This is a genomic window from Cryobacterium sp. Sr3 (assembly GCF_004402835.1).
GTDB lineage: Bacteria > Actinomycetota > Actinomycetes > Actinomycetales > Microbacteriaceae > Cryobacterium > Cryobacterium sandaracinum.
In genome coordinates, this window is sequence record NZ_SOFA01000025.1 from 57,672 (window position 1) to 169,862 (window position 112,191).

The window sequence follows — 112,191 nt, forward strand, 5'->3', positions numbered from 1 at the left end:
CCGCACTGTTCGATCTCGTCTACCCGTACTCGCTGCGCCCGCAGGGCCAGGACATCATCCGCACCTGGCTGTTCTCCACCCTGCTGCGCTCCGAGCTGGAACACGGCGTCTCGCCGTGGCAGCACGCAGCCCTGTCCGGCTTCATCGTCGACCCCGACCGTAAGAAGATGTCCAAGTCCAAGGGCAATGTGGTCACCCCGGCAGACATGCTCGAGCAGCACGGTTCGGATGCCGTGCGCTACTGGGCCGCGTCGTCGCGCCTCGGCACCGACGCGGCCTTCGACCCCAAGAACCCGACCCAGATCAAAATCGGCCGTCGCCTGGCGATCAAGATCCTGAACGCGTCAAAGTTCATCCTTGCCTTCGACGGCGCCGCCGACGCCCCCGTGACCGAGCCGCTCGACCAGAGCATGCTCGCTCGGCTCAGCGTCGTCGTCGGCCACGCCACCGCCGCGATCGAGGGCTACGACCACGCACGTGCGCTGGAACTCACCGAGAGCTTCTTCTGGACGTTCTGCGACGACTACCTCGAACTGGTCAAAGAGCGCGCGTACGGCGAAGCGGGAGCCGGCCAGGCTTCGGCCGTCGCCGCCCTGCGCACCGCCCTGGCCACCCAGCTGCGCCTCTTCGCCCCGTTCGTGCCGTTCGCGACCGAGGAAGCCTGGTCCTGGTCCAACGAGGGGTCCATCCACCGTACCCCCTGGCCCGTTCAGACCGAGCTCGGCGGAGGGCAGGGCGGCAACGTGGCCCTGCTGGACCTGTGCAGCCGGGCGCTGACCGGCATCCGCCGCGCGAAAACGGATGCCAAGGCATCCCAGAAATCCGCCGTTGTTTCTGCTGTAATTAGCGGTACGGCTGCAGAGATTGCCCTGCTCAGGCAGGCTGCAGCCGATCTGAGGGCCGTTGGCCGCATCTCGGAGTTGGTTTTTATTGAGGGCAGCGAATTGGCTGTCACTGACATCGTGCTCGCCACGGTGCTGGAGAACTAGGAGAACCGAATGTCAATCAAGGTACGCGCGCTCGGCGACAAGGACTTCTTCTCATGGCTGGGACTCTTCGAGGGCTACAGCGAGTTCTACAAGAGCGAACTGACTGATCAGAAAGCGCTCCAGGTCTGGAGCTGGATCATCGACAAGAACGAGTCTCTCGCCGGTGCCGTGGCTGTCGACGAGGACGGCGAGTTCGTCGGCTTCGCCCATTACCGCGAGGTCCCGAGCACCCTGACCGCCACTCGCGGACTGTTCCTGGACGACCTGTTCGTGTCGCCGGACTCCCGCAGCACGGGCGTCGGCCGGGCCCTGATCGAGTTCGCCAAGGAGTGCGCCGCGGCGGACCGTCTCACGACCGTGCAGTGGCTGACCGCCGCCGACAACGAGACCGCGCAGCGCCTGTACGACGATGTGGCCACCCGCACGGACTGGGTCACCTACGAGATCGAGCTGTAAGTGAAGATGGGAACCCGCTGGCCTCTGGGTCACCCGGCGCCGGCCGGGCTGCCTCATGTGGTGGAAATCGCCATCCGTGCGGTCGAAGAGGACCTCACCGCGCTGGCGGAGGACTCCAGCGCCTGGCGCTGGACACTGACCTGGCTCGAGGGCAACCCCGTGCTCGAGCTCGACGACGGCACGATCATCCGCTATGACCCGGGCGAGGACAGTGCCACGATCACGCAGCCGTCGATCGTGCTCGACGACGAAGACGACTGGATCTAACCTCTGCTGACCGGCATTCCGGTACTCCGCGGGGCCGCTCCGCACCCCGTGGTCGTGCGTCAGCGTGAGAGTCGTTCGACGCCTGCTGCCTCCGATGACAGGGACTGCTCCCAGCGGAACAGGGCGGCTACCCCCAGGCCGCCGGCGATGCTGACCGCCGCGAGGGCGGCGTCCCCCGGCGTTGCCGCGGCGCGACACTGCTGCAGCAGCCTCAGTACCAGCAGGGCTCCGCTGGCGCCGAACGGATGCCCGAGGGCCAGCGCTCCGCCCTCGCGGTTGGCGTGCTCCTCCGCAACGCCGAGCAGATCAAGGATGCGAGCACCTGCGCCGCGAACGCCTCGTTGAACTCGATCCGAGCCAGGTCGGCCCCGGTCAGGCCCTGCCGGAGCAGCACGAGGCGCGCGGCCTCGGCGCCGGCGATGCCGAGGAAGTTCGGGTCCGTGCCGGTGACCGCGGCGTCGACGAAGGATAACCAGCCGGTCAGTCCGAGTTCGCGTGCCCGCCGGCGGCTGGTGACCAGGACCACGACGGCGCCATCGGCATCCGCGCAGGAGTTGCCGGCGGTGACCGTTCCTCCCGGCCGGAAGACCGGCGCGAACCGGGCCAGCAGGGCCTCAGTCAGACCCGGGCGGGGACCCTCGTCGACGAAAACCGGGCCGGTCTCTGTCGGCAGCGGCACGATCTCGGGGGCTGGCACGGCGGCAGCCGTGGCGGCCAGCCGGTGACTGCGGAGGGCGAAGGCATCCTGCCGCTGCCGGGAGATGCCGTAGCGGTCGGCCACGTTCTCGGCGGCGACGCCCATGTCGGGGTCGCCGATCGAATCGGGGGCGAAACGCACGCGATCGAAGAAGTCCGGCTGCCCGGCGCTCGAGGTGAGCCGGTGCGCACGCAGCGGGGCCGTGCTGCAACTCTCGACTCCCCCGGCAAGGTAGAGGTCGCCAGCGCCGGCGGCAACCAACCGGCAGGCCAGCACGATGGCCTCAAGGCCGGAGCCGCACTGCCGGTCGATCGTGAGGCCAGGAACGGAATCCGGCAGACCGGCCGTCAGCGCGGCGAGGCGGGCAACATTGCCGCCGCCGCCCGCCGCGTTGCCGATGATGACGTCGTCGATGGCAGCCGGGGACACCCCGCCGCCGGACACCACGGCGTTCAGCACGGGGGCCAGCAGGTCTTCGGCACGGGTGTGCGCGAACACCCCGTTGCGGCGGCCGAAGGCGGTGCGGCGGGCAAGAACGATCACGGGTTCCCGGGCATCGTCGGTTGGCGGGCCGGCGTGCGAATCGACGGTGTCGGCGCTGGGAGCAGCGGAGCCGTCGGCACCGACCGCGTCCGGCCGGATTGGGTCAGCGGAGCGGGCGCACACGACGGTCACCTTCCTCGATCCAGCGGCGCAGCATCACCCGGCTGAGTTTACCGGCCGAGGTGAGCGGCAGTTCCGCCAGGGCGTAGTAGGCGCGGGGCCGGTGGGGCGCGGCGAGCAGAGCCGCGACGTATGACCGGATGCGCGCGGCATCCGTCTCGGAGCCCGCGATCACGGCGGCCACCACGCGGGTCCCGCGAACGGGGTCCGGCAGACCGGTGACGACGGCCGCCTCCACGCCGGGAAGGCCGCGCAAAGCCGCTTCGACCTGCTGCGGGTAGACGTTGTGCCCGGACGTGACGATGAGGTCGGCGCGGCGGCCGAGGTGGTGCAGCACGGCCGCCGGGTCGAGGAAGCCGATGTCGCCGACCGTGCACCAGTCGACCTCGCGGCGGAACGCCTCGCCGTCGTCGCCCCAGGCGTACCCGCCGCCCACCAGAAGGCTGCGCACGAAGATGGTGCCCGGGGTGCCGGTCGGCAGGGCGCGTCCCGCGTCGTCCTGGATGCGCACCTCCACGCCGGGCAGAGCCCGCCCGACGGCGGTCGCCGAGATCGGCGACACCTCGCCGGGACGCAGCACGGATGCCGTCACGAAGCTCAGTTCGGCCGCCCCGTAGTACTCGAACACGCTGGCGTCCGGCGCCCAGAGGCGCAGCATCGACAGGGTTCCCGGGTCGAGTTTGGCCCCCGCACTCACGATGCCGGTGAGCCCCCTGCCGGTGGGGGGCCTGCCGTCCGTTCCGACGGACAGCGCGTGCGCGGCGATCACACGCAGCACGGTCGGCGCCGCCACGATCCGGGTGATCTGCTCGACAGTGACACAGGCGACAGCGGCGGCGGCGGAGAAGCGGTGCAGAGCGAAGAAGGCGGAGCCGGTGTGCAGCGATTCGGCGAAAGCGTAGAGGCTGAGGCTGGCAGAGAGCGGGCCGGGCGCCAGTGTGCGGTCGTGCCGAGTCAGGCCGAAGAACTCGGTGCCCAGCGCGAACGAGCGCTGCCAGGAGGCTCGGCTGCGCGTGAATGCCTTGGGTACGGAGGTCGTGCCGGAGGTGAACCCGTAGAGGAAGTCCCTGTCGGGTGGACCGTCGCGCAGCTCCGTGCCGAGCAGGGGCGCGCCGGCGGCGACCCGTCCGTCCAACCCTGCGGTCCTCGCCAGGCGGCTCTCGACCACCCTGCGCTGCGCCTCCGGCCAGTCAGGGTTGAGAATCGCAGAGCAGCGGCCTTCGGCGACGCCCGCGGCGAAGGCAACGGCGAACGCGGTGCCGTGGGGCAGGCAGACGCTGGAGATCCGGGGCGTCGCGGGCAGGATCGCCGCCGCCGCATCGCGGAGCTCGGCGAAGCTGATTCGGTCGGCGCCGACCGCGACGGCGGTGGCGTCGGGCTGAACCTGGGCCCAGTGTTGGAGTCGGTCGAGGAACGGCACGGGCTACTTCCTGGCGACGATCTCGCCGTGTGGGATACCGCACCAGCCATCGGGGTCGCCGGCCCACTGCAGCCATGCGGCTTGCATCATCCGAAGGTCGGCGAGGTCGGCCGCGCCCACCTCGATGGCGTGTGCCGCGAAGTCGGACTCGATCACCCGCTCGGCCCAGGATTGCCCCCACCACTCGCGTTCGACATCCGAGGCGAAGCACCAAAGGGATGCCGAACTCGCCACGTCGGTGAACCCGGCCTTGCGCGCCCAGGCTTTGAGAGCGCGCCCGGCGTCGGGGTCGCCGCCGTTCCAGTACTGCACGTCGCGGAAGGCGCTCTCCCACAGCTGCAGGCCCTGAAGCTTCGGGTAGTACATCACTCCCCCGGAATCGACGTCGCGGGCGGCGAGGATTCCGCCCGGTCTCAGCACGCGCCGGAACTCCCGCAGCGCGGCGACGGGGTTGGCGAGGTGCTGGAGCACCTGGTGCGCGTGCACGATGTCGAAGCTCGCGTCGGCGAAGCCGAGCGCGTAGGCGTCACCCACCCGGAACGACACGTTCCGCACCCCCTCATCGAAGGCCAGCCCGGCTGCGCGCAGCACAATCTGCTCCGACGCATCGATGCCGGTAACCTGACCGGGATACAGCCGGCGTGCCAGGTCGACCGTGACCGTGCCCGGACCGCAGCCCACGTCGAGCAGGGTCAGCCCGGCATCCAGGTGTGGGATCAGGTAGGCCGCCGAGTTGGCCACCGTGCGCCAGGTATGCGAGCGCAGCACGCTCTCGTGATGCCCGTGCGTGTACTGCTCCCGGGGCGCGGTCTCGGGGCGTGCCGGCTCGTCGATCATGAACCGATCCTAGGCGTGCGGGGGAATACTCCGACAGACGAAATGTGGATGTGACAGGGTGAAGAAATGAACCCCTTCGCCAGCATCAGCACGCTTCCGTTCGAGCTGCCCCCGTTCGCGCTGATTGCGGAGGAGCACTACCGGCCGGCGTTCCTGGACGGTATGTCTGAGCAGTTGGCCGAGATTGCGGCGATCTGCGCGAGCACGGATGCCCCCACCTTCGACAACACGATGGTTCCGCTCGAGCGCAGCGGACCGTTGCTGACCCGGGTGGCCGAGGTGTTCTTCAACCGGAGTTCGTCGGACTCCAGCGACTTTACCAACGCCCTCGAGGAGGAACTGGCCCCGCTCCTCGCGGCGCACGCGGACGCCATCCGTCTGGACCCTGGCCTGTTCACCCGGATCGCCGCTCTGCAGGAGCAGCGGGACCGGTTGGACCTGGAGCCGGAGGAGCGCTACCTGATCGAGCGGTACTTCACCGAGTTCACGCTCGCGGGCGCGGGCCTCGGCGACGACGACAAGGCCCGGCTGCGTAACTACAATAAGCGGCTCTCCACGGTCACCACCCGGTTCGAGAAGAACCTGCTCGCCGACACCATCGATCTGGCACTCGTGCTCGACGACGTGAGCGAGCTGGATGGCCTCACCCCCGGTCAGATCTCCGCCGCGGCCGAGGCCGCCCACGAGCGCGGCCTGACCGGCCGTTACGTGGTCACTCTGGTGCTGGCTACCTCGCACCCCTACTTGGCACAGCTGACGAACCGGGGTGTGCGGGAACGGCTGCTGGCCGCCTCACGGTCCCGGGGCATCCGTGGCGGGCAGTTCGACAACCGCGCCCTCGTGCTGGAGATCTCGCGGCTGCGTGCCGAGCGAGCCCGGCTGCTCGGATTCGACAGCCACGCGGCCGGCGTGACCGCGGACCAGACGGCGAAGACCCCGGAGGCGGTCGCCGACATGCTCGGGCGCCTCGCGCCGGCGGCAGCCCGGAATGCGCGCGTCGAGCAGGCCGACCTGCAGGAGCAGATCGATGCGGACGGCGGGGACTTCGAGCTCGCCGCCTGGGACTGGGCCTTCTACACGGAGAGGGTGCGGCGAGCCCGCTACGACGTGGACACCGCGGCCATGCGCCCCTACTTCGAGTTCGAACGGGTGCTGCAGGATGGCGTGTTCTACGCGGCCAATCGGCTCTACGGCGTCACCTTCACCGAGCGACCCGACCTCGTCGCCTGGCACCCCGGCGCGCGTGTGTTCGAGGTCGCCGAGGCCGACGGCTCGCCCGTGGGCCTGTACATCATCGACGTCTACACCCGCGACTCCAAGCGGGGCGGCGCCTGGATGAACGCCCTGGGCTCCCAGTCGACGCTTATAGGTACCCCCACGATCGTCTGCAACAACCTGAACGTTCCCCGGCCGGCGACGGGCGAGCCCACCCTGCTCAGTTTCGACGAGGTCGTCACCCTGTTCCACGAGTTCGGGCACGCCCTGCACGGCCTGTTCGCGCGGGTCACCTACCCGAAATTCGCCGGCACCAATGTGTACCGCGACTTTGTGGAGTTCCCCAGCCAGGTCAACGAGATGTGGATGCTGTGGCCCGACGTGCTCGCGAACTATGCTCGTCACCACGAGACCGGGGAGCCCATGCCCCAGGACCTCGTCGACCGCATCCACGCCTCGTCCACCTTCAACGAGGGCTTCTCCACCAGCGAGTACCTTGCGGCGGCCCTGCTCGACCAGGCCTGGCACCGCATCGAAGCCGACGACAGGGTGACGGATGTCGCCGCGTTCGAGGCATCCGCCCTCGCCGCCGTGGGGCTCGACAATCCTGCCGTGCCGACCCGCTATTCCAGCACCTACTTCGCGCACACCTTCGCCGGCGGCTACGACGCCGGCTACTACTCCTACATCTGGAGCGAGGTGCTGGACGCCGACACCGGCGAGTGGTTCGCAGAGAACGGCGGGCTCACCCGGGCCAACGGAGACCGTTTCCGGTCGCGGCTGCTGAGCGTGGGCGGCAGCACAGACCCGCTCGCCGCCTACCGCCATTTCCGCGGTCGTGACGCCGACATTCAGCCGCTGCTCGACCGTCGCGGCCTGAACTAGCACCGTCCGGCCCTGCCCGGCCCTGCCCGGCCCTGCCCGGCGCCCTAACGCCCCGCCCCTGAACCAATTCGACGGAGATTTTACGGAAACCGGCCGCTTTCGGCCCGTGTGGGCCCGATTTCGGCAAAATCTCCGTCGAATTCGTTAGGGGGCAGCGACGGCAGTTGGGTGAGAGCGCCCGGAGGGCATCCAGCCGAGCCAGAGCATGACCACGCCGCCGATGACCAGCCCCCGAACGCGGAGCAGATGCCCAACACCGAAACGCCCGACGCGGTGACCAGGACGAGGCAGGCCGCCCCGGAGGCAGCCGTGGCGATCCACCGCTTCGGGCCGTCAGGATGCGCGTCGGGGCCGGCCATCGGCGCGGTCGTGATTGCCGTCAGGGTGATGCCGTGCGCGCCGACGACCGATCCGACCTCGCCAGACCGGAGCCGACCAGATCGCGCAGGGCGGAGGCTGGTAGCCGAACGTCGATGATCGCGGCCACGACCATGGTCGCCGGCACCATCCACGCGCGCGCCGGCTTGCCCGCGGCGAGCCAGACCAGAACAACCGGCACCGCGAGCAGCGGCTGCTGCACGGCTGCCGTCACCGGGGCCGGGCAGATCGGGAACAGGATGCCGGCAAGCATCGCACTGGCGATCGGCTTCGGGATACAGCACGCCGTCGATGCCGACCAGCAGGCAGGGCGCCAACAGCACGGATGCCGTCTGCGAATCGGTCGCGCCCACGACCTGCAGCCCGGCGATGACGAGCACGAATGAACCCGCGAATCCGGTGACCGCCGCAACGACGCCGACGAAAGCGGGCTGGTACACGGCGGCCCCCGGGCCCAGTTCGGTCGGGTGCCGAAGCGGGGTGAGGCCGGACGCTGAACCTAGGCGGACTTGTCGACGCGGCGGGCCTTGTGCAGCACGATCGTGGGCTCGGCGTTATCGAGCACGGCGGCCCGGGTGACCACGACGCGCGACACCTCGGAGCTCGACGGCACCTCGAACATGATCGGTCCGAGCACTTCTTCCATGATCGCCCGCAGGCCACGCGCACCGGTCTTGCGCAGGACCGCGAGGTCGGCGATGGCCTCCAACGCCGGCTGTTCGAACTCGAGCTCGACGCCGTCGAGCTGGAACATGCGCTGGTACTGCCGCACGAGGGCGTTCTTCGGGACGGTCAAAATCTGCATCAGGGCCACCTGGTCGAGCTGGGTGACGGTGGTGACCACGGGCAGACGGCCGATGAACTCGGGGATCAGGCCGAATTTGTGCAGGTCTTCGGGGAGCACCTCACTGAACAGGTTGACGTCGTCACCCTTGCTGTGAAGCGGAGCGCCGAACCCGATGCCCTTCTTGCCGGCCCGGGTCGAAATGATGTCATCCAGGCCCGCGAACGCGCCGGCCACGATGAACAGCACATTCGTGGTGTCGATCTGAATGAATTCCTGGTGCGGATGCTTGCGCCCACCCTGCGGCGGAACCGAGGCCACAGTGCCCTCGAGAATCTTCAACAGGGCCTGCTGCACACCCTCGCCGGACACGTCGCGGGTGATCGAGGGATTCTCGGCCTTGCGCGCGATCTTGTCGATCTCGTCGATGTAGATGATGCCGGTCTCGGCGCGCTTGACGTCGTAGTCGGCGGCCTGGATCAACTTGAGGAGGATGTTCTCCACGTCTTCACCGACATAGCCGGCCTCGGTGAGGGCCGTCGCATCCGCCACGGCGAAGGGAACGTTGAGGCGTTTTGCCAGTGTCTGGGCGAGGTAGGTCTTGCCGCAGCCGGTAGGGCCGATCAACAGAATATTGGACTTGGCGATTTCCACGTCGTCGTGGATGGCGTCGGCGGCGGTGAGGGTGGCGCGGGAGCGTACGCGCTTGTAATGGTTGTAGACGGCAACGGCGAGGGCGCGCTTTGCGGCTTCCTGCCCGATGACGTATTCCTCGAGGAAGCCGAAGATCTCCTTCGGCTTGGGCAATTCGAATTCGCCGGCACCGTCTTCAGCGGTGGCTTCGGCCAAACGCTCCTCGATGATCTCGTTGCACAACTCGACGCACTCATCGCAGATGTAGACACCGGGGCCCGCAATGAGCTGCTGCACCTGCTTCTGGCTCTTTCCGCAGAAAGAGCATTTCAACAGGTCAGCGCTTTCGCCTATTCGGGCCATCCGTCAGCCTCCTCCATTGACAACTGCATCGAGCCTAGCCTGTGCCTGTGCGGCACGGGTGCAGGCTGACCGCATCTGTCGAATAACGTTCAGGCACCGTTCTGCCCGAACTCTCCGATATGCGAAACGCGACGGATGCCCGGCTCCGTTGAGCCGGACATCCGTCGCGTTCACGGTTTCGCTCTTCTACTTGACGAGCGTGGGCACGTTTTTGCGGCTGGTCAGGATCTGGTCGATCAGGCCGTACTCGAGGGCCTCGGCCGAGCCGAGGATCTTGTCGCGGTCGATATCCTTGTGAACCTGCTCCGCGCTGCGGTTGGAGTGGTGAGCGATGGTGAATTCGAGCCACTCCCGCATCCGCTGAATCTCAGCTGCCTGGATCTCGATGTCGGAGGCCTGACCTCCGCCCTGTCCGCCGGCCGAGGGCTGGTGGATGAGGATGCGGGCGTTGGGAAGGGCGAGGCGCTTCCCGGGTGTGCCGCCGGCAAGCAGCACGGCCGCAGCGGATGCCGCCTGGCCGAGGCAGACCGTCTGGATGTGCGGACGAATGTACTGCATCGTGTCGTAGATCGCCGTCATCGCGGTGAAGGAGCCACCCGGTGAGTTGATGTACATCACGATGTCCCGGTCCGGGTCCTGGCTCTCGAGCACCAGGAGCTGGGCCATGACGTCATCGGCGGACGCGTCGTCCACCTGCACGCCGAGAAAGATGATGCGGTCCTCGAAGAGCTTCGCGTAGGGGTCCTGGCGCTTGTAGCCGTAGGCCGTGCGCTCTTCAAACGTGGGAAGGATGTATCGGGCCTCGGGAGCCTGCGAAGCGCGGCCCCCGGCCTGGTGACCAAAATTCGTGAATTCCATGTCGTCTCGCCCGTCCTACTTCTTGTTCACTGAGTCGTCGGTGCCGCCGCCGCCGACCACTTCCGACGCGGAGCCGCGCAGGTGGTCGACAAAACCATAGGCCACGGCCTCGTGAGCGGTGAACCAGTTGTCGCGGTCGTTGTCAATGAGGATCTGCTCGACCGACTTGCCGGTCTGCTCTGCCGTGAGTTCGGCCATCCGCTTCTTCATATCCAGGATGACCTTCGCCTGCGTCTGGATGTCGGCGGCCGTGCCACCGAATCCGCCGGACGGCTGGTGCAACAGGACCCGGGCGTTGGGTGTGATGTAGCGCTTGCCCTTGGTTCCAGAGGACAACAGGAACTGCCCCATCGACGCAGCGAGTCCGATGCCGACGGTGACGATGTCGTTCGGAACGAACCTCATCGTGTCGTAAATGGCCATGCCCGCCGTGATTGAGCCGCCGGGCGAGTTGATGTACAGGAAGATATCCCGCTCCGAGTCCTCTGCGGCCAGCAGCAGGATTTTGGCACAAATCTCGTTGGCGTTCTCATCCCGGACCTCTGAACCCAGCCAGATGATGCGGTCTTTCAGCAGTCGGTCAAAAACGCCCGGTGTAGGTGTCATATCGGCCATGTCGCGCTCCGTTTCACTTGTCGCTTCAGATTGAATCTATAGGAGCCAACGCTCCGGAACGGCTGTGTTCGCCCTCGGCAGATAACGCGCCGCCCACGCATCAGTCGCTCCGAACCAATTCGACGGAGATTCTGCTCTCCTGGCCCCGAAAATCGTGCATAACGGCCCTTGACCCGAAAATCTCCGTCGAATTGGTCCAGTGCGGGAGAGCTGAGGGCAAGGGACGGGAGCGGGGGCGGCAGGGCAGAAACGCGGAACGGGCCGGATGTCTGTGACATCCGACCCGAACGCCCGCGTGAGCGGTCGTCGTGCTACTTCTTGGCGGCGGCCTTCTTCTTCGCCGCGGTGGCCTTGGCCTTGGCTGCCTTCGCTGCCGTGGCCTTGGCGGCCTTGATGGCCTCGACCTCGGCGTCGACCTCGGCCTCGACCTCGGCGGCGTCGGAGTCGTCCTCCTCGATCTCCTCTTCCTCGTCCTCGCCGGACGCCTCGTCGGCGACCGCGACGAACTCGGACAGGTCGACGGCGTTACCGTTGGAGTCAACGACCTCGGCCTTGCCCAGCGCGATGGCGAGGGCCTTGTTGCGGGCAACCTCGGCCACCATCGACGGGATCTGACCGTTGCCGCTCAGCGCCTGGACGAATTCGCTCGGGTCCATGCCGTACTGGGCTGCGCCCTGGATCAGGTACTGAGTGAGCTCGTCCTGGCTGACCTGGACCTTCTCGGCCTCGGCGATGGTGTCGAGCAGGATCTGCTGACGGAAGGTCTTCTCGCTGGCCTCGGTGACCTCGGCGCGGTGCTCGGCGTCTTCGAGGCGGTTCTCGCCCTCGAGGTGGCGACGCACCTCGTCCTCGATGATCGCGGTCGGAATCGGAACCTCGACCGACTCGAGCAGCTGCTCGACGAGCTTCTCGCGGGCCTGGGTGCCTTGGCCGAAGACCTTGGAGCGCTCGACCTGGCCCTTGAGGCTCTCGGTCAGTTCGGCGATGGTGTCGAACTCGCTGGCGATCTGCGCGAAGTCGTCGTCGGCGGTGGGAAGCTCGCGCTCCTTGACGGCGCCGACGGTGACGGTGATCTCGGCGGTCTCGCCCTCGTGGTCCCCACCCATGAGGTTGGAATTGAAGGTGGTGGTCTCACCGGCGCTGAGAGAGTCGAGCGCCTCGTCGATGCCGTCGATGAGGTCGCCGGATCCGACCTCGTAGGAGATGCCGGTGGCGTTGTCGACCTCGACGCTGTTGATGGCGGCGATCAGGTCGATCTGCACGAAGTCGCCCGTGGTGGCGGGACGATCGACGGTGACGAGAGTGCCGAAGCGGCTGCGCAGGTTGTCGAGTTCCTCGGTGACCTCTTCATCGGACACCTCGACGGCGTCGACGGTGAGCTTCAGCCCGGAGTAGTTCGGCAGGTCGATCTCGGGGCGCACGTCGACCTCGATGGCCAGTTCCAGGTCTCCGGAGAAGTCCTTGTCGCTGGGCCAGGCGACGATGTCTGCCTCGGGGCGGCCCAGGGGGCGCAGCTTGTGCTCGGTCACGGCCGAGCGGTAGAAACCGTCGAGGCTCTCGTTGACCGCATGCTCGAGCACGGCGGACTTGCCGACACGCTGGTCGATGATGGCCGGCGGGACCTTGCCCTTGCGGAAGCCGGGGATGTTGATGTCCTCGGCGATGTGGCCGTAGGCGTGGGTGATGCTGGGCTTCAGCTCCTCGGGAGCCACCGAGATGGTGACCTTCGCGCGAGTGGGGCTCAGTTGTTCTACCGTGGACTTCACGTGGCAATCTCCTGTGTTCGACCGATGTATTTAGGGGGTGTTGGTCGGGGCGACAGGATTCGAACCTGCGACCTCTCGGCCCCAAACCGAGCGCTCTACCAAGCTGAGCTACGCCCCGGACAATTTCTCAACCCGGTGATGGCATCCGCTTGGCGCGCAGAGTTCGCGCAATTCGCGGAATGACCTCGATAAGTCTACTGCACGGTCCGGATGCCGCGGGTCGAGGCGTGCAGCTGGCGACCGTCGACGTGTACTACGCTGAGTGAGTGCGCGGGGGACTGCGCCCGGGGATGTAGCTCAATGGTAGAGCCTCAGTTTTCCAAACTGATGGCGCGGGTTCGATTCCCGTCATCCCCTCCACACAACATCCTGGACGGATCGTCTCACACGGCTCAGTCGAGTCCGAGCCCGTTCAGCGTCGTGCGCAACGTCGCCGCCGAGTGCTCGAACAGCTCCTGCTCCTTCTCGCTGAAGGGAACCTCGATCACGCGCGAGACGCCCTCGGCGTTGATCACGCTCGGCACCGACAGCGCCACGTCGCTGACGCCCCGGTAGTCGGTGAGCACCGAGCTGACCGGAAGCACGGCGCCCTCGTCGCGCAGCACGGCCTCGACGATCCGGGCGCCCGAAAGCCCGATCGCGTAGTTCGTGGCGCCCTTGCCGGCGATGACCGTATACGCCGCGGTCTTCACGCTCTCGGTGATCGCGTCGAATTCCGCCTCCGAGAACGGCACCAGACCCTTAGGCGAGATGTCGTCCTGCACCCACTCGGCCAGGGAGATCGGGCCGATCCGGGCCTGGGACCAGAGCGGGAACTCCGAGTCGCCGTGCTCTCCGACGATCACGGCGTGCACATTGGCGATCGCGACGCCGACCCGGTGCGCGAGCATCCAGCGCAGCCGGGAGGAGTCGAGCACCGTGCCCGACCCGAAGACGCGCGTGGCCGGCAGCCCGCTGAACTGGCGGGCAGCATAGGCAAGCACGTCGCAGGGGTTGGTGACGAGCATATAGACGGCGTCCGGGGCTCGCTCGACCAGCTGGGGCATCAGCTCCCGCAGGATCCCGACATTGACGCCGGCCATCTCGAGCCGGGACTGACCGGGGTGCTGTCTGGCCCCGGCCGTGATCACGACCATGTTCGCCCCCGCGATGGCGTCGAGGTCGCTGCCGCCGGCCACGCAGGAAGCACCCGTGAACTGGGTGCCGTGGGCCAGGTCGAGAACCTCGGCCTCCACCTTGGGCCCGTTGATGTCGTAGAGCACGACTTCCCGCGCGGACTGCCGGATCAGTGCGGCGTAGGCCAGGGACGACCCGACGGCCCCGGCTCCGATGATGGCCAGCTTGGAATTCGCGATCTCGCTCATAAGCTCATTCTGCACCCCTGACCGGGCCGGATCCGAGTATCCGGATATCCGTGGCTGAGTCAGTGCCGCACGGTCAGTGCCGCAGGTAGGTGAGCACGGCCAGCACCCGGCGGTGGTCGGAGCCCGAGTCGTCGAGGCCAAGCTTCTGGAAGATCGAGGTGACGTTCTTCTCGACCGCGCCGACGCCGATCACGAGCTTCGCGGCGATGCCGGCGTTGGTGCGCCCCTCCGCCATCAGCCCGAGCACGTCACGCTCACGCGGGGTGAGGGCCGCGACCGGGTCGGTGCGGCGGGCCAGCAACTCGCGCACGACCTGCGGGTCGAGCACGGTGCCGCCCGCGCTGATCCGGGTCACGGCGTCCCGCAGCTCGTCGAGCGACGCCACCCGGTCCTTGAGCAGGTAGCCCAGTCCCCCGTTGCCGGCGGCGAGAAGTTCATGCGCGTAGGTGCCCTCCACATACTGGCTGAGCAGCAGGATGCCCACCGACGGCAACCTGCGGCGCAGTTCCAGCGCGGCGCGCACGCCCTCGTCCCGGAAGGTGGGCGGCATCCGCACATCCAGCACGGCGATGTCGGGCCGCAGCGCGTCTACCTCGGCCAGGAGGGAATCCGCGTCGCCGTAGGACGCGACGGTCACAAACCCGGCCTCGTCGAACAGGCGGATCAGACCTTCTCTGAGCAGCACCGAGTCCTCGGCCAGCACGAGCCGCAGGGGTGGGGCGGAGGGAGCGGCGAGAATGGCTGAAGCGAGGTCGGTCATCCGTTCAGGATACGGCGACCGCTCGCGCCGGCCGGGCCGCGGGCAGTGGGATGTGTGCCCCGATCGCGGTCGGGCCACCCTCGGGGCTCCGCACCGACAACACCCCGCGAAGGCCGTGCAGGCGTTCGTCGAGTCCTTGCAGGCCGTGGGCATCGGTCAGCCGGGCCCCGCCGATGCCGTCGTCGATCACCCAGAGGTCGAGCCAGATGACGCCGGCGGCCCCCGTGCTGGCAGGGCTGCCGGTGCTCCCATCGTCGGGGACGGCGCGCAGGGCCAGGTGCAGACGGATGTCCGTGGCCCGCGAGTGCTTGGCGGCGTTGGTGAGCAACTCCGCGCCGACGAAATACGCGCTCCGCTCGATTTCGCTGGGCAGCCGCAGCGCCGGGTCGACCTGCAGCTCGAGCCGCACAGGGATGGTGCTACGGGCGGCCAGGGACTCGAGGCCGGCGAGGAGACCGCGGTCCTGCAGGAGGGGCGGCACCAGACCGCGGGACAGCGCCCGCAGCTCCTCGAGGGTGTCGTGAGCCTGCTCCCGGGCCTCCACGATCAGGGTGCGCGCGGCATCCGGGTCGGTATCGAGCTTGCGCTCGGCGCTGGCGAGGTCCATCTGCAGGCGCACCAGGCGCTGCTGCGGACCATCGTGGATGTCCCGTTCCAGGCGTCGCAGGGACTGGTCTTCCGCGGCGACGGCCGCCCCGCGCGACGCGCTGAGGTCGGCGACCTCACGCTGCAGGGCCTCGGACCGCCAGGCGCCCAGCATGCCGCGGGCCGCGAACTGGTGCAGCCGGGTGAACGCGTGGGTGATGTACGGCAGGGTCAGCAGAAAGAGGATGCCCAGGACGAGCTGGAGGAGGCTTTCGGCCAGGAGCGGGTCGATCGGGAGCGTGGTGCCCGGCAGAATCCAGTTCAGGATGATCGCGTGCAGGTCGTCGTTCCGGTCCTCGGGGAGGAAGCGGCCCCAGATCCAGTAGCTGACGCCGCCGAAGCCCACCGACAGCCAGACTACGGTGACGATCCAGCTGACAAGCCCGACCACGAAGTTCACGACCATGCCGTGCAGCAGGTAGAGCCAGTAGTGCCCGTTGACGAGCGGGCCGAGCAGGGCGCGGAGGGTGGTGGCTGGCTCCCCCGGCGTCGCCCACCGCGGCGGGGTGATGGCAGGCTGGCCGGCCCAGCGCAGGCGGGCGAGTTCGACCAGACCGATGCCGCGGGCGAGGTAGAGGGACGCCACGACGGCGACGATCCCAACGACGGCGGCGAGCAGGCCGATGCCGGTGAAGAATACGGTGCTCAGAACGGTGAGGGCGATCACGACCACCGGCAGGGTCAGCAGAAGAAAGAGCAGCTCCTGCGGCACGCGCCGCCAGAGCGCGCGATATCCGGCGCGTGCGGGGGTTTCGGTCGGTGCGGTCATGGTGTCCTCCAGTAAGTCTGTCGGTACTCAGCCTGATCGCCGGGTCGAGTAGACGACATCCCGCTGCCAACCGGATCTCGCCGGGGGTAACCCCCCAGGTCAGAGGGTGGTGTGGGTGAAGCAGCCGGCGAGCAGGGTGGCGGCCACGGGCATCCGTCGCAGGTCGGGCACTGAGGCGACGAACGGGTCGATCTCGCACACCGCGAGGTCGGCGACGTCTCCCGCCAGAACGCGGTGCCGGCCGCGCGCGGACGCGGCGAGCGCGGCCTGCCGGGAGATGGCTTGCTCGGCGTGCCAGGGTTCGCGGCTGCCGCGAGTGCGCCCGACGGCGGCGGCGATGCTCACCCACGGGTCCAGCGGAGCGACCGGGGCGTCGGACCCGAGCGCGAGCGTGACCCCGGCGTTCAGCAGGCTCTTCAGCACGAAGGCCCGGTCGGTGCGTCCCACCCAGTAGCGGTCGGCGACGTCCCGGTCGTCGAGGGCGTGCTCGGGCTGCACGCTCGCTACCACGCCGAGCCGGGCGAAACGGGCGACGTCCTCCCTCGTGAGCAGCTGCGCGTGCTCGATGCTGCCGGCGCAGCCGAGCTGCTCGAAGGCGTCGAGGGCCAGCGCGTTGGCCCGGTCGCCGATGGCGTGCACGGCGGGGCGGATGCCCGCGGCCACGGCCCGGCCCAGGTGCGCGAGCAGCTCCTCCGGCGGCACGGTGAGCATCCCGCGTGACCCGGGCTGGCCCTCCAGGCCGGGGTACTCGTCGACGCAGTACGCGGTGCGGGTGTTCAGCGAGCCGTCGGTGATCACCTTGCAGGATCCCACCGTGAGCAGCCCGCCGGTGCCGTCGATGCCGGCCCCACTCCGCAGACCGAGTGCGATGGCGCGCTCCAAATGCTGGGTGTAGATACCGAACTCCACCCGCAGCGAGTCGGTGCCGCCCTGGATGCGCCGCAGCCAGGTGGCGAGGTTCCAGTCCATCTCCATGTCGACGATGCCCACGACCCCGCGAGCCGCCGCGGCCCGGGCCGCGCTGTCGGCCCAGCCGTCCATCACGACATCGGGCACCTCGGCGAGCGTGCGCACCACGGCGAAGCAGTCCTCCTCACGGAGCAGCCCGGTCGGGTGCTCCGTGTGGCCGTGGCGGGCGAGCGCGGCCGAGTTCAGCCAGCATGAGTGTAGGTCACCGCTGATCAACACGGTCGGAACGGTGCCGGCGGCGGCGTCCAGCAGGGGCCGGCTCGGGGCATCCGGCCACAGAGCGTCGCGAAACCCGAACCCGACCAGGGTCTCCCCCCTCGAAACGCCGGGCACCCGTTCGGCCACCAGGTCGGCCGCGGCGGCGGCACTGTCGGTGCCGGACAGATCCAGCCGCTGATTCGTCTGCGCCCACTGGCTGAAGTGCACGTGGTTGTCCCAGAGGCCCGGAATCAGCCAGCGTTCTTCCAAATCGACCGAACGGATGCCCGCAGCCGACTGACTCAGATACCCGAGCCGGCGCACCCGGCCGTCGACGATCAGCGTGTCGACGATCTCGTCGCTTCCCGGCAGCCGGCCGTTCCGCAAGACGAGCGGAGGGGCCGACGCTGTTGCCGGAGCGGGCGTGGACACGCTCACCGGTCGACCCCGTGCACCCGGCGCATTTCGGCTGCCAGGCCCGGGCTCGCATAGGGACCGTCTCCCTCGAGTTCACCCAGAATGCGCGCCACGGTCTCGGCCGGCTTGTTCTGGCTGAGCTTGCTCTTGGCGGTGAGGCGGTTCACCCTGAGCCGGAAGCCGACCGTACCGGCCGCAATACGGGCGGCGTAGGCGGCGTTGGCCTCGGTGCCGGACAGGCGACGCGGTTCAGGCATCCGCTCCTCGAAGTGGTCGACCAGGCGGTCCAGCACCCGCAGGTTCTCCTCGTCGCTGAGTAGTTCGGGTGTGCCGTTCAGGTGCGCGGCGACGAAGTTCCAGGTGGGAACGGCGGGCGCCGCGTCGTACCAGCCGGGCGAGATGTAGCCGTGGGGTCCCTGGATGATCACCAGCAGCTCGTGCCGGCCGAGTTCGTGCAGGGCCTCGTCGGGGCGTCCGACGTGGCTGACCAGCACGATTTTGTCGGTCTCGTCGGCCTCCTCGTCGAGCAGTACCGGGTAGTGCGAGGCCACCAGACCGGACTCGGTGTGGCTGATCAGCGTGGCCCATGGGTTCTCCCGGATGAGACGGCGGATCTCGGCCGGGTCGCCCTGCTCAAAAATGGGGTTGTGTCTCATCGGTGTCCCGTTCTGGTCGTGGGTTCAGATCAGGTGAAGCAGATCAGGGCGAGCAGGTCAGGCCTGGCATTTCGGGCACCAGTAGAGCTTGCGTGCGGCCATCTCCTCAACGGTGATGTGGGTGCCGCAGACCCGGCAGGGCAGCCCCTCGCGCTTGTACACCCAGTGCCGGTCGGCCCGTCGCCTCAGGGCTCGCCCATAAGCCGCGTCGCCGAGGCCGTCCATGGTCATCATCTGCCCGGTCGACACGCCGATCTTCAGCAGGTGCGCCCAGTCTCGCCAGAGCGCACGGGACTGCTCGTCGCTGAGCGACTTGCCCGGCGCATACGGGTTCAGGCGCGCACGGAAGAGCAACTCGGCCCGGTAGACGTTGCCGATGCCGCTGACCACCAACTGGTCCATCAAAAGGCGCCCGATCGGGGTGGGCTTCTTCCGCACCACCGTGACGAAGCGGTCCTCGGCGGCGCGGCTGTCGTCGAGCATCGGGTCCGGCCCGAGACGGTCCATCGCCACGTGCACCTCCTGAGAGTCGAGCACCACGCAAGCCGTGGGCCCGCGCAGGTCCGCAACGACGTCGTCGGCCAGCAGACGCACCCGCACCTGGCCGATGGGTGCGGGCGGGAAGCCGTCGGGCTCGACGCTGACCTTCTCGTCTTCCGCCATCCGCAGCCGGGTCAGCCGGGGCGCGCCGATGCTCTGCAGCGAGTCCTCCCCCGCCAGGCCCTGCATGACGTCACCCGCGTCGCGCCTGACGGTCCGGCGCCTGCGACCCTTGATGGCGGCGTCCGTACCGTGCGCTTGGATGTCCCCGGCAAAGTCCCAGGCGCCGTAGAGCCCCAGGTGCACGCGCAGCCAGAGCCCGTTGTCGAATTCGAGGAACATCTGCTTGCCGACGGCACGGGCATCCGTCATGATGTGGCCGTCGAGCATCGCCGCGCCGTCCACGAAGCGGCCCTGCGGCGACGACAGTCGGATGCTTTTACCCACGAAGTTGCGGGCGAACTGGCGCGCAATGCGGTGGACGGAATGACCCTCAGGCACGGCTAGTCGGCGAGACGCGTGCCGTTGATGGTGCAGTGCGCCTCGTACTCCGCCAGCTGCAGGATGCGGCGGCAGTGGCGTTCGTCGCCGGGGAACGGCTCCGAGATAAAGGCGTCGATGAAGTCGATGGCGTCCTCGATGCTGTGCTGCCTGGCACCGATGGAGATGACGTTCGCGTCGTTGTGCTCGCGGGCGAGCCTGGCGGTACTGAGGCTCCAGACCAGCGCGGCGCGCACGCCCTTCACTTTGTTAGCGGCCATCTGCTCGCCGTTGCCCGAGCCGCCGAAGACGACGCCGAGCGCGTCGACGCCGACGGACAGGTCGGCGACGACGGCCTCGGCCGCCCGGATGCAGAAACCGGGGTAGTCGTCGAGGGCGTCGTAGACCTCCGGCCCGTGGTCCACGACTTCGTGACCGGCAAGGGCGAGGTGCGTGACCAGCTGGTGGCTGAAGTCGAGGCCGGCGTGGTCAGTGGCGATGTGGATGCGCATGCAACCGATTATATTTACTCGGCTTACTCGGCTGGTACCGTCGCAGCCGCGGCGAAGATCGGCTCGCGGGTGCGGGAGCGCTTCAGCTCGAAGAAACCGTCGTACCCGGCAACGGCCACCACACCGTCCCAAAGCTTGAGCGCCACATCTCCGCTCGGCGCGGGCGAGATGACCGGGCCGAAGAAGGCCACGTCGTTCACGGCGATGACGGGGGTGCCGACATCCTGGCCCACCCGCTCCATGGCGTCGAAGTGGCTGGCGCGCATCTGCACGTCGTAGTGGTCGCTGTCGGCCCACTCCGCGAACGATGCCGGCAGGCCCACCTCGGCGAGCGCGGCAGGAATGACCTCGTCGGGGTTTGTGCTGCCACCGAGGTGGATGCGGGCGCCCAGGGCATCGTAGAGCGCCTTGACCGTTTTCTGGCCGTGCAGTTCCTGTGCGGCAGCAACCAGGCGGGTGTACTTGAGAGCCCGGGGGAAGAACGCGCGGTACTCCTCGGACACGTCCTGGTCCTCGTTCAGGACGGCGAGGCTCATCACCTTCCACTCGACGTCGAAACCGCGCAGGGCGGAGACCTCCTCCACCCAGCGGGAGGTCATCCAGGCCCAGGGGCAGGAGGGGTCGAACCAGAACTTCACAGAGTCAGCCATGGGGCCCAGCCTAGGTGTCTCCCGGCTGGGAAAGCGCCGACGGAGACCGAACGTAAACCCCTGTCCAGAGAGGGTATCCTCGGCAAAATGTCTGGTTGTTGCCCATTTCCGACTAAAATTATTCGTTATGCCCGAAAGCGGGCCCCTTTTTTTCGCAGCAACATGATCTCTACGAGAGAAGTTCCCATGCCCAGAACCAGCTCACTTTCCGGTGCCGACGGCACGGCGGTGAAGACCAAGAATCCGCTCCTGCAGCGCCGCTTGAAGGTGTCGCACGTGAACGTGGTCGATCAGTCAAGGCTGAAGAAAGCCCTCGGCGGAACCATCGTGGGAAACACGATGGAGTGGTACGACGTCGGCGTGTTCGGCTACCTCATCACGACCATGGGTCCGGTGTTCCTGCCCGAGTCCGACCCGACCGTGCAGACCCTGTTCCTGCTCGGCACCTTCGCCGCGACGTTCATCGCCCGTCCGCTGGGTGGTGTGTTCTTCGGCTGGCTCGGGGACAAGATCGGCCGCCAGAAGGTGCTGTCGATGACCCTGATCCTGATGGCGGCATCCACTTTCGCCGTGGGCCTGCTGCCCGGCTACGCCCAGGTGGGCATGCTCGCCGCCGCGCTGCTGGTCTTCACCAAACTCGTGCAGGGCTTCTCCACCGGCGGTGAGTACGCCGGTGCGACCACCTTCGTGAGCGAGCACTCGCCCGACAAGCACCGCGGCTTCTTCGCCAGCCTGCTCGATATGGGCAGCTACCTCGGCTTCGCCATCGGCGCCGCGCTCGTGTCCATCCTGCAGGTCACCCTCGGGCAGCCCGTCATGGAAGACTGGGGTTGGCGCATCCCATTCCTGATCGCCGGACCGCTCGGCCTGATCGCCATCTGGTTCCGTCTGAAGATCGAGGAATCCCCCACCTTCCAGGCCACCCTGGACGCGAAGGAACTGGCCGCGACCGACCCGTCGTTCTCCGACGAGTCCGCCCCGTCCAACAGCCCGGTCAGCATTTTCAAGAACCACTGGCGCGGCATCATCGTCGCCATGATCCTCGTCGCCGCGGCCAACACGCTCGGCTACGCGCTCACCTCATACATGCCGACCTACCTCACCGCCACCAAGGGCTACGACGAGCTGCACGGGACACTGCTCACCATCCCGATCCTCGTTATCATGGCGCTCTGCATCCCTCTGGCCGGCCGCCTGTCCGACAAGATCGGTCGTCGTCCCGTGCTCTGGATGGGTTCGCTCAGCGCCGTAGTGCTCTCCATCCCCGCCTTCATGCTGATCGGCGTCGGCGAGATCTGGACGACGCTGCTCGGCCTGGCTCTGATCGCCCTGCCCGTCACGTTCTACGTCTCCAACCTCGCCTCGGCCCTGCCGGCGCTGTTCCCGACCGAAAGCCGTTACGGTGCCATGGGCATCGCGTACAACTTCTCGGTGGCCATCTTCGGTGGCACGACGCCTTTCATCATCGCGGCGCTGATCGCCACGACCGAGAACGACATGATGCCGGCTTACTACCTGATGGGGACATCCGTCATCGGTGGAATCGCGATCTTCTTCCTGCGCGAGTCTGCCGGGCGTCCGCTGATCGGCTCGATGCCCAGCGTGGACTCGGTCTTCGAGGCCCGCGAACTGGTAGCCACGCAGGATGACAACCCTGCCCTGGACACCGACGAGATGCCGTTCGACGAGACCTATGAGCCGCCGACCTCGTCAATGGATCTCTCATCGCTCGCGACGGAGCCGGAAACCGAGCCGGAGCCGCTGAAGGTCTAGCGACACCCTGCTGCATCGACCGGTGGCCCGGCGTGCGGAGACCCTGGTCTCGGCGCGCCGGGCCACCGGTCTGTGTGCTGTGTGCACCGGGCCGGGCCATCGCGGGGGCCATCGTAGAATTGTTCGATGACCACGACGCCTCCAACCGAGCCCGCTCCCGGGGCCGTGTCAACCCTCAGCATCGACCCTGCCGAGATGGCGATCGCCCTGCGCGTGCTCGCCTCGCTCAGCGAGATCGACCCCGAAGACCCCGATTTCGTCACCGTGCGGCAGGCCACCGCCAAGATGTTCAAGTCCGTCAAGATGGTGCGACGCGGCGAGAAGCGGCAGGCGATTGCGGATGCCGACCGGGAGGTCATCGCCGCGACCGCGACCGGCGCCGCCACCCGCATCGACGACGAGACCATTGGCGCCCAGCTGCGCCTGGGCACCGACCGGGCGTCGGCCGGCGAGTTGCTCGTGCCGCGGGCCTGCTACATCTGCAAACAGAAGTACACCCTCGTCGACGCCTTCTACCACCAGCTCTGCCCTGCCTGCGCGGCGATGAGCCATGAGAAGCGGGATGCCCGCACCGACCTGACCGGCAGGCGCGCCCTACTCACGGGCGGCCGCGCCAAGATCGGCATGTACATCGCCCTGCGCCTGCTGCGCGACGGCGCCCACACCACCATCACCACCCGGTTCCCGCGCGACGCGGTGCGCCGCTTCAGCGCCATGCCGGACTCGGCCGACTGGTTGCACCGTCTCCGCATCGTCGGGATCGACCTGCGCGACCCGGCCCAGGTGATCGGCCTGGCCGACTCCGTCGCCGCGGCCGGGCCGCTGGACATCCTGATCAACAACGCCGCCCAGACCGTGCGCCGCTCCCCCGGCTCCTACTCGATGCTGGTCGAGGCCGAGCAGTCGCCGCTGCCGGAGGGCGTCATCCCGGAGATCGTCACGTTCGGGCACACCAGTGACGCGCACCCGACCGCGCTCGCGGCATCCGTCACCAGCCACCCGATCCTGGCCGCAGCAGCCGGAGCGAGTGGCGCACTCACGGCCGACGACCTGACCGCCCTGGCGCTCGCACCGGGCTCCTCGTCTCTAGCGCGTCTCGCCGCCGGCACCGCGATCGACGCCGGCGGGCTCGTGCCCGACCTGCACTCCCAAAACAGCTGGACCGCGAACGTGGAAGACGTCGACCCGCTGGAGATGCTGGAGGTGCAGCTGTGCAACACCACGGCCCCGTTCCTGCTGGTGAGCCGTCTGCGTGGCTCGCTCGCGGCATCCGACGCCCGCCGCACCTACATTGTGAACGTGTCGGCGATGGAGGGCGTGTTCGGCCGCGGCTACAAGGGGCCCGGCCACCCGCACACGAACATGGCCAAAGCCGCGCTGAACATGCTCACCCGCACGAGCGCGAAGGAAATGCTGTCCGACGGCATCCTGATGACCAGCGTCGACACCGGCTGGATCACCGACGAGCGGCCGCACCCCACCAAGATCCGCCTCGCCGAGGAGGGCTTCCACGCCCCACTCGACCTGGTCGACGGCGCGGCGAGGGTCTACGACCCGATTGTGCGCGGCGAGGGCGGCGAGGACCTCTGCGGCGTCTTCCTCAAGGACTACAAGCCCGGCGCCTGGTAGCCGGGGCAGGTCGTCGGCGGGGTCGGCTTGCGAGTCGGCGGGGCAGGTCGTCGGCGGGGTCGGCCTGCGAGTCGGCGGGTCGAGTCGGCGGGTCGAGTCGGCGAGTCACGTCGGCGCGCTGGACAGGCAGCAGGACAGCCGGCAGGCCCCTCACCAATTCGACGGAGATTTTGAGGTTTGCGCACCCGGGCGGCCGGTTGCGGCCTGGTTTCGGCAGAATCTCCGTCGAATTGGTTCGGGCGGGCGACATGGTGCGGGCCATTTTGGTGCGGCGAGCGGATGCCGCTGGGTGCCGGCACCGGGATCGCGCCCCGCCGAACCGCACCTCAGTCAGGAGCCGGCGGGGTCCAGACCCAGGGGGTCGTCGTCGTGATGGCCTGAAAGCCCAGCCGCAGCAGGATCGGTTTGCTATCGTCGGAGGCATCCACTTGCAGGTAGCGCACACCGCGTTGGTGCGCGAGCCGCGCGCGGTATGCCACCAGCGCCCGGTAGATGCCGCGGCCCCGCCAGGCGGCCAGGGTCGATCCACCCCAGAGTCCCGCGAAATCAGTGCCGCGGGTGAACTCGAGCCGGCACGAGGAGACGAGCTCGCCGCCGGCCTCGGCGACGAACACGAGCACGTCGCCCGGGGCATCACGCACACCGGCCTCCAGCTGGTCGGCCAGCCAGGCGTAGTCCTCGTCCCAGACCTGCGACTGCAGCGCGGCGATGCGCTCGAAGTCGGCCCGGGTGTCGACCTGCCTGATCGTGACGCCGACCGGCAGCACCGGCACGGCGTTCAGGCGTTCGGTCTCGGCGACGACGACCGTCTCCAGCTCCTCGGCCACGAAGCCGGCCGCAAGCAGGCGGTCCGGCAGATCGGCTGGCAGGTCGTGGCCGCGGGTCTTCCACTCGAAGGCCTCGCCGCGGGCAGCGAAGAAATCGCGGTGCTCCGCGATCAGGGCGTCGAGCGCCGCGCCGGTCGCACCCACGTCGCGAGCGGTCTCGACGAGCCCCTGGTGCCGTCCCAAGATCCGCAGAACCGGGCCCGACAGTTCGTAACGGATGCCCGTGGGCCGGTCGGTCGGAACCCAGAGCCGAAGCTGTGCGTCGTAGGCATCACGGAGCGCGTCTCGGGTTGTCATTGTGGATAACCCTAGAGCCGCCCCGAACGAATTCGACGGAGATTTTGCGCGAAACGGCTCCACGGAGGCCTTAATCCGCCCTTTTCCGCAGAATCTCCGTCGAATTGACTCCACGCCCGACACCGGACGCGGGACACCAGACACCGGATGACGGGTGAGCGCACGCGCACGACCGGGCGACGCCTCCGCTCACCTGCCGGGGCGACGGTCCCTGCTCACCGCCAGTGCAGCGCCCGCCTGTGCGGCCGGGGGACTGCGAGGAGTTCGGCATCGGGCGCGAGCACGAAGCCGTTTCAGAGCCGAGAACCGGCGATCGGAGCGGAGGTCGCCGGGTCATCCGACACTTTGTGCGCCCACGCCTCTTAGCAGGCGCTCATGCCGCGCGCTCCCACGTCAGCAAACTCACGGTACCGGTCGTCCGTCGCGGCCCACGGGTCGGTGCTTACCCTCGTGCAGACACCATATTCCTTGGCTAGGCTGATTGTCGGTGCGCGGCGCCACAAGCGTCGGCGCGCGTGCAGACCGCGAAACCGAGATGGAGAAACCGTTGCCCGGAGAGAACCTCACCAGGATCGAAGCCCAGGAGCGCGCCGCGCTCATCACCGTTCAGAGCTACGAGGTCACCCTCGACCTCACGACCGGACCGGAAACGTTCGGCAGCGAGACCACGGTGCACTTCACCGCGACGCCCGGCGCGTCCACCTTCATCGACGCGATCACCCGCACCGTGCACTCGGTGACGCTGAACGGCGCCGCGCTCGACCCCTCACTCGTCAGTGACGGCATCCGGATTCAGCTCGACGGCCTAGCCGCCGAGAATACGCTCACCGTCGTCGCCGACGCCGAGTACACGAACACCGGCGAGGGCCTGCACCGCTTCGTCGACCCGGTCGACAACGAGGTCTACCTGTACAGCCAGTTCGAGGTGCCCGACTCCCGCCGCGTCTTCGCCGTGTTCGAGCAGCCCGACCTCAAGGCCACGTTCGCCTTCACCGTCACCGCCCCCGGCGCCTGGGAAGTCATCTCCAACTCCGTCACGCCCGAGCCGACGGATGCCGGCAGCGGCCACAAGACCTGGGCGTTCGCCCCCACCCACACCATCTCCAGCTACATCACTGCCCTCGTCGCCGGCCCTTACGCAGTCGTGCGCAGCGAGCTGACCTCCAACGACGCCCGCGTCATCCCGCTCGGGCTCTTCTGCCGTAAAAGCCTGTTCGAGTTCCTCGACGCGGATTACCTGTTCGAGAAGACCCGCCAGGGCTTCGCATACTTCGAGGGCAAGTTCAACTACCCGTACCCGTTCGACAAGTACGACCAGATGTTCGTGCCGGAATTCAACGCGGGCGCCATGGAGAACGCCGGCGCGGTCACCTTCACGGAGACGTACGTGTTCCGGTCCAAGGTCACCGACGCCATCAAGGAACGCCGCGTCGTCACCGTGCTGCACGAACTGGCGCACATGTGGTTCGGCGACCTCGTCACCATGAAGTGGTGGAACGACCTGTGGCTGAACGAGTCGTTCGCCGAGTGGGCGTCGACCATGGCAACCGCCGAGGCCACCGAGTGGACCGAAGCGTGGACCACCTTCGCCGTGATGGAGAAGAGCTGGGCCTACAAGCAGGACCAGCTGCCCTCCACCCACCCGATCACCGCCACGATCAACGACCTCGAAGACGTGCAGGTCAACTTCGATGGCATCACCTACGCCAAGGGCGGCTCCGTGCTCAAGCAGCTCGTGGCCTGGGTCGGCCGCGATGAATTCTTCGCCGGCGTCGCCGCGTACTTCCAGAAGCACCAGTGGGGCAACACCGAGCTGACCGACCTGATGGCCCTGCTCGAAGCCTCCAGCGGCCGCGATCTCACCGAGTGGACGAAGCTGTGGCTCGAGACCGCGGGCGTGAACACGCTGCGTCCCGAGATCGTCGTGGACAAGTCCGGCGCCATCACCGGCTTCACGGTGCTGCAGACCGCCGCGGCCGACTACCCCACCATCCGCCCGCACCGCCTCGCCATCGGCTTTTACGACCGGGTGGACGGCGCCCTGGTGCGCACTCACCGGATCGAGATCGACGTCGACGGCGAGCAGACGGATGTCCCGTCACTGCTCGGCCGCCAACAACCCGACCTCGTTCTGCTCAATGACGATGACCTGGCCTACGCCAAGATCCGCCTCGACCCGGAATCGCAGGAGGTGGCCCTCGAGAACCTCTCCGCGATCGAGAGCCCCCTCGCCCGCGCCATCATCTGGGGCGCGGTCTGGGACGCCACCCGCGACGCCGAGACCTCGGCGCGCGACTTCATCACGCTTGTGCTCGGCAACGTCGCGACGGAATCCGAGTCCACCACGCTGCGCACCGTGCTCGGCCAGGTTGTGCTCGCCGCCTCGTACTACGTCGCCGAGGAATTCCGTACGAGTACAGTCAAGGAGGTCGGTGATGCGCTCTGGTCCCTCGCCCGCCACGCCGACGCCGGCAGCGACGAGCAGTTCCAGTTCGTGAAGTTCTTCGCCGCCATCGCGACCACCGACAGCCAGCTGGCATCCGTTGCCGCGCTGCGTGGTGGCACGGCGCCGCTCGACGGCCTCGAGATCGACACCGACCTCTCCTGGGAGCTGCTCATCGCCCTCGTAGCCGGCGGCAAGGCCGACGCGGTCGAGATCGACGCAGCACTGGCCGCGGACAACACCGCGACCGGCGCCCAGTCGGCCGCGCAGGCCCGCGCCGCCATCCCCACCCTGGAGGGCAAGCAGTCCGCCTGGTCGTCTCTGATCGACGTGGACACCGCGCCGAACACCATCGTGCGGGTCACGGCAGCCGGTTTCCTGCGGGCCAACGACACCACGTTGCTGGAGCCGTTCGTCGAGCAGTACTTCGCCATGTTGCAGCCGGTTTGGGCCGCCCGCAGCTTCTCCATCGCGGAAAAGCTGGTGCTCGGCCTATACCCGGCGCCGTTGGCTGACCGGGCGCTCGTCACCGCGACGCGAAAGTGGCTCGACGCCAACCCGGAGCCGCTCGCACTGCGTCGCCTGGTGATCGAGAACCTGGCCGGGGTCGAACGCGCCCTCGCCGCCCAGGCGCGCGACGCGGAGTAGCCGCGCCGAGGCATCCGCCCGCCCGCGCCGTTCGTGCCCCACGCCGCATCCGCCCTCGCCCTCGCCCCCGTCCCCACCCCCGCTCTCGCTCTCGCTCCCACCCTCGCCCTCGCCCTCGCCCTCGCCCCTAATAAATTCGACAAAGATTCTGCTCCCCGAGCCGCACAAAACCGGTTCAGCTCGTCACCTGGGTAGAAATCTCCGTCGAATTCGTTCGGGCGGGTGGCAGGGGTCAACAGGGTGCGGCTGGGTGCGGAGCCGCGGACTCAGGACTTGGACAGGACGCGGCTCTGTAGACTCGGATCGTTATGGACTTTGACGCAATCTGGCTTGAACTGATTCAATTTTTCAAAATCGACCTGTGGCTCAGGGTCATCAATATCGTCGTCATCATTGTGGCCGCGCTGGTCATCCGGTGGGTGTTGCGCTTCGTGATCGACCGCGTCGTGCAACAGATCGTCACGGGGGTCAAGAAGACACAGAACGTGGAGGACACGCAGGCGCTGAGCGTTTCGCCGCTAGCCGCCGTGCGCGTCGTGCAGCGCACCCGCACCCTCGGTTCGGTGCTCTCGAATATCATCAACGTGACCCTGTTGATCGTGACTATCCTGCTGATCGTCAACATCATCAACAATGAAATCCTGGGCTCTTTCGCCCTGCTGACGGCCGCGCTCGGCGCCGGTCTCGGTTTCGGCGCGCAGAACATCGTCAAGGACATCCTGAACGGGCTGTTCATGGTCGTGGAGGACCAGATCGGCGTGGGCGACATCGTCGACGTGGGCTTCGCTTCCGGGGTCGTGGAGACCGTCGGCATCCGTGTCACCCAGGTGCGTGACATCGACGGCACACTGTGGTTCGTGCGCAACGGTGAGATCCTGCGCGTCGGCAACATGTCCCAGGGCTGGGCGCGCGTGATCATCGACCTCGCCATCCCCTACTCGTCCGATGTCGAGGCGGTGCAGAACGAGTTGCTGCGCGTCGCGAAGGCGCTCGCCTCCAGCCGCAAGTGGCGGTCGGTGATATTGGAGAAGCCGGAGATCTGGGGACTCGAGTCGATCTCCGCCGAGGCCCTCGTCGTGCGCCTCGTCGTCAAGACCCGGGTGGCGGCGAAGTGGGACTTCGCCCGCGACCTGCGCCTGCACCTGAAGAAGGCGCTGGACGGGCTCGGCATCGGTCTGACTCCGCTCAACAGCGTGGTCATGGCCGGCACGGATGGCGCGGTCGCCGCCGGCTCCGACCCCGGCTCCGAGGGAACGCCCGACGCGGCCGCGGAAGCAGCCGCGGCCATGCCGGACCTCACCACCGGCCCGTTCACCGCCCCGATCCCGGTGCGGAAGAAAAAGGCTCCCCGCGCACCCCGCCGACCCAAGAACGCCGCGACCGCGCTGCCCCAGGAGGCCCACCCACGCGCAGCGTCAGCGGATGTTTCCGGTACAGACCCGGCTGTGCCCACGGCCCCGACACCCAAAACCGCGGCACCCAAGGCCCCGACACCCAAGACCGAGGCACCCACGCACACGGCACCAGATCCGGAGACTCACGATGACGAATGATGCCGGCGCCCCCACTCCTGCCACGCCCGGTGCGGTCCACCTGCGCGAGGGCGAGAACGGCACCGCGATCGGCGCCACGTTCTACGAGCAGGTCGGCGGTAGGCCGTTCTTCGAGAATCTGGTGAACGAGTTCTATCGCGGCGTCGCTACCGACCCGGTACTGAAGCCGATGTACCCCGAAGACGACCTGGGCCCGGCCGCCGAGCGTCTGACCATGTTCCTCGAGCAGTTCTGGGGTGGCCCGACCACCTACAGCGAGCAGCGCGGCCACCCGCGGCTGCGCCAACGGCACCAGCCCTTCAAGGTGAACCCGGATTCCCGCGACCGCTGGCTGAACCACATGCGCGCCGCCGTCGACAAGGCCGCTCTTGCACCGCTGCAGCGCGACCAGCTCTGGGACTACCTCGAGCGCGCGGCCTTCGCAATGCTCAATACCTTCGACGAGTAGCAGCGCACCCGCTCTCGGCGCACCCTTGGGACGCAGGCGCACGTTCTACCGTGCGCCCGCTTCTGCAATCTGCGCCGCGAGACACAGGCCGACCGAACCAGGCCGGCCGACGGATGCCGCCGCGCCTGCTTTACAAGTCGAGCTCGGCGACGATCTCCGCGGCCGTTGCGCGTCCCATCCGAATTGCGCCGTCGACGTGTTGGTAGCCCTTTCCGGCGAGGTCGCTGCAGGAGAACAGGATCGGGCCAACCGGTGTGCGCAGGTCCGCGCCGAAGCGAGCCAGCCCGCCCAGGTCGAAGCTCGCCGCGTAGGCGCCGCGGGTCCACTCTTCCGTGCCCCAGTCGCTCTCGTAGTAGACGACGGGCGTCAGTGCCTTCTGGCCGAAGTAGTGCGAGAGCGAGGTGAGGATGCGCTGCTTGCGCTCCTCCGCCGAGACGGTGAACACGCCATCGGCGGCCTCGTCGGAGACGAAGCCGACCAGAGTGCCGCGCGGGTCGTTGAAATTGGTGTTGTCGTAGGCCTCGTGGGAGAGCTCGTAGGGGCTGAAGGCCGTGCCGGAGAGGCCGTCCTCCCGCCAGAACGGGGTCTCGTAGACCGCGTGCACCTTGATCACGAAGCCCATCGAGAGGTGCTGGTGCATCATCTGCTGGCGGCGTGGCAGCGGCGGATCGAAGGAGATCCGGGTGTAGAGCACGGGAGGAACGGCAACGATCACGCGACGCGCACGCACCTCGAGGTCGTCGGTGAGCACACTCACGCCGGCGTCGCCCCAGCGCACGGTGCGGGCGGCCTGCCCGAGGAAGACGTCGTCACCGAGGTTCTCGGCCAGCAGGATCGGCACCCGCTGCAGCCCGCCCACGACCCGTTCGTCGAGGATGAAGTCGGCGTCGACGAGGTTGCTGAAACTGCCGGCGCTGGCCGCCATCAGGAGGGCCTGCAGCGTGGAAAAAGCGTGCGCCGGCTTGGTCAGCATGGCCCCGGCGATGAAGAGGCTAATGTTGTCGCGGGCCTCCTGGTCGTCGGTCTCCTGCTCCAGCCAGCGCCGGAAGGAGATCTGGTCGAGCTCCACCGCACGCGGGTGTGCCCAGGGACGGTCGGGGTCCATCTGGTCCACGAGCTCGTCGAGAGTGGCGATCAGGGCCACCATCTCGCGCTCGGTGTCGGCCGAGACCGGGAAGATCTCGCCCTCGAACCGGGTTCGCTCCCCCGCGGCGTTGATGTAGACGCTTTCGCCCTCGCGGTACCGCGCGAAGGTCTCGAGGCCCAGCTCGGCGATGGTCTCCTTGAGTGCGTCCTGATCGGGCGAAACCCACTGGCCGCCGATCTCGAGCATGGCACCGTTGATGTCGTCGGTGTGGAGGCGGCCGCCGACGCGGTCTCGCGCTTCGAGCACGGCCACGGTGAGGCCGGCCTTCCGCAGCTCGGTCGCGGCGGTCAGGCCGGATGCCCCGGCGCCGATAATGACGATGTCACGTTCGATGATGCTCAAGGATTGCTCCATTGCGTTCTGGTGGTGGGGAAGCAGGTGAAAAACAGGTACGTCGCCGGTCAGGAGACCGGGATGAGGGTGTACTTGGTGGACAGGTACTCCTGGATGCCCTCGAGCCCGCCTTCGCGGCCCAGACCGGATTGCTTGACACCGCCGAACGGTGCCGCCGCGTTGGAGACCAGGCCCGTGTTCAGACCCATCATTCCGGTTTCAAGCTTGGCGATCATCCGCTGCCCGCGGGCGAGGTCCTGGGTGTACACGTAGCTGATCAAGCCGTACTCGGTGGAGTTGGCCAGGCGCACGCCCTCGGCCTCGTCGGCGAAGGTGACGATGCCGACGACCGGGCCGAAGATCTCCTCGGTCAGGAGGGCGCTGGCCGGGGCCACGTCCGTCAGCACGGTGGGCTCGTAGAAGGAGCCGGCGCCTTCGGGGCGCTTGCCGCCGGCGAGCAGGGTGGCACCGTGGGCCAGCGCGTCCTGCACGAGGGCGTCGGTGCCGGCGACGGCAGCCTCGCTGACGAGCGGGCCGATGGTGACGCCGGCTTCGGTGCCCCGGCCGATCTTCAGCGCGCCGACACGCTCGGTCAGGCGGCGGGCGAACTCGGCGGCGACGGACTCGTGCACGATGAAACGGTTGGCCGCGGTGCAGGCCTGCCCGATGTTGCGGAACTTGGCGAGCATCGCGCCCTCGACGGCCTTGTCCAGGTCGGCGTCTTCGAAGACGACGAACGGGGCGTTGCCGCCGAGCTCCATCGAGGTGCGCAGCACACCCTGGGCCGCCTGCTGAATGAGCTTGCGGCCCACGGGGGTCGACCCGGTGAAGCTGAGTTTCCGCAACCTGGGGTCGGCGATGATCGGCCCGGCAACGGCGGAAGAGGTCGACGTGGTGATCACGTTGACGACGCCGGCCGGTACCCCGGCGTCTTCGAGCAGCTGCACGAAGAAGAGGGTGGTCAGCGGGGTCAGCTCGGCGGGCTTCACGACGACCGTGCAGCCGGCGGCGAGCGCGGGGGCGATCTTGCGGGTGGCCATGGCCAGCGGGAAGTTCCACGGAGTGATCAGCAGGCACGGTCCGACCGGATACTGAGAGACAACCATCGTGCCGGTTCCCTCCGGGTTCAGCCCGAAGCGACCGCTGATGCGCACGGCCTCCTCGCTGAACCAGCGCAGGAACTCGCCGCCGTAGGTGACCTCTCCATTGGCCTCGGCGAGAGGTTTGCCCATCTCCATGGTCATCAGTAGCGCAAAGTCATCGCGGCGCTCCTGCAGCAGGTCGAAGGCCCGGCGCAGGATCTCGGCCCGCGTACGCGGCGCGGTAGCCGCCCACGACTCGGCCGCCTCGACGGCCGCATCGAGGGCACGGATGCCGTCGGCGGCATCCGCGTTCGCGATCCGTTTGAGCACAGCACCGGTCGCCGGGTCGGTGACCTCGATGGCCTTACCGCCACCCTGCTGCCAGGTGCCGTTGATGTAGAGGCCGTCCGGGACGCGGGCGAGCAGTTCGGTTTCACGAGTGGACACGATGAGACTCTTTCCGATGCGATACGGGAAATGCGAATGAAGTTTTGATCAGGGGTGGAGGCCGTGCAGAAAGGGCGTTTCCGCCACCCTCCCCGCGGCGTTCCCCCAGTATGACTGATCGCCCTGTGCCCCCGTCGGGTTCGGGCAGGAGACCGCGGAGCCAGGGCTCATGCGGCGGCGAGCACGCTCGCCAGCACCTGCAGGCCCTCGACGAGGAGGTCGTCGGAGATGCTCAGAGGCGGCAGGAAGCGGATCACGTTGCCGTAGGTGCCGCAGGTGAGCAGCACGACGCCCATGGCGTGGGCGGCAGCCACGACGCGGCCGGTGAGGGCGGCATCCGGGTCTCCGGTGACCGGGTCGACCAGTTCGATGGCGATCATGGCGCCGCGGCCGCGCACATCGCCCACACGCTTGTCGACGGCACGGATGGCGTTCAGCCGCTCGGTCAGGATGGCGCCGATTTCACGGGCGCGCTGGGCCAGGTTCTCGGTCTCATAGCTGCGCATGGTGGCCAGGGCCGCGGCGCAGGCGAGCGGGTTGCCGCCGTAGGTGCCGCCGATGCCACCGACCTGCGGTGCGTCCATGATCTCGGCGCGGCCGGTGACGGCGGAGAGCGGCAGGCCGCCGGCGATGCCCTTGGCCATCACCATCAGGTCGGGCACGATGCCCTCGTGGTTGCTGGCGAAGAGGTCGCCGGTGCGGGCGAATCCGGTCTGCACCTCGTCGGCAATGAAGACGACCTCGTTCGCGCGGCACCAGTCCACCAGGGTGGGAAGGAAGCCGGGTGCGGGCACGATGAAGCCGCCCTCACCCTGGATCGGCTCGATGATCAGGGCGGCCAGGTTGTCGGCGCCGACCTGCTTCTCGATCTGGGAAATGGCGCGCCGGGCGGCCCCTACCCCGTCGAGTCCGGCGTCGCGGTAGGGGTACGACATGGGTGCCCGGTAGATCTCCGCGGCGAAGGGGCCGAAGCCGTTCTTGTACGGCTGGTTCTTCGCGGTGAGGCCCATGGTCAGGGTGGTGCGGCCGTGGTAAGCGTGGTCGAAGGCGACGACGGCCTGCTTGCCGGTGTAGTGCCGGGCGATCTTGACGGCGTTCTCCACGGCCTCGGCGCCGGAGTTGAACAGGGCGCTGCGCTTGGCGTGGTCGCCCGGGGTGAGCCGGTTGAGCATCTCGGCTACCTCGATGTACGAGTCGTAGGGCGTCACGGTGAAGCACGTGTGCGTGAACTGGGCCAGCTGGGCGGCCACGGCGGCCACGACCTCGGGGGCGCTGTTTCCGATGCCGGTCACGGCGATGCCGCTGCCGAGGTCGATCAGGAAGTTGCCGTCGACGTCGACAAGCACACCGCCGCCGGCCGCGACGATATAGGCAGGCAGGGTCACTCCCACCCCGGCGGAGACGGCCTCGATCTTGCGACGTCCGAGCTCCTGGGACTTCGGGCCGGGGATAGCGGTGATGAGGCGGCGTTCCTGGGGAAGGGACGGTCCGCCGACCGGGATCACAGAAAGGGCGTCTACGAGGGTCATTGCTGCTCCAGTTCGCTGGCTGTTGCATCGGCGCGGGGCCGGCGACGATACCGATTCCAGAAGGCTACGCAGGGCGGCCACCCGCAACATCCGGCACCGTGTACAACGCGCGGGTGAACTTTCGCCACGTTGTACACTCGTCGCATGGCTCCGAACCTGGCCCCGCCGCTCCTGCCCACCGTGCGCCGCCTGCTGGCCCAGCCCGGCCTCCAGCTGCGCCTGCTCACGGCCGAGCCGCAGCTGCCGGCACACGCGCTCGACCAGCCCGTGGAGTGGGTGCACGGCTCCGACCTGGCCGACCCGACGCCGTTTCTCTCCGCCAGCCAGGTGCTCCTCACCACCGGCACCCAGTTCGCCGACCCGATGACGGATGCCTACTACCGCGACTACGTGCGCCGGCTCACGGCCCGCGGCATCGCCTGTCTCGGCTTCGGCACGGAGGTCGTGCGCGCCGGCACGCCGGAGGCCCTCGTTGCGGCCTGCCTTGCCGAGGGGCTGCCCCTGATCGAGGTGCCCTATGACACTCCGTTCATCGCGGTGGCCCGCGCGGCCGGCGACCTGGTCGCCGAGTTGCGCTATGCCCGCAACACTTGGGCGCTGGACGCCCAGCGGGCCATCTCGCACGCGGCCCTCCGACCCGACGGCCTGAGCAACATTCTTAGCGAGCTGTCCCGGCAGCTGGGCCACTGGGTCGCGCTCTTTGACGCGAGCGGCACGCTCGACCGGGTCTTCCCCCGCGACGCGTTCTCCGGTTCCGCCTCCTCCACCGCCCTGCCGCAGGTGCAGGCGGAGGCCGGCCGGCTGCTCCGTCGCGGGCAGCGGGCCGGCACCACCCTCGACGAGGGCGGCGAGACTTTGACCCTGCAGACCCTGGGGAGGCAGGGCCAGCTGCGCGGGGTGCTGGCCCTCGGGGGCGGCACCCTGCTCGACCAGGCCAGCCAGCAGGTGGTGACCAGCGTCATCGCCCTCGCCGGGCTCGCGCTCGAGCAGAACAGCGCCCAGGGTCGCGCCCGCGGCCACCTGCGGTCCGGGCTGCTGCAGGCGCTACTCGGCGGCGACCTCCCGCTGGTGCAGAGCATCTCCCGGGAGCTCTGGGGTGCCCTCCCGGCCGAGCCGGTACGGGTCGCCGTCGTCTCCCCGCCGCCCGAACGCTTGGACGCTCTGGCCGAGCTGCTCGAACTGCGGGTCGAGGAACGCCCCGGGCACCTGTTCTTCGCCCGCGACGGTGGCCAGGTGCTGCTCATCCTCGATGTCGCCGCCGATCCGGTGCTCGCCGAGCTGGTGGGCCTCGGGCTGCACGTGGGCGTCTCCGACCGGAGCGCCTATCGTGCCCTGCCGCACGCGGCGGCCCAGGCCCGACAGGCGCTCGAGCGCGCCCACGAAGGCGCGGCGGGCATCGTCGAATTCGAGGTGATCTCACGGCAGGGCGTGCTCGCGTTCCTGGCCCGAACGGATGCCTCGGAGGTCGGCCGCGCCACCCTCCGGCCGCTCTCCGACCACGATGCCGCCCACGGCACGGCGCTGCTCCCCACCCTGCGGGTGTGGCTCGAGCGCAACGGCCAGTTCGGCCCGGCCGCGACGGAGCTCGGCGTGCACCGACACACCGTGCGCGGCCGGATCAGCCACGCCGAGCAGTTGCTCGGGCGGGACCTCGGCGCCTTCCACGCCCGCGCCGACCTCTGGGCGGCGCTGCTGGCGTCGGCGGGATAGGCCGGAAACACCGCACGCACGAGGCGGCTCGCACACTGTGACGCAAGCACCCACACACCGGAAAGAGACAATGTTCAGTCTGAAGGACCTTCGCATTCCGATCATCGCGGCACCCATGGCCGGTGGCGCGTCCACCCCAGCCCTGGTGCGCAGCCTCAGCGCGGGGGGCGGCCTCGGGTTCCTGGCCGCCGGGTACAAGACCCCGGATGCGCTGGCCCGGCAGATCGCCGACGTGCACCAGAGCTCGCGGCCGCCGTACGGCGTGAACGTATTCGTTCCCGGGCCACCACTGACCGACCAGGCCGGAGTCGATGCCTACCGCCGGAGCCTGACAGCGACCGCGCTGGAACACGGCGTGGAATTGCCCCCGACACTGGCCGCGGACGATGACTGGTTCTCCGCCAAGGTGTCCCTTCTCATCGGGCACCGAGTCCCCGTGGTGTCGTTCACCTTCGGGTTACCGCCGGCCGAGGCCGTGGACGGTTTGCACGCCGTCGACGCGTGCGTGATCGCCACGGTCACCTCGGTTCGGGAGGCGGTTCTCGCGGAGGAACGCGGAGTCGATGTGCTCTGCGTGCAGGGCCCGGAAGCAGGCGGACACCGGGCGACCTTCACGACGGCCGAAGAACCGGAGACCACTCCCCTGATCGAACTGGTCCGCGCCATTTCGGACCTGGCGGTTCTGCCGCTCATCGCGGCCGGGGGCATCCACTCCGGTGCCGGGATCGCGACGCTCCTGGCGGCCGGCGCGGACGCCGTGCAACTGGGCACGGCGTTCCTCCGCACCGCGGAGTCCGGCGCCCAGCAGGCGCACAAGGACGCGCTCGTCGACCCGAACTTTGATCGCACCGTGGTCACGCGCGCGTTCTCCGGGCGTCCGGCACGGGGGCTGCGCAACGCGTTCATCATCGAGCACGACGCCACCGCGCCCCGGGCTTATCCTCAGGTGAACCATCTCACCAGTGGCCTCAGGGCGGATGCGGGTCGACGCGGCGACGCCGACGGACTCGCCCTCTGGGCGGGCACCGGCTTCCGCTCTGCCCGCGCAGAACCGGCGGCCGACGTGCTCACCCGGCTGTGGCAGGACGCCCGCGTGTCGCCGAGTCAGCGACCGGTGTCGAACCAATTCGACGGAGATTTTGATGTTTGAGCCGATTCTCGGCCAGTTTAAGGCCGATCCGGGCAAAATCTCCGTCGAATTCGTTCGGGGCACGGTGCGAACACCCAGCGAATAGTCAGCGGCTCAGCGACCAGGGCTTGCGACGCACGAGGATGTGGCCGCGGCTCGTGCTCAGCCGGGTCCACAGGCCCGTCTCGAACAGGCGCACGGGCTCGTTTTTCGGCAGGAAACCGAGGCTGACGGCCGCGAAGGCGGCGCCGGCCGGCACGATTTCCAGGCCGGGGATCGGGCGGCTCCAGACTTCGGAGCGCACCCGCTGCACGATCTGCCCGCCGGTTCCCGCCGGGATGACGGCGGCGACTTCCTCAATGCCGGCCTGCGCCGCACCGTCGAGCAGGGCGGCATCCGTTTCACCGAGCAGGGTCCAGCCGCCTTGGGGCGGCGAGATACCGGCCCAGGTCACGGTGGTCACTTCCAGCGGCACGGTTACGGTCACTGTCGCCTCGTCCTCCAGCACGGCCGCGGTGAGGCGGGCGAGGCGGTCCAGCAGGGAGCGCACGGGAACGACCGCGTCGAGCTCGACCGGTGCGGTGAGCGCGAAGGTGCGCAGGCCCAGCACGGTCGGGCTGGAGTCGAGGAGACCGCGCGGGTAGAGGATCGCGGTGTAGACAGCGAGCACCCCCGCGGCCTGAATGAGGCGCACGGAACCGTCCTCCACCCGGCTAGCGCGGGAGAGGTAGACCTGGAGGTCGCGAAGGGACAGGGACTCTGGGAGAGAAAATGACTTACTCATCTGCTCCTAAACTACCAAGGTACGGCGCGCGTCACACCGGTGCGCGCGTCTGCTCCGCCACGCGCCTGAGGAGGCCACATGGACTTGCCGATGGAGGGCCTTCTAACCGCCCTGGACCTCACCGACACGGGCGCCCGCACCAGCGAGGACATCTTCACCGGGCCGTCGCAGTGGATGCCGCTCGGCCGCGTTTTCGGCGGGCAGGTGCTCGCCCAGTCACTGGTCGCCGCGATGCGCACGGTTCCCGACGACCGCCATGTGCACTCGATGCACGGCTATTTCCTGCGCCCCGGCGACGTGGGCCAGCCGATCACCTTCTCCGTCGATCGCATCCACGACGGCCGCTCCTTCTCCACCCGCCGCACGCAGGCCTATCAGGACGGGCATCCGATCCTGTCGATGATCGCCTCGTTCCAGGACGGTGATGAAGGCCTCGAGCACCAGATCGAGATGCCAACCGATATGCCCGACCCGGAGTCCTTGCCGACGGCGGCGGATGCTTTGGCCCAGGTCGACCACTCCATCGCCCGCTACTGGGCGAACGAGCGTCCGTTCGACATGCGGCACCTGCCGTCGCCGATCTACCTCAAGGTGGACGGCGAGCACACCTCTCGCCAGGCCGTGTGGATGAAGACCATGGGCCCGTTGCCCGACGACCCTGACCTGCACCGCGCCGCGCTGGCATACGCCAGCGACTACTCGATCATGGAGCCTGTCATGCGTCGCCACGGCGTGGCCTGGGCCACACCCGGGCTCAAGGTTGCGAGCCTGGACCACGCCATGTGGTTCCACCGCTTCGGCCGGGTCGACGAGTGGATGCTCTACGTACAGGATTCCCCGACCGCCCAGGGTGGACGCGGGCTCTCCACCGGCAGCATCTACAGCCGGGCGGGCCTGCTTCTCGCCACGGTCGCGCAGGAGGGCATGCTGCGCGTGCCCACGAACGCAGAGTAGCCTCTCTCACATGCTCTGAGCGTCTCTGAGCATCTCTGAACGCCCGCCCGATCGAGGAGAACCATGACGAACGCCACCGACATCTCCCGCCGCACCGCGCTCCTGCTCGGCACCGCCGGCACCGCCGTCGCGCTGGTCGGCTGCAGCACCGACGGCGCCGCAGACTCCGGCACCGGCACCGGCAACATTGGCCCGGTGGAGTTAGCCAAGCTCGCCGACATCCCCGTGGGCGGTTCGATCGAGGCCTCCCTCGATGGCAAGCCCATCCTGATCAGCCAGCCCACGGCCGGCACCGTGGTGGCGTTCAGCGCGATCTGCACCCACCAGGGCTGCGTGGTCAAAGCGGTAAAGGACGAGTTCGACTGCCCCTGCCACGGCTCGAAGTTCGACCGTGCCACCGGCGAGGCCCTCGCCGGACCGGCGACCGAACCGCTGGCGTCGGTGAAGGTCACCGTCACCGGCGACGCCGTCACCGCCGGCTGAGGCGGACTGCGTCCGGGCCGGCCTACTCAGCCGGCAGGGACGCGCGCCGGGTGAATCGGATGGGTTCGTCTACGTATGGAGCCCAAGCGGCGCGCTCGACCTCGTTGATCTTGCGCGGCCGCTCGGTCGCGGCATCCACCAACACGATTGTGGTGCTCGCCTGCGCGAAGAGAACCGCTGGCTCCAGGCCGATCGGAGTCCAGACCTCGTAGCAGACCTCGAGGCTGGCGCCGCCGAGCTTGCCGAGCCAGAGACGGATGTCCAGAGGCTGCCTCAGATACGGAATCGGAGCCAGATACTCGGCCTCCATCCGCGCGATCAGGGTCAGCGTCGCCGCGCCCGGGCGCCCGTCCAGCACGGCGGTGCCGGCGAACGCCCCGGGGCCGTCGCCGTCTTCATCCGGCCAGAACGCCTGGATGCGCGCATCCTCGAGCACACGCAACAACTCGGCGTTGTTGACGTGGCCGTAGGCGTCCAGATCCGACCAGCGCAACTTCACCGGCACGCGCAGCTTCACCGCGGGTCCTAGTCGCGGGTCAGCTTGCGGTACGCGGACCGGTGCGGTTTCGCGGCATCCGGGCCAAGGCGTTCGATCTTGTTCTGCTCGTACGACTCGAAGTTGCCCTCGAACCAGTACCAGTTCGCCGGGTCTTCGTCGGTGCCCTCATAGGAGAGGATGTGCGTGGCGATTCGGTCAAGGAACCACCGGTCGTGGGTGATGACCACGGCGCAGCCGGGGAATTCAAGGAGCGCGTTCTCGAGCGAGCCGAGGGTTTCGACGTCCAGGTCGTTGGTGGGCTCGTCGAGCAGCAGCAGGTTGCCGCCCTGCTTGAGGGTGAGCGCCAGGTTGAGGCGGTTGCGCTCACCACCGGAGAGCACGCCGGCCTTCTTCTGCTGGTCGGGACCCTTGAAGCCGAATGTGGACACGTAGGCCCGCGACGGGATCTCGGTCTTGCCGACCTGGATATAGTCCTGGCCGTCGGAGACGACCTCCCAAAGCGACTTGTTCGGGTCGATGCCCGCGCGGCTCTGGTCGACGTAGGAGATGTCGACCGTCTCGCCGATCTTCAGTTCACCCAGGTCCAGTGGCTCGAGTCCGACAATCGTCTTGAACAGCGTGGTCTTGCCCACGCCGTTGGGGCCGATGATGCCGACGATGCCGTTGCGCGGGAGGGTGAAGGAGAGATCCTCGATGAGGACCCGGTCGCCGAAGCCCTTCTTGACCTTCTTGGCGTCGATGACCTGGGCACCGAGGCGCGGGCCGACGGGAATCTGGATCTCTTCGAAGTCAAGCTTGCGGGTGCTCTCGGCCGCTGCCGCCATCTCTTCGTAGCGGGCGAGACGCGCCTTCGACTTTGCCTGGCGGCCCTTCGCATTCGAGCGCACCCATTCGAGCTCGTCCGCGAGGCGCTTGGCCATCTTCGCGTCCTTCTTGCCCGCGATGAGCAACCGTTCCTGCTTCTTCTCGAGGTAGGTCGAGTAGTTGCCCTCGTAGGGGTACAGGTGGCCGCGGTCGACTTCGGCGATCCACTCGGCCACGTGGTCGAGGAAGTACCGGTCGTGGGTGACGGCGAGAACGGCGCCGGGGTACTGGGCCAGGTGCTGCTCGAGCCAGAGCACGCTTTCGGCGTCGAGATGGTTGGTGGGCTCGTCAAGGAGGAGCAGGTCGGGCTTCTGCAGCAGCAGCTTGGTCAGCGCCACGCGGCGCTTCTCACCGCCGGAGAGGTCGGCGACGGAGTAATCGCCCGGCGGGGTGCGGAGGGCGTCCATGGCCTGCTCCAGCTGGGAATCGAGGTCCCAGGCGTCGGCGGCGTCGATGGCCTCCTGCAGCGTGCCCATTTCGGCCAGCAGTGCGTCGAAGTCCGCGTCGGGTTCGCCGAGCGCGAGGCTGATCTCGTTGAACCGGTCGACCTTGGCCTTGATCGGGCCGACGCCCTCCTGCACATTCTCGAGGACCGTCTTGGTCTCGTCGAGTTCGGGCTCCTGCATCAGGATGCCGACCGAGTAGCCGGGCGAGAGCTTCGCCTCGCCGTTGCTGGGGGTGTCCAGCCCGGCCATGATCTTCAGGATCGTGGATTTTCCGGCGCCGTTCGGCCCCACGATACCGATTTTGGCGCCGGGGAAGAACGACATGGTGACGTCGTCGAGGATCAGTTTGTCGCCGACCGCCTTGCGAGCGCGGACCATCGTGTAGATAAATTCAGCCATAGTGCTTACCAGTCTATTTGCCGCGTGGCCCCGACCAGACACGTTCCGGATGCGAGGATCGCCGTGACCGCGCTGTGGTACCCGCCCGTGGCCGGTCCGTTCTGCCCGATCAGGCATTCGCCGTTGAACCGAACGGAGAACTGGATAGAGTCCGCTGGGAGGTCGATGTTGGTCTCGTCGAAGGTAACCTCCATTTGGGCCCGGTCGAAGCCGGAGGCCCCCAGCGCGTCCACGAATGCCCGCCCGCCGGCATTCTCGTCAGCGGTGACGACCGCCGTGGCGACGCTGTCGAAGTAGGCCAGGTTCGCCGCGGCATCCTTCTCCGGCTGTAGCTGCGGCGCGGGTATGGGCGCCGCGCTCGCGGTCGGACGAGCCGACGCCGACGCCGACGCCGTGGCCGTGCTCGAGGAAGTCGCGGCCGGTGCCGCCGAGCAGGCCGCGAGGCTGACCGTGACGGCCAGCCCGAGCAGCAACGCGCTACCGGTGCGTGGGGAACGGATGCCGGTTCGACGTCTCCGGGTTTCCCGATCTGATGGTGCCGGCACGTGGTCCTTCCGCGACCGCGGTGCGGTCAGACCTCTGAGTCTGCCAGATGCCCCGTGTCCCCGAGAGTCTATTCCGGTCACTGTCCCGGTGACTGTGCCGGACACTGTGCCGAGTTGCCGCCATCAGGAATCGACCCCGACTAGCGCCGCGGACTCTGCCTCGTCGCGAATCGGGGGTGCGTCGTCAGTATCGGCAGGTAGGAAGCCGTCCGTGGGCTCGGTCGGATGTGGCGCCGACGCTGCGCCGGGCGGCGGCGAGCGCATGTAGACGGTGCTGCACCAGGCCAGGTCGTGCCCGACGGTCTCTGCCTCGACCTCGACCGAGGTACCGTTGCGGTCGGCATTTTCCCACGGCCGGATGCGCAACCGCCCCGCCACGACTACGTGCTCACCCTTCTGCACCGAGCGCTCCACGTTGTGGGCGAGCTGCCGGAAGGAGGACACCGTGTACCAGTTGGTCTCGGCGTCAACCCAGGTCTGTTTCACACGGTCGAAGCGACGCTGGCTTGATGCCAGCCGAAACGACGTGATGGCCAGCCCCGCACTGGTCACAAGGTGACGGGGCGTGGTGGCCACGATTCCGGTCACGGTGATGCTGTCGCTCATTACGGTCTCCCTCATCCTGTGAGCCCCGGACGAATGCCCGGAACACGCGACCTGGAGCGACGGCTCGTGCCCGTCTCCGCCGCCCCAGATCGCGTACTCCGAGTGTGCGGCGGCAGGACGACGCGCGGCCGCGGCATCCCGAACCTGTGCCCAATGACCGCCCCCCGCAGCTGGGGAGGGCTGGGCTCGCTTCTGACGGAGAGGGTACGGGTGCGCGCCGCGGTCGGTGTCGAACCAATTCGACGGAGATTCTCCTGTGAAAGCGCTCTTTCCCAGCTTCTAGTGCCGCTTTGGGCAAAATCTCCGTCGAATTCGTTTGGCTCCGGGTTTCCGCACGGCGGTCTCGGCGGCGCTGGCACGGCAGCTAGAAAACCCGTTCATTTCGCCGCGCTGGGCGATACTCGCCGCCTACGAATACACGAACTCGCGCTGCTAGAGGAGGTATTCGGCGTAGGACTTGCGGATCTTGTTCACCTTGGGCAGCGCGACGGCCATGCAGTAGCCCTGACCTGGGTTTTTGGCGAAGAAGTCTTGGTGGTGGTCCTCGGCCACGAAGTATTCGCCGAGCGGATCGATCGTGGTGACGACGCCGCCGCCCCACCATTCGGCGGCGCGAGTGCGAGCGGTTTCGAAGAGCCGCTTCTGCGCGTCGTCGGCATAGAACATCGCCGACCGGTACTGGGTGCCCACGTCGGCGCCCTGGCGGTTCAGCTGGGTCGGGTCGTGCAGCGAGAAGAACACGTCGAGGATGACGCTGGCCGGGATGACCTCCGGGTCGAACGTCACGGCGATGGCCTCGGCGTGGCCGGTACGGCCCGTGCACACCGACTCATACGTTGGCCGTTGAGCCCCTCCCCCGGTATACCCGGAAACCACCTCGCTCACGCCACGCAACACCCGATACACGGCATCGAGACACCAGAAACATCCACCTGCGACCACAAAAGTTTGCACACCCCTAGAGTAACGGCATGACCTTCGTGCCAGCTCCGAACCGCTATGCCGACATGACCTACCGACGCGTCGGACGGAGCGGCCTCAAACTGCCGGCGCTGTCTCTCGGCCTCTGGCACAACTTCGGCCACGAGCGCCCGATCGAGACCCAACGCGCCATCCTGCGCCGTGCCTTCGACCTGGGGGTCACCCACTTCGACCTGGCCAACAACTACGGTCCTCCTCCCGGAGCCGCCGAGACCAACTTCGGCCGCATCCTCGCCGAAGATTTCCGGGCCTACCGCGACGAGATGATCATTTCCAGCAAGGCCGGCTACGACATGTGGCCGGGCCCCTACGGCGATTTCGGTTCTCGCAAGTACCTGCTCTCCTCCCTCGACGCGAGCCTGGGCCGGCTCGGCGTCGACTACGTCGACATCTTCTACTCCCACCGGCCGGACCCGGAGACTCCCATCGAGGAGACCATGGGCGCGCTGGCGTCGGCGGTGCAGCAGGGAAAGGCCCTCTATGTCGGCATCTCCAGCTACACCCCCGAGCAGACGCGGGCCGCGGCGGCGGCGCTGGCCGAGCACAAGATCCCCCTCCTGATCCACCAGCCGCGTTACTCGATGTTCGACCGCCACATCGAAGACGGGCTCTTCCCCGTGCTCGACGAGCTCGGCATGGGCAGCATCGTCTTCTCGCCGCTCGCACAGGGACTTCTCACCGACCGCTACCTGGACGGCACCGTTCCGGCAGGCTCGCGGGTCGCGACGAGCGATTTCCTGTCGGAGGACGTTCTCACCGACACCTACCAGGGCCGTGCCCGCGCCCTGAACGAGATTGCCGCCGCGCGCGGCCAGACGCTGGCCCAGCTGGCGGTCACCTGGATCCTGCGCCAGCCATCGGTGACCAGTGTGCTGGTCGGCGCGAGCAGCCTGAACCAGCTCGAGCAGACCGTGGCGGCCTTGGATGCCCCGCCTCTCACCCAGATCGAAATCGACGAGATCGAACCGTACGCCGTGCACGGCACCGGTCTGGGCTGAGCGAAGTGGGCTACCTCTACGCTCTCCTCGCGTCGCTGCTCTTCGGCCTCAACGGCAGCACCACCAAGGTGATCGTGGATGCGGGCCTGTCCCCGGCCCAGCTGACCTTCTTCCGGGTCACGGTCGTCGCCCTCCTGGCCGGCGGTCTGTTGCTCGTGACCAACCGGCGGGCGTTCCGCATCAGCCTGCGCCAGCTCGCGGTAATGGCCGTCCTGGGGGTGGCCGGGGTCGCCCTGATCCAGTGGTTCTACGCAGTGGCGATCAGTCTGCTGCCGGTGGGCATCGCGCTCATGCTCGAGTACACCGGGGTGCTGATCGTCGCCCTGGTCGCCCGGTTCGTCTTCAAGGAGCGGGTCAAATCCCGCATCTGGCTGGCCATCGGCTGCGTTCTGATCGGCATGGCCATCGTCGCCCAGATCTGGGCCAGCACCCTCTCTGAACTGGGTGTGCTGGCGGGAATCCTCGCCGCAATCTGCCTGGCAGTGTATTTCCTGGTCGGGGAGCGGCAGGTCGCCGCGACCTCGCCACTGGCCGTGTCGTTCTGGTCCATGCTTTTCGCCAGCGCGTTCTGGCTCGTGTTCAGCGCCTGGTGGCAGGTCGAGCCGCAGACCCTGGTTCAGGATGTCGCGTTGAACGGCAACCTCGGGGCGGTGTCTCTCCCGCTGTGGCTGCTGACGCTGTGGAACGGCGTGTTCGGCTCCTTCGCCCCGTATCTGTTCTCGTACATGGCGCTCGGCCGACTGACTGCCACGGCGGCCGGCATCGTGTCTGCCTCGGAGGTGATCTTCGCCTTCGCGTTCGCGTTCCTCTGGCTCGGCGAGTCCCTCGACGGGCTGCAGATGGCGGGGGTGGTCCTTGTGCTCGCGGGCATCGTCGTCACCCAGACCGCACGTCCGAACCGGGTTGTGGACCTCGACCTGGCCAGCCAGGACATGGTTTTGCTGAACGGACCTCTGCGGTAGCGCCGAAACCACTGTCGGTGGCTCTCCGTAGCCTGAGGGGACCCTCACCCGCGTACGGTCGATCTCGGAGAATTCCATGTCCACACCAGCGTCCCCACTTCCCCGACTGCCGGTCATCCGCGGTCTGCAGTTTGTTCCCGTGAAAGACGGCCTCTGGCGGGTCTCGAACCGGTCCGGCATGGTGCTCGGGCACATCGAGCGGCGCACCGAGGTCGACGGCGACCACTTCGCCGCGCGGCGCCTGCTCGCCGCCACCCGCACAATGAACGTCGGTTCGTTCTGGCGCATTGACGACGCGGCCGACTGCTTCCGCTGACTGCGCGCACCTCCCCGCAGGGCACGCCGCGCCGCTCCCGGAGATCGGGACGAGACGCCGGTAAAGTGCGCTCATGCAGTGGTGGAATAGTTTCGTATCCTGGCTCACGGCAGCCAGCAATCAGTCCATGGTTTTCAGCGCCGTGGTGCTCATCGTCTCGATCGTCGTCGCCAGCCTTCTGGCGGCGGTGATCTCCCGCGGGGCGATCAAACGCCTCTTGGCGCAGAACGACCGGGCTCTCAAGGCGGCCGTGATCGGCACCCTCGTGGATGCCGCGACCGAGGCATCCGTCTGGAACTCGCTCACGCCGCAGGAGCAGGTCATGGCGGACCGCGCGGTGGGCCAGGCCGACGTGCAGCTGCGCCTCCTGCCGATCAAGGGTTCGGGCGTCGCCGCGAACTGGGCCGCGCATCAACTCGCTGAGCTCAAGCGCACCTCGGCCACGTTCGGGTACCAGCTCGAGCCCGCGCTGCTCGAGTTCCGCGACCGCCTGGTCGAATGGCAGGACAAGCCGGGCCGCACCCGCAAGATCTTCCAGAGCGACCTCGACCGGTGGAAGGTCTCCAAGAACAGCACCGAGAAGAACCTCCTCGCCGAGCAGGATGCCTGGACCGCCCAGCAGCACCACGACCAGTTCACCGCCGCGCCGGCCGCGCCCGTGCCTGCCCCGCTACAATATGCGTCTGGAACGGCCTCGGCGTCGACGGAGACCCAGCGCCTCCTCGACGACGTGCAGGCACTGGAAGTGCGCCCCACCCCGCTCCAGAGCTAGACGTCCGTGAGCCGCCGCCGCGCTCCCGAGCGAGGCGGCGGCGGCGGCTCACAGCTCTCACGAGTCAGCGCCACCACTCGTCGAACATCGATGCCGGGACCTGGCGCTTGTGCTCGGTGCCGAGGTAGCGGTTCTCGATCGTCTCGGCGACGAGATCGTCGACGGGCAGCCCTTCCAGGAAGTCGTCGATCTGCTCGTACCGCAACCCCAGGTTGGCCTCGTCGGTCTGGCCGGGGTTGTCGTCGAGAAGGTCGGCAGTCGGCGCCTTGAGGTATAACCGGTCCGGCGCCCCCAGCTCGACCAGAAGCGCTCGCCCCTGACGCTTGGTCAGTCCGGTCAGCGGCAGGATGTCCGTGCCGCCGTCGCCGTACTTGGTGAAGAATCCCGTGACCGCCTCGGCGGCGTGGTCGGTGCCCACGACCAGCAGGCCGGCCGAGCCGGCGAGGGCATACTGGGCGACCATGCGCACCCGGGCCTTGACGTTTCCCTTGTCGAAGTCCGGCAGCGGGCGGCCCGTCGCATCGGCGAATTCCGCTTCGATGCCGTCGACGGCGCGCTTGATGTCGAAGGTGACGGTCGACGCAGGACGAATGAATTCCAGGGCGAGCTGCGCGTCCTCCTCGTCCCGCTGCACCCGGTACGGCAGGCGCACGGCCTGGAAGATGGCCGAATGTCCCGCCTCGGCGAGCTGCTCCACGGCCAGCTGGCACAGACGGCCGGCCAGGCTGGAATCCTGACCCCCGCTGATGCCGAGCACGAGGCCCTGTGCCCCCGTTCGGAGCAGGTAGTCCGCGAGGAACTGCACTCTGCGGCGAACCTCGGAGGATGCATCGATATGGGGGGACACGTTCAGCTCCGCGATGATTCGCGCCTGTAGTTCTCGCATTTCCCGAATCTACCAAACCTAGGGTAGAGCAACAGGATTCACGGGTGTTGTGCGGTGCCCCCGGTAGGAATCGAACCTACGACAAGCGGATTAGAAGGCCGCTGCTCTATCCACTGAGCTACGGGGGCGAAGAACGATCAACAATACCGCAGACCCGGCCCGCCGGCGCTCAAACGGCCTTCGCGGCCGCCACGAGCACCTGGGCGAGTGTCGGCACACCCGTGGCCCGGAAGACCTCGATCCCGGCCGCGTCCCGGATGATCACCGTGGGGGTGATCCGGATGCCGTCGGCCTCGGCTTCCGCGACGTCCCGCACCACGTCGAGCTCACGCACGGTCGCCTGGGGCACGAGGCGTTCGACCTCGGCCAGGACTGCCCGGGTCTGCATGCAGGGCTCACAGAAGGCGGAGGAGAAGTACGTCAATTCCATGCGAGGTAGTCTACGGAGCGAACGTCTCAGTCGCACCGCTGCCGGGATCAGCGCAACAGGGCCGGTCGGCGTCCGCCGTTAGACTCGGCACATGAAAAAAAGTAGTGACCGGTTGGTGTGGATTGACTGCGAGATGACCGGTTTGGACATTGATTCCGACGAGTTGGTGGAGATCGCTGTAGTGATCACCGATTACGACCTGAACATCATCGACCCGGGACTCGACCTCATCATCAAGCCGAATCAGGCGTCGCTGGAGAACATGAACGACTTCGTGCGCAACATGCACGAGACCAGCGGGCTGATCAACGAGATCCCGAACGGAATCAGCGCCGCCGAGGCCGAGACCCTGGTGCTGGAATACGTACTGCAGTTCATCCCGGCCGAGCAGAGGGCTCCGCTGGCGGGAAATTCCATCGGCACCGACCGGGCCTTCCTGATGAAATTCATGCCTCGCCTCGACGCCCAGCTGCACTACCGCAACGTCGACGTGTCCTCGATCAAGGAACTCGCACGCCGCTGGTACCCGCGGGTTTACTTTAACGCCCCCGCGAAAGACGGCGGACACCGCGCCCTGGCTGACATCCTCGAATCCATCCGCGAACTGGCGTACTACCGCCAAACCGTGTTCGTGGCCGACCCCGGGCCGTCCAGCCAACAGGCGAAGAACAGCGCGGCCGAAGCCGTGAACATTTTCGCTGCGAACATGTAATACACTTGTCAAGTTGCCTTCTCTGTGAGAAAGCAGCGCATGGTGGGTATAGCTCAGCTGGTAGAGCATCCGGTTGTGGTCCGGAAGGCCGCGGGTTCAAGCCCCGTTACTCACCCCAATTGAAACACGCAGAAACAGTCCATCGAACGCGCGACCGGGCCCTCGGATTCGGCCGCGCGTTCGCATTTCCGGCATCGAAACGCCGCACCGAAATGGTGTCCTCGCCTCGGCCTCCCCGCGGTCCAACGGCGTCCGGGACAGCTGAAAGGGATCTCTCCATGCGTGCTCGTTTCGCCCTCCCCGCCGTCGCTGCGGTGGCCGCCCTCCTGCTCACCGGCTGCGTCGACAACACTGTGCCGGTTCCCGGAGCCGACGCCACCGCGCCCGCCAAGACCGTGACCGAAGATGCCGCCGCCTCGGCGCTGCTCCCGGAGAAGGTCCGCGCCTCCGACACGCTCGTGATCGGAACGAGCCCGAATTACTCCCCCAACGAGTTCAAGGACGATTCCGGCAACCCGATCGGCTGGGGAGTCGAACTCGGCGCCGCGGTTGCCGCGAAGTTGGGTCTGACCGCCGACTACAAGGTCGCGAATTTCGACACCATCATCCCGAGCATCATCGGCGGCGAGATGGACCTGGGAAACTCGTCCTTCACCGTCAACCTGAAGCGCCAGGAGCAGGTCGACTTCGTCAACTACTACACGGCCGGCATCCAGTGGGCCTCCGCCACCGGCACCACCGTCGACCCCGACGACGCCTGCGGCCTGAAGATCGCCGTGCAGTCCACCACCTACGAGGACACCGACGAAATCCCGGCCAAGAGCGCCGCCTGCGTCGCCGCCGGAAAGCCCCCGATCGACAAGCTCAAGTTCGACACCCAGGACCTGGCCACGAACGCCACTGTGCTCGGCCAGGCCGACGCCTTCAGCGCAGACTCCCCGGTCACCCTCTACGCGATCCAGCAGACCGCGGGCAAGCTGCAGAAGGCCGGCACCTCCTTCGACGAGGCACCGTACGGCATGGCCGTGGCGAAGGACTCCGGGATGGCAGCGGCCGTGCAGGCTGCCCTGCAGTCCATGGTCGACGACGGCTCCTACGGCGAGATCCTCAAGACCTGGGGCGTCACCGACGGCGGCCTGAGCACCATCACGATCAACGGCTGACCGGCTCCCTGAGAGGCTGAACGAATGTGAGATGCTGAACGGATGCCGCAGCTGACTCACGAGGAGTTCGAGCGTCTCGTCGTCGACGAGCTCGACCTCCTGCCCGACGACATGGTCGACGGCCTGGACAACGTGATCTTCGTGGTCGAGGACCGACCCGAAGACGGCACGATGGACACCCTCGGGCTCTATGACGGGGTTGCCCTGACGGAGCGCGGGCAGTACGGCTTCGGTGAGATGCCGGACCGGATCGTGCTCTACCGGGAGCCGCTGCTGGACCTCTGCGCGGATCTCGAGGAGTTGCGCGACCAGGTGCACATCACTCTGGTGCATGAGATCGCCCATTTCTACGGCATCGACGACGACAGGCTGCACGACCTCGGCTGGGGATGACCAACCACCGTTAGCCTTGCGTCATGAGTAGATCCCGGCCTGCCCGCGTCATCGGCGCCACGGTCGGCGCCCTCGTCATCCTGTCCGTCGGCGTCTACGGGCCGGCCACCCTACTGGGGCCGTTGCCTGAGGCCACCGCCACGCTGGTCACGCCGGCGGCCGGCGAGTCGGTTCCGTTCCCGCCCGCGCTGCCGGCCACCGGCGGCAGCGCCGTCATCGGCCTGGCCACGGTCACACCCGATCCGGCCTTCCCGGAGACGACGGCGCTGGACGCCGACGCTCTCGCCACCACCCTGCCTCTCGCCGTGGCCGGCACGGCCGAACCGCTGCCGATGGCCGCGGCGACGAAGATCGTGACCGCCCTGGTCGTGCTCGACGCGAAACCGCTGACCCTTGGTGAGACGGGGCCTCAGATCCCGATCACGGCCGCGGATTACCAGGACTACATCGACTACGGCAATTCCGGTGCCCGCACCGTCGTGGTCTTCCCGGGCGAACTGTGGACCGAGACCGAGCTGCTCCAGGCGATGATCCTCGGCTCCAGCAACAATCACGCCGACACGCTGGCGCGTTGGGCCTTCGGCTCCCTCGACGCCTACAGCGCCGCCGCCAACGCCTGGCTGGGCAAGCAGGGCCTCGACGGCACTCGTGTCGCCGACGCCACCGGGCTCAACGACGAAAGCGTCGGAACGGCCACCGACCTTGCCCGGCTGGCCGGCCTGGCCGCCGCCGACCCGGTGATCGGTGCCATCCTCTCCCAGCCGGCCTCCGCCCTGGTGGGCCAGCGCGGCGTGGACAACACCACGGCGTTCCTGGCCGAGGAGGGCGTCACCGGCATCACCCGCAGCTACACGGACGGGGCGGGCGTCTGTTTTCTCTTCACCGGTCAGGTGCAGGGCCCGGACTCGACCTACACCTTTGCCGGTGCCCTGCTCGGCGAACCCGATTACGACACCCTGACCAGTGACGTCACCGTCCTGATGGAGAGCGCCCGCGCCGGGGTACGCGAGCTGCCAACCCTCGCCCAGGGTGACGCCTACGTGGAGTTCAGCACACCGTGGGGGGCCGAGGCCTCCGGAACCGTGCGCACGGCCACGACGACGTACGGCTGGCTGGCCCAGGCGCCGGGCGACGCGGAGGTGATCCTGGAGACGGTGTCGACCGGCCGGGCGGGCAAGACCGTCGGCCGGGTCACGGTGGAGACCGGGGGCACCGAGGTGACGTCGACGCTGGTGCTCGACCGCACGATCAGCGCGCCGGGCCTCGGTTGGCGGCTCCTGCACCCCGTGCCGATGATCTCGGCGCTGATCGCCGCGGACCGCTAGCGGCGAAAGGCTGCCGCGACCGCCCGCCGGCTACTGGTCTGCGGCTACTCGCGCTCGCCGGTCGGCAGGAACGGGTCGCTCTCGCCCGCGTCGAACCGGTAGCGCACGTGCACGCGGCCCTGCACATCGCGCACGTCCTCCTCGTCGTACCAGAACAGCGTTTCGACCCCCTCGACGGCGGCCATCATGCTGACCCGGGCGTCATGTTTGCCCTGGATCAGCACCCGGGTGTCGACCTGGCCCGCGAGGGGACCGTCAATGAATTCCGCGGTGTAAACGACATTTTCAGCACCTTGATCAGCCATACCTCCAACCTAGTCCCGGGCACCGACTTACGGGCGACGGATGTCCGGGGTCCCGGCCAGCCGGATCGTCGCCTGCCGCTCGGGCGCCTCCCGCTCTCGGTAAGCGTCCCAGCCCGCTTCCCACTGGTCCCAGTGCGACCGGAACAGTTCGCCGTCCCGGGCGAGGGCCCGCTGCTTGCGGATGCGGTCGTCGGCGGCCAGCCAGACCCGGATGTCGCTGAGTGGCGCGTGGGCGGCCGCCAGGGTTCCGCACCCCTCCACGATCAGCGGGCGGGCCGGGTCGACCGGGTGCCATTCTGCCAACTCGCGCCGCTCCCAGTCATAGCGCCGCCAGGCGGCGGGCCGGCCCAGTCTTCTCGGGGCGAGCACCTGTTCGCGCAGGTGCGTGACGGCGGCGTCCAGCCCCTGCCAGCCGGGGTAGATGTCGTCCAGCCGCACCAGGGTGGGCCGGAGCGGTCCCGGCCAGGCGACGACGAGCGCGTCGGCGAGGGTGCTCTTGCCGGCGCCGCTCGGCCCGTCGATGAGAACGACGGGCGCCACCCCGGCGGCGGCAAGGTCGCGGAGCACGGGGGCCAGCAGCATCCGTCGGTCACCGACCGGATCGGGGGCGGCCGGTTCGAGGGCGGCCGTGGGCAGATCAGGTGAGGACAAAGTTCCAGCTTCCCGTCGCCACGGAGACGCTCACCGAGAGCAGGGCCACGGCCAGACCGATGCCGACCAGGGCCACCTCGCGCCCCCGGAAGCTGGAGGGGCGGGCCCAGGTGCGCCGCACCGGGGCGCCGAACCCGCGGGCCTCCATCGCCGTCGCGAGTTTGCTGCCGCGCCGGATCGACAGCACCAGCAGGGCGAAGGCCTGGCTGAGCAGCCGGCGCAGGACGCCGCGGTCCGCGATGCCGCGGGCCCGCCGGGCCAGTTCGAGGGCGCGCCAGTCCTCGAGGAACAGGCCGACCAGGCGCAGCCCGGCCAGACCGCCAAGCACGAAGCGGGCCGGCAGTTTCACGACTTGGCCGAGGCCGTCGGCCAGGTCGGTGGGGTCGACGGTCACGAAGAGCACGACCGACGGCAGTCCGATGGCGAGGATGCGCAGGGTCGTGGCGATGGCCAGCTCGAGTGATCCCTCGGTCACGTTCACCAGCCCGAAAGACCAATAGACCGCCCCGGCCGCCTGCCCGTAGAGCAGGGTGGTGACGCCGGCGGTGGGTGCGGCGATCCAGACCGGCAGGGTGCGCACCGCGAAGGCCTTCAGGGACAGCCCGGCCCAGAAGAAGAGCACGAACTCGCAGGCGAGGGCGACGACTGCGGAGACCCAGTCGATGGTGAGGATGAGCACGCCCGCCAGCAGCAGCGCGGCGGCCAGCTTCGCGACCGGGTTGATCCGGAAGATGGCCTGGGTTCCCCGGGCAGGCGTCAGCACGCTCACCGGGACACCGCCGCCCGCGGCGTGACGCTGCGGCCGGCCCGCCCGGTCAGATGGTACTCCCGGTCAGCCAGGGCGACCACGAAGTCGGTGTCGTGCGAGACGGCGACCACCGCGGTGCCCTCCCGCAGGAGTTCGTCGAGCAGGGCCACGATCTCCCGCCAGGTGCGCAGGTCCTGGCCGAAGGTGGGCTCGTCGAGCATGAGCAGTCGTGGCTGGGTGGCCAGCACGGTGCCCACCGACAGCCGACGTTTCTCTCCGCCGGAGAGGGTGAACGGGTTCGCCTCGGCCAGGTGGTCCAGGCGCAGGCGCTGCAGCACCTCGTCGACCCGGGCATTGATGTTCGCCTCCGGCCGTTTGAGGGCGCGCGGCCCTACGGCGAGTTCGGCCCGCACGGTGGCGGCCACGAACTGGTGCTCCGGGCTCTGGAACACGGTGCCGATGCGGGTGAGCAGCTGGCGGGACTTCCAGCGGATCGGTTCCTCGTCGGCCCCGCCGGCGAACTCCGGGCTCGCGAGAACCGCTCCCCCGGCCGGTTTCAGCAGGCCGGCGAGGGTGAGCATCAGGGTCGATTTGCCGGCGCCGTTCGGTCCGGTGACTGCCAGAGCGGTGCCGGCGTGCACCGTGAGGTCGATGTCCCGGGCGAGCACGTCGGCGCGCGTGCGCGCGACCGCGAGGCCGGGCGTGCGGAGCAGAGGGACCGAGCCGGGCGCCGACGCCGAGCTGGTCTCGCGCCGCGATGCAGTCAGGCCGTTGCCCCGCCCGGGCACCCAGACACCCTCGGCCGCGAGCCGTTCCCCCTGACTGGTCAGCACGTCGTCGGGATGGCCGTCGGCCAGCACTCCCCCGGCCGCGTCGAGCACGATCACCCGGTTCACAAGGTTCTGCCAGACGGCGACCCGATGTTCGATCACGATGAACGTCGCCGCGGAGTTCTCGAGCACGCGGGCAACGGAATCGCGCACATCCAGCACGCCTCCAGGGTCGAGATTCGCTGTGGGTTCGTCGAGCAGCAGCAGCCCCGGCCGCATCGCCAGCACCCCAGCGAGGGCGAGGCGCTGCTTCTGTCCACCCGACAGCGACGACGTCGGATGGCTGAGCGGCAGGTTCAGGCCGACCATGTCCAGGGCGTCGCTCACCCGGCGCCAGATCTCTTCGCGGGGCACCCCCAGGTTCTCGCAGCCGAAGGCGACGTCGTCGCCCACCCGCGCCAGGATCACTTGGGAGTCAGGGTCCTGCAGCAGCAGCCCGGCCTGGCCGCGCGCTGCGGTCGGCTCGGCGCCGTTTACAAGCAGCTGACCGCGCTGCTCGCCCTCCTCGTCGCCGCCGAGAACCCCGGCGAGGGCGTGCAGCAGAGTGGATTTGCCGGCCCCGGAGGCGCCGAGCAGCAGCACGCGCTCGCCCGGCTCGATTCTCAGGTCGAGGCCGTTGACGGCCCAGCCCCGCCGCCCGGCATGCCGCCATCCCCAGCCGCGGGCCACGACGGACGCTCCCGAGACGGATGCCGCTGCTGCCGGTGTCATCGCCGTCCCCCTAGACCTGGGTGCGGTTCGATCGCCCGGCGGCGAACCGCGACAGTGCCCCGGTGCGGGCGAGGCCACGCATGGCCAGCCAGGACAGCAGTCCGGCCACGACAATGCCGGAGACGATCGAGGAGGCGGTGTAGATGGTGATGAAGGGAACGGCCGATCCGGGGTACCAGAGCAACAGGTCGTTGACGGCGAGGGCAAGGCCGGCACCCGCGCCGGCGAGCAGGGCCACGACGAGGCGGTAGTTGGCGTAGAAGAACAGCGCGAAGACCAGCTCCGCGCCGAGACCCTGCACCAGGCCGGAGACCAGGATGGTGGCTCCCCAGGCGGTGCCGCCGACCAGAGTCGACACGACCGCCGCCAGCAGCTCGGTGTAGAGCGCGGCGCCGGGTTTGCGGATGATGAGGCCGCCGAGCACGCCGGCGAACAGCCATCCGCCGCCCAGGAGAGCCTGCAGGCCCGGCAGCAGCGGGGTGAGCAGGCCGCTGAGCGGGTTGTACGCCTGGTTCCAGACGACGAAGATGAGCCCGCTGGCCACGCCGATGACACTGGCGATGACGATGTCGACGACCCGCCACCGGAAGTTACGCGGCTGGCGGGACGTGGTGGAGGTGAGAAGAGTTGTTGTAGCGTGCACTGGTCGTGCCCTTTCCGTAGATGGTTCCAGGGCACGGGAACGAGAAAATTTGCCTCCCTGCGCTGGCATGATCCAGATCAGGTTCGACGGTCGAAGCTTCAGAAGCTTCCTCTCAGCCCGGTTGACCGGACTCCCGTGTTCGATTCAAGTATAGACCTCGGCCTAGACTCGCGGGATGGAGTCCTCGCCTCGCCCCCGCATCACTGTCGGGCGCGAATGACGTTCACCGTTCCCCTGATCCTCGCCGGGCTGTTGCTTCTGTTGCTGCGCCACTTCATTTTGCGGCGACGACGGATGCGACGCGGGCTACCCGTGCGCGGACCCTGGCACATCCCCCGCAGCTGGCGGGAAGGGCCGGGCTCCCGCCAGCGGCTGGGACGCTGGCGGTGTAACTGGCGCGGGCGGCGTTGACCGCCCGAACGCGGTACGCTCGACGTGGTGTGTCGGGAAGTCTGGTCGACAGCAATGTCCGTGTGCCACAAAATCCTGATTGACTGAGGCTCGTCCATGCCGAAACCACCACCTCTTCCTCCCACCCCGAAACTTAACGTCTTTCGCCGCAGCAGCTATCCCGAGTACCTGCACGTCTCGACGATCCTGCGCAAAGAGACCGTGGGCGGCGCTCTCCTGCTGGTGGCGACGGTTCTCGCGCTGACCCTGGCCAACACCGGGGCCTCCGATTTCTACTATGCGGTGCGGGACTTTCAGATCGGCTACGAGCCGTGGCACCTCAATCTGAGCCTCGGCGCGTGGGCCGCCGACGGACTCCTGGCGATCTTCTTCTTCATTGCCGGGCTCGAACTCAAGCGTGAGTTCGTCGCCGGCGATCTGCGCACCTTCAGCCGCGCGGTCGTCCCGGTCGCCGCGGCCGTCGGCGGCGTCATCGTTCCGGCTGTGATCTTCACCGCGATCGTGTTCAGCTCGGGGCCGGAAATGTTACGAGGCTGGGCCATCCCCACCGCCACCGACATCGCCTTCGCCGTGGCCGTGCTCGCCGTGATCGGCTCCAAACTGCCCAGCGCTCTGCGCATCTTCCTGCTGACCCTGGCCGTGGTCGACGACCTGCTCGCCATCGCCATCATCGCCTTCTTCTATTCCGGCGACCTCCAGCCTGTTCTGCTGCTGCTCGCCATCGTGCCGCTGAGCCTCTTCGCCTTTCTGGCGCATACGCACTCCTATCTGTTCGGCACCACCAGGTGGGCCGCGGGCGCCGTTCTGCTGCCGCTCGGCCTCGCCACCTGGGTTCTCGTGCACGGCTCCGGCATCCACGCCACGGTGGCCGGAGTGCTGCTCGGCTTCGCCGTGCCCGTGCTGCGCAGCCGACGTGGCGGCGGACCCGACGCCGGCCCGGGCCTGGCGCAGAACCTCGAGCACCGCATCCGCCCGCTCTCGGCCGGTTTCGCCGTGCCGGTGTTCGCGTTCTTCTCCGCCGGGGTCACGATCGGCGGCGTGTCAGGCCTGACAACGGCCCTCACCGACCCGGTCGCGATCGGAATCGTCGTAGCCCTGGTGGTGGGCAAGCCGGTTGGCATCATGCTCGCCACCTGGCTGGTCACCAAGACCACCCGGGGCGCCCTTGACCCGGACCTGGCCTGGGTGGATGTGATCGGCGTCGCCATGCTCGCCGGTGTCGGCTTCACGGTGTCGCTGCTGATCAGCGAGCTGGCTTTCGGGCAGGGTAGTCCGCACGACGAACACGCCAAGGTGGCTATCCTGACCGGTTCGCTGCTGGCGGCACTACTCGCGACCGTGGTGCTGCGGAGCCGCAACCGGCACTACGGGCGCATCGCCGCCAAAGAGGCACTCGACGCCGACAACGACGGCGTCCCAGACGTGTTCGGGGCCGATCCGGCTCGCGACGAGCGGTTCGGCGGGCACTGACAGGGCCGGAGCGCACCCAGCCGCCCAACTCCCTCAGCCGGAGTGTCTGCTGGTCGTCACGGGCGGAACGCCGTGCCCGGCACCGAACCAATTCGACGGAGATTCATCGATCAACACCCGTTTTTGAGCCCAAACGCGCTGTTCAGGGCACAATCTCCGTCGAATTCGTTCGGGACGGATGTGCCGCAGGTCCGCGGACTCGAAAGACGCGGCGGTTAGAGCCTACGTTCATCCACCGCGTCGCTGTCCGCGGGAAAACGCGCGTCGGAATCGGGAACAAGCGCAACGGAGCCCGCGATCCGCGAACCCCCCTCAACCTCGGTTATGGAGACTCACTCATCGAGCTGGCCGGCGGGCACTGATAGCGCCGGAGCGCAGTCAGCAGCCCGACATCCTCAGTCGGAGTGGCTGGGCGACCGGGCGGCTGGGAGCCTTCGCTGCTAGCGTTTGAGCGCGCGGACTACGCGGGAGATCGCCTTGCCGGCCACCCAGAGGAACGGGATGCCGACCGCGAGCAACGAGATGACGTTGGGCTCGAAGCGCACCGTCGTGCCCGATTTGACGTAGGCGCCGATCGGTAGGGATGCCCCGCCGCCCCCGCCGCCGGACCCGCTGCCGGTGGCGGCGGAGTCACCCTCGCCACCGCCGAAGCCGTAGTAGACGAGAGCAACGGGAATCAGGGTGACGCCGTCCACCTGGACCGGATCACCGTAGGCCGACCTGACGCCGGCGGTACGAGAGATATCTGCGAGCTTCTCTGGAAGGCTAGTCATGGATTCAGGCTACCCCCTGTCTGGTTTGCGGTTGCCTGATCAGAGGGGGCCTGATCAGGGTGTGTCCGGATCCAGCAGCGACGCCGGGCGCACCGTGCCGCGCCCGAACCTTGCGGTGACCGAGTCCACGGCCCGTTCGGCTCCCCGCCAGTCGTCGTCGGGGTCCCAGAGACCGGTGCCAGTGCCGTCGCCACCGCTGAGCTGCTCAACGCGCACGCCGATGAGGCGCACCCGGATGCCGGAGGCCGCCAGAGCCTCGAAGCTGGCAGCCACCTCCTCGTAGATCCGGCGTCCGACGCTGGTCGGTTCCGACAGGGTGCGGGAGCGGGTGACGGTGCTGAAGTCGGTGTAGCGCACCTTGAGCACCACGCAGCGGCCGACGAGGCCTGCGCGGCGCAGCCGGGCAGCCACCGCAACGGACTGCCGCAGCAGTTCGCTACGGAGCCGGGCGACATCCGTCACGTCGTATTCGAAGGTGACCTCGTGGCCGACACTTTTCTCCTCGTGCTCCACCGTGACCACCCGAGGGTCCCTCCCCCAGGCAAGCTCGTGCAGCTTGCGGCCCGACGCGTCGCCCACGCACTTCTGCAGCACCGCGAGCGGGGTGCGGGCGAGGTCACCGATCTGACGCAGGCCCTGCCCGAGAAGCGCCTGCTCGGTCGTGGCGCCGACCCCCCACAGGGTGCCGACGGGCAACGGATGCAGGAATGCGAGGGTCTCGTCGGCGGGGATCACGAGCAGGCCGTCGGGTTTCGCCCGGCCCGACGCCATCTTGGCGACGAACTTCGTGCTCGCCGCGCCGACCGAGCAGGTGAGCCCGGTTTCGGCCTTGACCCGGGCCCGGATCTTCGCGCCGATCTCGGCCGGGGTGCCATGCAGGCGCCGGGCACCCGCCACGTCGAGGAAGGCCTCGTCGATGCCCAGCTGCTCGACCAGCGGCGTGAACTCTTCGAAGATGCGCATCACCCGGTCGGAGTATTCCTTGTACCGCCCCATGTGCGGTTCGAGCACCACCGCCTCCGGGCAGCGCCGCAGGGCGAGCGCCATGGGCATGGCCGAATTGACGCCGTAGCGCCGGGCCACGTAGTTCGCCGCCGTGACCACCGAGCGCCCGGACCGGTGCCCCACGATCACCGGGCGGTGCACCAGTTCGGGGTGATCGAGAAGTTCGACTGACGCGAAGAACGCGTCCAGGTCGATGTGGAGCAGGGTCGCGGTGCTGTCGTCGACCGCGCCTGTCGAGACCGTGCGATCGCTGCCGTCCTGCCTGCTCATGCGTCCTGCCTGCTCATGCGTCCTGCCTGCTCATGGAGAGACCCTAACCCGGACCGGCGACAGGCCGCGACCGATTCCGCGACGGGAGAACGTAAACAGCGCCGGGGCGGAATGCACGGTGACGGAATGCACGGTGACTGATGCCGGTTGTAGCGTTGCAGGGGCATCCGTTCCACCCGTTCTACCGAGGGAGTCCCATGACGCATGACTGGCTTGCGCTGCAGAAACAGGCCGCCGAAGAGTTCGGGGCCCGCGTCGACATGATCACCGACTGGGCCGCCGCCACACCGGACACCGAGTGGACCGTGACCGAGTTGGTGCGCCACGTGGTGCTGGAACAGCAGTGGGTCCCCGCGCTGCTGCGCGGCCTCTCGGTGCTCGACGCCCGGCGCTCACTCACCCCGCTGGGCCCGGACCTCGCGAAGGAATGGGCCATCTATTCGGCGCTGGCGGCCGCAGCCTGGGCAACGACCCCGGCCGACGCACCGGTGACCCTGTCGTATGACACGGTAGCGGCATCCGACTACCTGCGCGAGCAGGTCTCCGACGTCACGATCCATTCCTGGGACTTGGCGCGGGCAACGGCCGCCGACGAGTCCCTCGACCCGGCCCTGATCGAGGCGGTCTGGACGGTGTTCGAGCCCCAGCGGGACACCCTCGAGGCCAGCGGCCTCTTCGCCTCCCCGATACCATCCGACGAGAACGCGCCGCTGCAGACGCGGCTGCTCGCCCTGACCGGCCGGGATCCGCGCCGGCCGTAGCCCGCGGGCTGCACCTGCCAGGCGTGGGGCTAACGGCTCTCCTTTTCCGAGCCGGTAATGCGTTGGGCGATGTAGATCGAAACGATCGACACCAGCACCAGCACCAGCACCACGGCGATGACGTTGACGATCGGTGCCTGGCTGGGGCGAAACAGGTTGTCCAGAATCCAGATCGGCAGGGTCTTGATGCCCGCCCCCGCGGTGAAGGTCGTCACCGTCTGGTAGAGCGAACCGGAGCACGGTGATGATGTTATCGAGCGTCCAGGACCGTGTGGTGGTGCCCGTGAAGCTGTCGACCGTCCACAGAGAGGTGATCAGCGGGGCGGCGAGGGCAACGAGGGCAACGATTTAGATCAGGCCGAGCCAGAGCAGAGGGGTGGACAGCATCAGCGTCAGGCGAAGCCGCGGATGCCGGCTCAGCGTGATCGAACCCCGCCGGGCGAGCGTGTCCCGGTGCGGCGGCACCGGCATCCGTTGCCCCGGCGACGCCGTGTCACCCGTCATGATTCCTCCGATTCGGCTCGGCCGGATGGGGATGCCGCGCTAACCCTTGATCTCCTGCCAGGCGGTCGTCCAGTCGGAGTAGTCGGTGCACTTCACATCGGTGCGGCCGTCGAGGCAGTCCTCAATGGGAGTGGACCAGTACCAGATCTGCGCCGCGTACTCCTCGTCGCCGGCGTGGGAGATCTCGCACTGGTCGGGGTTCACCGTGAAGTCGCAGGCGCTCTCGTTGCCGCCCAGCCCGGAGCACCCGTCGCGGCCGTAGTCACTTACTTCGGAGATTGTCGCAACACGCCGCCCAGACCGGCTCCCAAACCGGCGTTTCCCCAAAAATCTCCGTAATACCGTGAGGACGGATGCGGGTGGCGCGCCCCATCACGGATGCCCGAAGCAGGCCCCGCAGCGAGCACCACTCCTCCTCCGCAATATGAGTTTGATCGGGTTATCCACTGGGCGCTGACGGTCGCCGACCTGGGGCATCGAATGTCAGTGGGTACCCGTAACGTCTCCCTCATGAAGCCTATTTATAGCGAGCAGTCCGAGACCCGGTGGAGCTCCGTGCCCCTGCCCGGCAGAACCCTGTAGTGGACCTCACCGACCGGGCGCACCCTCCTCAGCGAACCGGCCACGAACATCCGTGCACCGGAAAAAGGGCCGAATCGGAGCCGGCCGTGCGGCAGGCGCACACGAAGCAACCGGCGCCGTTCTGAGCGGAATTGCGGCCACCTCAAGCACGGCGGCTCGGGAGCAGCGTTAGGCGATCGAGGTTCCGAAGAGAAGACCCAGCAGATAGGTGACGCCGGCAGCACCGAAACCGATGATGAGCTGACGGATGGCGCGCCGCCAGGGCGGCCCGCCCGAGAGCAGCCCGACGATGGCGCCAGTGGCCAGCAGGGCGAGCCCCACGAGCACGGCTGCCGCGATGACCGCGGTGATCCCGTCGAGGCCGAACAGATACGGCAGCACCGGCAGGATCGCCCCGGAGGCGAAGAAGCAGAAGCTCGACGTGGCCGCTCCGATTCCCGTGCCGATGGCTTCGTGCTCGTCGACCGCCGGAGCCAGGCCGCCGGTCTTCTTGACGTCGACCGGGCCGGTCGCGATGGCCACCGTGCGCAGAACCTCGCGTGCATGGATCTCCGCTTTCTCCGGGGGCATCCCCTGCGCGCGATAGACCAGGGTCAGTTCGTTCGCAGCCAAATCGAGATGGGCCAGCACGTTCCGGGAGGCCGGATTCGGCGTTGAGGCTTCGAGCAGCTCACGCTGGGACCGTACCGAGACATATTCGCCGGCACCCATCGAGAGTGCCCCGGCGAGAAGACCGGCGATACCGGTGAAGAGGATCGTGGCGGCGGGCACTCCGGTGGCGCCGATGCCCAGCACCAGGGCCAGGTTGCTGACGAGGCCGTCGTTGATCCCGAAGACCGCGGCTCTGAACGTGCCAGCCAGCCGCTGCCGGCCGCGAGCGGCCAGCCCACGCACGACCTCCTCGTGGATGCGCTCGTCGGCGGCCATGGTGTCTGTGGCGTCGGCATCGGCGTCATACGGGGAGCGGGCCTCGGCACGCTGGGCGAGGGCAAGCACGAAAACCGATCCGAACCTGCGGGCCAGGAACCCCAGGAAACGGGTGCGGATCGCGCCCCGGTGTGGGGCTCCGACCTGGTCACCGAGAAGGTGCCGCCAGTGCTGTTCGTGGCGCCCCTCGGCGTCGGCCAGAGCCAGCAGGATCTCGCGCTCCTCGCCGCTACGGCGTCCGGCGAGGTCGCGGTACACCGTCGCTTCGGCCCGTTCGTCTGCCAGGTAGCGGCGCCAGCGACGGATGTCCCGCGCGGTGGCCGGGCGCTTCTGCTCCACGACGGTTACGCCTCGGGGGCGGCTTCGAGCGAGCTCTGCGCCACCCGAGCCGACGCGTGCGGGCCAGAACCGTCGAGACCGTAGAAGGGTTCGTCGAATTCCACGATCCATACGGTTTCCCGTCCGGAAACGGGGGCGTACAGGGCCGCGCCCTGGAGTTCTCCGGCCGCCACAATCACGCCGCTCGGGTCTTCGGCGTCGGCGTCCGGATACCGACCACGGTCCAAGCGCACCACGACCTGCGCTCCCACACCGAGGGCACCCGGCTGGGAACCGGGGTACCCGTCGGCGGCAGGTTGGCGCGTGTTCCCGAGGCCCATTACTCGGCCGCTCCGGCACGCTCGAGCACGAGCTCGCGCACGCGCGCGGCATCCGCTTGTCCGCGCATGGCCTTCATAACGGCGCCGATCACGGCTCCGGCCGCCTGAACCTTGCCGTCGCGGATCTTGGCCAGAACATCGGGCTGGGCGGCCAGAGCCTCATCGATCGCCGCGATCAGCGCGCCATCGTCCGAGACGACCGCGAGACCGCGGGACTCGACGACCTCGAGCGGAGTGCCCTCGCCGCCGATGACGCCCTCGAGCACCTGCCGGGCCAGGCGGTCGGTGAGCGTTCCGGCCACGACGAGTTCGATCAGTGCGGCGACCTGCGCCGGCTGCACAAGCGAGTCGGCGGACACACCGGAGGCGTTCGCAAGGCGGGCAACCTCGCCGGTCCACCACTTGCGGGCGGCCTGGGCTGCGGCGCCGGCTGCGATGGTTGCCTCGACGACGTCGAGGAGGTCGGAGTTGACGACATCCTGAAATTCGAGGTTGGCGAAGCCCCATTCGGCCTGAAGCCGCTTGCGGCGGGCGGCCGGAGGCTCCGGCAGGGTGGCGCGGAGTTCTTCCACCCATTCCCGCGACGGGGCCACGGGAACGAGGTCGGGCTCCGGGAAGTACCGGTAGTCGTCGGCGTCGGACTTGGGCCGGCCGGCCGAAGTGATGCCGGTGTCCTCATGCCAGTGCCGGGTCTCCTGAGTGATGGTTCCACCGGCGTGCAGCAGGGCCGCCTGACGCTGGATCTCGTACCGCACGGCCCGCTCGACCGAACGCAGCGAGTTCACGTTCTTGGTCTCGGTGCGCGTACCGAGCACATTCGAGCCGCGCGGGCGCAGGGACACGTTCGCGTCGCAACGCACGTTGCCCTCTTCCATCCGGGCGTTGGAGACGCCGAGCGCTTTCACGATCTCGCGGATGGCGGCAACGTAGGTGCGGCCGATCTCGGGTGAGTCCGCCTCACCGCCCTCGATCATCTGGGTGACGATCTCGACCAGCGGCACTCCGCCGCGGTTGTAGTCGACCAGCGAGTAGTCGGCACCCTGGATGCGACCGGTCGCCCCACCCACGTGGGTGAGCTTGCCGGCGTCGTCCTCCATGTGGGCGCGCTCGATGTCGACCGTGACCAGGCGTCCGCTTTCGAGTTCGATCGTGAGCTGACCGTTGAACGCGATCGGCTCGTCGTACTGCGAAGTCTGGAAGTTCTTCGCGGTGTCCGGATAGAAGTAGTTCTTGCGGGCGAACCGCGAGTATTCCGCGATCTCACAGCCGAGGGCGAGCCCTAAACGGATGCTCGATTCGATGGCCTTCGCGTTCACCTGCGGCAGCCCTCCGGGCAGACCCAGGCAGGTGGGGCAGGTGTTGGTGTTGGCACCCTGGCCGAATTCGTTCGCGCAGCCGCAGAACATCTTTGTTTTGGTGTTGAGCTCGACGTGCACCTCAAAGCCGAGCACCGGCTCGAACAGCTCCAGGGCCTTGTCGTAGTCCATCAGTTCGGCCTTCTTCATCAGACGGCTCCCTCTGTGCTCGTGAACGCTGTGCTTGTGGCTGTGCCGGCGAACATTTCTCTCCGCGCCAGCTCCGGCGCCCGGCTGAGGAGGGTGTGCCCCCAGGATGCTTCGAGCAGCGCCTCGACGGCGGCTCCGAAGTTGTAGAGACGAGCATCCATTTTCGCGGGCGCCATGATCTGAAGGCCGACCGGCAGGCCGTCCTCGGGCGCGAGTCCCATCGGCAGGCTCATGCCGGGGACCCCGGCAAGGTTGGCCGGGATCGTGGTGACGTCGTTGAGGTACATGGCCATCGGGTCGGCCATCTTCTCGCCGAACTTGAACGCGGTGGTCGGCGCACTCGGCGACACCAGCACGTCGACCTTCGAGAAGGCCGCGTCGAAGTCGCGCTGGATCAGCGTGCGCACCTTCTGCGCACTGCCGTAGTAGGCGTCGTAGTAGCCGGCACTGAGGGCGTAGGTGCCGAGAATGATGCGGCGCTTGACCTCGGGGCCGAAGCCCGCGTCGCGCGTGGCCGCCATGACCCGTTCGCTGGTCAGCGGGCCGTCTTCCGGGTTGACCCGGATGCCGAAGCGCACCGAGTCGAAGCGCGCCAGGTTGCTCGACGCTTCCGCCGGGAGGATCAGATAGTAGGCAGCGATCGCATACTCGAAGCTGGGGGCGGAAATCTCGACGATCTCGGCGCCCGCCGCGGAAAGCAACGTGAGGGTCTCGGTGAAGCGCTGCGCAACTCCGGCCTGAAATCCGTCGCCGCTCAGCTCCTTGATCACGCCGACCCGCACCCCCGTGAGCGCCCCGTCGGCGAGGCCGGCGCGTGCGGCGGCCGCCATCGAGGGCCAGGTGTCCGTGAGCGACGTCGAGTCGAGCGGGTCGTGCCCGCCGATCACGTCGTGCAGCAGGGCGGCGTCGAGCACCGTGCGGGTCACCGGGCCGACCTGATCGAGCGAGGATGCGAGAGCGATCGAGCCGTAGCGGGACACACCGCCGTAGGTGGGCTTGACACCGACCGAGCCGGTGACGGCGGCCGGCTGGCGGATCGAGCCGCCGGTGTCGCTGCCGAGCGCCAGCGGCGCCTCGAAGGAGCTGACCGCGGCCGCGGAGCCACCGCCGGAGCCGCCGGGGATCCGGTCGTAGTCCCACGGGTTGTGCGTCGGGCCGTAGGCGGAGAATTCGGTCGACGAGCCCATCGCGAACTCGTCCATGTTGGTCTTGCCGAGCAAAATCAGCCCGGCGTCGCGCACGCGCCTGACCACGGTGGCGTCGTACGGGGGGATCCAGCCCTCGAGGATCTTGGAACCGGCGGTCGAGGGCATGTCGATGGTGGCGAGCACGTCCTTGATGGCGATCGGAACCCCGGCGAGCGGCCCGAGCACCTCGCCGGCGGCACGCCGGGCGTCGACGCGGGCTGCGGCGGCGAGCGCGGCCTCGCCGGCCACGTGGAGGAACGCGTGCACACCGGTGTCGACGGCCGCGATCTGGTCCAGGTGAGCCTGGGTCACCTCGACGGAGCTGATGGACCGTTCGACAAGCAGACCCGAGAGGTCGGCGGCGGACAGCTTGATCACGTTGGTCATGGATTACTCCTCGTCCAGGATTGCGGGCACGCGGAACTTGTCGCCGTCCCGGTCGGGAGCCCCGGAGAGCGCCTGTTCGACCGTGAGCGAGGGGACCACCGTGTCGGCGCGGAAGACATTGGTCAGCGGCATCGGGTGGCTCGTCGCCGGCACATCCGGCGTGGCCACTTCGGCTACCTTCGCGACCGAGTCAACGATCTGACCGAGTTCAGTCGTGAGGCGGGCGATCTCCTCCGAGCTGAGGTCGATCCGGGCAAGGTTGGCCAAATGGGCAACCTGCTCGGCCGTGATTTCAGACATGTTGCTCCGTACGATCGTCGAGGGTGGATTCCCCAATTCTATTCGGAGCCGTCGGTGACAAGATCCGCGTTGCCGGTTCCGATCAACGCCATGTTGTGCAGGGACTCGCTTCCAACGTCGAAGTAGGCGTTGTGGCCGACCGATCCGTTCAGCCAGGAGCCGGTGATCCGATCGGTCCCGCCGGACACGCCGAGGGTGTTCGCGCCGTACGACTCCGCACCGGGATCGCTGCCGAAGAAAGCGCTGTTCACGGTCGGGTCCCAGTCGGCGCTGCCCACATAGACACTGCCCGGCGCGACGCTCAGGCTGTCGACGGACTGCACCTGGCTGCCCGGGGACCCCACCAGCACCAGGGCGTCCACCCCGAACGTGCCGCGGGCCAGCGCCGTGAGCGCCACGGTCGACCCGTACGAGTGCGCGAGCACCGAAACGAAGGGCCGACGCGTGCCTCGGTCGGCCGCGATGCCCAGAGCCGACTGCTCCAGGAAGTCGGCGCCGACCTCCGCGAGGCCCGTCCCGCCCACGGTGAACACCGTGGGGGCCTCGTAGCCGATCCAGGCGATCGTGGCGACGCCGGCGGCGCGGATGCCGCCGGTCAGGGCGTGCCCGGACGGCGCCCCCCCGCGCAGCACCGCGATCTGTTCCGTGTACACGGCGTCTGCGGTGTCGGCCCAGTTGACGATCTGCTGCTCGACGGTGTAGTTCATGCCGGGTACCAGATAGGTGACGAATGCGGCGGTGTCCGGGTTGCCGAGGGCGATCGCGGCACGCCCGCCGCCTGCGGGGTCGAGGAGGATCAAGGAACGGCGCGGGGCGCCGTCGGGGGTGCTCAGTGCCGCCTTGACCTGGGTCAGGACGGCGAGTTCTCGGTTGAGCAGCGTGCGCTCGCTGTCGTCGGTCGCGTCGGCCAGCCGCTGGGTGACGTCGGCCAGGCTCTGCGTGAGGTAGCGGGCGTTGGCCCTGCCCCGCTCCCGGAAGGGGACACCCTCCAGGTTGCCCACGAGCTTGGGTGCGGCAGCCAGCAGCGACGACCGCTCGGAGGCGCCGAGTTCCGTCCAGAGGCCGGCCACCGCGGAGGCTGCGGGCGGCGCCGTCAACAGGGCGTCGACCTGGCCGGGGGACTGCTCCACGAACGCGGCCATGTCGGCCACGGAGAGGGTGGACAGCCCGGCCAGCAGGTTGGCTCCGGTCAGTCCCCGCACGGATTCGACGGTGGCGACCGTGGCGGACTTCGGCACGGATGCGATCGGCTGCGCGGACACCCGCGGGTCGCCGGCGCCGGGCCCCGCGACCGAGGTGCCGGTGCGCGCCGACAGGTTCAGCCACAACGGTTCCGCCGCGGCGGGTTCGGCGCCCCGGTTCGGCACCGGCTGGCCCTGGACTGTGGTGCTGAGAGCGTGCGCGCCAGAGGTCTCACTGACTCCATTGAGAGCCAGGGAGAGCGTTAGAACCGCCGCTTCTAACAGCAAACCTGGGCACGTCCCCTCACGAACACCGAGTAGCAAAACAACCCGGCCCCTAACAGACAAGCATTGCGTCTCCAGACTACTGAAACGGATGGTGCGGCCATGCCCCCACAGTGGGTCTGGGAGACCCCCGATCGAGGGTCAATCGCGCCAAAGTTGATACTTGCATAAACCTATATAGGTGTGATCCCATATAAACATGTCGTTGAAAATCGCCCTCCTCGGGATCCTGGACCTCGCACCGATGACGGGATACGACCTCAAAAAGAGCATCGAGGCATCCGTCGCCCATTTCTGGTCCGCCGACCAATCCCAGATCTACCGCACGCTGGCGGCACTGGTCGCCGACGGTCTCGCCGACGTCGAGGTCATTCCGCAGGGGGGACGCCCCGACCGGCGCGAGCACCACATCACCTCGGCCGGCCGGGCGGCCCTGGGCGACTGGCTGCGGGCGCCGCTGGAACCCGAAACCTCGCACGACGCGTTCCTGATGCGGCTGTTCTTCGTCGGCACCCTGGGGGTGCCGGCTACCCGGGCACTGCTGCGGGCGCGGCGCGGCCAGGCCACCGCGATGCTGGCCGCACTGCGTTCCGTCGCCGAGCAGGAGCAGGCCCACCGCGAGCCCGACGATCGTGCCCCGGACGACCTCGGACGCAGGCTGCGCTTCGCAACGCTGCGGAACGGAATCCTCCACGCCGAGGCGGAACTCGCGTGGCTGGTCGAGACGAAGGAGGCCCTCGGATGAGCCGTCCCCGCCAGCGCCTGAAATTCCGCTATCCCCTGCAGCACGGCGTTGACACCACGGGGACCGACACGATCATGTTCCTGCACGGCGGCAGCGTCGCGTCGTGGTCCTGGAGACCGCAGGTGGAGGGAATGCCAGACCGGCATCTGCTCACCCCCGACCTGCCCGGTTTCGGCGACCGGGCCGGAGAGGACTGGCTTTCCCTCGGTCAGACCGCCGACGATGTGGCCGGCATCATCGCCGCGCACGCGCGCGGCGGCCGGGCCCATCTGGTGGGGCTGTCCCTGGGCGGCCTCGTGGCCACGCACGTCATGGCCCGGCACCCGGGACTGCTGCACTCGTGCCTGGTGTCCGGCGTGCCGCTCACCGGGGTGCACGGCACGGCCCGGTTCCTGAGCACGATGCAACTGCGGCTCTGGGACCGCCCCTGGTACTGGCGGGCCCAGGCGAAGGCTTTCGGCTTGCCCGCTGACGCGGTCGACCTGTTTGTGGAGCACGGTCTGAGCCTCCGAACCGACAACGCCCGGCGCGTCTTCGCCGAGGTGAACCGCGGCGGCGTCCCGGAGAGGCTGCAGGACTACCGCGGCCCCCTGCTGGCGGTGGCGGGCGAACGGGAGTCCCGCCTCGTCCGGGACAGCTTTCCCGCGCTGCTCGCCCATTTGCCGCAGACTCGCGCCTGGACCGCACCCGGCATGCACCATGTCTGGAGCATCGAGGATGTGGACCTGTTCACCCGGATGGTGCTCGGTTGGGTCGACGCGTCAGAGGTGCCGGGTGAGAAGAGCCGTTGAATCAAACCGGGTCAGTGTCGGCGTCGGCGTCGGCGTCGGCCGTCGTCTCGGCCAGGGACTCCGGGCCGCTCGTGACCAGCAGGTGGAATTCTGCGGCGTCGAGGATCCGCAGGCCGAGCGCCTCCGCCTTGGCCAGCTTCGACCCCGCGCCCGGACCGGCGGCCACGAAGTCGGTATTCTTCGACACGCTCCCGGCGGATTTGCCCCCGGCGGAAATGATCGCCTCCTGCGCCTCTTCCCGGGTGTAGCCCTCGATCGAGCCGGTGGCCACCACCGTGAGCCCGGCCAGCACTCCCCCGGCCGCCGCAGCGGCTCCCGGACCGGGGTGTTCCGATATGCGGAACTGAACGCCGGCCACCGTCCACTGCTCCACGATGCCCTGGTGCCAGTCCACCTCGAACCACGCGATGATGGCGTCGGCGATGATGCCGCCCACCCCGTCGACCTCGGCGAGCTCCTCGCGGGACGCGGCCCGGATCAGCTCGAGAGAACCGAAGTGGCCGGCCAGGGCGCGCGCCGCCACCGGCCCGACGTGACGGATGTTGAGGGCCACCAGAAGCCGCCACAGCGGCTTGGTCTTCGCCAGCTCGATCTCGCGCAGGAGCTTCTGCGCACTCGACGACGGCTGCGGTCCCTCGACGCCCTTCTTCTTCTCGGCGGCCGTGGGGTTGCGCCGGAACGGTGTGCGCAGCCGCACGGAGCCGTCATCCTCTTCCTTGGCCAGCCCGGTCTCGGCGTCCCGCACGATGACCTCGATCGGCAGCAGGTCGTCGAGGGTGAGGTCGAACAGGCCGGCCTCGGTGGGCAGGGGCGGCTCCACCGGACGGGTGGGCTGGGTGAGAGCGGCGGCGGCCACCTCGCCGAGCACCTCGATGTCGAGGGCGCCGCGGGAGCCGATGTGCTCGACCCGGCCGAGCACCTGAGCCGGGCAGCTGCGCGCGTTCGGGCAGCGGAGGTCGATGTCGCCCTCCTTGGCCGGGGCGAGCGGCGTGCCGCACTCCGGGCAGTTCACCGGCATGACGAAGGCTCGCTCGGTGCCGTCGCGCAGCTCGACCACCGGGCCGAGCACCTCGGGGATGACGTCGCCGGCCTTGCGCAGCACGACGATGTCGCCGATCAGGATGCCCTTGGCTTGGACCACGTCCTGGTTGTGCAGGGTGGCCTGGCGCACCTCGGAACCGGCGACCCGCACCTTCTTCATGACGGCGAACGGCGTGGCCCGGCCGGTCCGGCCGACGCTGACGACGATGTCGAGCAGCCTGGTGTTGACCTGCTCGGGCGGGTACTTGTAGGCGATCGCCCAGCGCGGCGCCCGGCTGGTGGCACCGAGTTCGGCGTGCAGGGCCAGCTCGTCGACCTTGATCACGATGCCGTCGATCTCGTGGTCGACGCTGGCGCGGTGCTCGCCGTAGTACGCGACGAAGTCCGCCGCGAGAGCCGCGGAGGGTTCCACCCGGTAGTAGCTGCTGGTAGGCAGACCCCAGCCCTGCAACAGCTCGTAGACCCCGGATTGGGACGCGACCGGCGGGGTGGACCACGCGCCGATGCCGTGCACCAGCATCCGGAGCCGGCCGAGCCTGGCCCGCATCAGGCGCAGCGGTTCCGCGGCCTTACCCTCGGCCTTCTGGCGCAGGGAGCCGGCCGCCGCGTTGCGCGGATTCGCGAAGACGCGTTCGCCGGCGGCGACCTGCTGCGCGTTGAGCTCGAGGAATTCGGCGACCGGGAAGAACACCTCACCGCGCACTTCCATCAGGGTCGGATGCCCGGTGCCCCGCAGTTTTCTCGGAATGCCGGGCACCAAGGCGACGTTCTCACTGACGTCCTCGCCGACCACCCCGTCGCCGCGGGTGGCGGCGCTGACCAGCACCCCCTGCTCGTAGCGCAGGTTGATCGCGAGTCCGTCGATTTTGAGCTCGCAGAGGTAGTGCACGGGTCGCCCGGCGTCCCGTTCGACCTTCGCGGCCCAGAGGCCGAATTCGTCGAGCGAGAAGACGTTGTCGAGGCTGAGCATGCGTTCGGCATGCTGCACCGGATCGAACAGGCTGGTCTCGGCGCGGCCGCCCACGGTCTGGGTGGGGCTGTCCTGACTGGCCAGCTCGGGGAATTCCCGCTCGAGCTCGGCGAGGCGGTGCACCAACGCGTCGTATTCCGCGTCGGTGATGACGGCCTCGTTGCGGTCGTAGTACGCGTCCCGGGCTTCCAGGATGCGCTGGGTCAGGTCGGAGACCTCGGCCGCGGCGACGTGCAGGGGCGCGTCTGCCGCCGGGTCGGGCGCCGGGCTATGCATCGACGGCGACCGCACTGACGGCACTAACCGTGCGATCGATGGTGCACTGCCCGAGCACGCGGGTGCCGAGGTAGACGACGGCGGTCTGCCCGGGCGCGACGCCGGTGAGCGGCTCGGCCGGGATGATCACGAGCTCGGTGGTGGCGCCGCTCCCGCGGCTCGCGCTGGTCTCGGCGGACGAGCCGGCCTTGAGCGGAACGACCTGGGCCACGGCGGGAACCGGGTCGGCGTGGGCGCGGATCTGCACGTCGCAGTCGAAGGCGATCTCCGGGTGCGCGGGGGCCACGCCGCACCAGGTGAACTTCGTGCCGGCGATCTTCTTGATCGCGAGCGCCTCTTTCGGCCCGACGATGACGGTGTTGGAGATCGGGCGCACTTCGAGCACGAACCGGGGCTTGCCGTCGGCGGCCGGGGTGCCGATCTGCAGCCCCTTGCGCTGCCCGACGGTGAACGCGGCCGCCCCGTCGTGCGTGCCGAGGGTGTTGCCGTCCCGGTCGAGGATGTCCCCGGTCGCCGGCGGCACGCGCTCGGCCAGCCAGCCTCGGGTGTCGCCGTCGGGGATGAAGCAGATGTCGTAGGAGTCGGGCTTGTTCGCCACCGAGAAACCGCGCGCCGCGGCCTCCGCTCGCACCTCGGCCTTGGACGGCGTCGCGCCGAGCGGGAACATCGAGTGCGCCAGTTGGTCCTGGGTGAGCACGCCGAGCACATAGGACTGGTCCTTGGCCCAGGCGCTGGCGCGGTGCAGCTCGCGGTTGCCGTCGGCATCCGTCACGATCGTGGCGTAGTGACCGGTGGCGACGGCATCGAAGCCCAGGTCGAGGGCCTTTTCGAGCAGGGCGGCGAACTTGATGCGCTCGTTGCAGCGCATGCAGGGGTTCGGGGTGCGGCCAGCGGCGTATTCGGCGATGAAGTCGTCGACCACGTCGAGCTTGAACCGCTCGGAGAAGTCCCAGACGTAGTACGGGATGCCGATGATGTTGGCCGCCCGCTGGGCATCCATCGAGTCCTCGACCGTGCAGCAGCCGCGGCTGCCGGTGCGCAGGGTTCCGGGCATCCGGCTGAGGGCCAGGTGCACCCCGACCACCTCGTGTCCCGCCTCGACCATGCGGGCTGCGGCGACGGCGGAGTCCACCCCACCGCTCATTGCTGCCAAAACCTTCACTTGACGAGTGTAATCGGGTGAGCGCCCCCGCGCAGCCCTCGCGCAGCCCTCGCGCAGCCCCCGCGCAGCCCTCGCGCAGCCCTCGCGCAGCTCCCGCGCAACGAAACGATGGGCCGGGACGAGCGACGACAGACGCCCGCGGCACCAGCCAGGGCCAGGGCCAGTGTCAGGGGATATCGGTCAGGGTTCGCTCAATCGAGGCGAGGCGAAGCTCCAGCAGGGCGAGCCGGTCGAGCACGGCCTGGTTGCTCGCGGTGCTCTGCTCGACGAGGCCGCGCAGGTCCGCCGCTTCGGCGAACTCCGCCTGCTTCTCGCGCGACCGCAGCACGGCCGCCACGATGCTCGATGTGACGCCGGCGATAATGCCGACAATGGCGATCCAGGCGAACCAGGGAATGTTGTCCATCAATGTGTGCTTTCTGTGTCGGCTGCGACCGCCGCAACGATGCGTGCGACGTTGGTGGTGACCTCGAACGAAACGACCTCGAAAAATTTCAGGGCCTTGCCGTCGTCGGAGAGTTCGAGGTGCCCGGTCACGTAACCGGCCGATTCGAGTCGTTGCAGGTGCATGTACAGCAGGGCCCGGGACATCCCCAGCCGGCGGGCGAGCTCACTCACATGGAGGGACTCCTCCGCCAGCAGGGCGATGATGCGGAACCGGTGCGGGTTGGCGAGGGCGGACAGCCGGGCGATCTCCCCGTCGAGCGTCATCGTGCCCACGCTCCCCTCGACATCCATCTACCTGCAATAAATACCTTACACGTGTAGGCCCAAGCCGTCCGGCACCGCCACGTCAGCCGCGCGGCAGCTGCGCCGCGGGTGAGGAGCGACGACGTGCAGCAGAGCACGGATGCCGCGGCGCGGCTCAGCGGCCCGGCATCCGGTCGGCCAGGCCGGCCCGGGCCGCCCGGACGTGGGCGGCCGGGAGGGCGGCGAGCAGAGCGTCGACGTCGGCCTCAGTGTTGGTGCGGCCGAGGGTGATCCGCAGGGCGCCGCGCGCCTCCACTTCGCTGCGGCCCATGGCGCGCAGCACGTGGGAAGGCTCGGCCACGCCCGCCTGGCAGGCAGACCCCGTGGACACCGAGATGCCCGCCACGTCGAGCAGGAACAGGAGCGAGTCACCCTCGCAGCCCGGGAAGCTGAAATGCGCGGTGCCCGGCAGATGGTTTTGCGGGTCCGGGTCGCCGTTCACCACAACGGAGGGTACGGCCGAAGAGACGCCGACGACGAGTCGCTCGCGCAGCGCGGAGATCCGCGCGTTCTCCGCCGGAAGGTCGTGCAGGGCGTTTGCCGCGACCGCGAACGCCACGGCCGCCGCGACGTCCTGGGTGCCGCTGCGTACCTGACGCTGCTGCCCGCCGCCGTGCAGCAGCGGCTCGACCGTGGCCCGGCGCGAGAGGGCGAGCGCCCCGATCCCCACCGGGCCGCCGATCTTGTGTGCCGAGACGCTGAGCGCGGCCACGCCGGCCTGGCTGAGGGCGTGGAAATCGATCGGAACGTGGCCGTACGCCGCCACCGCGTCGACGTGCACCGGGATGCCGTGCGCCGCGGCGAGCGCGGCCACCTCGGCGACCGGCTGCAGGGTTCCGACCTCGTTGTTGGCGCTGAGACAGGTGATCAGGGCGATGTCGTCGGGGTTTGCGGCGATGGATTGGGCAACCGCTGCCAGGTCGATCCGGCCGACGGCGTCCAGCGGCAGCCACTCGACTACGGCTCCCTCGTGCCGATCGAGCCACTCGACCGTGTCCATGGTGGCGTGGTGCTCGCCTCCGGGAACGAGGATGCGGGTGCGCGGCTGCCTGGCCCAGAACAGCCCTTTGATGCCGAGGTTGATCGCCTCGGTGCCGCCGCCGGTGAAGACTACCTCGATCGGGTCGCAGCCGAGGCTGGCAGCGACCTGCTCGCGGGCCTCCTCGAGCATCCGTTTTGCGTTCTGACCCTGGCTGTGAACGGATGCGGGATTGCCCACCACCCCCATCGCCCGAACGTAGGCGTCAATGGCTGCGGGCAGCATGGGGGTGGTTGCCGCATGGTCCAGATAGATCGCCATCTCGCTCCTTTCGCGCTCGCTCGAGTTTCGCCAGGTCCCACCGGCGGGTCTCCTGGTGGTAAATCACGGCTTCTGTACTCATTACTCTAGAACGCATGACCCCGCCTGATCCCCTGCGCAGCCTCGGCGTGCGAGTCACGACCCACGGCGGCGAACTCCGCGTGTGGTCGGAGACCGCCGACGCCATCGACCTGTGCATCTTCGACGCCACCGACCCCCACTGGATCATCAAGACCGTGCCCATGGTCAAGGATGAGCACGGCGTCTGGTCCGGACACTCCCGAACCCTCTCCCCCGGACGCCGCTACGGCATCCGCGTCTCTGGTCCCACCGCCCCCCGCAACTCCTTCCACCCCGAGAAGACACTGATCGAACCCTATTCCCGGGGACTCGTGCGGGTCGGCCCCGACCAGTGGCAGTCTTCCGTAGTCGACGGTGATTTCGACTGGGCCGGTTCGGTCAAACCGAGGATCGCCCTGGACCACACCGTGGTCTACGAGGCCCACGTTCGCGGCCTCACCAACCTCAGCCCCTCGGTGCCGGCGAACCTCCGCGGCACCTATGCGGGCCTTGCCCACGAGTCGACCATCGGCTACCTGAAGAACCTCGGCGTGACCAGCGTCGAACTGTTGCCGGTGCAGGCGTTCGTGTCCGAGCAGCGCCTGATAAAGCAGGGTCTGAGCAATTATTGGGGTTACAACACCTTCAACTTCTTTTCACCGCACGCCGACTACGCCACCCAGAAGTCCCAGGCCGCCGGTCCCGAAGCGGTGCTCCGGGAATTCAAGGGCATGGTCAAGCTCCTGCACGAGGCCGGCCTCGAGGTCATCCTCGACGTGGTCTACAACCACACCGCCGAGGAGGGCCCGAACGGCCCCGTCAGCAGCCTCCGCGGCATCGACAACGCCGCCTACTACCGGCAGAACAGCGCCGGCGGATACATCGACGTCACGGGTTGCGGCAACACCCTGAACGTCTCCCACGACGTTCCCCGCCGACTCGTGCTCGACTCGCTGCGCTACTGGGCGAACGAGGTGCAGATCGACGGTTTCCGCTTCGACCTGTCCGCCACGCTCGCCCGGGACGAGAACGTCGACTTCCAGGCGGACAGCCCGCTGCTCGCCTCGATCACGGCCGACCCGGAACTCTCGACGGTCAAGCTGATCGCCGAGCCCTGGGACATCGGGATGGGCGGCTGGCAGACCGGCAATTTCCCGGACGGCTGGACCGAGTGGAACGACCGCTACCGCGACCGCATGCGGTCGTTCTGGCTGACCGACCTGGCGGCCGCCCGCGACGGGCACGCCGGGAGCGGGATCGGGCGCTTTGCGACCCGCCTCGCAGGTTCCGCGAACACCTTCTCCCGGGAGCGCGGCCCGCTCGCCTCGCTCAACTTCATCACGGCCCACGACGGTTTCACGATGGCCGATTTGACCTCGTACAACGTCAAGCACAACGTCGGCAACGGGGAGTCGAACCGCGACGGCACCGACTCCAACAACTCGTTCAATCACGGCGCGGAGGGTCCGACCCGGGACCGGGACATCCTGACCGCCCGGCGCAAGGCCATGCGCAACCTGCTCGCGACCCTGCTGCTGTCGGCCGGCGTGCCGATGATCACCGCGGGCGACGAATTCGGTCGCAGCCAGCGCGGCAACAACAACGCCTACTGCCACGACAGTGAGCTCACCTGGTTGAATTGGGACCTCGACGACTGGCAGGAGGACCTGCACCGGGTGACTCGGCGCCTGCTCCAGCTGCGCCGCGAGAACCCGGCGCTGCGCCCGGTACGGTTCGGACGCCCCGGTGAGACGACCCTCAGCGCCAGCGAAATGAACTGGTACAACGCGGAGGGCCGGTCCATGTCCGAGGACGACTGGCACTCGTCCGGTGAGCGCACTCTGCAGTACCTGGCGGCGAGCACCCCGGAGCACGAGGATTTCAACCGTATCCTGCTGATCGTGCAGGGCCGTGAGGAGGAGGTGACGGTGACGCTGCCCCTGCACACGGGCGTCACCTCGTACTCGCTGCTCTGGGATTCCAGCCACGACGACCTGAGCGACGCCGTCATCGAGCACGCCCCCGGCGACCGGCTCCTCGTACCGGCCGCCTCAATGCAGCTGCTCCGGGCGCACTGAGCGTGGGCAACCGGACCATGGGCAACCGGACCATGGGCAATTGGACCGGGGGCCGCTGACCGTGGCCAAACGGGTGGAGGGAAGCGCCGGTACTCCGGCGACGGTGGCGCTGGTGCGCGCCGGCATCCCGTTCACCCCGCACGCCTACCCGCACGAGGCGTCGTCGACGAGTTTCGGCCTGGAAGCGGCGGAGAAACTCGACGTCGCCGCCGGCCGGGTGTTCAAGACTCTGCTGACGGATGTCGACGGCCGGCTGGTCGTCGGCGTCGTGCCGGTCACCGGCCAGCTCGACCTCAAGGCTTTGGCCACCGCCGTGGGTGCAAAGAGGGCCGTGATGGCAGACCCGTCGCTCGCCGAGCGCAAGACCGGCTACGTGGTGGGCGGTATCAGCCCGATCGGCCAGAAGAGCCGGCTCACGACCGTGGTCGACGAGAGCGCCCTGACGTTCGACACCGTCTTCGTCTCCGGCGGGCGCCGCGGTTTCGACATCGAGCTGACGCCGGCCGATCTGGCCCGGGCCGCCTCCGCGGTCTTCGCGGCGATCGCGCGCCCGTAACCGCACGAAAAAACACCTCCGTCGGAACGAAGGTGCTTTTTCGTGAGGCCGGTCAGCGCTAGCCGGCGACGGCGATCAGACCCATCTCGGCGGGGCTCACCAGAAGCGCGTTGTGCGGCACGACCCGCACCGTGTAGCCGAATGCGCCACCACGGTCGAGTTCTATCGTGCCAGTGAAGAGCGTCGGCGTACTGGCATCCGTCGCACCGGTCCCCAACGGTTCCGTATTGAGCGGCAGGGTGTTGACGTCACTCAGGTCGTCATTGGTGAGGCTCTTGCCGTAGACGACCTCGACGGTGACGTCCTCGGGCGCAAGACCGTTCAGCTGCACGTGTGCGCGGAGGTGCAGTTCGTCGCCGACCTGCGGCACCGGGGCGACGCCGCCGGATTCGACGTGGGTCACGGCGACGCCGGGCCAGGCCGAGACGATCCGCCCCTTCCAGGCGGCCAATTCCCGGGCGGCCCGGTAGTTGTTCTCGGACAGGCGGGCCGCGGCCGTGCCGGCAGGCCGGTACAGCTCCTGCACGTACTGGCGCACCATCCGACCGGCGTTGAGTTCCGGTGAGAGCTTCGCGAGCGTCTGCCGAATCGAGGAGACCCAGCGTTCGGGCACTCCGTCGGCGTTGCGGTCGTAGAACTTCGGTGCGACCTGGTGCTCGATCAGCTCGTACAGCGCGTCCGCCTCGAGCCGGTCACGTTCGGCCGCGTCACCGGCGGCGTCTGCGGTGGGGATCGCCCAACCGTTGTTGCCGTCGTAGTATTCCGGCCACCAGCCGTCGAGGATCGACAGGTTGAGGGCGCCGTTGAGGGCCGCCTTCATGCCGGACGTGCCGCACGCCTCGAGCGGGCGCAGCGGATTATTGAGCCAGACATCCGTGCCTGGGTACATCAGCTGGGCCATACCGATGTTGTAGTCGGGCAGGAACGCGATCTTGGTGCGCAGCGCCGGGTCGGCCGCGAACTGCACGATCCTCTGGATCAGGCGCTTGCCCTCCTCGTCGGCCGGATGCGATTTGCCTGCGATTACGATTTGGATCGGGTGTTCGGAGTGCAGCAGCAGCGCGCGCAACCGCTCGGGGTCGTGCAGCATCAGGGTCAGACGTTTGTAGGTCGGCACGCGGCGGGCGAACCCGATCGTGAGAACGTTCGGGTCGAAGACCCGCCCGATCCAGGACGGCACGATGCCGCCCGGGTTCTGGCCCTCCCAGGCCGCGGCGATCCGTCGGCGGGCGTCCTCGACGAACTGCAGGCGCATCTGGCCGCGCACCTGCCACAGGTCCGTGTCGGACACGGCGGGCGACGCCCAATCGGCGTCGGACGTGTCGCTGGTGCCCAGACGGCTCTGCGCGAGCGCGAGAAGGGCCGGGTCGGTCCAGGTGGGGGCGTGCACACCGTTCGTGATCGAGGCGATCGGCACGTCGTCGGCGTCGAAACCTGGCCATAGACCCTTGAACATCACCCGGCTGACCTCGCCGTGCAGCTTCGAGACGCCGTTGGCGCGCTGCCCCAGTCGCAGGCCCATCAGCGCCATGTTGAAGACGTCCGGGTTGCCATCCTGGAAGTTCTCCGCGCCGAGGGCGAGGAGGTCGTCGACGGCGACGCCCGGAAGCAGGTCGGTCTCGAAGTAGCGCCGCACCAGGCTGCGCTCGAACCGGTCGATGCCGGCGGCGACCGGCGTGTGGGTCGTGAACACCGTTCCGGCCCGGGCCACCTGCAGCGCCTCCGAAAAACTGAGCCCCTCGCCGATCAGGCTGGAGATGCGCTCGAGGCCGAGAAAACCGGCGTGACCCTCGTTGGTGTGGAACACCTCAGGGTCGGCCTGGCCGTTGAGGCTGCTCCACTTCTTCACGGCGCGCGCGCCGCCGATGCCGAGCAGCAGCTCCTGCAGCAGACGGTGTTCGCCGCCGCCGCCGTACAGGCGGTCGGTGACCAGTCGCAGGTCGTCGGTGTTCTCGGGGATGTCGGTGTCGAGCATCAAGAGCCGGATGCGACCGACCATCGCCTGCCAGACCCGCGCGTGCAGGGTCCGGTCGTCGGGAAGTGCGAGGGAGACCTGCACGGGCGAGCCGTCGGCCCGGCGCAGCACCGACAGCGGCAGGCCGTCGGGGTCGAGCAGCGGGTAGCTCTCCAGCTGCCAGCCGTCGGGTGAGATGGCCTGGCTGAAGTACCCGGCACGGTAGAACAGGCCAACACCGACCAGCGGCACGCCAAGGTCCGAGGCGCTCTTCAGGTGATCGCCGGCGAGGATGCCGAGGCCGCCCGAGTACTGCGGCAACGCGGCGGCGATGCCGAACTCCGGGGAGAAATAGGCGATGGATGCCGGCTTGTCGCCCTCGAGCCCCTGGTACCAGCGGGGCTTCTCGAGGTACTCGCGCAGTTCGTCGCGGGTGGCGTTCGCCCACGCCACGTAGTCGTTGTCCTGGGCGAGGGCTTCGAGGCGGGCCGTGTCGACGGCCCCCAGCAACGCGACCGGGTCGGTACCGCTCTCACGCCACAATTTAGGGGCGATGTGCTCGAACAACTGGCGGGTCGGCTCATGCCAGGACCAGCGCAGGTTGCCGGCAAGCTCGTCGAGCGCGGCGAGCGACTCGGGCAGCACGGTTCGGACGGTAAATTTGCGGATCGCTTTCACATCCTCAGCCTAGGCGTGGGGCGTGTCCGGCGGGTGAATAGAGGCAGCATTACACCCCCAATCCGCGCTACGGTCAGTAGGTGGCTAAGACAGTAAAACGCACAGGCGCGGCTCCTGAAACCCTCGGCGCGGTTCAGGAAGTCCAGACGACAGACCCGGCAGAACCCCGGATCGGCCGTATCCCGATCCTCGATCTGTCCCCTCAGTTGAACGACGACCTCTGGCCCGCGAAGGCGTTCGTGGGCGAAGCGGTTCCGTTCGCCGCGACCGCGTTCAGGGAGGGACACGACCTCATCGGCGTCATGCTGCTGCTGACCGCTCCCGATGGAACCGAGTCGCAGCATCCGATGTCCCTGAACTCCCCCGGCACCGACCGCTGGGAGACGCTCGTCACCCTCGGAACCCAGGGCCGCTGGACCTACCGCGTGCGCGCCTACGCCGACGACTGGGCCACCTGGCGGCACAACGCCTCGCTGAAGATCCCCGCCGAGGTCGATGTGGAACTCATGTTCCTGATCGGCTCTGAGCTGCTCCTCCGAGAGAGCGCCGTCAAGACCCGCCCTCTGAACGAGCGGCGCACGTTCACCGCGGCCGCGAAGTCCCTCGTCGACCCGGCCAAGTCCGTCGCCGCCCGCTTCGATGTGCTCAGCAGCCCGAAGCTGGCTGCCGCGGCCGCCGTGCGCCCGATGGCTAGCCTCGAATCGGTCTCGGAATCCCGGACCGTGCTGGTCGAACGCACCCGGGCCGGCGTCGGCTCCTGGTACGAGTTCTTCCCTCGGTCGGAGGGCGCCGTGAAGCGCGCCGACGGCTCCTGGCAGAGCGGCACCTTCCGCACCGCGGCTAACCGGCTTCCGGCCGTCGCCGCGATGGGCTTCAACGTGCTCTACCTGCCGCCGATCCACCCGATCGGCCTGGCTTTCCGCAAGGGACCCAACAACACCCTCAACGCCGGACCGAACGACCCCGGCTCGCCCTGGGCGATCGGGTCGGCGGACGGCGGCCACGACGCCATCCACCCGGACCTCGGCACCGTCGCCGACTTCCAGTTCTTTCTTGCGGTCGCTCGCGAGAACGGCCTCGAGGTCGCGCTCGACCTGGCCCTGCAGGCGTCGCCCGACCACCCCTGGGTCACCGAGCACCCGGAGTGGTTCACCACGCTGCCCGACGGGTCCATCGCCTACGCCGAGAACCCGCCGAAGAAGTATCAGGACATCTACCCGGTCAACTTCGACAACGACCCTCTGGGTATCCGCGCCGAGGTGCTGCGGATCGTGCGGTACTGGATCGGAGTGGGCGTCAATATCTTCCGGGTCGACAACCCGCACACGAAGCCGCTCGATTTCTGGGAGTGGCTGATTTTCGAGATCAACGCCGAATTCCCCGATGTCTTCTTCCTCGCCGAGGCCTTCACCCGGCCGGCCCTGCTGCAGGGCCTGGGCAAGGTGGGGTTCCAGCAGTCGTACACCTACTTCACCTGGCGCAACACGAAGCAGGAACTTGCGGAATTCTTCGATGGCCTCGCCCACGAGACCGCCGACTTCCTGCGACCGAACCTGTTCGTGAACACTCCCGACATCCTCTCCGAGTATCTGCAGTTCGGCGGCCCGGCGGCGTTCAAGATCCGGGCGGCCCTCGCGGCCACCGCGGCGCCGACCTGGGGCGTGTACACGGGCTTCGACCTGTTTGAGTGCGTGGCCCGGCCCGGCGCCGAGGAGAACATCGATAACGAGAAGTACCAGTACCGGCCGCGTGACTTCGCGGGCGCCGAAGCGGCCGGCGCGTCCCTGGCGCCCTACCTCACCCTCCTCAACCGCATCCGCGCCGAGCACCCGGCCCTCGGACAGCTGCGCAACCTCGATCTCCACGAGAGCGAAGACGAGGGGATCCTCGTCTACAGCAAATTCCTCGACGCGCCGTTCACAGGCAGCGGGCACTCGGACGCGTTGATCATCGTCGCCAACGTCGACCCCCACTCCGTGCGCCAAACCGTCGTGCACCTCGACGTCGCCCGGTTCGGTCTGCCGTACGGCTCCGTGTTCGAGGTCGAGGACCTGATCACCGGTGCCATCTGGACCTGGTCGGCCGACAACTTCGTGCGCCTCAACGCATTCACCGAACCGGTGCACATCCTGCACGTGAAAGGACCAGCTCAATGAAGCACGCACAGGGAGGTCCGGCGGCCAAAAGGGCCGCAGACAAGAAGACCGCTGACAAGAAGACCCTGGACAAGGCGGGCGCCGCCCAGCCTCAGGGAACCGTCAAGGCGAGCGTGCCGAAGCCTGCCGGAGCGCTGCACTCCCCCGCGCCGTTCGAGCTGCCGGTCATCGCCGACCACGTCCTCCAGGCCGTCTCCACCGGCAGCTACTACAACCCGCACGAGGTCCTCGGCCAGCACCTGATCGAGCAGGCCGGTATCGCGGACCCGCTCACCGTCATCCGTGCCCTCCGCCCGCTCGCGACCGAGGTCTTCGCCGTGCTGCCCACGGGCGCGCATGTGGAGCTGGCTCACCTGGGCCACGGTATCTGGCAGGGCGTGAGCACTCTCGGCCTTCAGGACTACCTGCTGGAGGCCCGCTACAGCGACGCCCCCACCTGGATCGTCGATGACCCCTATCGCTACCTTCCCACCCTCGGCGAGCTCGACCTGCACCTTCTCGGCGAGGGTCGACACGAACGCCTGTGGGATGTTCTCGGCGCCCACTACCGGCCGAACGCGGGCCCGCTCGGCACCACGTCTGGCACATCCTTCGCCGTGTGGGCCCCGCATGCCCGGGCCGTCCGCGTGATCGGCGACTTCAACGCCTGGACCGGCACGCTGCACGCCATGCGCAACATGGGCAGCACCGGGGTCTGGGAGTTGTTCGTGCCCGGGCTGACCGCCGGCTCCAACTACAAGTTCGAGCTGATGACCCGCTCGGGCGACTGGGTGCGTAAGGCCGACCCGATGGCCCGCTACACCGAGATCCCGCCCAAGACGGCCTCCGTCATCGGTGAGACCAGCTACGAGTGGGCGGATGCCCGCTGGCTCACCGACCGTTCGGCCACCGACCCCCACAACCGGGCCATGAGCATCTACGAGATGCACGTCGGGTCGTGGCGTCCGGGGCTGAGCTACCGCGACCTCGCCGACCAGCTGATCGACTATCTGAACGAACTGGCGTTCACGCACGTGGAGTTCATGCCGCTCACCGAGCATCCGTTCGGCGGCTCGTGGGGCTACCAGGTCACCGGCTACTACGCGCCGACGAGCCGGTTCGGCCACCCCGACGACCTGCGCTACCTGATCGACCGGCTGCACCAGGCCGGCATCGGCGTCTTGATGGACTGGGTGCCCGGGCACTTCCCGAAGGACGACTTTGCGCTGGCCCGCTTCGACGGCGAAGCACTGTACGAGCATCCCGACCCTCGCCGCGGCGAGCAGATGGACTGGGGCACCTACGTCTTCGACTTCGGCCAGAAGCAGGTTCGCAACTTTCTGGTCGCGAACGCCCTCTACTGGCTCGAGGAGTTCCACATCGACGGGCTGCGGGTCGACGCCGTGGCCTCGATGCTCTACCTGGACTACTCCCGCGAGGACGGTCAGTGGGAGCCGAACATCCACGGCGGCAACGAGAACCTCGAGGCGATCAGCCTGTTGCAGGAGATCACGGCCACCGCCTACAAGCGCAATCCCGGAGCGGTCATGATCGCCGAAGAGTCCACTAACTGGGGTGGGGTCACGGCGCAGACCAGTGCCGGTGGTCTCGGGTTCGGTTTCAAATGGAACATGGGCTGGATGCACGACACGCTTGAGTACATGCAGGTCGACCCGATGTACCGGGCGCACCACCACAACCAGATCACGTTCTCATTCGTCTACGCGTTCAGCGAGAATTTCCTGTTGCCGATCAGCCACGACGAGGTCGTGCACGGCAAGGGCTCGCTGGTCGCGAAGATGCCCGGTGACTCCTGGCAGCAGCTCGCCAACGTGCGCGCCTACCTCGCCTTCATGTGGGCGCACCCCGGCAAGCAACTTCTGTTCATGGGCCAGGAATTCGGGCAGCGCTCTGAGTGGAGCGAAGAGCGCGGCCTGGACTGGTGGACCCTCGACCAGCCGGCTCACCGCGGCCTGTTCACGCTTGTCGGTCAACTGAACCGGGTGTACCGGTCGAACCCGAGCCTTTGGGCTAAGGACAACGACCCGAGCGGCTTCGAGCTGCTCGAGGGCGGCGCGGCCGCCCAGAACGTGGTCTCGTTCCTGCGCTGGGACGCCGACGGCAACCCCATTGCCTGCCTGTTCAACTTCTCCGGGGCGCCGCACAACGGTTACCAGGTCGGCCTGCCGTTCGCCGGGGTGTGGGAGGAGATTCTGAACACGGATGCCGCGGACTTCGGCGGCTCCGGGGTCGGAAACCTGGGTGCCGTGACCGCGCTCGACGTGCCGTGGGCCGGACGCCCGGCATCCGCTGTGGTGACCCTGCCCCCGCTGGCCGGTCTCTGGCTGCGCCTGCAACGCTGACCCGCTTCGCCCCAGTTCGCGAGAGCGCGGAAATGGCCCCGTCAAAACGCCGACGGGGCCATTTTTTTGCCACTTCGGACGCGTGGGCCTGAGCGACTCCATTCCAAACGAATTCGACGCCGTCGTCTAGTACAGCAGCGCGGTGAGGCGGGAGCGGGTGGGCGGCACCCGCGGGTCGTCTTGGCCGATGACCTCGAACATCTCCAGGATGCGCTCGCGGATCAGGTTGCGGCCGGCCGGCTCCTGCGCGGGAAAGAGGGCGAGCAGCCGATCGAAGGCATCCTCGATGTGACCGCCGGAGAGGTCGAGGTCGGCGACCGCGAGCTGCGTTAGCAGGTCGTCGGGCGCGGCCGCGGCGGCTGAGCGGATCTCGGCCATGGTCTTGCCGTGCAACCGGGCCAGGAGGCTCACCTGGGCCAGGCCGGCGACGGCCATCTGGTCCCGGGGGTCCCGCGCCAGCGCGGTCTTGTAGAGAGCGATCGCCGCGTCATAGTCTCCGCGGTCGATGGCGTCGTAGGCCTCTTGGTGCAGCGGCGGCAGCTCGGGTTCTCCGGAGGCCGGCGCCTCCGCTTCGGCGTCGCCGGAGGCCTCCGGGGCGGCGGCCATGGCGGTGACGCCGTGCTGCGCCGCGAGCTCGAAGACCCGGTGCAGAACCTCGCGCACCTGGCCCTCAGGCAGTGCGCCACTGAACAGCTGCACCGGCTGACCGCCGATCACGGCGGCCACGGTCGGGATCGATTGCGCCTGGAAGGCCTGGGTGAGCTGCGGGTTCGAGTCCACGTCGACCTTGGCCAGCACGAACTGGCCGGCGTATTCCAGGACGAGCTTTTCCAGGATCGGCGTGAGCTGCTTGCACGGCTCACACCATTCGGCCCAGAGGTCCACGATGACCGGAACACTCATCGAGAGTTCCAGTATTTCGCCGAAATTCGCATCCGTGCCCTCGAGCACGAGGCTGGGTACCGCGACCGGACCCGCCGCGGGTGTACCGGGCACGCCCGGCGCCGGCGGTGCGCCCGGCGCCGGCGGTGCGCCCGCGGCCGGCGCCGGTGGACGGTTCACCAGCGTAGACAGGTCGACGGCTCCGCGCAGGTTCATGCCGGACAGGGACGGGGGGACAACACTCATGGAAGCTCCGTTGATGAGATCAGACCCTGGGAGAAACCAAGGAAGACGATTTTTTCGTTCGAACCGGCGGCCGGAACATGGAACAGGAGCTGGTCGCCGTAGGTGCTGGTGATGCCCTTGGCCGTGGCGGTGATGCCGGAGAGGGCCTTGCTGGCACCCTCGGGGCTCACGGTCGCGCCGGCATCCACCGGTTTCACCGTCTCGGTCTCGGTCAGGCTCACGGCGACGATACTGCCGGAGTCGTTGGTCGCCAATGCCACGGTGCGCCCGGTGCCGGCGGCCGCACCGAATTCGATCGACGCCGTCGAGGGCAGGCCGGCCTGGCGTGAGGTCTTCAGTTCGGTGACCTGGGTGCGGAAGCTGTCGCCCTCCGCCTCGAACAGGGCGTAGGAGGGGCTGGCCTCCCCCAGCTGGAGCACGTCGGCGTAGGCCGCGGCGACCTGGTCGGGTGAGAGCAGGAGGAACGTGGAGTCGGGTGCAATGATCGGGGCGCCGATGGTCGCCGGGGCGACCTTGGGAACCGTGGCGGCCGCTTCAAGCTGAATCATGTATTCGACCAGGTAGTCGGCCCGCGGCGACTCCTGTCGCAGCACGAGGGCCGTCGGCGCGGCGGCAGTGTCAGCCTCGTCCTGGAGGACCGTCATGACGACGCGCGGCCAGGTGGAGGACTGCTGCGGCAGCGTGAGCCGGAGGGGTGACGTGGGCAGCGCCGGCAGCGCGGCGATGGCCGGGTCGGCCCCCCGGATCTTGTAGTTCGCCAGTCGCTTCTCCAGTGCCGGGCCGGTGAACCGGGTGGCGAGGATGTCGGCGTTGAGGTTCGCATCGGCATCCGCGGTCAGCGAGGCGATATCGGCCACGATGCGTTCGAGCTGCGGCACCGTCACGGCGGGCGGCGGCACGTCCTGGGCCGGGCCGGCGGTGTCGGTCGGAGTCGGCGTCCCGCTGGTGGCGGCGTCGGGAGCGGACGTGGCCGGCCAGAAATCGGCCGAGCAACCGCTGAGCACCAAACCGCTGACCAGGATCAGGGGCATGGCGACCATGGACCGAGCGATCGACTTACCGGATCCGTTGATCTGGCTCGGCTTGATGGCCTTCGGACGGGGCACGCGCGGGAGCCGGGGCATCCGTGGCCCGCGGGGCAGATTGCGGCGGGGGCCGCGGGAGCGGCGCAGGTGCAGGAGCGCCAGGAGGTAGATGATCAAGCCGATTAGGCCGACGGCCGCGCCGCCGACGATCAGCGGGCCTGCCCAGGGTGTGGAGTTGTCGGTGGGCCAGGACAGGCTGACATCTGTGGGCGCGGAGGCCGTGCCGTCGGAGGCCACGATCAGGGAGATGCCGTCGGGAACCTTGAGAGTGGTGGTCAGCGTGTTCTCAGCCGTGAACTCCTGCAGCCACAGGTCGGAGCCCTCCGGGTTGGTGACCGTCTCCGACTCAGCCGCGGAGTCCGGCGGCGCCGCAGAGCCGGACTCAGACTCGGCGGCCGATTCGGCCTCCGTAGCCGGATCGATGAGTGTGCTGCTGAGGGCGACCGTGTCCTTGTCCTTGCGGATGTCGACGTACGGTTCGTCTCCGAGCCACGCCTTGACGTCGTCGGTGCGCCCGTAGGCCAGGAAAACCGTGTCGGAACCGCTGACGGTGATCGTCTGGCTTCCCGGCACGGCGTTGAGAGCACTGGGCTCGACCACCGCGAAGCGGGCGTCCTCCACGGATGCGCTCAGGCTCACCGAGGCCGGATCGAGAAAAATGGTCCGCTGGGCGATGCCGAGCACAATCATTGCCGCAGCAAGGACGAATGCCACTATTGCAAGAACAAAACGCACGTCAACCCTCCTGTGTCGCCGGCCGCTCATCGCGCACGCGGGCACGTTGGACCCGGATGCGGGCCCGATCAGCAACAGACAGGACGTCTTACGATACTGGTTGCCCCTGAGAGGCACCTAATAATCCCTCGGGTTGGGACGCGCCAGTGCCTACTGAACAGACTAAAATTGTGGAGGCTTCCTTCGTCAGTCCGTAAACGGGGGTCAGAGGCCCATTTTGAGGAGACAGCGTGGCGAACGACGAAGCAGACTTCACCCAGGTATTCCGCGGCTACGACCGCGACGAAGTCGACAAGACCATCCAGGGACTGCGCCGCGACCTGATTCAGGCGAATACCCAGGGCACCGAGGCGAAGAAGGAAATCAAACGTCTCACCACCCAGATCGACGATCTGAACGCGGAAATCGAAGAGGTCGGCAGCCCCACGTTCTCCGGCCTCGGCACCAAGCTCGAGAACACCCTGCGCGTGGCGGAAGAGCAGTCGACGAGGGTGATCGCCCAGGCGGACATCGACGCCGAACGGCTGCGTGCCTCCGCAGCAAGCGAAGTGCAGACCCTGCTCCGCGAGGGCAAGGAGCAGGCCGAACGGGCACTGTCGGATGCCGCGGTCAAGGCCGGCCGCATCCTCAATGATGCCGTCGCTGAAGCCGACGACTTACTCGCCCGGGCCCACGAGGACTCCACCACGCTCACCCAGGACGCCGTGCACGAAGCGGCGGCCATCCGCGGAGCGGTGGCCACCGAGGCCGCCGAGCTGCGCGCAACCGTGAAGCGGGAAGTCGCCGCGATCCGCTCGGAAGCGGAGCGCGAGGCCGCCGAGGTTCGCGTGGTGGCCCAGCGGGAGGCGACCGAGGCCCGCGAGGTCGCGGCCGGGCTCACGAGCGAGACCGAGTTGACCCGCTCCGAAGTCGCCCACGAACTCGACCAGCAACGCGCCGACCTGGCCCGGGAAACCGAACAGGCTCGCATCGACCTCGCCGCCGAGACGGAACAGCACCGCATAGACCTCGCCCGGGAAACCGAACAGGCTCGCATCGAACTCGCCCACGAGACCGAGCAGGCCCGCAACCTTCTCGCAATCGAGATCGAGCAGGCGAAAACCGACATCGAACGGGAGACGCTGCAGCAGCGCGCCGATTTGTCCGTTGAAAGCGAGCAGGCCCAGACCGACCTAGCCCGCGACCTCGAACGCCAGCGCGCCGACCTCAGCCGCGAGGTCGACAAGGCGCGCGTGGGCCTCGCGGCCGAGATCGAACAGTCACACGCCGACCTCGGTCGGGACAATGAGCAGACCCGCGCCGACTTCACCGCCGAAAGCGAGCAGCTGCGCATCGACCTGGAGAACCATCTGACGGCCACCCGCAAGCGGGGAGAGCACGAAGCCGCCAAGCTCAAGCGCGAGATCGATCAGACCAGGGCCGACCTCGACGTCGAGCTGAAGGCCCGGCGGGACGAAGCGGAGCAGGGCCAGCTGCAGCGCCACCAGGAGGCGGTGGCCCAGACGCAGAAGTTCGTCGCGGATGCCACCAAGCAGCTTGCCGAGACCAACCGGCGCACGGTCGAACTGCGCGCATTGAACGACCAGCTGGACGCCTCCGCCCGCGACGAGGTCAGGGCATCGAAGAAGGTTGCCGAGGAGTCGGCGGAACGTCTGGTGCGGGACGCCGAGACGCGGGCCGCCGCGCTGGCGACCGATGCCGAACTGCGCACGCGCGTGCTTGTGGCCGACGCGGAGGAGCGTCTGTCCCAGATTAGGATTGAGCGTGACGCCGTGGCCGGCTACTTCGAGAGCCTGCGCGGTCTGCTCACACAGGCGGAAAAGGTCGCCGCCAGCGACGACGACGAGCGCTGACACCAGCCGAGGGGATATCAGTGAAGATCCAGAATGCTTTTCGCGTCGGACTGATCGGCACCCTGGGCGTCGGCGTCGGCCTGCTCATCATCACGTCGGTGATCACTCTGCAAACGATCATCACCTACATCGGTGCGGCACTGTTCCTCGCGCTCGGGCTCGACCCGGCCATCTCCTGGCTGGAGAAGAAGAGGTTTCCCCGCTGGGCAGCCATGCTCACGGTGCTTGTTGCCGTGATCGGGGTTCTGACCGGAGTGATCTTCGCCGTCGTGCCGATCATCGTCAACCAGGTCTCTAACCTCTCCAAGGCCATCCCGGACCTGGTCACGTCGATCAACACCTCCACCTTTCTCGCCGATGTACAGAGGCAGTTTCCGGCTCTCCCGCTGTCGAAAATCACAGAGTCGGTCACCGATTTCGTCGGCGGCAACATCACCAACATCACGAGCACGATCATCCAGTCCGGCCTCGCCATCGTCAGCGGACTTTTCGGCGCCCTGATCATCCTGATCCTTACGCTGTACTTCACGGCATCGCTGAACAGCATCAAGCAGGCCGTATACCAGCTGGTACCAGCCTCGAAGCGGGCTCGGTTCGCCGATCTCAGTGAGCAGATCACGACATCCGTCGGCCGATTCGTGATCGGCCAGGGAGCCCTGGCGCTCTGCAACGGCGTGCTCAGCTTCACCTTCCTGTCGATCATCGGCGCGCCGTTCCCGGCGCTGCTCGCGCTGATCGCGTTCCTGTTCTCGCTGATCCCCCTCGTGGGCACGATCTCCGGGTCGATCATCATCGTGCTGACCTGCCTGATCCCCGGAATCGGCAGCTCGACGTTCACAGCGTTGGTCGCCGCGATCTACTACCTGATCTACATGCAGGTAGAGGCCTACCTGCTCAGCCCCAACATCATGAACCGGGCCGTGTCCGTTCCCGGCGCCGTCGTTGTGGTCGCCGCTCTCGCGGGCGGCAGTCTGCTCGGCATCCTCGGCGCGCTGATCGCCATCCCCGTCGCCGCGGCAACCATCATGATCATCAAGCAGGTCGTGATCCCCCGACAGAACAAACTCTAGGCCGATCGGGTACTAGGCCGACGCAGTCCACTCCGTGGGCAGAGGCGCGGCGGCCGGGTTGACCACGGCGACGATCTCGTCGAGTACGCGGCGGGTGGCACTCTCCCCCACCCACAGGTGCTTCCCGCCCTCCACGGCGATGAGCCGGGTGTCCGGCACGCTCGCGAAGCGTTCCCGGGCCTCCTCGGGGCGGAGATAGTCGTCGAACTCGGGGATGACGGCCACCAGCCGCGCGTCCCGGCCGGTCCAGGCGGCCAGCTCGGCGTCAGAGGCCCGGTGCAGTGGCGGAGACAAGAGGATGGCACCCCGGATCGGGTGCTCCAGGCCGTACTTGATTGCAAGCTCCGTGCCGAACGACCAGCCGAGCAGCCAGGGATCGGGCAGCCCGCGCTCGGCGACGAACGCCATCGCGGCGGCAACGTCGAGGCGCTCACCGACGCCGCCGCCGAAGCTGCCGCCACTCGTGCCGCGCGGCGAGGTCGTGCCGCGAGTGTTGAAGCGCAGCACCGCCAGGTCGGCCAAGGCCGGCAGCCGCCCGGCCGCCTTGCGCAGGATGTGCGAGTCCATGAAGCCGCCGTGGGTGGGCAGCGGATGCAGCGTCACCAGCGTCGCCACCGGTGCCCGGCTCACGGGCGTGGCCAGTTCGCCGACCAAGGTCAGGCCGTCCGCGGTGTGCAGCTCGATCTGCTCGCGCACGGCCGGTAGCTCGACGCCGCCGCGAATTTCCACACTCGAAGTCATGGTTTCTCCCCTGGTGCCGCTTGGGCGGTTATTTGATCTTCCAGCAGTGCGAGTGCCAGTGGCGCCTCGCGGCAAGGTCGGATGCCTCACCCATGACGCCGTCGCCGCGCCAGGCGACCACGTGCGCGGTGCCGGGCGCAACCTCGCGGTGGCAACCGGGGCACACGTACGATTTCACGGCTTGCGGCCCCGGTACGGGTTGCACCGTCCAGAGGCCGTCGCGGCGGGTTTCCGTGCGTCGCCAGCCGGCACGCATCCGCTCAAGGCCGTCATCAGCGGCTCCCGGACCGGGCTTGCGGCCACGGGGTCGGTTGCTGCGGGCCATTGAGCCAGTCTACGTGCGAGCCTGGAAGAACAAGGAGCGCTAGTACCAGCCGACGTCGCCGGAGTGCGCCCAGGCGCCGCAGGGGGTGCCGTAGCGGCCCGAGATGTAGCCGAGGCCCCACTGGATCTGGGTCGCGGGGTTGGTCGCCCAGTCGTCGCCGGCGGTGGCCATCTTGGAGCCCGGCAGTGACTGCGGGATTCCGTAGGCACCGCTGGAGCTGTTCTCCGCATTGACGCGCCAGCCGGACTCCTTGTTCCAGAGCGACACGAGACAGTTGAACTGATCGTCGCCCCAGCCGCGGGCGGCCACCGCATCAGCGGCGATCGCCTGCGCCGAACCGGGGTCAGGAACGGCCGCCGATGGAGCCGAACTCGACGCGGACTTGGACGCGACGGGAGCGGCGACGGGAACGGGAACAGGCTTGGGTTTCTCGGTGACGGTGAAACTGTCACGCGTGAAGATGTTCGAGGCTGCCGCAGCGACCTGGATCTCCTGGGCTGCCTCACCGTTGAATCGGTCGCCGGCAACCTGGAAGTAGGGTGACGCCGTCGCGCCGGAATACGGGTCGACGATAGTGACGAGCACGAACGCCGCTGCGGCGGTGAAGGCGAAGAGGGGGACGCGCCCGCGCGAGCGGGACCTTCTCATTCTCACCTTGAAGGGCCTACCGGCGTGTTCGGATGCAATGATGTTCAAATGTCTACCCACGATTTGCCGATCCTATCGGAAATCCGACATAACAGCCAGATAACGGTGCCGATTGACCTCGACACGGCGCGCGGCGCAACTCAACGGACGGCCAGGATCACATCGACGACGCTGTCCAGCACAACGTCGACCTGGGCTTCCCGGTAACCGCCGCGCTGGGGCCGGAACACGGCGCAGCGCACATCTTCCACCGTTATGGGGAGCCCGTCTTCGAAGTACCGGACGAGCTTGTGGGAGAACCGGTCGACATCCGCCCGGCTGTAGCCGACGCTGAGAACGCTCACCCGGTGGAAGCGGTGTCCGTCCTTCCGGCTGAGCCGGTTCACGAGCACCTGAGCGAGGTCATGCACCTCAGCGAGCCACGCCTCGGTGCCCTGCGCCTGCGCCGCACGGTCCCGGTCGCGCGTCGCGAAGGCGTCTTCGAGACGCTCGAGGGCCGCATCCACGTGCGCAGGCGAATATCCGCCCTTGTGCATGCTGAACGCAGTGTGACGGATGTCCTCGGCGGTCAACCCGACGCTGTCGTCGGTGGCGTCATACGCTTTTCGGGCGACAGCGAGGAACTCCTCCACCTGCGGAGCGCTGTAGCCGAGCGTCTTCTTGCCGGTCCGAGGGAAGGTGGAGGTCACCGGAACATTCTGCCTCACTGCCGCGCGCCTGACTAAACCGAGGCCGCTAAGCGAAAATCAGGTAGAGGGCGTACGCGGCTGCGGCCGACGGCAGGATCGAATCCAACCGGTCGAGGAGACCGCCGTGACCAGGCAGCCAGGAGCTCATGTCCTTGATGCCGAGGTCACGCTTGATCAGGGATTCGGCCAGGTCGCCGAAGGTCGCGGTGAACAAGATGACCACACCGAAGACGAGGCCGAACCACCAGGGCTGGTCGAGCATGAACACTGCCAGCAGCACGCCGATCCCGATACAGGCGACGCCGGCGCCAGCGAACCCTTCCCAGGTCTTCTTCGGGCTGATTGAGGGGACCATGCGGTGCTTGCCGAAGCTGAGGCCGGCGGCGTACGCCGCGGTGTCGGCGGAGATGACCAGCAGCAGGAAGGCGAGGGTCCACCACTGCCCGTCGGGCTGGGCGACCAGGAGCACAGAAAAGCTGCCGAGAAAGACGACGTAGGCCTGGATCAGGAAGCCACCACCGATGTCGCCGAGCACCTCCCGGGAGGGAGCGCGGTGGGCGCGCCGGACGAGAAAAGCCAGCCGCCACAGGGCGATCAACCCAATGCCGGCGAGCGTGCCCAGCCACTGGCCCGCCGCGCCGAGGTAGAACGCGGCAGGCACGACACCCACGGATGCCAGGACGACCGGTACGCGCGGCACGTTACGTCTGGCGAGACGGAGAGCCTGAGCGAGCTCGAAGGCCGTGAAGCCCACGAACGCGATCGCGCAGACCATGAACAGGTCTTTGATGAAGATGAGGCTGAACAGCATGAACAAGCCAAGCGCGAGCCCGATCAGGGTTGCCAGGATCAGGTTGCGCCCGGTGCGCGCCTGGATACGTTCCTGAGTCGCATCCAGCTGCGCCCGGGTCGCCAGCATTTGACGTTCGAGATCGGCCTTCTTCGACTGCATCTGGGCCCTGAACTCGGCGCGACTGACACCATGCTCGCGCTTGGCGCGCAGCCCTTCGCGTTCTCCGGAATCGCCTGATTCGTCCGTCATGAGGCTGGATCGTCCTTAGATCTCGAGGAGTTCTGCTTCTTTGCGCTTGAGGGCGTCGTCGATGGCATCCACGTGGGTCTTGGTGATGTGTTCGAGTTCTTTCTCGCCGCGGGCCACGTCGTCGTCTCCCACTTCACTCTTGAGGGCGTCGAGGTCGTCCTTGGCCTTGCGGCGCAGGTTGCGCACCGACACCTTGGCATCTTCGGCCTTGGTGCGCACGATCTTGACGTATTCCTTGCGGCGGTCCGCGGTCAGCTCCGGCAGCGTGGCCCGGATGACGTTGCCGTCGTTTCCGAGGTTGGCGCCCAGGTTCGGAGTGTCGCGAATGGCCTGCTCAATGTCTCGCAGGGCGCCCTTGTCGTACGGCCCGATCAGGAGCGTGCGGGCCTCCTGGTTCTGCAGCGAGGCGAGCTGTTCCAGTGGCGTCGGTGTGCCGTAGTAGTTCACCAGGATCTTGGCGAACATCTGCGGGTTCGCACGACCGGTTCTCACGGTCGCGAAGTCGTCTTTGGCAGCTTCCACGGCCTTATGCATGCGGGCGGTGGCGTCGGACAGAACATCCGTGATCACGATGACTCCTTCTTCGATGGCGTTGTCAAGCTTAGTTGGAGACAAGGGTTCCCAGATCGGCGCCGAGAATGGCAGCCGTCACGTTGCCGTGCGGGGCCATGCCGAACACCTGCATGGGCATTCCGTTGTCCATGCAGAGGCTGAAGGCCGTCGAGTCGACGACCTTGAGGCCGCGCTGCAGGGCCTCCTGGTAGGTGATGTGGTCGATCTTGTGCGCGTCCGGGTTGGTGCGCGGGTCGTCGGAGTAAATCCCGTCGACGCCGTTCTTGGCGACGAGCACGATGTCCGCATCGATTTCCAGGGCACGCTGGGCCGCAACCGTATCGGTGGAGAAATAGGGCAGCCCGGCGCCCGCGCCGAAGATGACCACGCGGCCCTTTTCGAGGTGGCGTTCCGCGCGACGAGGGATGTACGGCTCGGCGACCTGGGTCATCGCGATCGCGGACTGCACCCGTGTCTCGGATCCGGCCTGCTCAAGGAAGTCCTGGAGGGCAAGGGCGTTCATCACGGTGCCGAGCATGCCCATGTAGTCGGCACGGCCGCGGTCCATTCCACGCTGGGACAATTCGGCGCCGCGGAAGAAGTTGCCGCCGCCGACGACGATGGCGATTTCCACCGTCTTGGCCGCCTCGGCGATCTCGCGGGCGAGGGCGCTGATGACGTCGGGATTGACGCCCAGGCTGCCTGCCCCGAAGGCTTCGCCGGAAAGTTTGAGGAGGACCCTGCGCTTCTTGACCGTGTCTGACATTCTGTGCGCTTCTTCCCTCGTGATGCTCTGTGCCGTGCCGTGCTGTGCCGTGCAGTGTTGCGTTGGGTTGTGTTGTGTTGTGTTGGGTTGTGTTGCGCCGTGCCGTGCCGTGTTCCGGCGGTGTTCTAAAACTACTGGGTGGGCTGGTGGGTGCCCACACACAGAAGGAGACCGGATTGCGACTGCAACCCGATCTCCTTCACTACGATCAAACGACCGGTTACGCGCCGACCTTGAATCGGGCGAAGCCCGAGACGGTCAGTCCGGCGTCAGCCAGGACCTTGCTGACGGACAGCTTGTTGTCCTTGGCATAATCCTGTTCGAGGAGTGCAACCTGCTTGAAGTACGCGGTGACGCGACCCTCGACAATCTTGGGCAGTGCAGCCTCCGGCTTGCCCTCGTTCTTCGAGATCTCGGTGACGATCCGGCGTTCGGCCTCAACGAGGTCGGAGGGAACGTCTTCGCGAGCGAGGTACTCGGGGTTCGCGAAGGAGATGTGCTGAGCCACGCTGCGCGCGGTCTCCGCGTCACCTGCGGAGTAACCCAGAACAACGCCGACCTGCGGGGGCAGGTCCTTGCTGGTCTTGTGCAGGTAGATCGCGAACTTCTTACCCGCGACGGATGCGACGCGGCGAAGTTCGAACTTCTCGCCAATGATCGCGGCCTCGCCGTCGATGAGCTGGCCGACGGTCTGACCGTCGACCGGAGCGGCCAGGCCTTCCTCGACCGTGGTGGCCGCGGCAGCGGCGACCGCGTCCAAGACCTTCTCGGCTAGTGCAACGAACTTATCGCCCTTGGCGACGAAGTCGGTCTCGCAGGCGAGTTCGATCAGGGTGGCGGTGTTGCCGATTTCCTTGGCAGCGACGAGTCCCTCGGAGGTGGAACGATCGGCGCGTTTGGCGTTACCCTTCGCACCCTTCATTCGAAGGATTTCGACGGCCTTTTCCATGTCGCCTTCGGCTTCAACGAGGGCGTTCTTGGTGTCGACCATGCCGGTACCGAGGCGCTCGCGCAGCGCTTTGACGTCTGCGAGGCTGATGCTTGCCATGCTTGGTCCTTACTTGGTTTCTTCGGCGGGAGCGTCGGCTGCAACAACGGCTGCGGCTTCGGCTTCTGCGGCTGGGGCTGCGGCGGCTTCCTCGTCGGCAACCGGCGCGGCCACGACGGCCTCTGCGGTCTCGTCGGAGACGGCGACGGCTTCGTCAGCTGCCGGGGCGTTCTCGGCAGGAGCGGCCAGGAGTTCGGCTTCCCAAGCGGCGAGAGGCTCGATTTCAGCCTCCGGCTTGGCGTGGCGCTGGATGAGGCCCTCGGCCGCAGCGTCCGCGATGATGCGGGTCAGCAGGCCGACGGAACGAATGGCGTCGTCGTTGCCCGGGATCGGGTACTGGACGTCGTCCGGGTCGCAGTTGGTGTCGAGGATCGCGATGACGGGGATGCCGAGCTTGCGGGCTTCGTCAATGGCGAGGTGCTCCTTGTTGGTGTCCACAACCCACAGCGCCGACGGCGTCTTCGTGAGGTTGCGGATGCCGCCGAGGCTCTTGTGCAGCTTGACGAGCTCGCGCTTCTTGATGAGCATTTCCTTCTTCGTGAAACCGCTCTTGGCGGTGTCCTCGAAGTCGAGCTCTTCAAGCTCTTTCATGCGGGCCAGACGCTTGGAAACGGTCTGGAAGTTGGTGAGGAGGCCGCCGAGCCAGCGCTGGTTGACGTAGGGCTGGCCCACGCGGATGGCCTGTTCGGCGATCGATTCCTGCGCCTGCTTCTTCGTTCCGACGAAGAGGATGGTGCCGCCGTGGGCAACCGTCTCCTTGACGAAGTCGTAAGCCTTGTCGACAAACCCGAGCGACTGCTGCAGGTCGATGATGTAGATGCCGGAGCGCTCCGTGAAGATGAAGCGCTTCATCTTCGGGTTCCAACGGCGGGTCTGGTGCCCGAAGTGCACGCCGCTGTCGAGCAGCTGGCGGATGGTTACGACGGCCATGAGCCGTTCTCCTTGTCCGGCGCGCGCTGCGATGCAGACGAACGCCAATCGGTTTGTGTCGTGATCGGATGATCACCACTCCTGGTGCCCGGCACAGAACCGCCTCGCATCTGAAAGAAACGAGGACCGAGTGGGTCTGGAGGCCGAATGGGCACGCGTAGTCAGCACGCAAGCGCTGCTCCTCAAAGGTTAGCACCCACGGGGGTGCCCCGTGCGCGCGCCGGCACGTGCGGGCGTCCCTCCCCAGGCGGGGTGGTACGGGATCCGGTCACGGATACCGCCCTCGCCGGTTTGGGGCGGGACGGAGGCCGCACGGTGGTGGCATGAATGCCTTCCGTCTGCTCATCGCGGCCGCGCTGCTGCCGCTGTCCTGCCTGTCCATGGTGCGGAGCGACGCGGCGGGTGTGACATTACCCGGGGCGGCGTCGGTCACGGAGACGGCCGCGGAGACGGCCGCGGAGACGGCCACCTCCGGCACCTGGCACTGGCCGCTGGCTCCGCCGCATCCGTTGCTCCGGGGTTTCCTGGCGCCGGCCACCCAGTATGCGCCGGGCCATCGAGGTCTGGACCTGTCTGCCGAGGCCGGCCGGGAGGTGGTTGCACCGGCCGAGGGTATCGTCTCGTTCGCCGGGGTCGTGGTCGACCGCCCCGTACTCTCGATCGAACATGCCGACGGCCTGGTATCCAGCATCGAGCCGGTGTCGGCCAGTGTCGCGGTCGGTGACCGGGTCGCGGCAGGGCAGCCCGTCGGCCAGGTTGCCGACGGCGGGCACTGCGCTGGGCAGTGCCTGCATCTTGGCGCCCGGTTGAACGGTGGCTATGTGTCACCACTGCTGTATCTGGTCGGAGTTCCTCGCGCGGTGCTGCTGCCGGCACTGCTCCTGAGAGGAGACAGCTGAGGGGCCGGCAGCCGCGAGGTAGTCGCGGAGCAGTCCCGGAACCCGTCGCCGGGGAGTCAGGCGCGCGGGTGCGCGGTGCGGTAGCTCTGTTTGAGGCGTTCGGCCGAGACATGAGTGTAGATCTGGGTGGTGCCGAGGCTGGAGTGGCCGAGCAGCTCCTGCACGGCCCGGAGGTCGGCTCCGCCGTCGAGCAGGTGGGTGGCCGCCGTGTGGCGGAGGGCGTGCGGGCCGGCCGGCCCGTTGCCGGGCACATCGGCGAGCAGAGTGGCGACCAGCCGGTAGACCGCCCGCACGCCGAGGCGCTGGCGGCGCGCACCAAGGAACAGCGCGCTCACCGGCGTCGCGGCGTTCTCGGCAGCGGTTTTCGCTGCGTGCGCGCGGTTCTCGGCAGCGGGCCCCACGGTCCCGGCGGGGGCTGCGGTCTCGGCGGGCGCTGCGGTCTCAACGAGCCGGGGGCGGCCCCGTTCGAGATAGGCGAGGATCGCGTGCTGGGCCGGCACGCCGAAGGGAACGACGCGTTCCTTGGAACCCTTGCCGGTGACCCGCACGGTGAGTCGGTGCAGATCGACGTCGGTGACGTCGAGGCCAACGAGCTCCGAGACCCGCAACCCCGACGCATAGAGCAGTTCCACTATCGCGAGGTCGCGCAGCGCCGCCGGGTCGGGACCGGCAGCACGAAGTTCCAGGTGGGTGAGTAGCTCCTGCATTTGGGTGTGGTTGATCACTCGGGGCAGTGGTCTGCCGGGTTTCGGCGAGCGCAGCCGCACGGCGGGGTCGGTTGCGCTGCCGCCGGTGCGTGCCAGCCAGGCCGTGAAGCTGCGGGCGGAGGCCGACCGCCGGGCAATGGTCGCCCGCGCCAGCCCCGACTGGGTTCCGACCCACAGCCAATCGCGGAGCAGATCGAGGCTCAGCGCCGCCGGGTCGATGACGCTGCGAGTTTCGGCGAAGGCGATCAGTCCCGCAAGGTCGGTGCGGTAGGCGCGCACGGTGTGCACGGAGAAGCCGCGCTCAACGGCCAGGTAGACCACGAAGTCGTCGACAGACGCATCGAGGAGGTGCACCGGCGCGGGAACCGGCGGTGGTATGCGAACGGACTCAGGCATAGTCACCTCGGTCAGACCTGCCGCGAAAAGGCCTCGGTGCGCTCGTCGGGCGTGAGCGCCTCCATCCGGTCGAGGAAGGCCGCGTCGAAGCCGGTCGCTGCCGGAAACTCGCCGAGAGCCACATGCGAGTGCACGATCTGGTCGTCGTAGACATGCACGAGGTTGATCGATTGCCCACCCTGCAGACCGCTGAGCGCCCCCTGCGGCGCGGTCGGATCGATCGTATAGCAGGTCGCTGCGGCGACCGACACCGGGATACCCGCGAAGAGTCCGGTCGTCGCGTAGTGCAGGTGTCCGCCCAGGATCGCCCGGATATCGCTGCCGGCCACCACCTCGGCCAGTCGGGGCTGCCCCCGCAGCTCGAGGATGGACATCAGCGGCAACATCGTAGGCACGGGCGGATGATGAAGCGCCAGCAGGGAGCCGTGCGGAGCAGGCTCGCTGAGCACCTCGGCCAGCCACGCCAACTGCGCGCCGGACAGGTCGCCGTGGTGATAGCCCGGAACACTTGTGTCCAGTGCGATGATGCGCACTCCCCCGATATCGAATACCCGGTCGATCGGCGCCGAGGATCCTTTTTCCCGGAGCAGCTCGGTGCGGAAGGCCTCGCGCTTGTCGTGGTTCCCCATCACCCAGATGACGGGGGCGCCCATCCGTTCGGCCGCGGCCTCGACAATGTCACGCACCCGGCGGTACGCAGCGGCTTCACCGCGGTCGGCGATGTCACCGGTGAAGAGCAGCGCGTCGGGCCGGAGACCGGACCGCTCCAACTGTGCCATCGCCTGGTACACGGTGGTGTCGGTGTCGACCGCGCCGTAGAGCGCTCGACCTCCGCCGAGGAAGTGGGTGTCGCTGATATGCGCGATGAGGTGGGTGGCTGGAGGGTACTGGCCCAGTTGCACGGCTGACATGACTCACCTTTCGTGGGTGCCGCCCAGACTACGGCCTGCCCCCGACGTCGGCCTGTCGTCGCGCAAATTCACCCTTCGATGGGATTCGCGCGAACCCACTATTGGGGGGGCCCGCAGCCCCGTCCTGTGGGCTCATCCGGCCTAACGGCGCACACGAGACCGCCCTAGCTTTCCGCACGTGTCCTCACAGATGAGGACTGTCGAGACCCGAAATCGATAGAAGGGCATCACATGACCAAGAAGACCATACCCGAGGCAACCGCCGGCACCGCCAAGCAGCTGCGGGTGAGGAGCATCGCGCTCGTCGCGGCCGCGATGCTCCTGGTCGGCGGAGGCGGAGCGTACGCCTACTGGTCGACGACCGGCTCCGGCACCGGTGCGGCGGCCAACGCCAAGTCCAACGGCTCGCTGGTGCTGAGCGCCCACCTGGCCGACGGTCTGACCCCGGGCGCCTCCGTGCCGGTGACGTACTCCGCAAAAAATGCGGGCACGTCCAGCCTCAAGGTCGCAACCATCTCCCAGACCGGCAGCACCGACGCCCCGGGGTGTGTCTTCGCCGACAACTTCACGATCGCCCCGTCCGTCGTCTCCGACACGCGCGTGATGGGCACACCCAGGAGCCAGACCGCCGTCGATGTGACCATCACGGGAGCCTCGACGCTCATGTTCCTTGACACCGCTGACGACCAGGACGCCTGCAAGGGCGCCACCGTCACGCTGACGCTCAAGTCCAACTAGCACGATCACAGGTGGGCAGGCTCTCTCCGAGCCTGCCCACCTGTGCGATTTTCATTTTGGTACATCTGAGTCCTTGAACATTCATGCTTGCTCGACAGCTGTGAGAGGTTGACGTGACTTCCCTCCGTCCCCACCGTTCCGCATCCGGAAACACCCGCCTCTTATTCTTCGGCCTCACCGCCGCCGTGACCCTTGCCGTGTTGGTCGTGTCCGTAACCGGTGGCGCCTCCGCGTATTACACCGCCCCCGGGTTCGGCTCCGGCTCGGCAGCCCTCGGCACGCTGCTTCCGCCCACCGACGTGCTCGTTCCCGCGACGAGCGCCGGCACCGTGAGCCTGCGCTGGACGGCATCCGTCGGCACGCCCGCGCCGACCGGCTACTACGCCACCCGCACCAAGACCGGCACCGGCACGCCGACCCCGGCCTGCGGCACCAGCCCGACCATCATCGTGGCCACCGCGTTTTGCGACGACCTGCTCGTTCTGACTGGCGACTATACCTACACGGTCACCGCCGTCTACAACGGGTGGACCGCGGCGAGCGCCCCCAGTGACAGCGTGACGATTTCGAATCCGACGAAAGTCGCGTTCCAGGCCCAACCGTCCGACGCGACCAGCGGCGCCGTCTTCACTGCCCAGCCCAGCGTCGCGATCCAGAATGCCGCCGGAGAGACCGTGCCCACCAGTACCAGCCCGGTCACACTGGCAATCACCGGGTCGCCCGCGGACGCCAGGCTCACGTGCCCAACCAACCCGCTGGCGGCAGCATCCGGTGTCGCGGTCTTCAACGGTTGCGCCATCGACAGGGCCGGCACCTATACGCTCACCGCGGCCTCCGGTGCCCTGACCGCCGCCACGAGCACCGCCCTGACCGTTTCCGTGGGCTCCGCGAAGAAACTGTCCTTCACCCAACCTGCCGTTGACTTCTCCATCACCGGCAGCACCGCAACAATCAGCCTCGGCCTCACCTCACCCGCCGGGGCCAGCCTGACCTGCGCCGCGAACGCCCGGACTGCCGTCTCAGGCATCGCCGCCTTCGCCGGCTGCCAGATCGACAAGGCCGGCAGCTACACGCTCACCGCCAGCTCGGCCGGGCTCGCCGACGCCACGAGCAACGGCATCAACGTCACCGCCGGGCCCCCTGAGAGACTCGCCTTCACCGCATAGCCCGCCAACAGCAGTAGCGGCGGAACCCCGTTCTCAACCCAATCTGTCATTGCCGTGCAGGATGCGTTCGGAAACGCCGTCACCACCAGCACTGCCCCCATCAGCCTCAGCTTCACGACCCAGGCAGGCGCCGCGCTGTCCTGCACCTCAGGCAACCCGCTCGCGGCCGCGTCCGGTGTCGCGGCCTTCACCGGTTGCCGGATCGACAAACCCGGCAGCTACACACTCACGGCGGCCCCAGGGACCTGGACGGCCGAGTCCAGCAGCCTCACCATATCGGTCGGCTCCGTAGCGAAACTAGCCATCGCCTTCCCGACCAGCACTGCCATCAGTCAGAGTGCCTTCTCCACCCAACCGGTTGTCACGGTGCAGGATGCCGGTGGCAACACCGTCACGAACAGCACCGCAGCCGTGACATTGAGCCTCACCAACGCACCCGTCGGGGCCACCCTGTCCGCGTGTGCTTCCGCCAGCACCGCCGGCGTCACGACCTTCACCGGTTGTCGAATCGACAAGGCCGGCGCCTACACACTGACGGCCGTCGTGGCAGGCCCCATCACGGCCACGAGCAACACCATCACGATCTCGGCCGGGGCCGCGTCAAAACTCGCTTTCACCGGAACATTCCCTCAGAAGAGCCCTAAGAGGAACGACTTCTTCGTGCCTCAGCCGGAAATCACGATCCAGGATGCCTTCGGCAACACAGCGAACGCCGCTGTAAGCGTCACGCTCTCTGCGAGTCCACCGTCCAACAGATCCGGCACGCTGTCGTGCGCGGCGACAACCAGGACTTCTCTCAACGGTGTTGCTACGTTCAGTGGCTGCCAAGTCAGTTACCAAGGCAATCAAGCGGGCCTGTACACGTTCACGGCGGAAGCTTCGGGGCTTGTGAGCGCCTCCGTCATCGTCACGATCGTCCAGTGATCAGGAGTCTTCCAGTGATCATGGATGACAACAACGGGGCCACGGTCGACGTGCTCGTACGCCGAAAGGACGGGGACGACCAGGGGGGTGGTCGGGTGAACGGCGAACCGTTACCGGCCGCGCACCCAGCCGGTCTCCTTCTCCCGAACCACCCCCTCCAGGTCGAGGGCGCCGAGGGACCCCTGCACCGTTGACATCGACAGTCCGGCCCGACGGGCGATGTCGGTCACGCTGCGCGCCGCCCGCGTGCTCAGAGCGTCGAACACGCGCACCTGCTCGCTCGTGCGGCCGCCGAACCCGGCCGTGTCTCCATCGGCGGGCGGCAGGTCGAGGGTGAGGCCCAGCATCCGTTCGCCCACCAGTTCGGCCATCTCCGCGGCTGTGCTGACGCAAACGGCGTCATACTCGCGGATCAGCCGATGGCAGCCGGCCGACGTCGGCGAGGTCACCGGGCCCGGAACGGCCCCGAGCGGCCGGCCGAGAGCGGCGGCATGCCCGGCAGTGTTGAGCGAACCCGAGCGCCAGCCGGCCTCGAGCACGACCGTGGCCGCGCTGGCAGCGGCGATCAACCGGTTGCGTTGCAGGAACCTCCATTTGGTGGGCGCGGCCCCGCAGGGCAGTTCGGAAATGATCGCCCCCATCGTGGCGATGCGGCTCAGCAGGGCGTCGTGGCCGCTCGGATAGTAGCGGTCCACTCCCCCGGCGAGGAACGCGACGGTCAGCCCCGAGCTGGCCAGTGCCGCCCGGTGCGCCATGCCGTCAATGCCGTACGCCGCCCCGGAGACGATGAGGAAGCCGCGGTCGACGAGCCCGGCGGAGGCCTCCATCGTCACATGCTCGCCGTAGCCGGTGGCCGCGCGGGCACCCACCAGGGCGATCGAGTTGGACAGCGCGGTCAGAGCGGTCGGGATGCCCCGCCACCAGAGTGCGATCGGCGCGTGGACTGCCAGGTCGTCGACGCCTCTCGGCCAATGTGCATCAGTGGGCACTAGGAGCCCGGCGGACGCGCGCGCCGCCTGCTGCAGGGAACGGATCACCTCGGCCGAGGATAACCGCGGCCGCCAGCGTTGCAGGGCCTGCTCCAGTAGGGCCTGCAGGTCGTCGGTCAGTGGCAACCCCGTTGCGGCCAGCGCGCCCGCGAGCCGGGCCCCGGTCCACAGGTCGAGGACGGCACTGAGTGCCGGCCCGGCCCCCAGCCCCTGCACGAGCAGTCCGGCGGCGCCGTCGCCCGGCTCCGAGATGCCGGTCCACGCGGCGCGCGCGAACACATCGGCGGCGGCCGCGGCATCCGTCGGGCCAGACCCGGCGGATGCCCGCACGCCCCCGGTCAGCGCAACCACCGTGGATTCCTCCAGCCCAAACAGCATCATGACGTCATTCCCTTCCGCAGGTACAAGGCCTGCCCTACCTGTTCAATGCCGGGCCGGGACACGCCCTCGAGGTCGGCGATGGACCAGGCCACCCGCAGTACTCGGTCATATCCGCGCATGGTGATGCCTCCGCGTTCAAGCGCCCGGTCAAGGATGGCCGTGGCCGCTCTGCCCAGCCGGGCCTGGGGGCCGCGCAGCCAGGGGCCGGGCACATCGGAGTTCAGCGTCCACGGCGTGCCGGCGAGGCGCTGGGCCGCGGCGGCTCGGGCCTCGATCACCCGTCCGCGGGCGACGGCGCTCGCCAGTCGGGGCGTCTCGGTGGCCAGCCGCAGCTGGGCGGCAGTGATGCGCTGCACCCGCAGCTGAATGTCGATACGGTCCAGCAGCGGTCCCGAAATGCGCGCCAAGTACCGTCGCCGGGAGCTCGGCGGGCAGGTGCAGTCCAGGTCAGGGGCGCCGTACTGCCCGCAGGGGCACGGGTTGGCCGCCATCACCAGCTGGAAGCGGGCCGGGAAGTGAGCGACCGCGTTGGCGCGGTGAATGCTGATCACCCCGGATTCCAGCGGCTGCCGGAGCGCGTCGAGCACCGCCGAGGCGAATTCGGGAGCCTCATCGAGGAAGAGCACCCCGTGCGAGGCGCGCGCCGCCGCGCCAGGCCGGACCTGCCCGCTGCCTCCGCCGACCATGGCCGCCGCCGTCGCCGTGTGGTGCGGGGCCTCAAGCGGCGGGCGGGTGATCAGGGCGCGCCCGACGGCGCGGCCGCTGAGCGACCGCATGGAGCTGACCTCGAGGGAGGCCTCAGCGTCGAGGTCGGGCAGCAGTCCGGGCAGCCGGGCCGCCAGCATGGTCTTGCCGGCGCCGGGCGGCCCCACCATGAAGACGTGGTGACCGCCGGCCGCCGCGATCTGCAACGCCAGGATCGCATCGTCATTGCCGATGATGTCGACCAGGTCGGGTTCGGCCGTCTCCGCCGCGGCGTCGCCGGGAACGAGGATGGGGTCAACCGGGATCGGTTCGAGTTCGGCGCCATGCCAGATGGCGGCGTCCCGCAGGGAGGCGACACCGATCACCCGCACGCCCGGCACGAGGGACGCCTCATCGACGTTGCCGGCGGGCACCATCACCGTGCCGTGGCCAAGCCGGGAGGCCGCGATCACCGCCGGGAGCATGCCCGGCGTCGGCCGCAGCCGTCCGTCGAGGGCCAGCTCGCCGATGTGCACCACCCGGCCCACCGACGCGGCCGAGACCACCTGGTCGGCCCCGAGGCAGGCCAGCGCGATGGCCAGGTCGAAGCCCGACCCGTGCTTCGGCAACGACGCCGGGGAGAGGTTGATGGTGAGCTTGTTACGGGTGAGCGGACAGCCCGAGTTCTTCGCCGCAGCCCGCACCCGCTCGGTGGCCTCCGACAGGGCCGCATCGGGCAGCCCGATCAGGATGATACCCGGCAGCTGCCCGGAGATGTCGGCCTCCACCTCGACCAGTGCCCCGGTCATCCCGGCCAGGGCCACCGCATGCGTGCGGGCGAGCCCCATCAGAACACGCCCGTCAGGTGCTCGATCACGGGCTCGGTGCCGGGACGGATGATCACGGCGATGGCGTCGACACGGATGCGGGCGGGCCGGGCATCCGCCTGTTCGCACCACGCCGCCGCGAGGCGACGCAGCCGGGCGAGCTTGGCGACAGTGATGGCCTCGAACGGATGCCCGAAGCGGGTTCCCGAACGCGTCTTCACCTCGACGAAGACGACCTCTCCCCCGAGCTCGGCGACCAGGTCGATCTCACCCTGCCCGCAGCGCCAGTTGCGCTCCACGACCCGGTAGCCGGCGGCGGCGAGGAAGAGGGCGGCGCACTCCTCGCCCTGCCTGCCCAGTTCGTCTTTGCGTGCCACGAGCACCTCCGCCCCCAGCGTGCCGGGTAGGCGCTCCCGGCACTCGCGGGGTCGAGAAGCTGTGCGGTCGGCGGCGCGGCCGCGTCTGGGGAGGACCACCCCCGGCCCGGCCTTCAGCACCACCGTCCCGAACGAATTCGACGCCGGCACGGCGGTCCGTCTGTGCTGACCAGCGTCCACGCGGTGCAATCAGCTCTGCCGTAGCGGGAGCGATACAACCAATCGATCAGGACTCCCTCAGCTACAGCCCCAGCGCGGCGAGCTACAGCCCCAGCGCGGCGAGCGCCGCGTCCATCCGCTCGGCGAGGGCTGCGTAGCCGGCGTCATTGGGGTGCAGGCCGTCGTCGGCCATCCACTCGGGGTGCCCGTCGAGCCAGTAGGAGGCGCCGGAGATGTAGTCTGCGTCGGCGCCGAGCGCGGCCGCCTGAACCCAGCCGATGATCTGCTCCACGGAGTCCGGGCGCTCCTCGGTGTACCAAAACGGCTCCACGACGATGAGGCGCGCCTCTGGCAGGGCCGCCCGGATCGTCTCGAAGTCGCGGGTGATCGCCGCCTCGATCTCGTCGGCGCGGGACGGCATCGAGAAGTTGTCGTTGAGCCCCATGGTGCTGATCACGATGTCCGGCCTGGCAGCGATGACCTGGTCGATCAGATCATCCCCCCGCCGCTGGTTCACGAAGCCGAGGCCGTTGCGGCTCGGGTTGACCTCGGTCCAGTCGCGCTCGGCCGAGACGATGGTCGACCAACGTTTGTCCGCAGCCGAGCCGCCGGTGCCGCGCGTGTAGGAGTCGCCGTAGAAGGCGACCACGGTCTCGCCGGGGCCGCGGGCCGCGGGACCCGGGTCGGCCTCGCCCAGGCCGCGGCCCAGGACGCCGCTCTGGGCGAGCATTGCCAGGGCCACCGCCCCCGCGAGCAGCACGGCGGCGGCGATCCACACGGTGATCCAGAAGGCAGGGCGTCGTCGAGGGGTCATGACACTGATTCGGAGCCGGGCACCGGCAGGGTTGGCGGAACACGCCGGCCCGGCATGCTCAGCGCACCAACCGGGGCACCGAGGCGCCGGATGCCGCGTGTCCGGCGGCCGCGAACGCGGCATCCGTCTCGCGCAACACCCGCAGCACGTTGGCGCCGGCAAGAGCCGCGAGGTCGGCGGCCGACCAGTCGCGCCGGGCCAACTCGGACAGCAGCGCCGGGTAACCGTCGACGCCTTCGAGGCCGGCAGGGAACTCGTCGGTGCCGTCGAAGTCGCCTCCGAGGCCGATGTGGGCCATTCCGGCGACGCGGCGGGCGTGTTCGACGTGGTCGGCGACATCCGTCAGCGTCACGACCGGCGCCGGCCCGGCCCGGTCGCCCTCGAACCAGACCGAGTAGTCCTCGGACAGGAATTGGGGCACGAAGGTGAGCATGAGCACCCCGCCGTTGGCGGCCAGTCGGCACAGCACGTCGTCGGGCACATTGCGGGGGTGGTCACTGAGGGCCCGGCAGGAGCTGTGACTGAAGATGACGGGCGAGTCGGACGCGTCCAACGCCGCGTGCGCCGTGGCCGGGGAGACGTGCGAGAGGTCGACCAGCATGCCCAGCCGGTTGAGTTCGTGCACGTAGTCGACGCCGCGGGGTGTGAGGCCACCGTGCTCGGGTTCATCGGTGCCCGAGTCGGCCCAGGTCGTGTTGTGCACGTGGGTGAGGGTGAGGTAGCGCACGCCCAGCCGGGCGAACATGCGCAGCGCGGCTGGGGAGTCGTTGAGGCTGTGTCCGCCCTCGGCGCCGAGCAGGGAGGCGATGCGCCCGATCGCTCGGGCGGCCTCCACGTCGGCGGCACTGCGCGCGATGCCGAAGTCGTCGGGGTAGCGCGCGGCGAGGCGGTAGACCCAGTCGATCTGCTCAAGCGTGCCCTGCACGGCGTCGGCGCCTGTAAGGTCGTCGCTGACGTAGACCGACCAGAACTGCGCTCCGACCTGCCCTGCCCGCAGCCTGGCGATGTCGGTGTCGGTGGACAGACCGCCCCCGAGACCCTCCACGGAGTAGTCGCGGCTCTGCCGGCACTCCCACGCCCAGTCGTTGTGGCCGTCGATCAGCGGGGCCAGGGCCAGCGCCTGCTCCACGACGACGGATGCCGCGGCGGGCGCGGACGGAACCGGTGTGCTCATGCCCCCACGCTAGTGCCGGCCGGCACGGGCGGGGAGCGGAAGCCACCTACAGTTGAACGGGAACTGGTGAACCGGCTTAGTCGAGGCTCGGCATGCCCCCGACGGCCTGAATCAGACTTGGACCAGTTAGGACCCCCTCTCATGATGGGTGCACACCATGCCATGACCGGCGCCGCCGCCTGGATCGCCGTCACGGCGACCGCCGGGCACGGCCTCGGGCTCTTTCCTGTGACGCCCGTCGGCACGATCGCCGGCTCGCTGCTCTGCGCCGGGGCGGCCCTCCTCGCCGACGCCGACCACAACTCGGCCACCATCTCGCAATCCGTCCCCGTGCTCGGCCGGCTCGTCACCACGGGGATCTCCCGGGCCTCCGGCGGCCACCGGCACGGCCTGCACAGCCTGCTCGGCCTGTTCTCGGCGTGGCTGCTCGCCACCGTGATCGGTCTGGTGCTCTGGGAGCCCGTCTGGGCCACGGAACCGGTGCGCGTCGGCCCGGCCCTGATGAGCGCCGCGGCGATCGCGTTTGCGGCCAAGGTGCTCGGCCTCTCGAAGCAGTCGTGGGGGCTGGCCTGGGCAATCGGCTTCGCCGTGGCGGCTTTCATCGCCGTTTTCGCCCCGGAGCAGCACTCGTGGTTCGTGATCTGCTTCACACTGGGCTACGGCGTGCACCTTCTGGGCGACCTGCTCACCACCGGCGGGCTGCCCCTGTTCTGGCCGTGGATCCCGAAACCGCCCAGATGGTGGTGCCGGGTGCCGGTGCTCGAGAATCTGTGGTCATCGGGCGGCTACCTGTCCGTGCCGGTGCTGGGCAACGCCGGCTCCCTGCGGGAGTGGCTGCTGCTGATCCCGGTCACCGCCTATGCGGGCTACGGCGTGCTGTTCGCGCTGCTGGAGACCTGGGGCGTCAACCTGGAGGCCGCGCTGGTGGACATTGCCGGGGCGCTGCCCCTGTAGCGGGGCAGAAGACGCCGGGACATCCGTCGGTCGCCCCTGTTCACCTCGTAGGCTGGAGGCATGGGACTGCGTAATCGGCTGACGGATCTGCAGATGAAGACGATGAGCGTGCTGCACCGCGCGGTGCTGACGGCCTCCGGCGGGCGCCTGCTCGCCTCGTTCGGGTCGATGCCGGCGGTCGAGCTGCACACCATCGGCCGCTCCAGCGGCAAGCGTCGCACGACGATGCTCACCGCCCCCGTGCACGGGCACCAACGCTTCGTGCTGATCGCCTCGAAGGGCGGCGACGACCGCCACCCGCAGTGGTATCTCAACCTGGTCGCGAACCCCGACGTCGAGCTGACCGTGCGCGGCACCACCCTGAAGCTGCGGGCGCGAACCGCGTCCCCCGCGGAAAAAGCCGAGCTGTGGCCGCAGATCGTGGCGGCCTATCGGGGCTACGACGGCTACCAGCAGAAAACCGGCCGTGATATCCCGGTCGTGATCTGCGAGCCCCGGCCGCGCTGACCCGAACCCGGGCCAACGCCGCTCGGTGACTCAGACCAGGGCGACCGGCTCGATCAACACCTTCGGGAACACCGGCGGATGCACGCCCGCCATCTCCTCGAGCACCCGGATGACCTGGCAGCTGTACCCGTATTCGTTGTCGTACCAGACGTACAGCACGGCCTTCGTGTCGGTGCAGATGGTGGCCAGGCCGTCGACGATGCCGGCCCGGCGGGAGCCGAGGAAGTCGCTGGAGACCACCTCGGGCGAGTCGATGTAGTCGATCTGCTTGTGCAACTCGGAGTGCAGCGACATGGTGCGCAGGTAGGTGTTGAGCTCGTCCTTGGTGGTGCCCTGCGTGAGGGTGAGGTTGAGGATCGCCATCGACACGTCGGGCGTGGGCACCCGGATGGCGTTGCCGGTGAGCTTGCCGGCCAGCTCGGGCAGCGCCTTGGCGACGGCCTTCGCGGCCCCTGTCTCGGTGATCACCATGTTCAGGGCGGCGCTGCGCCCGCGGCGGTCGCCCGAATGGAAGTTGTCGATCAGGTTCTGGTCGTTGGTGAACGAGTGCACCGTCTCCACATGGCCTTCCCGGATACCGAAGCGGTCGTTCACGGCCTTGAGCACGGGCGTGATCGCGTTGGTGGTGCAGGATGCCGCCGTGATGATGGTGTCGTCCGCGGTGATGGCGTCGTGGTTGATGCCGTGCACGATGTTCTTCAGCGCGCCCTTGCCCGGAGCCGTGAGCAGCACCCGGGCGACACCCGGGCAGGCCAGGTGCTGGCGGAGTCCGTCGGCGTCGCGCCAGCGTCCCGTGTTGTCGACCACGACAGCGTTCTGGATGCCGTATCGGGTGTAGTCGACGGTGGCCGGGTCGCTCGAGTAGATGACCTGAATCAGCGTGCCGTTGGCGAGGATCGTGTTGCCCACCGGGTCGACGGTGATGGTGCCCTCGAATGGTCCGTGCACCGAGTCGCGGCGCAGCAGGCTCGCCCGCTTGACGATGTCGTTGTCCGACCCGCGGCGCACCACGATGGCCCGCAGGCGCAAACCCTGTCCCCCGCCGGCGTGGTCGATCAGGATGCGCGCGAGGAGACGTCCGATCCGGCCGAAGCCGTACAGCACGACATCCGTGCCCGCGGTGACGAAGTCACCCTGCCGGTCGACGACATCCGCCAGCTCGGCCCGGAGGAATTCCTCCCGGCCGCGCCCGGCACCCTCGAGTTTGTAGGTCATGGCCAGCCGGCCGAGGTCGATCGACGCGGTCCCGAGCCGGAGGGTGCTGAGGGTCTGCAGCAGCGGCAGGGTCTCCTCCAGGGGCAGTTCCACATCGTCGATGTGGCGCGCGAAGCGGTGCGCCTTGAGCAGTCCGATCACCGACTGGTTGACCAGTCCCCGGCCGTGCACGCTCGTGACGACGTGATTTTCCCGATACAGACGGCCGATCAAGGGGATCATCTCTTCAGCGAGTGCCTCCCGGTTGATCCACGAGGCCAGAGCGCGATCAGATTCCTGAAGCAAAAGACATACCCTTCGTTCTCGACCGCATCGTTGCGCCGAGTGTGCAGACCCCCAGGCCTGAGTCTTCGTTGTGCTACTCGTCGAGCGCGAGTTCCTTCGGCAGTTCGAACTCCTTGGACGCGAGTTCCTCGACGTTGACGTCTTTGAAGGTCAGCACCCGCACCGACTTCACGAACCGGTCGGAACGGTAGACGTCCCAGACCCAGACATCTTTCATGG

Annotated in this window: 108 protein-coding genes, 4 tRNA genes and 1 riboswitch (2 of these 113 running past the window's edge); of the genes, 39 read left to right on the forward strand and 73 right to left on the reverse strand. The window is 68.3% G+C overall.

Features of this window, described 5'->3' with window-relative positions:
• The 3 genes in view from valS to E3N94_RS06315 are tightly spaced (at most 9 nt apart) and all read left to right on the forward strand, a layout consistent with a single transcriptional unit that may run on beyond the window.
• Positions 1-989, forward strand: the end of a protein-coding gene (gene valS / locus E3N94_RS06305) for a valine--tRNA ligase (RefSeq protein WP_104103378.1). The gene continues 1,594 nt to the left of window position 1, outside the view; the window shows 989 of its 2,583 coding nt (coding positions 1,595-2,583); its start codon lies off the left edge, out of view; it ends in the stop codon at positions 987-989.
• 9 nt (positions 990-998) lie between these two features.
• The gene (locus tag E3N94_RS06310; protein WP_104103375.1) at positions 999-1,445 is read left to right on the forward strand and encodes a GNAT family N-acetyltransferase; all 447 of its coding nucleotides are present in this window, start codon (positions 999-1,001) and stop codon (positions 1,443-1,445) included.
• Positions 1,446-1,451: 6 nt separating this feature from the next.
• Entirely contained in the window at positions 1,452-1,712 is a 261-nt protein-coding gene (locus E3N94_RS06315) for a hypothetical protein (RefSeq protein WP_233191554.1), read from the forward strand.
• Positions 1,713-1,771: 59 nt separating this feature from the next.
• On the opposite strand, the gene E3N94_RS17565 is transcribed toward E3N94_RS06315, so the two are convergent.
• The 4 genes from E3N94_RS17565 to E3N94_RS06330 are packed head-to-tail and all read right to left on the reverse strand — an operon-like array spanning position 1,772 to position 5,329.
• Entirely contained in the window at positions 1,772-2,026 is a 255-nt protein-coding gene (locus E3N94_RS17565; RefSeq protein ID WP_347232694.1) for a hypothetical protein, read from the reverse strand.
• Entirely contained in the window at positions 1,924-3,075 is a 1,152-nt protein-coding gene (locus E3N94_RS06320; protein ID WP_347232693.1) for a thiolase family protein, read from the reverse strand. Before E3N94_RS06320 ends, E3N94_RS17565 begins: the two co-directional genes overlap by 103 nt.
• Positions 3,056-4,492 carry an AMP-binding protein gene (locus E3N94_RS06325; RefSeq protein ID WP_104103370.1) on the reverse strand — a complete coding sequence of 479 codons (1,437 nt, stop codon included), beginning with the start codon at positions 4,490-4,492 and terminating at the stop codon, positions 3,056-3,058. The genes E3N94_RS06320 and E3N94_RS06325 overlap by 20 nt, the downstream gene beginning before the upstream one ends.
• Before the next feature lie 3 nt (positions 4,493-4,495).
• Complete coding sequence (locus tag E3N94_RS06330; protein ID WP_134343131.1) at positions 4,496-5,329, reverse strand: methyltransferase domain-containing protein; 834 nt, start codon at positions 5,327-5,329, stop codon at positions 4,496-4,498.
• 66 nt (positions 5,330-5,395) lie between these two features.
• Between E3N94_RS06330 and E3N94_RS06335 the strand changes: the two genes are divergently transcribed.
• Positions 5,396-7,429 carry a M3 family metallopeptidase gene (locus E3N94_RS06335; RefSeq protein WP_134343130.1) on the forward strand — a complete coding sequence of 678 codons (2,034 nt, stop codon included), beginning with the start codon at positions 5,396-5,398 and terminating at the stop codon, positions 7,427-7,429.
• 379 nt (positions 7,430-7,808) lie between these two features.
• Here the strand turns inward: E3N94_RS06335 and E3N94_RS17460 are convergent, their stop codons facing one another.
• The 6 genes from E3N94_RS17460 to E3N94_RS06375 all read right to left on the reverse strand — a co-directional run bounded on the left by E3N94_RS17460 (position 7,809) and on the right by E3N94_RS06375 (position 12,944).
• Positions 7,809-8,219, reverse strand: a complete 411-nt coding sequence (locus tag E3N94_RS17460; RefSeq protein ID WP_277870675.1) for a benzoate/H(+) symporter BenE family transporter — start codon at positions 8,217-8,219, stop codon at positions 7,809-7,811.
• Positions 8,220-8,306: 87 nt separating this feature from the next.
• Positions 8,307-9,587 (reverse strand): ATP-dependent Clp protease ATP-binding subunit ClpX, encoded by a 1,281-nt coding sequence (clpX, locus tag E3N94_RS06355; RefSeq protein ID WP_134569966.1) that lies wholly within the window; start codon positions 9,585-9,587, stop codon positions 8,307-8,309.
• A 186-nt stretch (positions 9,588-9,773) separates the two neighbouring features.
• Positions 9,774-10,445, reverse strand: coding sequence for an ATP-dependent Clp protease proteolytic subunit (locus tag E3N94_RS06360; RefSeq protein WP_104103356.1), 672 nt, complete (start codon positions 10,443-10,445; stop codon positions 9,774-9,776).
• Between the two features lie 15 nt (positions 10,446-10,460).
• A complete protein-coding gene (locus E3N94_RS06365; RefSeq protein ID WP_104103353.1) occupies positions 10,461-11,060 on the reverse strand; it encodes an ATP-dependent Clp protease proteolytic subunit in 600 nt (199 codons plus the stop codon).
• A 311-nt stretch (positions 11,061-11,371) separates the two neighbouring features.
• Positions 11,372-12,826 (reverse strand): trigger factor, encoded by a 1,455-nt coding sequence (gene tig, locus E3N94_RS06370; RefSeq protein WP_134343128.1) that lies wholly within the window; start codon positions 12,824-12,826, stop codon positions 11,372-11,374.
• Between the two features lie 41 nt (positions 12,827-12,867).
• Positions 12,868-12,944 (reverse strand) — tRNA-Pro (locus tag E3N94_RS06375).
• Positions 12,945-13,112: 168 nt separating this feature from the next.
• Between E3N94_RS06375 and E3N94_RS06380 the strand changes: the two genes are divergently transcribed.
• A tRNA-Gly gene (locus E3N94_RS06380) sits at positions 13,113-13,186 on the forward strand.
• Positions 13,187-13,218: 32 nt separating this feature from the next.
• On the opposite strand, the gene E3N94_RS06385 is transcribed toward E3N94_RS06380, so the two are convergent.
• From E3N94_RS06385 to E3N94_RS06420, 8 genes are all read right to left on the reverse strand, one after another.
• Entirely contained in the window at positions 13,219-14,190 is a 972-nt protein-coding gene (locus E3N94_RS06385; RefSeq protein ID WP_104103349.1) for an L-lactate dehydrogenase, read from the reverse strand.
• A 73-nt stretch (positions 14,191-14,263) separates the two neighbouring features.
• Positions 14,264-14,950, reverse strand: a complete 687-nt coding sequence (locus E3N94_RS06390; RefSeq protein WP_104103347.1) for a response regulator transcription factor — start codon at positions 14,948-14,950, stop codon at positions 14,264-14,266.
• 4 nt (positions 14,951-14,954) lie between these two features.
• Positions 14,955-16,364: a sensor domain-containing protein gene (locus E3N94_RS06395; RefSeq protein ID WP_134569967.1), complete on the reverse strand. Its 1,410-nt coding sequence runs from the start codon at positions 16,362-16,364 to the stop codon at positions 14,955-14,957.
• Between the two features lie 99 nt (positions 16,365-16,463).
• A complete protein-coding gene (locus E3N94_RS06400) occupies positions 16,464-17,963 on the reverse strand; it encodes an amidohydrolase family protein (RefSeq protein WP_134343124.1) in 1,500 nt (499 codons plus the stop codon).
• A 2-nt stretch (positions 17,964-17,965) separates the two neighbouring features.
• Positions 17,966-18,604 carry an FMN-binding negative transcriptional regulator gene (locus E3N94_RS06405; protein ID WP_134569968.1) on the reverse strand — a complete coding sequence of 213 codons (639 nt, stop codon included), beginning with the start codon at positions 18,602-18,604 and terminating at the stop codon, positions 17,966-17,968.
• A 57-nt stretch (positions 18,605-18,661) separates the two neighbouring features.
• Entirely contained in the window at positions 18,662-19,645 is a 984-nt protein-coding gene (locus E3N94_RS06410; RefSeq protein WP_104103336.1) for a DNA-formamidopyrimidine glycosylase family protein, read from the reverse strand.
• A 2-nt stretch (positions 19,646-19,647) separates the two neighbouring features.
• Positions 19,648-20,136, reverse strand: a complete 489-nt coding sequence (locus E3N94_RS06415) for a ribose-5-phosphate isomerase (protein WP_104103334.1) — start codon at positions 20,134-20,136, stop codon at positions 19,648-19,650.
• A 23-nt stretch (positions 20,137-20,159) separates the two neighbouring features.
• Positions 20,160-20,786, reverse strand: a complete 627-nt coding sequence (locus E3N94_RS06420; protein ID WP_104103332.1) for a DsbA family protein — start codon at positions 20,784-20,786, stop codon at positions 20,160-20,162.
• A 186-nt stretch (positions 20,787-20,972) separates the two neighbouring features.
• On the opposite strand from E3N94_RS06420, the gene E3N94_RS06425 reads away from it, so the two are divergent.
• Positions 20,973-22,559, forward strand: coding sequence for an MFS transporter (locus tag E3N94_RS06425; RefSeq protein ID WP_233191541.1), 1,587 nt, complete (start codon positions 20,973-20,975; stop codon positions 22,557-22,559).
• 126 nt (positions 22,560-22,685) lie between these two features.
• The gene (locus E3N94_RS06430) at positions 22,686-24,188 is read left to right on the forward strand and encodes an SDR family NAD(P)-dependent oxidoreductase (protein ID WP_134569969.1); all 1,503 of its coding nucleotides are present in this window, start codon (positions 22,686-22,688) and stop codon (positions 24,186-24,188) included.
• 326 nt (positions 24,189-24,514) lie between these two features.
• Here the strand turns inward: E3N94_RS06430 and E3N94_RS06435 are convergent, their stop codons facing one another.
• Positions 24,515-25,312, reverse strand: coding sequence for a GNAT family N-acetyltransferase (locus tag E3N94_RS06435; RefSeq protein WP_134569970.1), 798 nt, complete (start codon positions 25,310-25,312; stop codon positions 24,515-24,517).
• Between the two features lie 547 nt (positions 25,313-25,859).
• Between E3N94_RS06435 and pepN the strand changes: the two genes are divergently transcribed.
• The 3 genes from pepN to E3N94_RS06455 all read left to right on the forward strand — a co-directional run bounded on the left by pepN (position 25,860) and on the right by E3N94_RS06455 (position 30,404).
• A complete protein-coding gene (pepN, locus tag E3N94_RS06440) occupies positions 25,860-28,403 on the forward strand; it encodes an aminopeptidase N (protein WP_134374284.1) in 2,544 nt (847 codons plus the stop codon).
• 308 nt (positions 28,404-28,711) lie between these two features.
• Positions 28,712-29,956, forward strand: coding sequence for a mechanosensitive ion channel family protein (locus E3N94_RS06450; RefSeq protein ID WP_134343117.1), 1,245 nt, complete (start codon positions 28,712-28,714; stop codon positions 29,954-29,956).
• The gene (locus E3N94_RS06455) at positions 29,946-30,404 is read left to right on the forward strand and encodes a globin (protein ID WP_104103319.1); all 459 of its coding nucleotides are present in this window, start codon (positions 29,946-29,948) and stop codon (positions 30,402-30,404) included. Before E3N94_RS06450 ends, E3N94_RS06455 begins: the two co-directional genes overlap by 11 nt.
• A gap of 130 nt (positions 30,405-30,534) precedes the next feature.
• Here the strand turns inward: E3N94_RS06455 and E3N94_RS06460 are convergent, their stop codons facing one another.
• The 3 genes from E3N94_RS06460 to gabT form a co-directional block, all read right to left on the reverse strand.
• Positions 30,535-31,893, reverse strand: coding sequence for an NAD(P)/FAD-dependent oxidoreductase (locus E3N94_RS06460; protein ID WP_241980805.1), 1,359 nt, complete (start codon positions 31,891-31,893; stop codon positions 30,535-30,537).
• 59 nt (positions 31,894-31,952) lie between these two features.
• Positions 31,953-33,416 (reverse strand): NAD-dependent succinate-semialdehyde dehydrogenase, encoded by a 1,464-nt coding sequence (locus tag E3N94_RS06465; protein WP_104103314.1) that lies wholly within the window; start codon positions 33,414-33,416, stop codon positions 31,953-31,955.
• A gap of 164 nt (positions 33,417-33,580) precedes the next feature.
• A complete protein-coding gene (gene gabT / locus E3N94_RS06470) occupies positions 33,581-34,942 on the reverse strand; it encodes a 4-aminobutyrate--2-oxoglutarate transaminase (protein WP_134569971.1) in 1,362 nt (453 codons plus the stop codon).
• Between the two features lie 144 nt (positions 34,943-35,086).
• Between gabT and E3N94_RS06475 the strand changes: the two genes are divergently transcribed.
• Entirely contained in the window at positions 35,087-36,652 is a 1,566-nt protein-coding gene (locus E3N94_RS06475; protein ID WP_104103309.1) for a PucR family transcriptional regulator, read from the forward strand.
• 70 nt (positions 36,653-36,722) lie between these two features.
• Complete coding sequence (locus tag E3N94_RS06480; protein ID WP_104103306.1) at positions 36,723-37,802, forward strand: nitronate monooxygenase; 1,080 nt, start codon at positions 36,723-36,725, stop codon at positions 37,800-37,802.
• A gap of 85 nt (positions 37,803-37,887) precedes the next feature.
• Here the strand turns inward: E3N94_RS06480 and E3N94_RS06485 are convergent, their stop codons facing one another.
• Positions 37,888-38,565: a hypothetical protein gene (locus tag E3N94_RS06485; RefSeq protein ID WP_104103304.1), complete on the reverse strand. Its 678-nt coding sequence runs from the start codon at positions 38,563-38,565 to the stop codon at positions 37,888-37,890.
• Between the two features lie 78 nt (positions 38,566-38,643).
• On the opposite strand from E3N94_RS06485, the gene E3N94_RS06490 reads away from it, so the two are divergent.
• Positions 38,644-39,519: an acyl-CoA thioesterase II gene (locus E3N94_RS06490; RefSeq protein WP_233191540.1), complete on the forward strand. Its 876-nt coding sequence runs from the start codon at positions 38,644-38,646 to the stop codon at positions 39,517-39,519.
• 63 nt (positions 39,520-39,582) lie between these two features.
• Positions 39,583-40,002: a Rieske (2Fe-2S) protein gene (locus E3N94_RS06495; protein WP_134343114.1), complete on the forward strand. Its 420-nt coding sequence runs from the start codon at positions 39,583-39,585 to the stop codon at positions 40,000-40,002.
• A 22-nt stretch (positions 40,003-40,024) separates the two neighbouring features.
• Here E3N94_RS06495 and E3N94_RS06500 read toward each other — a convergent pair whose 3' ends face one another.
• From E3N94_RS06500 to msrA, 5 genes are all read right to left on the reverse strand, one after another.
• Positions 40,025-40,519 carry a thioesterase family protein gene (locus E3N94_RS06500; RefSeq protein WP_104103299.1) on the reverse strand — a complete coding sequence of 165 codons (495 nt, stop codon included), beginning with the start codon at positions 40,517-40,519 and terminating at the stop codon, positions 40,025-40,027.
• A gap of 8 nt (positions 40,520-40,527) precedes the next feature.
• Positions 40,528-42,210, reverse strand: a complete 1,683-nt coding sequence (ettA, locus tag E3N94_RS06505) for an energy-dependent translational throttle protein EttA (protein ID WP_104103296.1) — start codon at positions 42,208-42,210, stop codon at positions 40,528-40,530.
• 5 nt (positions 42,211-42,215) lie between these two features.
• Positions 42,216-42,755, reverse strand: coding sequence for a hypothetical protein (locus E3N94_RS06510; protein ID WP_241977405.1), 540 nt, complete (start codon positions 42,753-42,755; stop codon positions 42,216-42,218).
• Between the two features lie 123 nt (positions 42,756-42,878).
• Positions 42,879-43,361 (reverse strand): single-stranded DNA-binding protein, encoded by a 483-nt coding sequence (locus E3N94_RS06515; protein WP_134569972.1) that lies wholly within the window; start codon positions 43,359-43,361, stop codon positions 42,879-42,881.
• 432 nt (positions 43,362-43,793) lie between these two features.
• Positions 43,794-44,315 (reverse strand): peptide-methionine (S)-S-oxide reductase MsrA, encoded by a 522-nt coding sequence (msrA, locus tag E3N94_RS06520; protein ID WP_134343113.1) that lies wholly within the window; start codon positions 44,313-44,315, stop codon positions 43,794-43,796.
• A 17-nt stretch (positions 44,316-44,332) separates the two neighbouring features.
• On the opposite strand from msrA, the gene mgrA reads away from it, so the two are divergent.
• The 4 genes from mgrA (at position 44,333) to E3N94_RS06540 (ending at position 47,390) form a co-directional block, all read left to right on the forward strand.
• Positions 44,333-45,340, forward strand: a complete 1,008-nt coding sequence (gene mgrA, locus E3N94_RS06525; protein WP_134569973.1) for an L-glyceraldehyde 3-phosphate reductase — start codon at positions 44,333-44,335, stop codon at positions 45,338-45,340.
• A 5-nt stretch (positions 45,341-45,345) separates the two neighbouring features.
• The gene (locus E3N94_RS06530) at positions 45,346-46,302 is read left to right on the forward strand and encodes a DMT family transporter (protein ID WP_166790074.1); all 957 of its coding nucleotides are present in this window, start codon (positions 45,346-45,348) and stop codon (positions 46,300-46,302) included.
• Positions 46,303-46,378: 76 nt separating this feature from the next.
• A complete protein-coding gene (locus E3N94_RS06535) occupies positions 46,379-46,618 on the forward strand; it encodes a DNA mismatch repair protein (RefSeq protein WP_104103281.1) in 240 nt (79 codons plus the stop codon).
• 73 nt (positions 46,619-46,691) lie between these two features.
• Complete coding sequence (locus tag E3N94_RS06540; RefSeq protein WP_104103279.1) at positions 46,692-47,390, forward strand: hypothetical protein; 699 nt, start codon at positions 46,692-46,694, stop codon at positions 47,388-47,390.
• Between the two features lie 64 nt (positions 47,391-47,454).
• On the opposite strand, the gene nadE is transcribed toward E3N94_RS06540, so the two are convergent.
• The 3 genes from nadE to E3N94_RS06555 all read right to left on the reverse strand — a co-directional run bounded on the left by nadE (position 47,455) and on the right by E3N94_RS06555 (position 48,706).
• Complete coding sequence (gene nadE / locus E3N94_RS06545) at positions 47,455-48,276, reverse strand: ammonia-dependent NAD(+) synthetase (RefSeq protein WP_134374214.1); 822 nt, start codon at positions 48,274-48,276, stop codon at positions 47,455-47,457.
• A gap of 55 nt (positions 48,277-48,331) precedes the next feature.
• Positions 48,332-48,404, reverse strand: a tRNA-Arg gene (locus E3N94_RS06550).
• 41 nt (positions 48,405-48,445) lie between these two features.
• Complete coding sequence (locus E3N94_RS06555) at positions 48,446-48,706, reverse strand: thioredoxin family protein (RefSeq protein WP_104103273.1); 261 nt, start codon at positions 48,704-48,706, stop codon at positions 48,446-48,448.
• Between the two features lie 91 nt (positions 48,707-48,797).
• Between E3N94_RS06555 and orn the strand changes: the two genes are divergently transcribed.
• The 5 genes from orn (at position 48,798) to E3N94_RS06580 (ending at position 52,299) form a co-directional block, all read left to right on the forward strand.
• On the forward strand, positions 48,798-49,418 hold the full coding sequence (orn, locus tag E3N94_RS06560; protein WP_104103271.1) for an oligoribonuclease: 621 nt from the start codon (positions 48,798-48,800) through the stop codon (positions 49,416-49,418).
• 42 nt (positions 49,419-49,460) lie between these two features.
• A tRNA-His gene (locus E3N94_RS06565) sits at positions 49,461-49,536 on the forward strand.
• Positions 49,537-49,696: 160 nt separating this feature from the next.
• Positions 49,697-50,581: an ABC transporter substrate-binding protein gene (locus tag E3N94_RS06570; RefSeq protein WP_158250309.1), complete on the forward strand. Its 885-nt coding sequence runs from the start codon at positions 49,697-49,699 to the stop codon at positions 50,579-50,581.
• 42 nt (positions 50,582-50,623) lie between these two features.
• Positions 50,624-50,974 (forward strand): metallopeptidase family protein, encoded by a 351-nt coding sequence (locus tag E3N94_RS06575; RefSeq protein WP_134343110.1) that lies wholly within the window; start codon positions 50,624-50,626, stop codon positions 50,972-50,974.
• Between the two features lie 23 nt (positions 50,975-50,997).
• Positions 50,998-52,299, forward strand: coding sequence for a hypothetical protein (locus E3N94_RS06580; RefSeq protein ID WP_104103261.1), 1,302 nt, complete (start codon positions 50,998-51,000; stop codon positions 52,297-52,299).
• A 44-nt stretch (positions 52,300-52,343) separates the two neighbouring features.
• Here the strand turns inward: E3N94_RS06580 and E3N94_RS06585 are convergent, their stop codons facing one another.
• Genes E3N94_RS06585 through E3N94_RS06605 form a run of 5 tightly spaced genes read right to left on the reverse strand, consistent with a single transcriptional unit; the run spans position 52,344 to position 56,187 of the window.
• Entirely contained in the window at positions 52,344-52,604 is a 261-nt protein-coding gene (locus E3N94_RS06585) for a hypothetical protein (protein ID WP_104103259.1), read from the reverse strand.
• Between the two features lie 27 nt (positions 52,605-52,631).
• The gene (locus tag E3N94_RS06590; RefSeq protein WP_241973344.1) at positions 52,632-53,255 is read right to left on the reverse strand and encodes an ATP-binding protein; all 624 of its coding nucleotides are present in this window, start codon (positions 53,253-53,255) and stop codon (positions 52,632-52,634) included.
• Positions 53,242-54,024, reverse strand: a complete 783-nt coding sequence (locus tag E3N94_RS06595; protein ID WP_134569974.1) for an energy-coupling factor transporter transmembrane component T — start codon at positions 54,022-54,024, stop codon at positions 53,242-53,244. The genes E3N94_RS06590 and E3N94_RS06595 overlap by 14 nt, the downstream gene beginning before the upstream one ends.
• Positions 54,021-55,544, reverse strand: a complete 1,524-nt coding sequence (locus E3N94_RS06600) for an ABC transporter ATP-binding protein (RefSeq protein WP_134569975.1) — start codon at positions 55,542-55,544, stop codon at positions 54,021-54,023. The genes E3N94_RS06595 and E3N94_RS06600 overlap by 4 nt, the downstream gene beginning before the upstream one ends.
• A gap of 10 nt (positions 55,545-55,554) precedes the next feature.
• Positions 55,555-56,187, reverse strand: coding sequence for an ECF transporter S component (locus tag E3N94_RS06605; protein ID WP_104103251.1), 633 nt, complete (start codon positions 56,185-56,187; stop codon positions 55,555-55,557).
• A gap of 37 nt (positions 56,188-56,224) precedes the next feature.
• Positions 56,225-56,334, reverse strand: a riboswitch (TPP riboswitch).
• A gap of 360 nt (positions 56,335-56,694) precedes the next feature.
• Here E3N94_RS06605 and nhaA point away from each other — a divergent pair.
• Complete coding sequence (gene nhaA / locus E3N94_RS06610; protein ID WP_134416590.1) at positions 56,695-58,068, forward strand: Na+/H+ antiporter NhaA; 1,374 nt, start codon at positions 56,695-56,697, stop codon at positions 58,066-58,068.
• 440 nt (positions 58,069-58,508) lie between these two features.
• On the opposite strand, the gene E3N94_RS06615 is transcribed toward nhaA, so the two are convergent.
• A complete protein-coding gene (locus tag E3N94_RS06615) occupies positions 58,509-58,841 on the reverse strand; it encodes a hypothetical protein (RefSeq protein ID WP_134343105.1) in 333 nt (110 codons plus the stop codon).
• Between the two features lie 54 nt (positions 58,842-58,895).
• Positions 58,896-60,116, reverse strand: coding sequence for a DNA polymerase IV (locus tag E3N94_RS06620; RefSeq protein WP_134343104.1), 1,221 nt, complete (start codon positions 60,114-60,116; stop codon positions 58,896-58,898).
• A gap of 197 nt (positions 60,117-60,313) precedes the next feature.
• Between E3N94_RS06620 and E3N94_RS06625 the strand changes: the two genes are divergently transcribed.
• Positions 60,314-60,877: a TIGR03086 family metal-binding protein gene (locus E3N94_RS06625; protein ID WP_104103241.1), complete on the forward strand. Its 564-nt coding sequence runs from the start codon at positions 60,314-60,316 to the stop codon at positions 60,875-60,877.
• A 29-nt stretch (positions 60,878-60,906) separates the two neighbouring features.
• Here E3N94_RS06625 and E3N94_RS06630 read toward each other — a convergent pair whose 3' ends face one another.
• The 9 genes from E3N94_RS06630 to E3N94_RS06660 all read right to left on the reverse strand — a co-directional run bounded on the left by E3N94_RS06630 (position 60,907) and on the right by E3N94_RS06660 (position 68,295).
• Positions 60,907-61,092 (reverse strand): hypothetical protein, encoded by a 186-nt coding sequence (locus tag E3N94_RS06630; RefSeq protein WP_241973149.1) that lies wholly within the window; start codon positions 61,090-61,092, stop codon positions 60,907-60,909.
• A gap of 133 nt (positions 61,093-61,225) precedes the next feature.
• On the reverse strand, positions 61,226-61,381 hold the full coding sequence (locus E3N94_RS16485) for a hypothetical protein (RefSeq protein WP_166790075.1): 156 nt from the start codon (positions 61,379-61,381) through the stop codon (positions 61,226-61,228).
• Between the two features lie 39 nt (positions 61,382-61,420).
• Positions 61,421-61,585, reverse strand: a complete 165-nt coding sequence (locus E3N94_RS06635) for a hypothetical protein (protein WP_198411423.1) — start codon at positions 61,583-61,585, stop codon at positions 61,421-61,423.
• Positions 61,586-62,131: 546 nt separating this feature from the next.
• Positions 62,132-63,229, reverse strand: coding sequence for a VIT1/CCC1 transporter family protein (locus tag E3N94_RS06640; protein ID WP_233191537.1), 1,098 nt, complete (start codon positions 63,227-63,229; stop codon positions 62,132-62,134).
• A 5-nt stretch (positions 63,230-63,234) separates the two neighbouring features.
• On the reverse strand, positions 63,235-63,549 hold the full coding sequence (locus tag E3N94_RS16490; protein WP_134400921.1) for a hypothetical protein: 315 nt from the start codon (positions 63,547-63,549) through the stop codon (positions 63,235-63,237).
• On the reverse strand, positions 63,549-65,054 hold the full coding sequence (gene gatB, locus E3N94_RS06645) for an Asp-tRNA(Asn)/Glu-tRNA(Gln) amidotransferase subunit GatB (RefSeq protein WP_104103236.1): 1,506 nt from the start codon (positions 65,052-65,054) through the stop codon (positions 63,549-63,551). Before gatB ends, E3N94_RS16490 begins: the two co-directional genes overlap by 1 nt.
• On the reverse strand, positions 65,054-66,628 hold the full coding sequence (gatA, locus tag E3N94_RS06650) for an Asp-tRNA(Asn)/Glu-tRNA(Gln) amidotransferase subunit GatA (protein ID WP_134420111.1): 1,575 nt from the start codon (positions 66,626-66,628) through the stop codon (positions 65,054-65,056). The genes gatB and gatA overlap by 1 nt, the downstream gene beginning before the upstream one ends.
• 3 nt (positions 66,629-66,631) lie before the next feature.
• Positions 66,632-66,928: an Asp-tRNA(Asn)/Glu-tRNA(Gln) amidotransferase subunit GatC gene (gene gatC / locus E3N94_RS06655; protein WP_166784587.1), complete on the reverse strand. Its 297-nt coding sequence runs from the start codon at positions 66,926-66,928 to the stop codon at positions 66,632-66,634.
• A 38-nt stretch (positions 66,929-66,966) separates the two neighbouring features.
• The gene (locus tag E3N94_RS06660) at positions 66,967-68,295 is read right to left on the reverse strand and encodes an alpha/beta hydrolase (protein ID WP_134420109.1); all 1,329 of its coding nucleotides are present in this window, start codon (positions 68,293-68,295) and stop codon (positions 66,967-66,969) included.
• A 298-nt stretch (positions 68,296-68,593) separates the two neighbouring features.
• Between E3N94_RS06660 and E3N94_RS06665 the strand changes: the two genes are divergently transcribed.
• A complete protein-coding gene (locus tag E3N94_RS06665) occupies positions 68,594-69,139 on the forward strand; it encodes a PadR family transcriptional regulator (protein ID WP_134420107.1) in 546 nt (181 codons plus the stop codon).
• Positions 69,136-69,930 carry an alpha/beta hydrolase gene (locus tag E3N94_RS06670; protein ID WP_134420105.1) on the forward strand — a complete coding sequence of 265 codons (795 nt, stop codon included), beginning with the start codon at positions 69,136-69,138 and terminating at the stop codon, positions 69,928-69,930. The genes E3N94_RS06665 and E3N94_RS06670 overlap by 4 nt, the downstream gene beginning before the upstream one ends.
• A gap of 1 nt (position 69,931) precedes the next feature.
• Here the strand turns inward: E3N94_RS06670 and ligA are convergent, their stop codons facing one another.
• The 5 genes from ligA to E3N94_RS06695 all read right to left on the reverse strand — a co-directional run bounded on the left by ligA (position 69,932) and on the right by E3N94_RS06695 (position 75,429).
• Positions 69,932-72,217 (reverse strand): NAD-dependent DNA ligase LigA, encoded by a 2,286-nt coding sequence (gene ligA, locus E3N94_RS06675; protein WP_134569976.1) that lies wholly within the window; start codon positions 72,215-72,217, stop codon positions 69,932-69,934.
• Entirely contained in the window at positions 72,210-73,379 is a 1,170-nt protein-coding gene (mnmA, locus tag E3N94_RS06680) for a tRNA 2-thiouridine(34) synthase MnmA (RefSeq protein ID WP_134374238.1), read from the reverse strand. Before mnmA ends, ligA begins: the two co-directional genes overlap by 8 nt.
• A gap of 166 nt (positions 73,380-73,545) precedes the next feature.
• Positions 73,546-73,785: a hypothetical protein gene (locus E3N94_RS06685; RefSeq protein WP_104103220.1), complete on the reverse strand. Its 240-nt coding sequence runs from the start codon at positions 73,783-73,785 to the stop codon at positions 73,546-73,548.
• A complete protein-coding gene (locus tag E3N94_RS06690) occupies positions 73,785-74,117 on the reverse strand; it encodes a winged helix-turn-helix domain-containing protein (protein ID WP_241987074.1) in 333 nt (110 codons plus the stop codon). The genes E3N94_RS06685 and E3N94_RS06690 overlap by 1 nt, the downstream gene beginning before the upstream one ends.
• 127 nt (positions 74,118-74,244) lie before the next feature.
• Positions 74,245-75,429 carry a cysteine desulfurase family protein gene (locus E3N94_RS06695; protein WP_134569977.1) on the reverse strand — a complete coding sequence of 395 codons (1,185 nt, stop codon included), beginning with the start codon at positions 75,427-75,429 and terminating at the stop codon, positions 74,245-74,247.
• 95 nt (positions 75,430-75,524) lie between these two features.
• On the opposite strand from E3N94_RS06695, the gene glgX reads away from it, so the two are divergent.
• Positions 75,525-77,567, forward strand: a complete 2,043-nt coding sequence (gene glgX / locus E3N94_RS06700) for a glycogen debranching protein GlgX (protein WP_134569978.1) — start codon at positions 75,525-75,527, stop codon at positions 77,565-77,567.
• 40 nt (positions 77,568-77,607) lie between these two features.
• Entirely contained in the window at positions 77,608-78,123 is a 516-nt protein-coding gene (gene ybaK / locus E3N94_RS06705; RefSeq protein WP_241973148.1) for a Cys-tRNA(Pro) deacylase, read from the forward strand.
• Positions 78,124-78,181: 58 nt separating this feature from the next.
• Here the strand turns inward: ybaK and glgP are convergent, their stop codons facing one another.
• Positions 78,182-80,755: an alpha-glucan family phosphorylase gene (gene glgP / locus E3N94_RS06710; RefSeq protein WP_134400917.1), complete on the reverse strand. Its 2,574-nt coding sequence runs from the start codon at positions 80,753-80,755 to the stop codon at positions 78,182-78,184.
• A gap of 206 nt (positions 80,756-80,961) precedes the next feature.
• Between glgP and E3N94_RS06715 the strand changes: the two genes are divergently transcribed.
• A complete protein-coding gene (locus tag E3N94_RS06715; RefSeq protein WP_241986124.1) occupies positions 80,962-82,911 on the forward strand; it encodes a maltotransferase domain-containing protein in 1,950 nt (649 codons plus the stop codon).
• Positions 82,908-85,253 carry a 1,4-alpha-glucan branching protein GlgB gene (gene glgB, locus E3N94_RS06720; protein WP_134420097.1) on the forward strand — a complete coding sequence of 782 codons (2,346 nt, stop codon included), beginning with the start codon at positions 82,908-82,910 and terminating at the stop codon, positions 85,251-85,253. Before E3N94_RS06715 ends, glgB begins: the two co-directional genes overlap by 4 nt.
• A 126-nt stretch (positions 85,254-85,379) precedes the next feature.
• On the opposite strand, the gene E3N94_RS06725 is transcribed toward glgB, so the two are convergent.
• Together E3N94_RS06725 and E3N94_RS16495 are read right to left on the reverse strand one after the other, a co-directional pair.
• Entirely contained in the window at positions 85,380-86,381 is a 1,002-nt protein-coding gene (locus E3N94_RS06725; protein ID WP_104103201.1) for a tetratricopeptide repeat protein, read from the reverse strand.
• Positions 86,378-88,180: a hypothetical protein gene (locus tag E3N94_RS16495; RefSeq protein WP_174722139.1), complete on the reverse strand. Its 1,803-nt coding sequence runs from the start codon at positions 88,178-88,180 to the stop codon at positions 86,378-86,380. The genes E3N94_RS06725 and E3N94_RS16495 overlap by 4 nt, the downstream gene beginning before the upstream one ends.
• A 251-nt stretch (positions 88,181-88,431) precedes the next feature.
• Here E3N94_RS16495 and E3N94_RS06735 point away from each other — a divergent pair, with 251 nt between their 5' ends.
• Positions 88,432-90,054 (forward strand): hypothetical protein, encoded by a 1,623-nt coding sequence (locus E3N94_RS06735; protein ID WP_134374252.1) that lies wholly within the window; start codon positions 88,432-88,434, stop codon positions 90,052-90,054.
• Positions 90,055-90,074: 20 nt separating this feature from the next.
• Positions 90,075-91,124: an AI-2E family transporter gene (locus E3N94_RS06740; RefSeq protein WP_104103192.1), complete on the forward strand. Its 1,050-nt coding sequence runs from the start codon at positions 90,075-90,077 to the stop codon at positions 91,122-91,124.
• 12 nt (positions 91,125-91,136) lie between these two features.
• Here the strand turns inward: E3N94_RS06740 and E3N94_RS06745 are convergent, their stop codons facing one another.
• The 9 genes from E3N94_RS06745 to rpsB form a co-directional block, all read right to left on the reverse strand.
• A complete protein-coding gene (locus tag E3N94_RS06745; protein WP_134569979.1) occupies positions 91,137-91,865 on the reverse strand; it encodes an alpha/beta hydrolase in 729 nt (242 codons plus the stop codon).
• 28 nt (positions 91,866-91,893) lie between these two features.
• Positions 91,894-92,190: a hypothetical protein gene (locus tag E3N94_RS06750; protein WP_104103184.1), complete on the reverse strand. Its 297-nt coding sequence runs from the start codon at positions 92,188-92,190 to the stop codon at positions 91,894-91,896.
• Between the two features lie 39 nt (positions 92,191-92,229).
• Complete coding sequence (locus tag E3N94_RS06755) at positions 92,230-92,838, reverse strand: lytic transglycosylase domain-containing protein (protein WP_104103181.1); 609 nt, start codon at positions 92,836-92,838, stop codon at positions 92,230-92,232.
• A gap of 140 nt (positions 92,839-92,978) precedes the next feature.
• On the reverse strand, positions 92,979-93,527 hold the full coding sequence (locus E3N94_RS06760) for a DivIVA domain-containing protein (protein WP_104103179.1): 549 nt from the start codon (positions 93,525-93,527) through the stop codon (positions 92,979-92,981).
• A 46-nt stretch (positions 93,528-93,573) separates the two neighbouring features.
• Positions 93,574-94,569 carry a phosphatidate cytidylyltransferase gene (locus E3N94_RS06765; protein ID WP_241987075.1) on the reverse strand — a complete coding sequence of 332 codons (996 nt, stop codon included), beginning with the start codon at positions 94,567-94,569 and terminating at the stop codon, positions 93,574-93,576.
• Between the two features lie 15 nt (positions 94,570-94,584).
• A complete protein-coding gene (gene frr, locus E3N94_RS06770) occupies positions 94,585-95,139 on the reverse strand; it encodes a ribosome recycling factor (protein WP_104103176.1) in 555 nt (184 codons plus the stop codon).
• Between the two features lie 31 nt (positions 95,140-95,170).
• Positions 95,171-95,887, reverse strand: coding sequence for a UMP kinase (gene pyrH / locus E3N94_RS06775; RefSeq protein WP_104103173.1), 717 nt, complete (start codon positions 95,885-95,887; stop codon positions 95,171-95,173).
• 220 nt (positions 95,888-96,107) lie between these two features.
• Positions 96,108-96,935, reverse strand: a complete 828-nt coding sequence (gene tsf / locus E3N94_RS06780) for a translation elongation factor Ts (RefSeq protein ID WP_134569980.1) — start codon at positions 96,933-96,935, stop codon at positions 96,108-96,110.
• 9 nt (positions 96,936-96,944) lie between these two features.
• Positions 96,945-97,865 (reverse strand): 30S ribosomal protein S2, encoded by a 921-nt coding sequence (gene rpsB, locus E3N94_RS06785; protein WP_104103167.1) that lies wholly within the window; start codon positions 97,863-97,865, stop codon positions 96,945-96,947.
• Between the two features lie 323 nt (positions 97,866-98,188).
• Here rpsB and E3N94_RS06790 point away from each other — a divergent pair, with 323 nt between their 5' ends.
• On the forward strand, positions 98,189-98,764 hold the full coding sequence (locus tag E3N94_RS06790; RefSeq protein WP_241987076.1) for a M23 family metallopeptidase: 576 nt from the start codon (positions 98,189-98,191) through the stop codon (positions 98,762-98,764).
• Between the two features lie 56 nt (positions 98,765-98,820).
• Here the strand turns inward: E3N94_RS06790 and E3N94_RS06795 are convergent, their stop codons facing one another.
• Complete coding sequence (locus E3N94_RS06795; RefSeq protein WP_104103161.1) at positions 98,821-99,867, reverse strand: tyrosine-type recombinase/integrase; 1,047 nt, start codon at positions 99,865-99,867, stop codon at positions 98,821-98,823.
• An 11-nt stretch (positions 99,868-99,878) separates the two neighbouring features.
• Positions 99,879-100,778, reverse strand: a complete 900-nt coding sequence (locus E3N94_RS06800) for a phosphodiesterase (protein ID WP_104103158.1) — start codon at positions 100,776-100,778, stop codon at positions 99,879-99,881.
• 231 nt (positions 100,779-101,009) lie between these two features.
• On the opposite strand from E3N94_RS06800, the gene E3N94_RS06805 reads away from it, so the two are divergent.
• From E3N94_RS06805 to E3N94_RS06815, 3 genes are all read left to right on the forward strand, one after another.
• Positions 101,010-101,516: a hypothetical protein gene (locus tag E3N94_RS06805; RefSeq protein WP_134569981.1), complete on the forward strand. Its 507-nt coding sequence runs from the start codon at positions 101,010-101,012 to the stop codon at positions 101,514-101,516.
• Positions 101,517-101,629: 113 nt separating this feature from the next.
• Complete coding sequence (locus E3N94_RS06810; RefSeq protein ID WP_134569982.1) at positions 101,630-102,682, forward strand: hypothetical protein; 1,053 nt, start codon at positions 101,630-101,632, stop codon at positions 102,680-102,682.
• Between the two features lie 54 nt (positions 102,683-102,736).
• Entirely contained in the window at positions 102,737-103,606 is an 870-nt protein-coding gene (locus E3N94_RS06815) for a hypothetical protein (protein WP_134569983.1), read from the forward strand.
• 110 nt (positions 103,607-103,716) lie between these two features.
• On the opposite strand, the gene dprA is transcribed toward E3N94_RS06815, so the two are convergent.
• From dprA to E3N94_RS06840, 5 genes are all read right to left on the reverse strand, one after another.
• The gene (dprA, locus tag E3N94_RS06820; protein WP_104103149.1) at positions 103,717-104,976 is read right to left on the reverse strand and encodes a DNA-processing protein DprA; all 1,260 of its coding nucleotides are present in this window, start codon (positions 104,974-104,976) and stop codon (positions 103,717-103,719) included.
• Positions 104,973-106,508 carry a YifB family Mg chelatase-like AAA ATPase gene (locus E3N94_RS06825; protein WP_134343034.1) on the reverse strand — a complete coding sequence of 512 codons (1,536 nt, stop codon included), beginning with the start codon at positions 106,506-106,508 and terminating at the stop codon, positions 104,973-104,975. The genes dprA and E3N94_RS06825 overlap by 4 nt, the downstream gene beginning before the upstream one ends.
• Positions 106,508-106,864 carry a YraN family protein gene (locus E3N94_RS06830; protein WP_104103537.1) on the reverse strand — a complete coding sequence of 119 codons (357 nt, stop codon included), beginning with the start codon at positions 106,862-106,864 and terminating at the stop codon, positions 106,508-106,510. The genes E3N94_RS06825 and E3N94_RS06830 overlap by 1 nt, the downstream gene beginning before the upstream one ends.
• A 262-nt stretch (positions 106,865-107,126) precedes the next feature.
• Entirely contained in the window at positions 107,127-107,837 is a 711-nt protein-coding gene (locus E3N94_RS06835; protein WP_104103143.1) for an SGNH/GDSL hydrolase family protein, read from the reverse strand.
• A 58-nt stretch (positions 107,838-107,895) separates the two neighbouring features.
• Positions 107,896-109,011, reverse strand: coding sequence for a dipeptidase (locus tag E3N94_RS06840; protein ID WP_104103141.1), 1,116 nt, complete (start codon positions 109,009-109,011; stop codon positions 107,896-107,898).
• Between the two features lie 141 nt (positions 109,012-109,152).
• Here E3N94_RS06840 and E3N94_RS06845 point away from each other — a divergent pair, with 141 nt between their 5' ends.
• Complete coding sequence (locus tag E3N94_RS06845; RefSeq protein WP_104103138.1) at positions 109,153-109,965, forward strand: metal-dependent hydrolase; 813 nt, start codon at positions 109,153-109,155, stop codon at positions 109,963-109,965.
• A gap of 60 nt (positions 109,966-110,025) precedes the next feature.
• The gene (locus E3N94_RS06850; protein ID WP_104103135.1) at positions 110,026-110,472 is read left to right on the forward strand and encodes a nitroreductase family deazaflavin-dependent oxidoreductase; all 447 of its coding nucleotides are present in this window, start codon (positions 110,026-110,028) and stop codon (positions 110,470-110,472) included.
• A 30-nt stretch (positions 110,473-110,502) separates the two neighbouring features.
• Here E3N94_RS06850 and E3N94_RS06855 read toward each other — a convergent pair whose 3' ends face one another.
• A complete protein-coding gene (locus tag E3N94_RS06855) occupies positions 110,503-111,972 on the reverse strand; it encodes a glyceraldehyde-3-phosphate dehydrogenase (protein ID WP_134374264.1) in 1,470 nt (489 codons plus the stop codon).
• A gap of 73 nt (positions 111,973-112,045) precedes the next feature.
• Positions 112,046-112,191 carry the end of a DUF2469 family protein gene (locus E3N94_RS06860; protein WP_066596196.1) on the reverse strand. Its footprint extends 178 nt past the window's final position, so 146 of the gene's 324 nt are visible here — the last part of the coding sequence; its start codon lies beyond the right edge, outside the window — the gene reads right to left on this strand; the stop codon is at positions 112,046-112,048.

What these genes read in the sequence shown, in the direction of transcription:
- E3N94_RS06450 (WP_134343117.1), top strand. Translation starts at nt 28,712, where the DNA reads ATGGACTTTGACGCAATCTGGCTTGAACTGATTCAATTTTTCAAAATC.
- gabT (WP_134569971.1), bottom strand. Translation starts at nt 34,942, where the DNA reads ATGACCCTCGTAGACGCCCTTTCTGTGATCCCGGTCGGCGGACCGTCC.
- tsf (WP_134569980.1), bottom strand. Translation starts at nt 96,935, where the DNA reads ATGGCAAGCATCAGCCTCGCAGACGTCAAAGCGCTGCGCGAGCGCCTC.
- pyrH (WP_104103173.1), bottom strand. Translation starts at nt 95,887, where the DNA reads ATGTCAGACACGGTCAAGAAGCGCAGGGTCCTCCTCAAACTTTCCGGC.
- E3N94_RS06755 (WP_104103181.1), bottom strand. Translation starts at nt 92,838, where the DNA reads ATGAGAAGGTCCCGCTCGCGCGGGCGCGTCCCCCTCTTCGCCTTCACC.
- E3N94_RS06480 (WP_104103306.1), top strand. Translation starts at nt 36,723, where the DNA reads ATGTTCAGTCTGAAGGACCTTCGCATTCCGATCATCGCGGCACCCATG.
- glgB (WP_134420097.1), top strand. Translation starts at nt 82,908, where the DNA reads ATGAAGCACGCACAGGGAGGTCCGGCGGCCAAAAGGGCCGCAGACAAG.
- E3N94_RS06795 (WP_104103161.1), bottom strand. Translation starts at nt 99,867, where the DNA reads ATGCCTGAGTCCGTTCGCATACCACCGCCGGTTCCCGCGCCGGTGCAC.
- dprA (WP_104103149.1), bottom strand. Translation starts at nt 104,976, where the DNA reads ATGATGCTGTTTGGGCTGGAGGAATCCACGGTGGTTGCGCTGACCGGG.
- E3N94_RS06695 (WP_134569977.1), bottom strand. Translation starts at nt 75,429, where the DNA reads ATGGCGATCTATCTGGACCATGCGGCAACCACCCCCATGCTGCCCGCA.
- E3N94_RS16485 (WP_166790075.1), bottom strand. Translation starts at nt 61,381, where the DNA reads ATGACGGGTGACACGGCGTCGCCGGGGCAACGGATGCCGGTGCCGCCG.
- E3N94_RS06415 (WP_104103334.1), bottom strand. Translation starts at nt 20,136, where the DNA reads ATGCGCATCCACATCGCCACTGACCACGCCGGCCTCGACTTCAGCCAC.
- glgX (WP_134569978.1), top strand. Translation starts at nt 75,525, where the DNA reads ATGACCCCGCCTGATCCCCTGCGCAGCCTCGGCGTGCGAGTCACGACC.
- E3N94_RS06360 (WP_104103356.1), bottom strand. Translation starts at nt 10,445, where the DNA reads ATGGAATTCACGAATTTTGGTCACCAGGCCGGGGGCCGCGCTTCGCAG.
- E3N94_RS06535 (WP_104103281.1), top strand. Translation starts at nt 46,379, where the DNA reads ATGTCCACACCAGCGTCCCCACTTCCCCGACTGCCGGTCATCCGCGGT.
- E3N94_RS06800 (WP_104103158.1), bottom strand. Translation starts at nt 100,778, where the DNA reads ATGTCAGCCGTGCAACTGGGCCAGTACCCTCCAGCCACCCACCTCATC.
- E3N94_RS06805 (WP_134569981.1), top strand. Translation starts at nt 101,010, where the DNA reads ATGACCAAGAAGACCATACCCGAGGCAACCGCCGGCACCGCCAAGCAG.
- E3N94_RS06390 (WP_104103347.1), bottom strand. Translation starts at nt 14,950, where the DNA reads ATGACCGACCTCGCTTCAGCCATTCTCGCCGCTCCCTCCGCCCCACCC.
- E3N94_RS06330 (WP_134343131.1), bottom strand. Translation starts at nt 5,329, where the DNA reads ATGATCGACGAGCCGGCACGCCCCGAGACCGCGCCCCGGGAGCAGTAC.
- E3N94_RS06425 (WP_233191541.1), top strand. Translation starts at nt 20,973, where the DNA reads ATGCCCAGAACCAGCTCACTTTCCGGTGCCGACGGCACGGCGGTGAAG.
- E3N94_RS06580 (WP_104103261.1), top strand. Translation starts at nt 50,998, where the DNA reads ATGAGTAGATCCCGGCCTGCCCGCGTCATCGGCGCCACGGTCGGCGCC.
- gatA (WP_134420111.1), bottom strand. Translation starts at nt 66,628, where the DNA reads ATGACCAACGTGATCAAGCTGTCCGCCGCCGACCTCTCGGGTCTGCTT.
- E3N94_RS06385 (WP_104103349.1), bottom strand. Translation starts at nt 14,190, where the DNA reads ATGAGCGAGATCGCGAATTCCAAGCTGGCCATCATCGGAGCCGGGGCC.
- E3N94_RS06495 (WP_134343114.1), top strand. Translation starts at nt 39,583, where the DNA reads ATGACGAACGCCACCGACATCTCCCGCCGCACCGCGCTCCTGCTCGGC.
- E3N94_RS06835 (WP_104103143.1), bottom strand. Translation starts at nt 107,837, where the DNA reads ATGACCCCTCGACGACGCCCTGCCTTCTGGATCACCGTGTGGATCGCC.
- E3N94_RS06685 (WP_104103220.1), bottom strand. Translation starts at nt 73,785, where the DNA reads ATGGACAACATTCCCTGGTTCGCCTGGATCGCCATTGTCGGCATTATC.
- E3N94_RS06745 (WP_134569979.1), bottom strand. Translation starts at nt 91,865, where the DNA reads ATGACTTCGAGTGTGGAAATTCGCGGCGGCGTCGAGCTACCGGCCGTG.
- E3N94_RS06570 (WP_158250309.1), top strand. Translation starts at nt 49,697, where the DNA reads ATGCGTGCTCGTTTCGCCCTCCCCGCCGTCGCTGCGGTGGCCGCCCTC.
- E3N94_RS06365 (WP_104103353.1), bottom strand. Translation starts at nt 11,060, where the DNA reads ATGGCCGATATGACACCTACACCGGGCGTTTTTGACCGACTGCTGAAA.
- E3N94_RS06750 (WP_104103184.1), bottom strand. Translation starts at nt 92,190, where the DNA reads ATGGCCCGCAGCAACCGACCCCGTGGCCGCAAGCCCGGTCCGGGAGCC.
- gatB (WP_104103236.1), bottom strand. Translation starts at nt 65,054, where the DNA reads ATGAAGAAGGCCGAACTGATGGACTACGACAAGGCCCTGGAGCTGTTC.
- E3N94_RS06585 (WP_104103259.1), bottom strand. Translation starts at nt 52,604, where the DNA reads ATGGCTGATCAAGGTGCTGAAAATGTCGTTTACACCGCGGAATTCATT.
- E3N94_RS06840 (WP_104103141.1), bottom strand. Translation starts at nt 109,011, where the DNA reads ATGAGCACACCGGTTCCGTCCGCGCCCGCCGCGGCATCCGTCGTCGTG.
- E3N94_RS06575 (WP_134343110.1), top strand. Translation starts at nt 50,624, where the DNA reads ATGCCGCAGCTGACTCACGAGGAGTTCGAGCGTCTCGTCGTCGACGAG.
- E3N94_RS06765 (WP_241987075.1), bottom strand. Translation starts at nt 94,569, where the DNA reads ATGACGGACGAATCAGGCGATTCCGGAGAACGCGAAGGGCTGCGCGCC.
- E3N94_RS06690 (WP_241987074.1), bottom strand. Translation starts at nt 74,117, where the DNA reads ATGGATGTCGAGGGGAGCGTGGGCACGATGACGCTCGACGGGGAGATC.
- E3N94_RS06825 (WP_134343034.1), bottom strand. Translation starts at nt 106,508, where the DNA reads ATGGGGCTCGCCCGCACGCATGCGGTGGCCCTGGCCGGGATGACCGGG.
- nhaA (WP_134416590.1), top strand. Translation starts at nt 56,695, where the DNA reads ATGCCGAAACCACCACCTCTTCCTCCCACCCCGAAACTTAACGTCTTT.
- E3N94_RS06455 (WP_104103319.1), top strand. Translation starts at nt 29,946, where the DNA reads ATGACGAATGATGCCGGCGCCCCCACTCCTGCCACGCCCGGTGCGGTC.
- E3N94_RS06515 (WP_134569972.1), bottom strand. Translation starts at nt 43,361, where the DNA reads ATGAGCGACAGCATCACCGTGACCGGAATCGTGGCCACCACGCCCCGT.
- E3N94_RS06430 (WP_134569969.1), top strand. Translation starts at nt 22,686, where the DNA reads ATGACCACGACGCCTCCAACCGAGCCCGCTCCCGGGGCCGTGTCAACC.
- orn (WP_104103271.1), top strand. Translation starts at nt 48,798, where the DNA reads ATGAAAAAAAGTAGTGACCGGTTGGTGTGGATTGACTGCGAGATGACC.
- E3N94_RS06845 (WP_104103138.1), top strand. Translation starts at nt 109,153, where the DNA reads ATGATGGGTGCACACCATGCCATGACCGGCGCCGCCGCCTGGATCGCC.
- E3N94_RS06665 (WP_134420107.1), top strand. Translation starts at nt 68,594, where the DNA reads ATGTCGTTGAAAATCGCCCTCCTCGGGATCCTGGACCTCGCACCGATG.
- E3N94_RS06790 (WP_241987076.1), top strand. Translation starts at nt 98,189, where the DNA reads ATGAATGCCTTCCGTCTGCTCATCGCGGCCGCGCTGCTGCCGCTGTCC.
- E3N94_RS06490 (WP_233191540.1), top strand. Translation starts at nt 38,644, where the DNA reads ATGGACTTGCCGATGGAGGGCCTTCTAACCGCCCTGGACCTCACCGAC.
- ettA (WP_104103296.1), bottom strand. Translation starts at nt 42,210, where the DNA reads ATGGCTGAATTTATCTACACGATGGTCCGCGCTCGCAAGGCGGTCGGC.
- E3N94_RS06620 (WP_134343104.1), bottom strand. Translation starts at nt 60,116, where the DNA reads ATGAGCAGGCAGGACGGCAGCGATCGCACGGTCTCGACAGGCGCGGTC.
- mgrA (WP_134569973.1), top strand. Translation starts at nt 44,333, where the DNA reads ATGACCTTCGTGCCAGCTCCGAACCGCTATGCCGACATGACCTACCGA.
- rpsB (WP_104103167.1), bottom strand. Translation starts at nt 97,865, where the DNA reads ATGGCCGTCGTAACCATCCGCCAGCTGCTCGACAGCGGCGTGCACTTC.
- E3N94_RS06395 (WP_134569967.1), bottom strand. Translation starts at nt 16,364, where the DNA reads ATGACCGCACCGACCGAAACCCCCGCACGCGCCGGATATCGCGCGCTC.
- E3N94_RS06540 (WP_104103279.1), top strand. Translation starts at nt 46,692, where the DNA reads ATGCAGTGGTGGAATAGTTTCGTATCCTGGCTCACGGCAGCCAGCAAT.
- E3N94_RS06670 (WP_134420105.1), top strand. Translation starts at nt 69,136, where the DNA reads ATGAGCCGTCCCCGCCAGCGCCTGAAATTCCGCTATCCCCTGCAGCAC.
- clpX (WP_134569966.1), bottom strand. Translation starts at nt 9,587, where the DNA reads ATGGCCCGAATAGGCGAAAGCGCTGACCTGTTGAAATGCTCTTTCTGC.
- E3N94_RS06625 (WP_104103241.1), top strand. Translation starts at nt 60,314, where the DNA reads ATGACGCATGACTGGCTTGCGCTGCAGAAACAGGCCGCCGAAGAGTTC.
- E3N94_RS06315 (WP_233191554.1), top strand. Translation starts at nt 1,452, where the DNA reads ATGGGAACCCGCTGGCCTCTGGGTCACCCGGCGCCGGCCGGGCTGCCT.
- E3N94_RS06310 (WP_104103375.1), top strand. Translation starts at nt 999, where the DNA reads ATGTCAATCAAGGTACGCGCGCTCGGCGACAAGGACTTCTTCTCATGG.
- E3N94_RS06555 (WP_104103273.1), bottom strand. Translation starts at nt 48,706, where the DNA reads ATGGAATTGACGTACTTCTCCTCCGCCTTCTGTGAGCCCTGCATGCAG.
- nadE (WP_134374214.1), bottom strand. Translation starts at nt 48,276, where the DNA reads ATGCGAGAACTACAGGCGCGAATCATCGCGGAGCTGAACGTGTCCCCC.
- E3N94_RS06420 (WP_104103332.1), bottom strand. Translation starts at nt 20,786, where the DNA reads ATGGCTGACTCTGTGAAGTTCTGGTTCGACCCCTCCTGCCCCTGGGCC.
- E3N94_RS06475 (WP_104103309.1), top strand. Translation starts at nt 35,087, where the DNA reads ATGGCTCCGAACCTGGCCCCGCCGCTCCTGCCCACCGTGCGCCGCCTG.
- ligA (WP_134569976.1), bottom strand. Translation starts at nt 72,217, where the DNA reads ATGCATAGCCCGGCGCCCGACCCGGCGGCAGACGCGCCCCTGCACGTC.
- E3N94_RS06485 (WP_104103304.1), bottom strand. Translation starts at nt 38,565, where the DNA reads ATGAGTAAGTCATTTTCTCTCCCAGAGTCCCTGTCCCTTCGCGACCTC.
- E3N94_RS06850 (WP_104103135.1), top strand. Translation starts at nt 110,026, where the DNA reads ATGGGACTGCGTAATCGGCTGACGGATCTGCAGATGAAGACGATGAGC.
- E3N94_RS06405 (WP_134569968.1), bottom strand. Translation starts at nt 18,604, where the DNA reads ATGAGACACAACCCCATTTTTGAGCAGGGCGACCCGGCCGAGATCCGC.
- gatC (WP_166784587.1), bottom strand. Translation starts at nt 66,928, where the DNA reads ATGTCTGAAATCACGGCCGAGCAGGTTGCCCATTTGGCCAACCTTGCC.
- E3N94_RS06725 (WP_104103201.1), bottom strand. Translation starts at nt 86,381, where the DNA reads ATGAGTGTTGTCCCCCCGTCCCTGTCCGGCATGAACCTGCGCGGAGCC.
- E3N94_RS06600 (WP_134569975.1), bottom strand. Translation starts at nt 55,544, where the DNA reads ATGACACCGGCAGCAGCGGCATCCGTCTCGGGAGCGTCCGTCGTGGCC.
- E3N94_RS06335 (WP_134343130.1), top strand. Translation starts at nt 5,396, where the DNA reads ATGAACCCCTTCGCCAGCATCAGCACGCTTCCGTTCGAGCTGCCCCCG.
- E3N94_RS06435 (WP_134569970.1), bottom strand. Translation starts at nt 25,312, where the DNA reads ATGACAACCCGAGACGCGCTCCGTGATGCCTACGACGCACAGCTTCGG.
- E3N94_RS06615 (WP_134343105.1), bottom strand. Translation starts at nt 58,841, where the DNA reads ATGACTAGCCTTCCAGAGAAGCTCGCAGATATCTCTCGTACCGCCGGC.
- E3N94_RS16490 (WP_134400921.1), bottom strand. Translation starts at nt 63,549, where the DNA reads ATGGGCCTCGGGAACACGCGCCAACCTGCCGCCGACGGGTACCCCGGT.